This is a genomic window from Tateyamaria sp. LSS28 (genome assembly GCF_059611725.1).
In genome coordinates, this window is the sequence record NZ_JCAPFI010000003.1 from 566196 (window position 1) to 678361 (window position 112166).

The following is a 112166-nucleotide window of genomic DNA, read 5'->3' on the forward strand; positions in this document are numbered from 1 at the left end:
CCAGGTGAAGGCACAGGTGGCTTCGGACTACACCCCTGTTCCATGGCCGGAGGTGTCCCTGGCAAGTTGGCTGAAGGACCAGCTGCCCGAGGGCGGCAAGGTCGGTTTTGACCCCTGGTTGCACACGCCGGGACAGATCGCGCAGGCAGAGGACGGGCTGAAAGGAACTGACATTGAACTTGTGCAATGCGAGAACCTTGTGGACCGCATCTGGGATGATCAACCCGCACCGGCAGCAGAACCAGCCAAGGTGCATCCGCTGGACTTTGCGGGCGAGTCCCAAAAGGACAAGCGCACACGGCTGGCCCGGACGCTTTCGGACGCAGGTGCAAAGTCGGCCGTCATCACCCTGCCCGACAGCCTGTGCTGGCTGTTGAACATCCGTGGTTCTGACATTCCCCGCAATCCAATTGCGCAGGGCTTCGCCATCCTGCACGCCTCAGGGGCGGTCGATCTGTTCATGGATGCGATCAAGCTTGTCGAGGTGCGCGATCATCTTGGGGATGACGTGACCTGCCATGCGCCAGACAGCTTTCTGAGTGCGCTCGCCGATTTGGAGGGGCCGGTGCGCCTTGAAAAATCGTCGGTCCCCGTGATCATTGCGGATGCCATCGGGGATCGCGTGCAATGGGGGGACGACCCCTGTGCCCTTCCCAAGGCCTGCAAGAATGCCGCGGAGATTGCGGGCACTGCCGAAGCGCATTTGCGCGATGGTGCTGCAGTGGTCGAGTTGCTGGCGTGGCTGGACCGACAGGCCCCCGGCAGCTTGCGCGAAACGCAGGTCGTCACGCAGTTGGAACAGTATCGCCGGCGCGACAACGCCCTGCAGGACATCAGTTTCGAGACAATCGCGGGGACCGGGCCGAATGGCGCCATCATGCACTACCGCGTGACGGAAGAGACAGACAGCACGCTGGAGGATGGTCATCTGATCGTTCTGGACAGCGGCGGCCAGTATCTGGACGGCACCACGGACATCACACGGACAATTGCCATTGGCGCGCCCCCCGACGAGGCACGCACCGCATTTACCCGCGTGTTGCTGGGCATGATCGGCATGTCGCGCCTGATCTGGCCGGTTGGGCTGGCCGGACGGGATATCGAGGCGATTGGCCGGGCCCCTTTGTGGTATGCGCACCAGGATTTTGATCATGGGCTTGGTCACGGTGTCGGTACGTATCTTTCAGTACATGAGGGACCGCAGCGCCTGAGCCGCCTCAGCACCGTGCCTTTTAAGCCCGGCATGATCCTGTCGAACGAGCCGGGATATTACCGGGAAGGTGGGTTCGGTATCCGGATCGAGAACCTGATTGTCGTGGAAAAAGCGGAGTGTCCACCCGGCGGCGATGCCCATCGAGAGATGCTCAGCTGGCGAACACTGACCTTCGCGCCCATTGATCGGCGATTGATCGTGCCGGACATGCTGGACGCAACGTCACGTACGTGGCTGAACGCCTACCACGCTGAAACCCTTGAGAAAATTGGCCCTCGCGTATCGAATGAAACCCGAGAGTGGCTGATGCAGGCTTGCGCGCCCCTGTAAGTCTGGCCGAGGTTTCATTGATCTGTTACACCTGCCCTTCATCACGGCAAGAACACTGACGACAGGAGGCGCAGGCATGGCTGATCACATCAAGATCCGCAAGGCACCCGGCACATGGACAGTACGTGCAGGAGGGGCCGTTCTGGGTGAAAGCAGCAATGCGCTTGAGCTGAGTGAAGGTGACTATCCCGCCGTCATCTATTTCCCGCGTGGTGACATTGCGATGGCGTTCCTTGATCGCACAGACAAGACCACCCATTGCCCGCACAAGGGCGACGCCAACTATTTTTCCGTCGTCACAAAATCTCAGACACTGGCGAACGCTGTCTGGACCTATGAGGACCCCAAAGGCGACGTCGCGCGGATCAAGGACCACCTTGCTTTCTATGGCGGCAACGGCGTCACGGTCGAGGAAATCTGACTAGCTATGCTCTTCTGCCGCGGTGGCAGCGAGTGCGCGATTGTAAGCCTTGAGCGCATCGACGTGGAACAACGCGCCCTGCAATTCCGGGGCCGCGTTTTCGCCGGTCAGCGTGACCACCGGAATGAAGGGCACCATGGTACTGTCAAAAATCGGCAACGCGGCTTCCAGCGTCGCGCTTTCATCGACATAAATACCGTCTGAGATCATGTCCCAGCAGCGTGCTTCGTCAGCCATGCGGGCATCGCCCGGTTTGCGCATGACGGACCCGACCCGGAACATTGCCAAAAGGTAGGCCTGCGGGCCAGCGGCAAGGTGCACACCGCGCCGTTCCAATTGGGTCAGGAAGAAAGACCGATCCACCAGCCGCGACGACAGCGCTGTCGATATGGATACAGCCACCATCACAGCCAGCCCCGTTTGCCAGTCGCCTGTCAATTCGAACACAATCAGCGTCGTGGAAATCGGCGCGCCCAAAACGGCGGCGGCCACAGCCCCCATGCCCGCCAATGCATAGAGCGTTACGGACCCTGACACATCCGGGAAAATCCCCGTTGCCACGAGGCCAAAGCCGAGCCCGGTCAACGCCCCAATCATCAGCGATGGGGAAAACACACCGCCCCCCATACGCCCCGCCATGGTGATTGCGACCGCTGCGGTTTTCATCACGATGAACACCATCACCTCGTTCAGGGCAAGTTGCCCGGTCAGAGCCATCGATGTGGTTTCATACCCCACCCCGATGATGTGCGGATAGAAGATCGCCATTCCCCCCAAGAGTGCGCCAGCCACCGCAGGCCGCAACCAGCGGGGCATCCCGGTCCGACGCTGAAATTGTGAGGCGAAATCGTCCGTCCAGAAGATGGAACGCATGAGAACCACCGACACCAGACCGCACAAAAGACCAAGAATAAGGAATGCAGGCAGCTCTTGATAAAACACAAGTTCGTTTGCTTCGGGCAGCCTGAACTCTGTCACATCGCCAAATTCCAGCCGGTTGATGACGGTTCCGGCGACCGACGCGATGACGATGGGGGCAAAGGCATGTACCGCGAAATGACGCAACACTACCTCGAGGGCAAAGAGCGCCCCGGCGATAGGCGCATTGAAGCTGGCAGAAACGGCGGCGGCCACAGCGCAACCAAGCAAGTCGCGCCCCGTGACGCCATCCGCCTTGATCCAGCGACACACCTTGGTCGAGATCACAGCGGCGATGTGCACCACTGGCCCTTCTCGCCCGGTGGAACCACCGGTGGACAGGGTGATGAAACTGGCAAAGGCCGAAGCTACCCCCGCCCGTGTGCTGACACGCCCATCGCGCAGGGCAGCCCCTTCGATCACATCAGCCACACTTCGGGCAACGGCGTCTTTTGTGAAATTGTGCAAGATCAGACCCGTGATCAGTCCGCCTACAATTGGAATGATCAGAATCCAGTACCACGGCAGGGACGACGCGAATGTGTGCAGGTATTGCACATCCTCGGTCCCGTACAGAAATGCCTGCAGCGCCTCGATCCCCTTGCGGAAAAACAGGGCCGCAAATCCTGCAGCAATCCCGATGGCAAGCGCGATGAACCAGAACTGTATTTGACTGGGACCGCGGCGGCGCAACACATGCCAACCATCCTTGCAGGCAGTGACTGCAAGGTCGAGTTGCTGGGACAGAACAGATCGGTCGGGGGCGGACATGAGGCCGGGCTACATAGATACGTGGCTACTCAACGGTTACGCCCTTTGCTGCGCCTGCGAAAGCCCTCGCACCATCACAGTGCGGCGACTGTGACCTTAACCGCTCAGCAGCGCGCGTGCTGCGCCACGGGCTTCATCCGTAATCGTGTCGCCGGCCAGCATGCGCGCGATCTCATCCACCCGTTCAGGTGCGGCAAGCGGCACAACTTGTGAGGTGGTCATGCCCTTCAACACTTGCTTTTCGACGCGCCAGTGGTGAGCCCCCAATGCGGCCACTTGCGGGGAGTGAGTGACCACCAGCACTTGGCCTGTCTGGGCAATCTGGCTCAGTCGGCGCCCCACGGCATCGGCAGTAGCACCACCGACACCGCGGTCAATCTCGTCAAAGATCATGGTCAGGCCGGATTGCTCGCGCGTCAGGCACACCTTTAGCGCCAGCAAGAAGCGACTAAGCTCGCCGCCGGACGCAATCTTGTTCAGCGGGCCAGATGGTGCGCCCGGATTCGTGGCAACGGTAAACGCCACGGCATCGCGTCCATCGGGGCCCGGTTCATCATCGGTGATCTGGGTTTCAAAAACAGCCCGTTCCATCTTGAGCGGGGCCAGTTCCGCCATCACGGCCTTGTCCAGCGCCTTGGCCGACTTCCGACGCGCTGCACCAAGTTTTTCTGCTGCTGTGTCATAGGCTGCTTCGGCCTCTGCCACAGCCGATTTCAGGCGGCCCAGATCGGCATCCCCTGCGTCCAGCGCAGACAGTTTTGCGCGCAACCCATCCGCAAATGTGGCCAGATCATCAGGGGACACATCATGCTTGCGCGCCAACCCGCGAATGGCGAACAACCGTTCTTCGGTATCCTCCAGCTCGGTCGGGTCAAAAGTCAGATGATCCAGTGCGGATACGATACCGTCCGTTGCCTCGTCCAACTCGACCATCGCACGCGCCAATGCGGCAAGGGGCGCATCAAGTTGGCCCTCGGCCTTGTCAGCAACACCATCAAGCCAGCGGATGGCATCACTCATGGCCCCTTCGGCCCCGTCATGACCCAGTATCTGATGCGCGCGCTGCACGTCTTCGCGAATGCGCTCGGCCCCTTGCATCAACCGGCGGCGGGTGTCCAGCTCGGCCTCTTCCCCGGGCTGTGGATCAAGAGTATCCAGCTCAGCAACCGCGTGCCGCAGGAAATCCTCTTCATCACGGATGGCCGCCATCGCCGCTTCGGCTGCGGCCATGGCCTTACGTGCTTGGCCCATTGCCCGCCACGCCTTGCGCGTCTTGCTGCGTACAGCATCAAGCCCCGCAAATTCATCCAGGATAACGCGGTGACCGCGCGGGTTCAGCAAACCACGGTCATCATGCTGGCCGTGCAATTCGATCAAAGTGTCAGAGAGGGCACGCAGCACTTCACCCGAACAACGCCGGTCGTTCACCCAAGCCGTTTTGCGCCCATCCGCCGTATTCACACGCCGCAGGATCAACTCGTCTTCGGCTGGCAATCCCGCCTCATCCAACACGGCCCGCGCTGGATGATCATCGGGCAGGTCAAACCATGCTGTCACCTCGCCCTGGGCAGCCCCCTGGCGCACCAGATCAGCACGGCCCCGCCACCCCAAAACGAAACCAAGACTGTCCAGCAAGATGGATTTGCCCGCGCCGGTTTCTCCGGTCAACACGTTGAGGCCGGGCTGGAACTGCAATTCCAGCCGGTCGATAATCAGCATGTCGGAAATATCCAACCCGCGCAGCATTAACAGACCCTCATTAAGGTCGACAGGCCCCGCCCTAAGATCAGAGCCACCGTCCCCGGATCATCTGTCGATAGATCTGCGACAGCCAATTGTTTCCGCGCGCGTTCGGTTCAAGACCTTGACCCGTCAGCAGGTTGAAGCTGTCCTGATACCATTCCGTGGCTTGGAAGTTGTATCCCAGGATGGCGCCAGCGGTCTGTGCCTCATCCGTGAGGCCGAGCGACAGATAGGCTTCGACCAGTCGGTGCAACGCTTCGGGCGTATGGCTCGTGGTTTGGAAATCCTCGACCACAACACGGAAACGATTGATCGCGGCCGAAAAGTTGTCGCGGCGCAGGTAATAGCGACCGATCTCCATCTCTTTCCCGGCCAAGTGGTCAAATGCGAGATCGAATTTCAGGATCGAAGATCTGGCATATTCACTGTCCGGGTAGCGTTCGATGACCTCGCGCAGCGACTGCAGCGCTTGAAACGTCAGGCCCTGGTCCCGGCCAACTTCGTCGATCTGGTCATAGTAGCTGAGCGCAAGCAGGTATTGGGCATAGGCCGCATCATCATCATCCGGGTAGAAATCGATGAAACGTTGCGCGGCGGACCTGCTGTTCGGATAATCCTTGTCCCGGTGATGGGCAAAGGCCTGCATGATCAGCGCCCGTCGCGCCCAGTCAGAATATGGATAAAGCCGTTCAATTTCCGAGAAATAAAAGGCTGCTTCCGGCAGCTCTCCCTGTTCAAGTTCGAACTCGCCCCGCTCGAATATCTGCTGTGCGGTGAAGTTTTCGAGCGGTACTTCCTGACGGTTGAAAAAGCCGCCTGTGGTTGGTCGCCCGCTGCTGTTGCCGCAAGCCGCAACAAGAGCAGTTATCGTGACGACAGCCGCGAGACGCGTCATGGATTTTACGCGGGTCATTCCTTGCCACCCCCAAGATGCTCAGCACCGCCCATTTCAGGCTGTTTGCCCGTCTCTAGCACAAAGTTTCGGGAGGATGAAATGACGATTTGTCCGGATGGCGCGGATCAGGCGACTTCAGGGATTTCATCCCATACCAAGCCCGATCCGGGCAGGCGCGCCGTCATCTCAGCGTCGCAGGTCACCATGCGCACAGCGTCCGGTGTTGCGAACAGTTCACGCAGCAACTGATTGGTCAGCGTATGGCCCGCACGCGTGCCCGTATAGTGTCCAATAATCGGCGCTCCGGCCAACGCCAGATCACCAAGTGCATCCAGCATCTTGTGACGTACGGGCTCGTCCGAATGGCGCAAGCCGCCCGGGCTCGATACCCGGTCCCCGTCAAAGACAACCGCATTGACACCGGGCGTACCGCCCAGGGCCAAGCCGTTGGCCTGCATCTGCTTTACGTCATCCTTGCGGCAGAAGGTGCGGCTGTCACTCAGTTCGCGCGCAAAACTGCCATTGGACATGTTCAGAGACTTCGACTGGCGCCCGATGGCTGCATCCGCGAAATCAATATGGAAGTCGATCCGCACAACATCCGAAGGCGCAATGGTAGCTGTCGCATCCCCTTGGGTGACAGTCACCGGCTTCAGCACTTCGAACGCGCGCACACGCGCAGGCAGACGACGCAGACCGCGCCGCATGATGCCACGTACAAACGGCAGAGCCGAGCCATCGACGATTGGCACTTCCGGGCCGTCAATTTCGATCAGGGCGTTGTGGACACCGCAGCCTGCAATGGCGGCCATGATATGTTCCACGGTCCCAACAGACACACCCGCCTCGTTCACGAGTGTCGTGCACAAGGGGGATTGGCGAACCACGTCGTAGCGCGCCGGGATCAGCGCATCGCGATCCGAGATGTCAGTACGTCGGAACCAGATGCCATGTTCCGCCATGGCCGGACGCACAGTCAAACGCGCAGGTTTCCCGGAATGCAATCCGCATCCGGTAAAAACAACTGGTCCTTTGACGGTCGTTTGCACGGGGCCCACCCATTACAGTTTCATGACATCGCCAGAGCTAAGGTGGCACGGGCAAACACTCAACTCACTCTTTGCAACGGTATGAAACATGGATGTAACGACTGCGCAGCAATGCGCGCATGCGTCAGTAAGTATTTGGAAAGTATAAATTAAAAGGGCTGCCTCAAGGCAGCCCTCATGTCGGTTTGTGACCGGTTTTTAGTTTGCTTGGCGCCGCAGGAAGGCCGGAATTTCAATCCGTTCCTGATCTGGGTCAACTGCTTCGGCGGGCCGTGGCGCCGGTGCGGGTGCCGGAGCTGCGCCATGTCCCTGAACCGGAGGCTGCTGACGCGCCGGGCGTTCAGGCGCTGTCGGCGCGCCTTCGGCGGTGCCGGTCATGCGATTGATCAACGAGTTGATACCAAAGCGCGGCTTCTCTGCGCCCGACGCGGCAGGTTGTGCAGGCTGCGGTGCAGGTGCCGCGGCAGGTGCTGCCTTTTGCGTGGCGGCGCGCAACCGAGCCAGTGCCTCGGGCGATGGGGTGCCGGGTGCCGGGGCGCGAGGCGCGACGAATTCTTCTGCAGGAGTGATTTCCGGATCCGGCTTCGGTTCGAACGCCGCCACCTGAGGCTGGTAGGCTGGCGGAGGCAGATCATCCCCTGCCGCGGCAGGCGTTTCATCCGCAAAGATGTCCTCGGCCATGTCCTGTGCCGCCACCTGTTGAACGTCCATCTCCTGGAACAGCGATGGCTCTTCTGCTGCTGCGGCAACCGGCGCTGGCGCGGGTTCTGGCATATGCTCTGCTGCCGGAGCAGGCGCAGGCTCTTCCGACATGACCGGTTGGCTGAGCGGTGCCGCCATCGAGCGGCGCGGCACAGGGATTTCGCTGTTTACGTCGGATGCGTCAATGCCTGTCGCAACCACGCTTACGCGCATGTTGCCTTCCATCGCAGTATCGAGGGTCGAACCCACGATGATGTTCGCATCTGGATCGACCTCTTCGCGGATGCGGTTGGCCGCTTCGTCCAGTTCGAACAGGGTCAGGTCGTGTGCGCCGGTGATGTTGATCAGAACACCCTTCGCGCCGCGGAGCGAGATTTCGTCCAGCAGCGGGTTCGCAATGGCCTTCTCGGCGGCCTGGATCGCGCGATCTTCTCCATCCGCTTCGCCTGTGCCCATCATGGCTTTGCCCATCTCGTCCATCACGGCGCGCACGTCGGCAAAGTCGAGGTTGATCAAGCCCGGACGCACCATCAGGTCAGTCACGCCCTTAACACCTTGATAAAGCACGTCATCAGCCATGCTGAACGCTTCGGTAAAGGTCGTTTTCTCGTTCGCCAGACGGAACAGGTTCTGGTTGGGGATGATGATCAGCGTGTCGACCATCTTTTGCAGCGATTCAACGCCGTCCTCGGCCTGACGCATCCGCTTGGCGCCCTCGAACTGGAAGGGCTTGGTCACAACACCGACGGTCAGAACACCCAGCTCGCGGGCCGCTTGCGCGATGATCGGCGCAGCACCGGTACCGGTGCCACCACCCATACCGGCGGTGATAAAGCACATGTGGGCACCCGCAAGGTGGTCCACGATCTGCTCAATCGATTCTTCGGCTGCTGCGGCCCCTACGGACGCGCGCGCCCCTGCGCCAAGGCCCTCAGTCACCTTGATACCCAACTGGACCCGGTTGGTCGCGGCGGACTGTTGCAGCGCCTGCGCATCGGTGTTGGCAACGACGAATTCGACGCCATCCAGTTGTTTTTCAATCATGTTATTGACGGCGTTGCCACCAGCACCGCCAACACCAAACACGGTGATGCGGGGTTTCAGCTCGTCATGTCCGGGCATGGAGAGGTTGAGGGTCATAGATCAGTTCCGCCTGTCTGGTTTGCCGCATTCGCGGGTGTTTTTGTGCCTAAATCCCCGCAATCTTAGCGATTCAACGCCCCAACGTCACCCACAAATCGCAGTTTCACCGCAAAATATGGCCATATTCGAATGATGATCCGCAAAATTTCGCCGAAACATGCACATCTTGGGTCTCAAAGCGGCAATGACACAAGCAACACAACGGTGCGCGCCGCGAGGGCGTGCAAAGAACGGGTTTGGGTGCAAACTGCTCGGTCTGCCATGTGTTGCGGCCTGCCATGTGCCGCGCGCCTCTTTCGGGCGTTGGACGCAGGGTGGTCCATAACGCCCTGACAATCAAGCGATTCCCTAGCTCAGCGGCACCTCCGGACACCCCAGATCCTGATCGTTGAGCCGCGCCAATTGGCTTTGCCCAAAGCCACGCCCCAGACCAAAGACCATAAGAGTCCCCTCCGTGTCGTAAGGCACCCAGCACACCGGCTCGGTCTGATCCAGATCACGGTAAAGGAAGCAGACCTGCCCGTCGGGCGTCGTGATTTCACCATATACGCATCTGTTTTCGCGACCGCGCCAAACGGAGAGCCTTGGGGATAGGAACTGCTCGATGCCAACCAGATTGCCTCGGCTGCGATCATAGAACGAAACTGTTTTACCCGTGACCCTTGCCAGAAACTCTTCGGGGGCGATCCGCTGTTGGGCCGTGCCCGGTTGCCCAAACAGCACCGCCAGCACAATCGCGAATAGGCGGTCGCCTACCAATTGTCGCGGAACCATTTGACCGCGCGCCGCAGACTGCGCGCAGGATAGCGATCCGCGGGGATATCGAAATCCCACCATTCGTCCTGCGGATGGGCCGCAAACAGGGCCAGACCGACAGCCGACGCAAAGCCGGGCCCGGTCGCCGCCTGCGGCAAACCGTGAACACGCAGAGGCCGGCCCAGACGCACCTGCTGGCCCAGGATTTTAGAGGCGAGACCGTCAAGGCCGGGGATCTGGCTACCGCCGCCGGTCAACACAATCTGTTGGCTGGGAAGGTGATCAAACCCGGCAGCGTCCAAACGGGCGCGTACCTCTTCCAGAATCTCTTCCACACGGGGGCGCATGATTCCAATCAGTTCAGCCCGAGACGCCGTGCGGCGGTCATGTTCGTAGTCGCCTGTATCACCACCGATTTCGATCATTTCGCGGTCATCCATACCGGTGGCATGCACGCCGCCATAGAACGTCTTGATCCGTTCGGCATTGGCCATAGGCACTTGCAAACCCATGGAAATGTCGCTGGTCACATGGTCCCCGCCCATGCGCACCGCATCGCCATAGATCATGTGTTTCTTGATAAAGATCGACACGCCCGTCGACCCACCACCCAGATCGATACACGCGGAGCCAAGTTCTTGCTCATCCTCCACGAGTGCGGCGATCCCGGACGCGTAGGACGATGAGGCAATACCCGCCAGTTCCAGATCACAGCGCTTGATGCAATGCGCCAAGTGCTGCACAGCAGAAGCATCGACAGTCAGCATGTGTAGATCGACCGCCAATTCATTGCCCAACTGACCGCGCGGATCAGACAGGCCCGAGCGGTGATCAAGCGCGAAGTTCACAGGCTGCGCATGCAGCACCTCGCGTCCTTCCCCGTAGTCCGGCACATCGCAGCGCGACAGCACCCGCGCCACATCCTGTTCAGAGACGACACCGCCCTCAAGGTCCAGCCGCGCGTCAAGGCCGTAGCTGCGTGGTTCAGCCCCCGCAAAACATGCGATCACGTGATCCACGCGGATACCGGCCATCTTCTGTGCAGCCTGCAACGCAGTGCGAATGGCACGCTCGGTTTCCTGCATGGCGCAGATCTCGCCAAAGCGCACCCCACGCGACCGGGTTGTCGCGGCCCCGATGACCCGAAAGCCGGATTGCCCGGCAAGCGAGCCGATCTCACCCTCTTCGCCCAGTTGGTTCGTGCCGTCAAAGCGCAGAACCAGGCACGCAATTTTCGAACTGCCGACATCAAGGATCGCCACGACACCCCGCTGCATCGCGATCTTGCGCATGTTCCGCATGCTGCGCTGGCTGGCATAAAGGTCGGTCATCACTACTACTCGGTCCCCGGGGTCAACTGTCTGATACGCCGCCATTCGGCGGTGGAATTGTCTGTCATGCGCACGGTCGGGCGATCCGCCAAACGCAGGTCGATGCGGGCGATGTCGCGCTTCAACACCTCGTCCACACCATCAAGGGCAATCACCCGCTCCAGCGCCTGCACCGCACCGTCTGCGGGCAGCATGATGCGTTGATTGCGGTCCAACACGACGTCCCAACGCCGGTCACCCAGGCGGACTAGCCCGCGCATCCGATCACCAAGCGGTGCGCCCGCTGCGATCAGCTTCATGGCCTCATCCACGTGGCTCGCGGCCCCCTCCCCCGCGATCACGGGCAGATCGGGACGCAACCCGCGCCGTGCAATCGGTCGAACCAGTGCTCCGACTTCATCGATCAGGGTCAAACCCTCGGGCTTGCGCCAGATGGCAATGGGAACCCGGGGCGTGATGTCCACCTGCAAGACGCCGCCCGGGCGGATCCGCACAGAGGCTTCCTTGACCGGGGGCATCTCGCGCACCGTCGCGCGGATGGTTGCCGGATCAAGGTCAAAGGAGGAAATCGGGAAATCGAGCGGAACAGCCGTGCGGATGGCTTCGGACAATTCAGTGTCCGCGCCATCAATGGCCATGAGGTTCACCATGAATTCCGGGCGTTGTTCGATGCTCGCACGGGCCTCGGCAACCGTGGCATGAATGGCGGCCTGGGTGTCAGGATTTGACAGCCACCATGTCGCGGCACCAAATGACAGGACAAACGGCACGCCCGCGCGCAGCATCAGCCGGATACCGGGCGTCAGCATCAACCGCTGCATCCGCCATGACCAGCGCGAAGGTGCAGGATCGGCACGCTTTACCTGTTGCATGACGCATCCTCCACCATCCAGGCGCAGAACTCGCCAAAGGACATGCCCGCCGCCTGCGCCTGCTCGGGCGTCAGAGATGTTGGGGTCATGCCGGGCTGCGTGTTGATTTCAAGCAGGATCAAACCCGCGGCGCCCTTGCTTTCATCCCAACGGAAATCGGTGCGCGTGACACCTCGGCACCCAAGCGCCTGGTGCGCCCGCAACGCATAATCCTGACACATGTCGGCAATTTCAGAAGGCACATCCGCCGGGATCACATGGCGCGATCCACCGGGTTTGTACTTGGCGTCGTAGTCATACCAACCGTCAGTGATGATGTCGGTCACACCCAACGCGCGATCCCCCATCACGGTGGTGGTCAGCTCACGCCCATGCGCGAAGGCTTCAACCATGACCTCTTCGGGCATGTCGTCACTCAGGCGCGGCGGGCTGTTGGCCCCCTCGTTGACGAGGTAAACACCAACGCTCGACCCTTCATTGTTGGGCTTCACGACATAGGGCACCGGCAGAACGTGATCGGCCATCACGTCCTCTTTCGATCGGATGACACTGTCGACAACCGGCAAGCCAACTGTACGAAAGACTTCCTTGGTGCGCTGTTTGTCCATGGCAAGCGCCGAGGCCAGCACCCCGGAGTGCGAATACGGGATACCCAACCATTCAAGAATACCTTGGACACAGCCATCTTCGCCCCAACGGCCATGCAGGCAGTTCAGGACCGCATCAGGCGATATTGATTGCAAAACGGAAACAAGGTCGGGGCCAGCATCGACCTCAACCACATCATATCCCATGTCCCTCAGCGCGGCTGCGCAGGCCTGTCCCGTTGACAACGACACCTCGCGCTCAGCCGAGGGGCCACCCTTTAACACCGCCACTTTGGAACGTCTGCTCGACTGCCCCAACATGTGCCTCTAAGTCCCGGGGTCCTTTTGCGAACCCTCGATTTATACGCCGATTTTCGGCCTGCCTTGCGCGTGGAACCCTATGCCGGATCGCCAATACGCATGATTTCCCATTCTAGCGTGATGCCACTGGAATCGTAAACCTTTTTTCGCACTTCTTCGCCCAATCCTTCGAGATCAGCGGCGGTCGCCTGCCCAGTGTTGATCATGAAGTTGGAATGCTTCTCGCTCATCTGCGCCCCACCGCGCCGCGCGCCACGCAGGCCCGCGTCATCAATGACCTTCCAAGCCTTCAGATCGTGCACATCGTCGTCCTTCCCGGTGGACGAGAACCCTGCCGGGTTACGGAACGTGGACCCTGCGCTACGGTCCTTGGTGGGTTGGGTCGCATCGCGTTTGGCCAATTGGTCCGTCATGCGCGCATGCAACTCTTGCGGGTCGCCCTTGGGCCCGCGCAGCGTCACATGGGTCAGGACCGCGCCCTCGGGCAGGTCGGTTTGGCGGTATTGGAAGTTCAGGTCGCTGGCGTCCAAGGTGGTGATCGTGCCATCCCTCAGCACGATGTGCGCCTTCACAAAAACATCTGCCGTGTAGCTGCCATAGCAGCCCGCATTCATGCGCACGGCACCACCGATGGCACCCGGAATGGTGCGCAAAAACGTCAGATCAATGCCTGCATCCGCTGCTTTGCGGGCGACATGTGCATCAAGTGCCGCCGCCCCTGCCTTGACCGTATCACCCTCCACTTCGATGCCGTTAAAGCCGCGTCCCAGACGGATCACCACGGCCCGCAGGCCGCCATCGCGCACGATCAGGTTGCTGCCAACCCCCATGGGAAAGACCGGGGCAGAGGGATCAAGGGCAGAGAGAAACGCGCTCAGATCCTCGATGTCAGCAGGTTGGAAAAACCAATCCGCCGGGCCGCCAACACGCAACCAGGTCAGGCCGGACAAGTCCTTGTTCGGGGTCAGTGTGCCGCGTACGGCTGGCAGGTCATAACTCATGCCGCTGCAATGCCGCCATGGGTGGAAGAGGTCAAGTCGCCTTGGCGTGACGGCGGATCAAGCCGCAAAACACAGCGCCGCCCAGCAACCCGGAGGCCATGGGCAATGCCACCAAAAAGGTAGCAACCACGACAGCAAAACCATCACCCGGAAGCGTGGTGGGCGCCAGACTGACCCACAAGACCGCCGAGGCCAGCAGAATGAATACGGCTGCCAAACTGCGCAACATGAAACGCGAGGCCATCGACCATCCAGCTACAATACCCAAACCAAGCGCCGTAAGCGCAATTGCATACATCATCGGATCACCCTCCCTTTGATCCAGCGGCTCAGGTAGATGACCGGCCACCGCAGAATGCTCATCCCCGCGACCATGACGACAAGACCCAGCCAGGGACCATGCTGCCACGTGACGTAACCGATAATCGGAATACCAATGGCAATCAGCGCATACGCATTGGTCCAATGGTTGTCCCTGCTTGGCATCATGGCAAGCACGTTTGCCGCGACGCCCCAAAGGCACGCAAGGATCAGAGAAAGGCTCATGAACGGAGCTCCGGCGGAAGTTGAGGATTTTGGCCACGGGCCTTGGCCAGGAAATAGCGCAGCGGGTTGCGAAACATCGACACAAACGCGGCAAGAGCGAGGGCACCCGCCCACCAGGCAACGCTGATGCCAACCCACAGGATCAACGCAGGCGCTACGATCAAGAGAGTGACACCAGGAATGTATTGATGGCGCATGGGCAGCATCGCGACAACCGTCGCGGCAAAGACCCACCCGATGCACGCCCAGATCAACATCAGCCGTGCCCTCCGAACCGTTTGCCCAAGGTCCAGCCCAACATCAGCGCGAGCGCTGCCGGACCGGCAAAGAACAACGGTGACCCCGGCGTACCTGCAAACAGATTGTACAAGCTGAGAATCACACAGAGCACAATCAGCGCACCCAATACCATGGGAAGGTTGCGCATGCGCAGCAGGATACCGACGGGCATCATCAACAAGGCAAAGATGATCGCGAGAATACTCACGCAGCCCCCTTGTGCAGCCTTGCTGGCAAGCCATTGGCCCACGCGCTGATCGACCCGGCCCCAAGGCACACGACCATATCACCGGGACGCGCCTGTTCGCGCACCAACCGTTCCAGATCATTCTCGTCCACGACGGCGCGGGCGTGGCGGTGGCCATGACGGATCAGGCCCGCAACCAGATCATCGCGGCTGGCCCCCTCGATCGGGTCTTCACCCGCGGCAAAGATGTCCGCGATGCCCACAACATCGGCATCATTGAAACAGGAACAGAAATCATCGAAATGATGATGCAGCCGCGTATAGCGGTGCGGCTGGTGAACCGCGATCACGCGGCCCGTTGTCGCTTGGCGCGCAGCTTTCAACACGGCAGCAATCTCCGTTGGATGATGGCCGTAGTCGTCGATGATCGTAATGCCTTCAACCTCGCCCACGCGGGTAAACCGACGGTTAACGCCGCCGAAATTGGCAAGAGCCGTGCGGATCTCATTCGCCTTCATGCCCAGATGGCGGGCCACGGCGACGGCACTCAGCGCGTTCGACACGTTGTGATCACCCGGCATCGGCAGGCTGCAGCCCTCGATCACCTGATCCTCGGCCTGCAAGGCAATGTCGAAATGCGCCACACCATTCTCATAGGTCAGGTTCATGGCCCGCACATCGGCTTGCGCGTTGAAGCCATAGGTCGTCACGCGGCGGTCAGTAATCTTGCCAACAAGGGCCTGCACATCCGGATCATCGGTGCAGCACACCGCCAGACCGTAGAACGGGATGTTCGACACGAAGTCATAGAAACCCTTGTGCAGCGCCTCTTCGGTACCCCAATGCTCCATATGCTCAGGATCGATATTGGTCACGATGGCAATGGTCGCGGGAAGCCGGTTGAAGGTGCCGTCGCTCTCATCCGCTTCAACCACCATCCACTCGCCATCACCCTTCCGGGCGTTCGAGCCATAGGCGTGGATGATGCCGCCATTCACAACGGTCGGGTCAAACTTGCCCTCATCCAGCAGCGCCGCAACCATGGTTGTGGTTGTCGTCTTACCGTGGGTTCCGGCCACGGCAATATTCGAGCGCAAGCGCATCAGCTCGGCCAGCATCTCGGCCCGCCGCACAATGGGCAATCCGCGTGCGCGGGCGGCATCAAGTTCCGCGTTTCCCGGCTTGATGGCGGACGAAATCACAACCACCTCGGCCTGTTCGACATTCTTGGCATTCTGCCCGACAAAGATATGCGCGCCCAATTCCTGCAACCGATCCGTGATCGGCGTGCGTTTAAGATCCGACCCCTGCACGACATATCCATGGTTCAACAGCACCTCGGCGATGCCTGACATCCCAATCCCGCCGATACCGACGAAGTGAATTGGTCCCACATCTCCGGGCAGTTTGGTTGCGGCATTCATTGTCAGGTCCCTTTCTGGGCGAGGGTTTCGACCATGTAGACAAGCTGTTCGGTGGCATCCGGTTTGCCCACGGTCAGCGCGGCGTTGGCCATCTGCAACGCGCCGTGGGGATTGTCCAGTACGGCGTTGATCTGTTCCGCCACGTTTTCGACGCTCAACTGGCTTTCCGGGATTAGAATTGCAGCACCTGCATCCACCAGACCACGCGCATTTGCGGTTTGATGATCCGCTGTGGCGGCCGCATACGGAACCAGGATCGACGGACGACCGATAATCGCAATATCTGCCACCGATGATGCGCCCGAGCGCGAGATTAAGAGCTGCGCCTCGGACATCCGGCGCGGTACATCGTGAAAGAAAGGCTGCACATCGGCATCGATGCCGTTTTCCGCATAGAAGGTGCGCACGCGGTCTTCATCTTCGCCGCGCGCCTGATGGCTGACACGGATGTTGCGCAAACGATCCATGGACAGGCTTGCAATGGCAGGTGGGATGACATCCGACAGGATGCGCGCACCCTGACTGCCGCCGATCACTAAAATCTCCATAGGGTAGTCACCCGGGGCGATGTATCCGGCGCCTGCCCGCTCCAGCACCGCGTTGCGCACGGGGTTGCCCACATAGGTGCCTTCGACACCTTCGGGCAATTCCGTTGGCCAGGTTCCACACGCAACGGCATCCATGCGCTTTGCAAACAATTGGTTCACACGGCCCAGCACACCGTTCTGCTCATGTATCATACGTGGAACACGCAGGATCGCGGCGGCGGCAAGCGCCGGAATGGTCGGATACCCACCAAACCCCACGACAACAGCCGGCCTGTCCCGCAGCATCTTGATCTTGGCCGCCGCTATGCCCGCAGCAATACGAAACGGAACCGCAATCTTGGCCAGCACCCCGCCACGCGCAAAGGTGGCCGAGGACACCTGTTCAATCTCGGTCGTGTGCGGGAACCCGCCCGTATAGCGCGCGCCGCGCGCATCCGTACTCAGCTTCACCCGCCAACCGCGCGCCAGCATCGCCTCGGCCAAAGCCTGAGCCGGGAACATGTGACCACCGGTGCCACCGGCTGCGATCAGAAGAAGCGGCTGTTTCGTCATCGACGGCGCCCCAAAATATCCGAAATCTCACCTTGCGGGCGGCTTCGGGTAAAGGCCAGCAGCATGCCGACGGCAATGCCCGATGCGATCACGGACGAACCACCATAGCTGACAAAGGGCAGTGTCATGCCTTTGGCGGGCAACAGACGCACGGCAACACCCATGTTGATCATCGCCTGAACACCAAACATGCAAGCCAGCCCCGTGCCCGCAAGGCGGATAAACGGATCGCGTTCGCGCACCAACCGCATCAGCGACCGCACGACAATACCGGTGTAAAGCGCGATGATGCACAACACGAGGATCAGACCGTATTCCTCGGCCGCCACGGCAATGATGAAATCTGTATGTGCGTCAGGAAGTGACCATTTCACCTGCCCCTCACCAACACCAACACCAAAAAGCCCGCCCTCCTGGATCGCATTTGTTGCATATCCAAGCTGAGTCCGCGGATCGACATCAGGGCTTAGAAAGCCATCAATACGACGGGCAAAGTGCTCCGAATTGGAATAGGCAATGGTGCCACCAAAAACGACCAGCCCGGCCATGCCGACCAGCAGGATCATGGGCGCACCGGCCACGAAATACATGACGCCCCAGCCAAACAGGACAAGGCATGCCTGCCCAAAGTCAGGTTGCAAGGCCAGCATCAAAACGATCGAGACACACAGTGCAAAGGACCACGTGCGCCCCGGCGGGCCGTTCAGCTCTTGGCTGGCGGCTAGCATCCACGCAGCGGCCACGACAAAGCCCGGCTTCAGAAACTCGGACGGCTGAATACTGGCAAAGCCCATCGAATACCAACGGACCGCCCCTTTTCCAAAATCCGTCCCAAAAAACGGCAACAGGGCGAGCGCCACAAAGGACACCAAGAAACCCAACACCGCCAAACGGCGCACCACGACCGGTGACATCATCGACGTGATGATCATCAGGATCAGCGCAACCGATCCAAAAAACGCTTGCCGCGCCACATAGTGAAAAGGAGGAAAGCCGTTTTTCTCGGCCAATGGAACCGACGCCGCCAGCGCCAAAAGCAGGCCAATAGCGAACAGAAAAAGGACACAACTCAGTGACCACTTGTCAACGGTGCGCCACCATTTTGGAAGAATCGGTTCGCCGTCCCGCACCGGGACCGCGCCATAGACCATTTCAGTCATGATCTGCCGCCTTGCTGCCTGTACTGCCTCACGCCCTTGGTTGATCCAAGATGCTGCGCGATACCATAGCGGCAAATGATCACGCGGGCCAGCCTTTGTTTACTGGCCCGCCAGCGGGGTTATGCCGCCTTGTGTGTCCCGCGGATCGGGTAGTCATTCGAACGCACGAATTTGACACCGTTCAGCACGCTTTGCAGATCGGGGCGCAAGAACGGGGCGTTCGAAACATCGACCATCTGGATGGCGCCATCACCGTTCACAACAAACAGGCCCGGCTCGGGAAACGGCTGATCGGTTTCCTGCGGGCTGCGCGGATCAGATATGTAGACGCCCAGCGTGTCCATCTGCGTCACGCTCAGCCCATAGCCCATGGCCAGGCTCAATTCCTTCTCATCGACCATCGCTTGTGCTTTGTTCTCCGGATCACCGGATACAGTCACGACATCCACACCCAAGGCGTTGAAATCACTCTCAAGCTCTTGCAATTGGGCGAGGTATTTCTTGCAAAGCGGACAATGCAAACCGCGATAAACAACAACCAACTGCCAGTCGTGCCCGTCCCTCGGCGTTCCAAGGGACAACGTACTGCCACCCAATCTGGCGACATCAAGTTTGGGGAAAGCACTCCCTGCGGCCAAAGCTGTCATTCTGCATATCCTTTTCTTTTTGCAACATTCTTCTCGACCTAGGAAATGCAAAGGCCCACACAACCCCAAGAGCTTGACCCTTTATGTGCGATGCTGCACGGGGACGTCATGGAATACGACACGCTTGTCATAGGGGCCGGAGCTGCGGGCATGATGTGCGCAGCACATGCAGGGGGGCGTGTGCTGTTGATCGATCACGCCAAGGCCCCCGGCGAAAAGATCCGCATCTCGGGCGGCGGACGCTGCAACTTCACAAACCTCTATTGCGACGCACATGCGTTCATCGGCCAGAACCCGCATTTCGCCAAGTCCGCGCTGGCCCGCTACACGCAATGGGACTTTATCGACCTGATCGACCGGCACGGCATCTCGTGGCACGAAAAGACACTGGGCCAGCTGTTCTGCGACACCTCGGCCAAGGACATCATCGCCATGCTGCGCGGTCTGCTGCAGCAGGCCGGTGCTGAACTGCACCTGCAAACGTCGGTCACCAGACTGGCCAAGGACGACGACGGCTTTGTCGCAACCTTGCATGACGGGCAAAACATCAAGGCCCGGCACATCGTGATGGCGACGGGCGGCAAATCCATCCCCAAGATGGGGGCCACCGGCTTTGCCTATGATATCGCACGCCAGTTCGGACACCGGGTGACCGAAACCGAACCTGCCCTTGTCCCCTTCACCTTCCCCGACCGCCGCTTTGCCGACATTTCCGGCGTCGCATGCCCCGCGCGGGTCACGGCAAATGGCACCAGCTTTGAAGAAGCCATGCTGTTCACCCATCGCGGTCTGTCCGGTCCGGCCATTCTGCAAGCGTCCAGCTACTGGCATTCGGGTCAGGACATCACCGTGCATCTGGCACCCGACACGGACCTGACCACAATTCTCCGCGACAAACGGCAAACAGACGGAAAAAAAGCACTCACAACCGAACTGGCACGCCACCTGCCCGCACGGCTTGTCGACCATCTCAGCACTCAAATGGATATGTCGGGGCGTCTGGGTGACATGTCGGACGCGCGGATCAAGGCACTGACCCACGACCTGCAAAACTGGCTTTTGACGCCGGGCGGCACAGAGGGCTACCGCACAGCGGAAGTGACGCGGGGTGGGATCGACACCGACCAGATCAGCTCCAAGACCATGGAGTCACAAACCACCCCCGGTCTGTTCTTCATCGGTGAAGCATTGGATGTCACCGGCTGGTTGGGCGGGTACAATTTCCAATGGGCCTGGTCATCGGCCATGGCAGCCGCACGCGCCATCGAGAATTAATCCAAGCCCGAAAGAAGCCGCAAGGCGCACCCAAAATCAAAATGGAATGCGCCGCAGGCGCGCCTTTGGATTACAGTCGTTTCGTGACTTCGGCGACGAAGTCCTCGCCGCGGCGTTCAAAGCTGTCGTACTGATCGAAACTGGCCGCCGCCGGGGCCAGCAAGACCACGTCCCCGGCCTCTGCATCCTCCATGGCAGCCGCAACAGCAGCCGACATGCTGCCGCACACTTGCGCCTCGACATTCAGTTGCATTGCGAACTGTGCCGCTTCGCGTCCGATAACATAGGCTTTGCGCACACCGGATGCCGCATCATTGAGCGGGTCAAGCCCGCCCTTCTTCTGCAACCCACCGCAAATCCAACGGATGTTCTTGAACGCCGCAAGCGCCTTGGCTGCGCTGTCCACATTTGTGGCCTTGCTGTCGTTCACATACCTGACACCGTCGGCTTCGGCGATGGTCTGGCTGCGATGCGGCAAGCCTGCAAAACTGTGGAACGCCTGCTCGATCACCTTAGGGGCCACACCAACGGCGCGCGCGGCGGCATAGGCCGCACAGGCGTTCTGATGATTATGTGCACCGGGCAAGCCTGCAACGTCGCGCAAATCAATCGACGCCACCTGCCGTCCTTTGCGATACTCGGCCAGAAACCCCTTCTTGGCAAAGACCTGCCATCCGGGTCCGGTCAGCTTTTCGGCAGCAGACACGCGGATCACGCGATCATCGCTTGGCCCCTCGCTGAGCTGCCCTGCAAGGGATCGCCCTTCGTGCTCGTCAACGCCAATGACGGCCCTGTCCGGGCCACCTTCGGCAAAGAGCCGGCGCTTGGCGGCAAAATATCCACCCATACCCGCATGCCGGTCCAGATGATCGGGCGACAGGTTGGTGAACACGGCCACGTCCGGTGTCAGGCTGCGCGCCAGATCGGTTTGGTAGCTCGACAGCTCCAGCACCACGATCTCTCCGTCATGGGGCGGGTCGATGTCCAACACACCACGACCGATATTGCCCGCAAGCTGGCTGGGACGGCCCGCGACTTCCATGACATGATGGATCAGGGCACAGGTCGTCGATTTGCCGTTGGATCCGGTTACCGCAATCACACGCGGCACGGTGTCAAAGCGGTTCCACTCGTATGTGGCAAAGGATTGGAAGAACAGACCAATGTCATTGTCGACCGGCACACCGGCCGCCCAAGCCGCCGCAATCACCGGGTTTGGCGACGGATAAAGATGCGGAATGCCGGGGCTTACGATCAGGCGCGCAACATTGTCAAAAGCACCGCCTTTCTTGAGGTCGAGGCACGCAAACCCTTCGGTTTCAGCCTTGGCGCGGGCGTCCGGATTGTCGTCCCAGCAGATCGGTGTCGCCCCACCCGCCTTCAGCGCGCGCGCCGCAACAAGGCCGGAGCGTCCAAGCCCAAGAACCGCCACACGCGCACCGTTCAGACCCTGCACCGGGATCATTGCGGTGCTCCTTGGGGGCTCTGCCCCCGGCCTGCGGCCTCCCCCGAGGTATTTTCAGCCAGAAGAAGGATCATCACCACGCCTTTTCCTGACGGTTGCGAAAGAACTTCCCGGTAACATCAGCAGGCGCGTCCAAGGCAAGCCAGATGCCTGTATCGGCGCCCTGCTCAGGCGTCCCCGGTGCAGCAGCCCCTCCCATGCGCGTATGCACCCAACCGGGGCACATCGCGTTGACGGTCACTCCCGGCGGCAGATCGCGCGGCAGTGCAAAACTCAGTGCATTCAGCGCGGCTTTGGCCACACCGTATCCGCCGGGGCCTTCCATGCCTTCGTCATAAGCACCCCAGCCCGAGCTCACATTGATGATCCGCCCCTGCCCAGCCTGCTCCATATGCGGCAGGCATAGCAGGATCAGCTCGAACGGTGCATGGAACATCACCTGCATAGACCGCCGCAGACCTTCGGGATGGCGCACCATGCTGTCCTCGATCAGAATACCTGCATTGTTGATCAGGATGTCTACACCACCAGCAGCCTCAATGGCCGGCGCAAAACTGGCGGTGTCTTCAAGATCAAGATGCACCCAATCGCAGCCCAATTCGGTCGCGGCCTTTGCCCCGGCCTGCGCATCTCTTGCCCCGATCACAACGTCGCATCCCCGCGCCAGCAGGCCCTGCGCCATGGCATATCCGATCCCTCGGTTGCCGCCGGTGATCAGCGCACGCGGCACTACCGCACCTTCAACGTGGCAAGACCGATCATCGCAAGGATCAGGGAGATGATCCAGAACCGGATCACGATCTGCGGCTCGGCCCATCCCTTTTTCTCATAATGGTGATGGATCGGGGCCATAAGGAACACCCGCTTGCCGGTCCGTTTGAAGTAGAGGACCTGGATGATGACACTCAGCGCTTCGACGACGAACAGGCCACCTACGATGGCCAGAACCAATTCGTGTTTCGTTGCCACGGCGATCGCGCCCAAAGCACCACCCAGTGCCAAAGACCCGGTGTCGCCCATGAAAACGGCCGCAGGCGGCGCATTGTACCACAAGAACCCAAGCCCCCCGCCAAAAAGAGCGGAGGTAAAGATCAAAAGCTCGCCCGTGCCGGGCACATAGTGCACATCCAGATACTCGGTGAAATCAACCCGCCCAACGGCGTACGCAATGATACCCAGCGTCCCACCCGCGATCATCACCGGCATGATGGCCAGCCCATCCAGCCCGTCCGTCAGGTTCACGGCATTGGCAGCACCGACGATGACGATGATGGCAAACGGAATGAACAGTATGCCCAGATTGATCAGCGCATCCTTGAGCACAGGCACAGCCAATTGGTTCTGTAGATCGTCCGGATGACTGATCGTGGCAAAATAGGCAGCAATGCCAGCAATCAGAAACCCAAGCAAAAGCCGTATCTTACCGGGCACACCTGCCGTGGTTTGCTTGGACACCTTGGCATAATCATCGGCAAAACCGATCAGGGCGAAGGCAAGCGTAACCCCCAGCACGATCCACATGAACGGGTTGTCCCAGCGCGCCCATAACAGCGTTGAGGTCGCCAGCGCGCCAACAATCAACAGCCCGCCCATCGTTGGCGTCCCGGCCTTCGAAAAGTGCCCCTCGGGACCGTCATCGCGGATCGGCTGGCCCTTGCCCTGCTTGCGCCGCAACACCGCAATCAGCGGACGGCCAAACAGAAATCCAAAGACCAGAGCCGTCAGAAACGCGCCCCCGGCCCGAAAAGTGATATAGCGGAACAGGTTGAAAAAGTCCCCGCCATCCGAAAGTGCCGTCAACCAATAGAGCATGCCTGCCTGTCCCTACGCATTATTTTGTGGGTCTTCGCCCTTAACCATCGGATGGCCCATTTTGCGGATCGCGTCAACGACCAGCGCCAGTTTCATGCTGAGCGAGCCCTTGACCAGCACCACGTCCCCGCTGTCCAGCCGACGCCGCACCTGTCCTGCCATCTCATCTGACGTTTCGGTCCACTGCCCCTGTTTGTCCGCAGGCAACGCCTGGTGCAGGTGCTTCATCAACGGGCCAACGCAATGGATTACGTCAATGGCTGACAGCGACTGCAATTCGGCAATCTCGGCATGCATCGCGGGGCCTTCATCGCCCAGTTCCTTCATGTCACCGACAAAGGCGATCCGCCGCCCCTTGCTGACGCGCCCGATGTCATGGGTCACTTCAGCTGCCGCCAATACCTCAAGTGCCGCGCCCATCGACGTCGGATTGGCGTTGTAGCTGTCATCGATCAGTTCAAGCGTCATATGCGTTTCAACCGGATCCAGCACGACAACCTCTCTCGCACCACGCCCTTGGTACGGCGACCACCGGCCCAGCGACTGCGCGGCAAGCGCCAGATCCGCACCCAACGCCTCGGCTGCGGCCAACGCACCCAAACCGTTCATGGCATAGTGTCTGCCCACCGCGCCGATCTTGAACAGCAGCGGGACATCATGTGCCTCGGCCTGCACCACGGTTGTATCGCGTTGCAAATCCACAGATTTCAATTTGAAATCAAAGCCGTGTCCGCCAAAGCCAATGTCACGACGCTTGGCATCATGCGCCTTGGCCTGCAGGATGGCCGCTGTTGAACAATCGTTGTTCAGAACCGCTGCGCCACCATATTCCAACCCGTCGATGATTGATGCCTTTTCAACCGCGATGCCTTCGATATTCTCAAAGGCTTCCAGATGCGCCGCCGCCACGGTGGTGATCATCGCGACATGCGGGCGAGCCATCTTGGCCAAGGGCGCGATCTCTCCGGGGTGGTTCATCCCGATCTCGATCACGGCATATTCCGTGTCCTTGGGCATCCGCGCCAAGGTCAGCGGCACCCCCCAGTGATTGTTGTAACTGGCGACAGAGGCATGCGTGCGCCCCTGATCGGACAGGATCGCGCGCAGCATTTCCTTGGTCGAGGTTTTGCCAACCGATCCGGTAATAGCGACCACACGGGCCTCCGTGCGTGCACGCGCCGCAACACCCAGCGCCTCCAACCCCTGCAGAACATCCTCGACGATCAGCAAGGGTGCATCATCGGCCACACCGTCCGGAACATGGGTCACAAGGGCCGCCGCGGCCCCTTTCTCAAGCGCCTGAGCGACAAAATCATGCCCGTCCCGCGCTGCCTTGAGCGCCACAAACATATCACCGGGCTGCAAGGTCCGCGTATCGATCGAGACACCCGTGGCCGTCCAATCCGTCGTGGCCCGACCGCCCGTTGCGGCAACAGCCTCGGCTGAGGTCCAAAGCGTCATGTCAATCGTCCTTCCAAGGCAGCCACTGCCACGCTGGCCTGTTCCACATCGTCAAAGGGCAACACATCATCGCCAACCACCTGGCCCGTCTCGTGCCCCTTGCCCGCAATCAAAAGCGCGTCACCGGGGCCAAGCGCGTCAACCGCGCGCAAGATCGCCTCGGCCCGGTCGCCAACTTCAGTCGCGTCCGGACACCCTTCCATAACGGCGGTACGGATCAACGCGGGATCCTCGCTGCGCGGGTTGTCGTCAGTGACAAAAACGATATCCGCATTCTCGGCCGCGGCCTGCCCCATCAATGGGCGCTTGCCTGCATCCCGATCACCGCCCGCGCCAACAACGGCGATCAGGCGGCCCATGACATGGGGGCGCATCGCCTTGAGCGCCGTCTCAACCGCATCGGGCGTGTGAGAGTAGTCCACGAAAACGGCAGCACCATTCTCGCGTGTTGCGGCCAGCTGCATACGCCCCCGGACAGTTCCCAAATGCGGCAATGTCTCAAAGACCTTGGCAGGTTCGGCGCCACAGGCAATCACCAACCCGCAGGCCAGCATCACATTGTCAGCTTGAAAGCCCCCTATCAGGGGCAAGCGCGCGGTATAGGCCCTGCCCCCGTATTCAAATCGCACATCCTGCCCCGTGGCGTCGAAACGCTGTGCTGTCAGGCAAAGGTCACCGCCGTCGCGGCCAACGGCCAACACCTTTTGACCGCGTGCGCGTGCAATGGCGGCCATGTCCACGCCACGCGCATCATCCATGTTGATCGCAGCCACGCCATCCTCAGGCAGCACGCGCGCAAACAGGCCGGCCTTGGCATCAAAATACGCTTCGAACGTGTGATGGTAGTCCAGGTGATCCTGGGTAAAGTTCGTGAACCCAGCTGCTTTCAGCGTCACGCCATCCAGCCTGCGCTGATCAAGGCCGTGAGATGAGGCTTCCATCGCCGCATGGGTGATCCCATTGGCCTTCGCTTCTGCCAAGGTGCGGTGCAGCGTGATCGGCTCTGGCGTGGTGTGAGCAAGCGGAGCGGTCCACGCCCCCTCAACACCCGTTGTGCCAAGGTTCACGGCGGCCAACCCCATCTCGATCCAGATCTGGCGCACAAAGGTCGATACGGATGTCTTGCCGTTGGTCCCGGTGACGGCGACCATCACATCGGGCTGACCACCAAACCACAGGGCGGCGGTTCGGCTCAGCACCTCGCGCGGGGCATCGGTGACGACAACCGCGACACCCTCCAGCCAGTCAGCGGCCAGCGCGGCCCCTTCGGCATCGGTCAGAACCGCCGCCGCGCCCATGCGCACCGCGTATTGAATGAACTCCGCCCCATGCACGCGACTGCCCGGCATGGCAGCGAACAGGAACCCGTCCTTCACCTCGCGGCTGTCCACGGCAATGCCGGTGATATCGGGATTGGCCCCACCCCGGGCGGTCAGGCCCAGCGATGAAAGTGATCGTGCCTGCGCGCCCATATTGCTGGCCCTATGGTTCGGATGCGAAATGCACCTCAGTTGCTGCTGGTCAGCGTTATATCAGCGAGAGTGACAGGTTCAACGCTTGGGCGCAGGCCCAGAAGCGGCGCGATCCGGCCAATCATCTCGGCGGCGACAGGCACCGCCGTCCACCCGGCGCTGCGGCGCGGTTTGTCTCCGCTCGTCTCCACCGGCTCATCCAACGTCACGACCAGCACGTATTTGGGATCATGCGCAGGGAACATCGTGGCAAAGGTCGCGATCACCTTGTCGTCGTAGTACCCACCGCGCGGCTTGGGCTTGTCGGCGGTGCCCGTCTTGCCACCCACGGCATATCCCGGCACTTCGGCCATGCTGGCCGTACCATCTGTTACCACCTTACGCAGCATTGCACGCGCAGCGCGGGCGGTGCCCTCGCTCATCACTCGTTCGCCGAAACGGGGGCCATCCTGCTTGAGGATCGTGGGCTTGACCATGCGGCCACCATTGGCAATGGCCGCATAGCCTGCCGCAAGGTGCATGGGCGAAGACGACAGACCATGACCATAGCTCACCGTCACAGCGCTCAGGTCGGTCCAGCGTTTCGGCAGCAGCGGCTTGCCGGTGCGCGCCTCCACGATCTCGAAATCCGTGGGCTCGAAAAAGCCCATCTTCTTCAGGAACTCCTGTTGCCGCTCCTTGCCGATCTGCAACACCAGGCGGCCCGTGCCGCGGTTCGACGACTTCACGACGATGTCGGCGACGCTCAGCTTGCCGTAATTCTTGTTGCGGAACTCCCCGATGCGGAAGCCACCCACTCGCATGGGACCCGCAGTGTTGATAATAGTCGATGGTGATACAATACCCAGATCCACGGCTTGTGCGGCCGTAAAAATCTTGAACGCCGACCCCAGCTCATACACCCCCTGCACCGACCGGTTAAAAAGCGGGCTGTCGCTCTGATCACCTGTCGTGGCCGGTCGCGGGCGATTGTTGGGGTCGAAATGCGGCAACGACACGACCGAGATGACCTCACCGGTGTGCACATCCATCAGAACCGATGACGCGCCCTTGGCATTCATCAGCCTCATGCCGCCATAAAGCACACGTTCCGCCGCCGCCTGCACCGTCAGGTCCAGCGCCAATTCCAGCGGCTTCTGCCCATTGGCGGGGTCGCGCAGATAGTCGTCGAATTGCTTTTCGACACCGGCAACGCCGATCACCTCTGCCGCACTCACACCTTCCTTGCCGAAACTCGCCCCGCCCAGAACATGGGCGGCAAGCGTTCCGTTGGGATAAAGCCGCATGTCACGCGGACCAAACAGCAGCCCGGGATCGCCGATCTCATGCACGGCCTGCATCTGTTCGGGGCTGATTTTCTTACGAATCCAAAGGAACTTGCGCTTGCCGGTGAAGTCCTTCAGCAGCTCCTCTTCCTTCAGATCGGGGAAGATCGCGGCCAATCCCTTGGCAGATGCCACGGGGTCCACCATTTGCGGCGGCTGGGCATACAGCGCATGGGTCTCAAAATTCGTGGCCAGCAAACGCCCGTTCCGGTCCACGATGTCCGCACGGGCCGCTGAAATGGCCGCCCCTTGGGCGCTCGCACGCGGTTCAACCGGTTCGGACGTCGCCAGCACACCCATGCGCACGGCGACCGTTATAAAGGCGCAGAAAAAGAACAGCCCCAAAACCAGCAAACGCCCTTCGGCGCGCTGACGCGACCGGTCGCGCATTTCCTCGTGACGGGCACGCAGGTTTTCGCGTTCGATTGCCTCGGTGCTTTCACCGGCGGCCCGAGCAGGCAGAATGCGGGCCAATGGGCGCAGGGGCGTGCGGGTCATGGCTGCTCTCCATCTTCGGGCAATTCACCGAACACTTCGACCGCATTGTCGATGACCAGCAGCGGGGGCGCAGGATACGCAACCTCATCCACGTGACCAAACTGGTCAGGGCGGAAGGGCATCAGGCCAAGCCGATCAAAGTTGATGTCGGCCAGATCACGCAACCGGTCCGGACGGTTCAGATAGGCCCATTCGGCCTTGAGAACGGCCAGCCGCGAATGCGCCATGCGAATGTCGCGATGCAACCTGTCCGTCTTGGACAGCACCTCTTGCGTCGCGTAATTCTCGCGATAGGCCCAGAAAGCCAGGCCAATCACAGCCAATGTGGTCAAAATATACAAAACCGTGCGCATCAGATGGCCCCCCTGACCTGCGGCATACCAATACTCTTCGCGTCAATCTCTCCGGCGGGCGCATCGGTGCGCACCGCAACCCGCAGCTTGGCCGACCGGCTGCGCGGGTTCATGTCCAGCTCATCCCTGTCGGGCCCGATGGCCTTGCGGGTCTTCAATTCGAATTGGGCCGGTGCGGCCTCGACCTCGGGCGCGTAACGATTGGGGTTGGCTTGCCGCCCACCCCGCGCCGTCATGAAACGTTTGACCATCCGGTCCTCGACCGAATGGAAGGTCACAACAGCCAGCTTGCCGCCGGGCTTCAATGCCCGCTCTGCGGCCATAAGTCCCTGATACAGCTCATCATATTCATTGTTCACCGCAATGCGCAGCGCCTGAAAGCTGCGTGTGGCGGGATGCGATTGACCGGGCTTGGGACGCGGCAAGCATTTCTCGATCACGCCCACCAGCGCCATTGTCGTGGCGATTGGACGCGCCGTGATGATCGCCCGCGCAATTCGGCGGCTCGCCCGCTCTTCTCCATACTGAAACAGAATATCAGCCAGCACGCCTTCATCGGCTTCGTTCACGATATCCGCAGCGGATGGCCCATCCTGCGACATGCGCATGTCCAGAGGCCCGTCTTTCATGAAGGAAAAGCCGCGCTCAGCCTGATCCAGCTGCATTGAACTCACACCAAGGTCCAGCACAACACCGTCCAAACCCGCGCCATACTGATCCAGCTTGGAAAACACACCGGGTTGCATGGTGATACGGTCGCCATAGGCATCCGCCCAACCAGCGGCCATCTCGAATGCAAGCGGGTCGCGATCAACGGCGATCACCCGATCCGCACCTGCCTCAAGCAAGGCACGGGTGTAGCCGCCGGCGCCAAAGGTGCCATCAAGCCATGTGCCTTCAATCGGCGCACAGTGCTGCAGGATCGCGTCGATCAGAACCGGAATATGTGGCCCCCCAGCCATTCCTAGTCCATGTCCCCGTCAAGGTAGGCTGACGGGTCCAGGTCCGGATCGAACCCATCATCGTCCAGCGCCGCTATACTCTCGTCATAGGCGTCGGGCTGCCAGATCTCGAACGTATCGCCCGACGATATAAAGCGCGCCATGCCATCAAGACCGATTTTCTCGCGCAGCTTGGCGGGCAGCACGATGCGGCCCGTGTCATCCACGACGGTTTCGATGGCCTGCGCGCTGTACAGCCGCTCCATCGCCTTCCGCTTGGCGGACCCTCGTGGGAATTTGGAAATCTTGGCGTCCACCTCGTCCATGGCTTCAATCGTGAAGCCTTCAAGGTAACCGCGGGTCGCGCCACCATAGACGATGATCACACGGGGTGGCAGGCCGTCAGTCCAGTCGGGGTCGCAGGCTTCGATCACACGACGAAACGAGGCCGGGATAGACACCCGCCCCTTTGCGTCCACCTTGTGGTCGCTTTCGCCTCTGAACCTGCGTGCCACTGTTTGGCCCGTCCCTATTTCGTTTCCGCGCCCCAGCGCTTCAAATTCGTTCCCCAGTCACCTGCGCCCTCTTGCCGGGGCTTGTGTTTCCCGCCACCCTTCGGGGGCGAGAAATGGAAACGGCGGGTTGATCTGCTGCCACTGATCAACCCGCCGCCCTCGTCCCGTCTCGCGGGATGTCCAGCTGCGCGCGCCACCTGGGGGGATGTCTGCTCGCTCGCGCGCCGGATCTCTGGTCTGATGAAAGCGAGGTGCCTGTATGAAACCTGCTAGAGTTTTGTTTTTTGCTTGGGGTCGTTTGTTGCCCCGTGCTCGTTCTCATCTGATGTCATTAGGTATGACGTGGGAAAACATGGGAAGCAATGGTTTTTTGCGCCCCTTGAGGATAGCTGCGCATCTATATGTACGCCTAAAATCCCATATTTAAGCCTAAAACCGATCAAAATACCGCCTATCATGTTGCTCACTGGAAATCAGGCACAACATGTAGACCTCACCCACCTGATGCGGCATAACCCATAAATTCCCAAAAAAATTTCACCATAACCGCAACACCTGCGGATGTTTTTATTTTGTTCTCACGCAATGCAAGCAATAAACACAGAATTGATTCGAATCAGATCAAGTTTGATACCGTTTGACCATGAATTCCCATGATCGTGGCGCCATATTCTTCCGCCACCCATGAAATCCCTTGCGCACCCTCGCGCAACACGGCAACACGCAGCGGGTATCCGACACAGGAGCAGACATGTCCAACGCCGTTCGCATCTTCACACACGCCTTCACAATGGTCTTCCATGATCTCGGCGCCACGCTGCGTGCCACCTATGTGGGCGTCAGCCTTGTCGCGCTGTCGGTTGTCCTGTTCCTGACCCTGGCACCAAACATGTTCGGCTCGATGATGCTTGCGACCGAAACAGACGCGTTCAACCCTGATGCATTTGGCAACGCAGGCGCTGCAGTTGTGGCAATCCTTGTTATGGCTGTTGGCTACATCATGATGGTCGCCGCCTGGCACCGCTATGTGCTTCTGCCCGAGGGGCAGCGCGACGGTGGCTTCACGCCGGGCGCGGGTATCGTGCTGGGCTATTTCGGGCGCAGCCTTCTGTTGGGCATCATTGTTGGCATCGCTGCCATCCCGCTCTTTGTGCCTTTGGGCATCATTGCGTCGACGGGCAATGACATTCTCACAAATCTGGTTGCGATCCCACTGTTTGCCATTCTCGGCTGGGTGTTGTTGCGGCTCAGCCTGATCCTGCCGGCCTGCACGATCGGCAAAGACATGAAGCTGACTGAAAGCTGGGCCGCATCCCGCCCCTTGTCAGGTGCCATTATCGGTCTGACCATCATTCTGGGCGTTGTGGACTTTGTCCTGAACCTCGTGATCAGCGTCCTGCCTGCGCCCTACATCCTTGGCGTTGTCAGCGTGATCACCTCGGTTCTGTTCGCGCTGGTCAGCGCAAGCATCCTGACAACTCTATATGGCATTGCCGTCGAAGGGCGCGAGGTCTGAGCCACCCGGCTCAGGCCATCCCACCCTTGATCAATCCATCGGCAATACGGGCGTAGGCTTGGGCCATCGGCCCATCCCCCACGGCCACGGGCGTGCCCCCGTCCCCGGCCAGACGGGTCTCAAGATCAATGGGCAATGCGCCCAAAAGCGGAATACCCATCTTCTCCGCCTCGGCGGTCACACCGCCCTGGCCGAAAATCTGATGCTCTGACCCGCAGTCCGGACACACAAACATCGACATGTTCTCGATCAGCCCCAAAACAGGTGTCTTGAGCGTGGCGAACATGTCCAGCGCCTTGCGGGCGTCAATCAATGCGACATCCTGCGGTGTGCTGACAACAATGGCCCCGGACAGTTCGGACTTGGTGCACAAGGTCAGCTGTACGTCGCCAGTGCCTGGCGGTAGGTCGACAAGTAAAATGTCCAACTCACCCCATTCAACCTGCCCCAGCATCTGTTGCAGCGCGCCCATCAGCATGGGGCCACGCCAAACCACGGCCTTGCCTTCTTCCATCATGAACCCGATGGACATCAGCGTTACGCCATGGGCATGCAATGGAATGATGGTTTTGCCATCGGGCGAGGCCGGGCGCTTGTTTACCCCCATCATCCGGGGCTGAGACGGACCATATATATCTGCATCCAGCAGCCCGACCTTGCGTCCCTGCTTGGCAAGCGCCACGGCCAGGTTCGACGACACGGTGGATTTACCGACACCGCCCTTGCCGGATCCGATGGCAAGGATGCGTTTGACACCTGTGGGCTTGGTGGGTCCGTCCTGTGGCTTTGGATGTCCGCCGATTTTCAGGCTTGGCGGGGCCGCAGGCTTTTTCGCAGGTCCATGTGCCGTCAATGCAACGCGCACATCACCCACGGCCTCCAACGACCGCACCGCCGCCTCGGCGGCGGCACGCACCGGTTCCATTTGCGCCGCCAGCTCCGGGGTGGGTGCCTCGATCACAAACTGCACGGCATTGCCCTGCACCTGCACCGCGCGAATCAAATCCCGGCTGATCAGATCACCACCGTCCGGCATTCCCACGCGCGTCAGCGCGTCCATAACAATTTGCTTCGTGACAGCCATGCTCGATTTCCCCGCTTTATGGTGAAAGAAATGGCATAAATTTCGCGTCTTACAAGAGCTTGCAAACCGCCCCGAAGCAAACGCCGCATCCTTGTGCACATTGCCTAGGCTTTGGACCTCAACCCCATGCAATTGCTGCATAGCAGCATTGAATTGGTGTGTATTGTGCACCCGCAGCATTGGCTTATATTCAGGTCAACGAAACGAGCATGAGGCAAAGAACATGGCCTATTACAATGATGTAGCACGTCGCAGCGACCTGGTCGAACGTACCCTCGGCACGGTTGCCCGCGTGTTTGAAGCTGCTGCAGAGCGTCGCGCTAAACAGCGCATCTTCCGCACCACGTTCACCGAGCTGAACGCACTGTCCAACCGCGAACTGGCCGATTTGGGCCTGCACCGGTCGGAACTGAAGCGCGTGGCTTGGGAATCTGCGAACGACCTCGCAGCCTAAACAAGGAATACACGGATCAGATCGCCCCCTCCTCCTCCCTGGGGCATCTGAAATTGGCGGCGGCGCCTTCCTCCTCCCTGGCGTCGCCGCACTTTAACACCGCAATACATCGCACTTTCGGTCTTCCTCCTCCCTGACCGACGCGATGTTGCAAGAGCGGCGGCATTCACCTCCTCCCGAATGTCGTCGCACGAATACCGCACCAAAAACGGTGCAGAGATTGTCAAACCGGTCCTCCTCCTCCCTGACCGGATGGCATGACGAAGGCGGCGGCCCCCTCCTCCCTGGGGACCGCCGCTTTTTTTGTTTCCACATTCAAGAAACTCGTTCTGAGATGTCACACACGCCCGACCTGCCACGTCATCATCATGACAACGGCAAGGATACAGTCGCATGGTGCGTGTTCTCTGGATCGTAGGGATCTATTATTTGGCCTCGGGCGTCCTGATGTGGACGCAGCCGCAGTTCTGGTACGCCAACACCCCCGGTGCTGCAGCCATGGGGCCGTTCAACCTTCATTTCATCCGCGACATTGCATTGGTGTTTGGCGTCAGTGGGCTCGCCATCCTGCACGCCGCACGCACACGGTCACGCGATGTCCTGATTGTCGGGCTGGGCTGGCCCGCGCTGCACGCCCTCTATCACCTCGCGATATGGGCCAACCGCGACTTTGCCTTTGACATGATCACCCTCGTCAACCTGTTGGGCATCCAGCTTCCGGTCTGGACAAGCCTTGCAATCGCTTTCTCAATGCAACCCAAGGAGCAAACCTCATGATCCGCGCATTTCTTCATTCCGGCGCCCGCCGCTTTGGCAAGCAGTTCAACTACAATACACAGTACATGCACGACTTGATCGACACCGACCCGCGCGCAGGTCTGCGCCTGACCCTGTTTCAAAAGGTCAGCGCCTATGCTGGCCCCAAATCCGCACATCATGTTCGGATGGGGGCCATGGTCGGCTCCGCTGTCGAGGGCGATTGTGGACCCTGCGCGCAACTAACCGTCGATATGGCCCTGGCCTATGGCGCACGTGCGGCAGACATCCAGGCAAGCCTGAACGGCGCGCCCGATGCGGCAGGTGACTTCGGCCTCGGCTACCAGTTTGCCTGGGCCGCGATCCGGGGCGACGACACCCTTGACGCGCTGCGCGCCCGGATCGAAACGGCGCATGGCCCGCGCGCCGTTGTTACAGCGTCCTTTGCCGCTGCGTTCACCCGCGCCTACCCCGTACTCAAGCGCGGCATGGGTCACGGCAAACTGTGCCAACGGCTGGATGTGAACGGCACGTCCATCACGCTCACCCACCCGGTTGCTGCATGACGTGGACCGACCAATTCGAAGCACAGCGGCCGATGCTCACGGCCCTGTGCTACCGCATGCTCGGCGAACGTGCCGCCGCCGAAGACGCGGTTCAGGACACGTGGTTCAAATGGGCGGCAGCGGATCATACAGCCATTCGAACGCCCGCCGCATGGTTGCGCACAGCCGCAACACGGGTGGCCATCGACAGCCTGCGGCGGGCCAAGACCCGGCGCGAATCCTATGTGGGGCCATGGCTTCCCGAGCCATTAATCGTGGATGAAAACACCGCCGAAGACAGCTTTGCCCAGGCGCAGGACTGTGAACTGGCGCTGCTCTGGATGATGGACACGCTGCCCACCAGCGAACGCGCCGCATTTGTCCTGCGCGAGGCGTTTGATGCATCCTATGCTGACATTGCCCAGACACTGGGCAAATCCGAAGCCGCCTGCCGCCAACTGGTCAGCCGCGCTCACCGTCGCGTCGCACAATCCTCCCCGGACCTGACACAACCGGCGGGCAAGCGGGCCGCGCAGATCAGCGGCTTTCTCGCCGCCATCGTCAGCAATGATCTCGACGCAGCCAAATCATATCTGGCCGAAGACGCCATCGCGATCTCGGATGGCGGGGCCAAGGCCCGCGCGGCCCGCCGCCCGCTCATCGGCCCGGATGATATTGTTCTGGTCTCGCACGCGGTCACGCTGAAACATGCCGGTGTCCTCGTGCCCACACCGGTCACCGCAAATGGCCACCCCGCGCTGCTGATGACCGAAAACGGTCGGGCTGAAACACTGTTCACTGTGGCATTGAACAGCCAGGGCCAGATCTGCTGGATGTACACAATGCGCAACCCGGACAAGCTGCCAAACCTGATCGCGAACCGGGTCGGTGGGCGGGCGCCTTTGCGCCGGCAAACAGAGCCGCCCGACGGCAAAGCTTTCAAAACCGTTAAGCCCTCCGCGCAAACGTAAACAACGGGCAAGAATGACCGGATCGTTAACGCGGTCCGGCCAAGCAAAACACGCAGTTTCGGCCCCAAAATGTGCAGTTTGGCAAAAACGCCACCAAAACACCGGGTTTTACAGGGATCAAAATGTGCAGTTTCCAGCGAAAAACGCGCAGTTTACCAGATCGAAAGGACCGCACGGCGCGTTAACCGCTCTGCCCCACGCCTCTAAAACGGAATGTCATCCGTGCCGGATATAAAGCGCGAAACAACCTTCTTCGTGCCCGCCTTCTCGAACTCCACTTCCAGCTTGTCACCCTCGATCCCGATGATGACGCCGTAACCGAACTTCTGGTGAAACACCCGCTCCCCCATGGTGAAAGCCGACACCGCGTTCAGATCAATGACCGTGTTCCGGCTCTCCTTGGGTTGGCTCATGGGCCGCTCACCGGCCCGCGCCTGCAACCGCTTCCAGCCGGGCGAGTTGTAGACATTCGCCTCCGCCGCCGCTTGGTGCAACCGCGACTCGGCCCCCATATTTGGGGCCGCAGCGCCAAAGCCACCCCCATATAGGCCCGGTGGTGTCAGCACATCCACATGATCCTCGGGCAGTTCGTCGACAAAGCGCGATGGCATGGATGATTGCCACTGACCAAACACCCTCCGGTTGGCCGCAAAGGATATGGTGCAAACCTCTTCCGCACGGGTGATCCCGACATAGGCCAGGCGGCGTTCTTCTTCGAGGCCCTTGATCCCACTTTCATCCATCGACCGTTGCGACGGAAACAGCCCGTCTTCCCACCCCGGTAGGAACACTTGCGGGAATTCCAAACCCTTGGCGGCGTGCAGGGTCATGATCGACACCTTCGCCTCGGCATCCTCGCTGGCGTTGTCCATGACCAGCGAAACGTGCTCAAGAAAGCCTTGCAAATTCTCAAAGGATTCAAGGGCTTTCACCAGCTCCTTCAAGTTCTCCAATCGGCCGGGCGCTTCGGGTGTCTTGTCATTCTGCCAATGGGCAGTGTAGCCGCTTTCGTCCAGAATGATCTCGGCCAACTCGATATGGCTCACCGGCGGTGGGCCGTATTCGACACGCAGCGGCGCCACGCCCTCGTCAATCACGGAATCGTCCTGCGCCACTTCAATGCGCGGTCCCCGCAGCTTGGAATTCCAGCGGGCGATCCCATCCACAAGCGCGCCCAATTCCTTGCCGCCCTTGCCCTTGATCAACCCCTGTTCAACGGCCAACCGCGCCCCTTCAACCAACGGCACACCATTGGCCCGCGCCGTGATCTGAATGGTCTGCTGCGCCTTGTCCCCCAAGCCGCGTTTGGGCGTGTTCACGATCCGCTCAAAGGCCAGATCATCATCGGGCGACACGACAACCCGGAAATAGGCCATCGCATCCCGGATCTCCATCCGCTCATAAAAGCGCGGGCCACCGATGACGCGATAGGGCAAACCGATGGTCAGGAACCGATCTTCAAACGCGCGCATCTGATGTGAGGCGCGGACCAGAATGGCCATGTCTTCCAATGACATAGGACGCACACCTCGTGTGCCCTTTTGCGCCGCCTCGATCTCTTCCCCGATCCAGCGTGCTTCTTCCTCGCCGTCCCAGTGACCGATCAGGCGCACTTTCTCGCCCTCATCCTTGTCGGTCCACAGCGTCTTGCCCAGACGGTTTTCGTTGCCATCAATGACACCGGACGCCGCCGCTAGGATATGCGGAGTCGAGCGATAGTTCTGTTCCAGCCGCACCACATGCGCGCCGGAAAAATCCTTTTCAAACCGCAGGATGTTGCCCACTTCGGCCCCACGCCAACCATAGATCGACTGATCATCATCACCGACACAGCAGATGTTCTTGTGCCCCTGCGCCAACAGCCGCAGCCACAGGTACTGGGCAACGTTGGTATCCTGGTACTCGTCCACAAGAATAAACGCGAACCAGCGTTGATATTGTTGCAGAATATCCGGGTGGGCCTGAAAGATGGTGACCATATGCAAAAGCAGGTCGCCGAAGTCGCAGGCATTCAGCTCGACCAGACGGCGCTGATACTGGGCATAAAGATCAACGCCCTTGTGATTGTAGGCCCCCGCATCCGCCGCGGGCACTTTGTCAGGTGTCAGAGCGCGGTTTTTCCACCCGTCGATGATGCTGGCCAACTGGCGCGCAGGCCAACGTTTGTCATCGATATTGGCGGCCTGAACCAGCTGCTTCAAAAGGCGGATCTGATCGTCTGTGTCCAGAATGGTGAAATTCGATTTGAGCCCCGCAAGCTCGGCATGGCGGCGCAGCAGTCTAGCAGAAATCGAGTGGAACGTGCCCATCCATCGTACTGGATCTTTTAAATGATAAGGCATTTCACCAAGCCGCTGCTGCATCTGCGCTGCAGCTTTGTTAGTGAAAGTAACTGCTAAAATTTCGTTTGTTCTGGCGCGACCGGTGGCGACCAAATGCGTTAGTCTAGCCATTAACGCACGCGTTTTTCCGGTGCCAGCGCCAGCCAGCATGAGAAGAGGGCCATCCAAAGTCTGGACTGCCTCTAACTGGGCCACGTTCAGACCATCAAGATAAGGCCCCAACTGCGGCTTGGCCATGGCGCGTGCGGACAGAGAGGCCCCTTCAAAGGCGTCAAGATCATCAAAACTGCTCATGCCGCAATGTATCGCGCCCGCACTCAAAGGAAAAGACCGATGTTCACGCGATGTTCCATCGCTCTTAACCGCTTTCAAAACCGCAGTTCGGAGTCTCCAACAGGCAGAGCATACGTGAATTCAACGGCTTGCAGCGCCGCACCCCCATGTCCATAGTCGCGCGCATGGATCTGAACAGCCGCTATCCCGCCCTCAGCGACCTGCGCACCCGCGCACAACAGCGAATCCCGAAATTCGTTTGGGAGTATCTGGACAGCGGCACGGGCGACGAGGCCACACGCCGCCGCAATCGCAAAGCGCTTGACCGTGTTGGGCTGCTTCCATCCATCCTACATGGCGAATTCGAGGCAGACCTATCAACGAACCTGTTGGGGCAGCAGCGCGCCCTGCCCTTTGGCATCGCCCCCGTCGGCATGTCGGGCCTGATGTGGCCCGATGCTGAGCGCCATCTTGCCCAAGGGGCTGCACGTCTGAGCATTCCCTACACCCTGTCCACGGTCGCCGCTGCGTCACCAGAAGATATTGCCCCTGTTCTGGGCAAGGACGCCTGGTTCCAGATGTACCCGCCACGTGACGAAGGCATTCGCAAGGACATGCTGGACCGCGCCCGGGCCGCCGGGTTCAAGACATTGGTGCTGACCGTCGATGTGCCCGTGGCATCCCGACGCGAACGGCAAACACGATCCGGCATTACCAACCCACCCCGCCTGACCCCGCGGTTGATGGCACAGGTTGCCATGCGGCCCACATGGGCCATGGCGATGGCGCGCAAGGGCATGCCGCATATGCGGATGCTGGATGCCTACGCCACTGCAGCAACCAAGAACCTGCCCGTCACGGCCCATGTCGGATACCTGCTGCGCACGTCGCCAGACTGGGACTACGTGTCATGGCTGCGGGATGCCTGGGATGGGCCTTTCGTGGTCAAGGGTGTGATGCGGGGCACCGATGCCGAACAGCTCGAAGGGCTTGGCGTCGATGCCATCTGGGTCTCGAACCATGCCGGTCGGCAATTCGATGCCGCCCCCGCCACAATCGAAGTGCTTCCAGCGGTCCGACGCGCGACACGCCTGCCCATCATCTTCGACAGCGGGATCGAGGGTGGATTGGACATACTTCGGGCCATGGCATCCGGTGCGGATTTCGTCATGCTGGGCCGAGGTTGGCACTATGCACTGGCCGCCCTTGGACCCGACGGGATCGATCATCTGACCCACATTCTGTCCGAAGACTTGAAGGCCAACATGGGCCAGCTCGGCGCGCGCGCGCTTCAGGACCTGCCCAAACCGTTTTTGCACAGCTAGAACCTTCCAGCACAAGCCGACCGTCGGCAAACTCCGCATGGCGTATTGGCAAACATCCTGGTCAGTGACCTGCCTCTTTTTGCGTGACAATGAGAGTGCAGTTTTTGTTCAAACAAATGCCGGCGACTAGGTCAGCTGCTCCATCGGCCACGCCGGGCACCTTTTCTCCTGCAGGGCCATCTACCCACAACCACGTATTGTTTGCGTCACGTAAACGTCATAGAGAATGCCGCGACTGCAAAATACGGCCCCGGGGGGAACTTACATGCCCGACTTCAAGAAAATCCTCATCGCAAACCGGGGTGAGATCGCCATCCGCATCATGCGGGCCGCGAACGAGATGGGCAAAAAGACGGTCGCCGTCTTTGCCGAAGAGGACAAGTTGGGCCTGCACCGCTTCAAGGCGGACGAAGCCTACCGCATCGGCGAGGGCCTCGGCCCCGTCGCCGCTTACCTCAGCATTGACGAAATGATCCGCGTCGCCCGCGAAAGCGGCGCAGATGCCATCCACCCCGGCTACGGCCTTTTGTCGGAAAACCCCGACTTCGTAGATGCCTGCGAGAAAAACGGCATCACTTTCATCGGCCCCAAATCCGAAACCATGCGCGCCTTGGGCGACAAGGCCAGCGCCCGCCGCGTTGCAGTTGAGGCTGGTGTGCCCGTCATCCCTGCCACGGAAGTACTTGGCGACGATATGGATGCGATCCGCAAAGAGGCCAAAGAGGTCGGCTACCCTCTGATGCTCAAGGCATCGTGGGGCGGTGGCGGCCGCGGCATGCGCCCGATCTTTGGCGAGGATGAGGTCGAGGAAAAGGTCCTCGAAGGCCGTCGCGAAGCCGAGGCTGCCTTTGGCAACGGCGAAGGCTACCTGGAAAAAATGATCACCCGCGCCCGGCACGTCGAGGTGCAGATTCTCGGCGACAAGCATGGTGGCATGTACCACCTCTTTGAACGCGATTGTTCAGTCCAGCGCCGCAACCAGAAAGTCGTGGAACGCGCGCCCGCACCCTACCTGACTGACGCGCAGCGCGATGAGATTTGCCAGCTTGGCTACAAGATCTGCAAGCACGTGAACTACGAATGCGCAGGCACTGTTGAGTTCCTGATGGATATGGAAACCAGCAAGTTCTACTTCATCGAAGTGAACCCCCGCGTGCAGGTCGAACACACTGTGACCGAGGAAGTCACCGGCATCGACATCGTCCGCGCCCAGATTCTGATCGCAGAGGGCAAGCCGATTGACGAGGCGACCGGTAAGGCCAGCCAAAAGGACATCGTCCTGACCGGCCACGCGTTGCAGACCCGCGTCACGACGGAAGACCCACAAAACAACTTCATCCCGGACTACGGTCGCATTACAGCATACCGCTCCGCCACAGGCATGGGCATTCGTCTGGACGGTGGCACGGCCTATGCGGGCGGCGTCATCACCCGCTACTACGATAGTCTACTGACCAAGGTGACGTCCAAAGGCCCAACGCCCGAGATCGCCATCGCCCGCATGGACCGCGCCCTGCGCGAATTCCGCATCCGGGGGGTGTCCACCAACATCGCCTTTGTCGAAAACCTGCTGAAACACCCGACCTTCCTGTCGAATGAATACACAACCAAGTTCATCGACGAGACACCCGAACTGTTCCAATTCCCGCGCCGTCGCGACCGCGGCACCAAGGTGCTGACCTATATCGCCGACATTACTGTGAACGGACACCCAGAGGTCAAAGACCGCCCTCGCCCTCGCACGGACATTAGGGACCCCAAGCCGCCATCGCTGCAGGCCGACCCGTCACACCAGATGGGCTCGCGCAATCTGCTCGAACAAAAGGGCCCGCAGGCCGTCGCTGACTGGATGAAATCGCAACAGCAACTGCTGATCACCGACACCACCATGCGCGACGGGCACCAGTCTCTGCTCGCCACCCGCATGCGCAGCTACGACATGATCAAAGTGGCGCCCGCCTATGCCGCCAACCTGCCACAGCTGTTCTCCATGGAATGCTGGGGTGGTGCGACCTTCGACGTGGCCTACCGTTTCCTGCAGGAATGCCCGTGGCAACGCCTGCGCGACCTGCGCGAGCGTATGCCCAACCTGATGACACAGATGCTGCTGCGCGGGGCCAACGGTGTGGGCTACACCAACTACCCCGACAATGTGGTGCAGGAGTTTGTGCGCGTTGCAGCCGACACGGGCATCGACGTCTTCCGCGTCTTCGACAGCCTGAACTGGGTCGAAAACATGCGCGTCGCCATCGATGCAGTGCAAGAGCAGAACAAGATCTGCGAAGGCACGATCTGCTACACCGGCGACATCATGGACCCTGACCGGGCCAAATATGACCTGAAATACTATGTCGACATGGGCAATCAGCTGAAAGACGCAGGCGCCCACGTGCTGGGGCTGAAGGACATGGCGGGCCTCTTAAAACCAACCGCCGCCACGCAACTGATCCGCGCTCTGAAACAAGAGGTTGGTCTGCCGATCCACTTCCACACACATGACACGGCTGGCGTGGCCGTTGCGACGATCCTTGCCGCGGCCGAGGCCGGCGTGGACGCTGTCGATTGTGCCATGGATGCGCTGTCGGGCAACACATCACAGGCCACGCTCGGCACAGTCGTCGAAGCACTGCAACACACCGACCGCGACACCGGCCTTAACATCGACGCGGTCCGTGACATCTCGGATTACTGGGAAGCTGTCCGCGCGCACTACACGGCGTTTGAAAGCGGTATGCAGGCACCCTCGTCCGAGGTGTATCTGCACGAGATGCCGGGCGGTCAATTCACCAACCTCAAGGCACAGGCCCGCAGCCTCGGGCTGGAGGAGCGCTGGCACGAGGTCGCCCGCACCTATGCGGATGTGAACCAGATGTTCGGCGACATCGTAAAGGTCACGCCATCGTCCAAAGTGGTCGGCGACATGGCCCTGATGATGGTGTCCCAAGGGCTGACCCGCGACGAGGTCGAGGATGCCGACAAAGAGGTCGCCTTTCCCGACAGTGTCGTGGACATGATGCGCGGCAACCTGGGCCAACCTCCGGGCGGTTTCCCCCATGGCATCCAGCAAAAGGTTCTCAAGGGCGAGGAACCCAACACGGCACGCCCCGGCGCGGATGTGCCCCCGGTCGACCTTGAAGACACGCGTACCGACCTGTCCGGCCAACTCGAAGGCAAGGCCATCGATGATGAGGATCTGTCGGGCTACCTTATGTATCCCAAGGTCTTCCTCGACTACATGGGCCGTCACCGCACATACGGTCCCGTTCGAACCCTGCCAACCAAGACGTTCTTCTACGGCATGCAGCCCGGCGACGAGATCACGGCGGAAATCGATCCGGGCAAGACGCTCGAAATCCGCTTGCAGGCTGTTGGGGAAACCAACGAAGACGGCGAAGTGCGCGTGTTCTTCGAACTCAATGGCCAGCCGCGCACGATCCGCGTACCAAACCGTCTGGTAAAGTCCCAAACCGTGTCCCGTCCCAAGGCGGAAGATGGCAATGCAGGTCACGTGGGTGCCCCGATGCCCGGTGTCGTCGCCAGCGTTGGTGTTACGGCAGGCCAGGAAGTGTGCGAAGGCGACCTGCTTCTGACCATTGAAGCCATGAAAATGGAAACCGGCATCCATGCTGAGCGCGACGCGGTTGTCAAAGCCGTACACATCTCGGCGGGGGGCCAGATCGACGCCAAGGATCTGCTGGTCGAGTTGGAGTGACCCCACCGCTCGGCGCATGGGGGCTGACAGGACAACCTGTGCCCCTGCCGGGCGGGCATCGCAACACAGTGCTGCGGGTCGGGCAGCAGGTGCTCAACGCGGCGGTCAGAGGCAGCCATTGCGTGGCTCCTGCCTGTGGCACGCCATGCCGAAGTTTGCGGACTGAAAGTGCCCGCGCCTCTTCGGTCAAGCCTCAACACCTTCGTGGTTGATGGCTGGATATGCGAACCTTTCTGCGCGGGAGGCCCCACACCTCCAAAGGCAATTGCCGACAAGATCACACACCTTCACAGCACTGCCGCTGACCTGCCCCAACGTGATGGGTTTGCATCCGCACGCGATCTTCTAACCGCACAGTCCGGGGGTGACATCGACCTGGCCGAAATGCCACCGGATCTGGTTGTCCAACTCAGGGCAGCCTGGTCGGCAATCAGCCTCGAAACCACGCATGTGCATGGCGACCTCAACCCGGACAACATCCTGACTGACAAAGACGGCACGGTGACGTTGATTTATTGGGACGAAGCACGTCGTGATCACCCCCTTTTTGACAGAGCTGCCTTGTCCGATGCACAGGCACCGATCGCAAAATGGGCGGCACTTGCTTGGGAAAGCGCATGCTCGTGGTGGCACGAACCGACGCATGCGCGCGCACTTGTTTCTTCGTTCACTTCGGCAATGAGGTCGGGCGGTCAATAACCAACAATTGCGACGATACCATATCAAGCATAGATCAGGTCTCGCCACGCCCAACTGACAAAGCCGGTATCGACATGCACATCCAATCCTTCTCCATCCTCGTCCCGGATTACGAAGCAGGCCTGGACTTTTTCTGTGGTACGCTGGGCTTCGAACTGGTGGCCGACATCGACCAAGGGCGCAAACGCTGGGTCGAAGTGCGCGCACCCGGTGCGCAGACCTCAATCATCCTCGCCCGGGCGGACGGCGCAGAGCAAATCGCCAGCGTCGGCGCCCAAGGTGGCGGACGGGTCTGGTTGTTTCTGCACTCGGATAACTTTGCGCAAGACCATGCACGGTTGACCGCGCGCGGGGTCGTTTTCGAAGAAGAACCACGGCATGAGGTTTACGGAACCGTGGCCGTCTTCCGTGACCCCTTTGGCAACCGCTGGGATCTGATCCAACGCGCCTAAAGCAGTGTCTCGACCTGCGTTTCGACGATAGCAGCGGCTGAGAAAAGCGCGGAACCAACCAGCTCGATCCCAACGTTCACATGATGTCTCAAGCGTGGCTCTGCATCGCCAGAGGCTGCACACCCAAGGGCAATCGCAAAGGCGAGCGTCAGTGATTTCATGGCGGACAGGCTGAGGTTCATCAGAGATCCTGTCTGCTGAGTGTGTTCTGAACAAGTGAAGGAATGACGGTGACCGCACCCTGCCCCGCAACGCCGAAATCAAGGAGCAGGGTAATTGCCCCCTGAGGCGGTGTGGCAAATGTCAGGGTCGCACTCACCGTAACGTCCTGCGCAAAACTGACGGTAACTGGCCCATCGAACTGCACGGATGCGCCCGGAACGGCTATCGCCTGCAGGACCAATGGACCACCCAACCCCGTGAGGGTCAGGCGTATGTCCACTTGGGGTCCCGCCATGACTACCCGCTCGACCCGAGCCATCATCGCGGGACTATGCGGCCCATCATGTGCTTCGGTCGCCAAAGGAAAACCACAGACCGAAAGCAGGGCAAGTACCGCAATTATGACACGTGAGTGGCGGATCATATGACTTGAACGCAGGGTCATCGGCCTTCCGTCGCCTGTTCGCAAATTTTTTGCAATCTTGTCCATTTTCCCCTTGCAGCGCGAGGCGGGTAAAAGTATTCCACGCCTCACCCAAGGAAGCGGGCGTAGCTCAGGGGTAGAGCATAACCTTGCCAAGGTTAGGGTCGGGCGTTCGAATCGCCTCGCCCGCTCCAAAAAAACAAAGCCTTACAGGTGGTTAGCTTAAACCACCTGGGCTTTGGGTCAACACATTCAGAAGCATATTGTGTGAATGTTCACCTATCTGGGTGCGAACTCCCCTTGCAGCAATTGATTCTGAAGATCTTGGCAAGGTGCATGAAGCGGAGCTTCAGCATGTCTGCTCTACCCCTGAGCTACGCCCGCAACAGGCCATTGGCTAGCCCCAAGGTGCCTGTGTCAGGGTCAGATAGTAGCCAACCGGAAGTGCAGCTAAGCCAAGTATGAGATGGAATGGCAAGAGGCCTCCCCGGACTCCCAGAACAATTGTTAGACAAGCTCCGAAGACCTGGAGCATGAGCCAAGCCGCGAAACCAGCCAAAACACCGTCGAACAAGGCAATGTATAGCGCTGGCCAAACAACACACGGCAGAGCAGCCAGAGCAAAGACAGTGCCAGCCGAACTATGCAGTACACGGGCAGTCATTACCCCATGCGGGTCCTCTCGCTGAAGCCGCAAGACTTCGACTGCGATGTTCTGGCAATACGCAAGCATTAGAAGACCATAAACCGATCCAAACGCGAACGTGTTCTCAAATATACCCATAGCCCTCAACTCCCCCATCAATCAACCTAGTTTATTGGTCGCCGTCCAAGGCTCCAGCTCTGCGCAATGAATGTATGTTATAACCGGTAGATTTAAAACCAACAAAGCAGCACTTGGCGCTTGTGAAAAAGACGCCGAAAAGCCCACTGCGCGATGTGTTCGCGAAGAATGTTCGCCTTGCGAGAGCAGAGCGAGGCTGGTCTCAAGAAGGTTTGGCTTTAGAGGCCGGCGTCAACCGCACCTACCTGAGCGCAGTGGAACGATCGGAACAAAACATTTCGTTAGACAACGTGTTTCGCATCTCTGAAGCGCTAGGCATACCCGCTTGGGAACTGCTTCGCGACTGAGTTGTCTAGCTCGGTTCACACCTTTCTTGGTGAACAGCGTCGCAGATTTTCAAAGAAAAACCTTTGCAATCAGACCGTAAAACGAACTGACCCTTACCTTGTTGAGGTAAGCGTCGCACAAGTCGAACTCACTTTACCCACGTTTCTTGTGGATTGGGGGGCCGCCGCCGGGGGCATGGGGTACATGTGCTATGCAAAATCCGGCTCAGAAATTTCTGCGGGAAATTCACACAAACGATTTCAGAAACCGGTGTGATAGTGTCTTCCTGACGACAAGCTACAGTTACAAGCCACAAAGCAATGACGCTGCAAGCACATCTTGAAGACCACAACGCTAACTCTCGCCGTAACAGAGTCGACCTGACGACCGATAATGAACAGGCGCACGCATTGGTTTGGGAATGGGTGGCAGAACTCGAGGCTCCCCGAAAAAGAAAGTTCTCGGACGCACAGAAAACCAAGTGTTTCCAGAGCTTACTTTGCCTATGCATGGACCTGCTATCGGTCAAGGACACCACACCTTCAGTCTGGATTGGATACAGCCGGGGGAAAACCAACTTCGTTCGAGGGGGTGCTTACTGGGACAACGCGAACGACTGCGCCGCGCTGTCTGAAACGTTTTTTCTGACGTGCATAGATAACTTGAGCGAGCGCGGGCTAGTCGAAAAGCGGGATGCGCCTCCAGGCTACTCAAGCTACTCATCGCGTTTGCGGCCAACTTCGCAACTATTGGAAGAGTTTGCAGCACGCGGGTTGAATTGGACGCACGTTCACGAAGAACCAGACAAAAACTGCATCGTTGTCAAGGACCATGAGAAAAGACCAACAACGTGGCCTGATCCTGGTGAGTTCCCCCTACCCCAAACACTTTAGAACCTCACACGCATTAACACCGCGCTCCAGAAAACGTTCGTCAATATCAACATTTCCGATCAAGAGTTAGCCGAACTAAACACCTGCGCCGACGCGACGGCTGACGTTGACGAAACCGAGTATTCGGCCAGAAGCAAAATTGATTTCATCGACAGAAAGCTTCGCCGGATTTTCGCAAGAAGCAGCTTTCAGCAAGGGGGAAGGTTCTATGGTGGTTGGTGGCAGAACATCCCCAGCAGGCTCAGAAAGCACATTGAAATCAATGGCTGGATGACCGTTGAACTCGACTACTCAACCATGGCACCGAGAATGCTCTACGCTCTTGTGCACGAGATTCCTCCCGAAGACAGCTACTCCCTCCAAGGTTGGCCGCCTGAAACCAGAAAGATAGCGAAGAAAGCCTTCAATCAGTTGTTGAACAGTAACCCGTCATCGCGGAACCCGAACCAGTGGCATCGCTTCGCACCTAGCTTAGATCCGGACCCATTACCTGCAAACTGGTACCAGCTGAACCGTTTCCAGAAGGATAGCGCGAGGAGACAAGCTTTTACTGCACTAACTGAGCGACCCTACGACGACCTCCTTGCTGATCTACTCGAGCTACATACCCCCATTGAACAGCACTTCTTCACTGGGGTTTGGGGAACTCTACAAAGTAGGGACTCTGAAATCGTTGAAAGAGTTCTGCTTAACCTGCTAGATCGCGAGGAGCCTGAGGTTGTTCTCGCTATCCACGACTCGTTCATTGTTCGCTACGGACGTCACGAAGTCCTTCTCAATGCAATGCGGGAAGCATTTCACGAAGTCGTGGGACATGACGCGGTCATTGATGAGGACGACACCATACTCACACCACCAGAAGGGTACGAAGGAGATGATCTAGCGTATGCCTTCGAGGTTTTGGATGTAAACGATGAAAGGCGACAATCACACGCTGGGTATTTTGCTCGTCAATCCGCATGGGAACAAACCCATGGTCAGTTGAACAACATAAATCTGGCTCTCGAAAGGATGGAGCGAGTGGATGTGGAAGGGTTGGAGATCGTTAACGTCGCTAAAGCATCACCAGAGTAGAAAGCACCCTCCAATGAGGTTTGCAGGCCAAACTCATCTTGTTCGCATACTGAGTTCAATGGCGGAGACGTTCTGCCCTCTGTGTCGGGCGACGGGCCGACGTATCTCCGCTATACTTACCATATCCCAAGTAAACCAATCCATGGGACAGATGATGCTGTGTGAACGCCATCGTTACTGAACCATATCTCCAACCGGGCGAAGGGCGTACCCCTTACTAGACCACCCCTTACTAGACCACGCTAATTTCCCATCACCAGCAGCAGTTCATGTTGGAAGATATGGCTCAACACATGCCGTTGACACTGCTAGAGGCACTAACAACGCAACGGTAAACTAGCAAGACTGTTGGTTTAAACAGCACGCCTCAACACAGCATTGTACTTCAACGTCTAACCCATTGTTTTTGATTACTTATTTTTAAAGATTCGCTGTTTGAACTGGTTTTACAAAGCAGCACTTTCGCCAGCATCGTTCAAGATAAGTGTAGCGCGAAAAAGTCATCCACTGGAACAACCGCAGTATATGTACGCGATTGCGCAGGAAGCTGACTTTGCAAAGTCAGCACGTCATCTATTGCGAAGAGGCTTTATTCCGACCCAGCACTTTGCGCCCAAAGTCGCTTCAGTAGTTCATACTTCTCCTTGGTATGCTTGTAGGTGGACGTGACATTTAGCTGTGCCGTGCCGAGCATGAGGCCTGTTTCCAACGCTTCCTCGGAACGGATTTCGGTCAATTCCAAATAAGGTGGTCGAACGGGCGTTCCTCTTCGTTTGTTCACATAGAAACGGGCCATATCCTGCGGATCGGACGAAATTTGCGAAACATAAATTGAGCGCATCAGCTCGTACAGGTCGTGCCGCCCAAATCGGTACTCCGGTAGATCGAACTCTGAAACAATCTTATAGTTTCGATACAGACGAATGGTTACCTTTTGCACCATCAAAACCTTTCCATTCCCATAAGCCGCACTTCCATGACTTTCGAATTATAGAACTTGCTTGAAAGCTATCAGCGCCGGGTTTGAAACTAATCTTTGGGGGCTTCAGGCATTGACGCATGCCCGTATACTTGGACCTAAGCGAACAGAAGAGGCTGTGTAAGGTGTGATGGCGAAGCGAACAGAATATCTTGTGACCCACTACGCGCAGAACGGCACTGTGATCAAGCAACTGCGGGTGCCCAAGAGTATCAATATGCTCCGTCTGCTTGAGAGGCTAATATGCAGAGAATTAGATGATCAATCAATCATTGCCTCGTGCTGCCGATCGAACGCCAAAAGTTTCTATGACCCATTCCAAGTGATTGACATGCGAGATGAGCATCGTCGCGAACAAGCTCAAGCCGCAATGAAAGCCGATCCTCAAGGGTCTTACTTTGAGGCACGAGATGCACCAATCCCTCTTGGGAAATTACTCATGATGGCCGGATATCAACACGAGTATCACGTCCAAGAGGTGGAAGCAGAGAACTGAAACCACGCGCGCGAACGAATTTTGTCTCTGCGAGCTAGCGCTCGACGAAGCGCTCTACATGGTGACTCATCATATGGAGACTCATTTTATGTCCGCTTTGGGCTGGGGGTGACTTTAGATCTGAACGCGGCGGATGTCGGCAGCGAGCCCAGAGTTACCTGTTGCATTCGGTCTCTATCATACCGTGCGATTTTGGATGAAAACCTTTCGGGAACTTAGTTTCCTCATCGTATTCTGCACCTTCAAGTTTCGCATGGTTTAATATGGCTCCTGTGAAATCTGCACCTTGCAGCCGCGAGCCGCCGCCAAGATTATCTCTACCAAGGTTGGCTCCGCGAAAGCTCGCACCAACACAGGAGGCTTCCTTTAGATCAACACCCTGTAAGTTGGCGTTCTCGAAATTCGCACCATCCAATTGCGCCATGAAAAAGCCCGCCCAATATAGGTTTGCACCTTTGAAGTTGGCGTGCACAAGCTGAGCTCCATAAAGATGAGCCCCTTCCCAAGTAACGCCCTCAAACTGATCCTTGCCAATAGGGACTTGGTAGGTTCTCAAGACTTCACCAAATTCGTCCAGTATTTGCACTTCATCCTGCATCGAGCCGACTACCCCTTTGAAGCAATGTGTCTCTAAGCGATATTGAGGAAATTGAACAGGAGTTGGGCAAGTCCATTGCGGTTTGCCCTTTGCCCAATGTCAGCTAGGTCCCGCGCTACGGTCATCTCGATGGTCCAGCTCAATGTCCGGTTTGGGCTGCCACCAGTCAACCGACAGAAACCATCGGATGTCAGTCGCGAGCCCAAATCACATTTTTTTTGCGTTGCAGTGAACATCCACGGTTATCAAATACCAACCAAATCAAGGCAGATTGCAACCGCTGTGGCGTATATATTTTGGTACTGCAGCTGGGCTATTTTGTGGTTGACCTTGCCTACACATCACTGAAAAGTTCATTTTAATTTTTTGATGACTAGCAAGTTTTGGTGGGAAATGGGTGGCGCGAAAACACCAAAGAGAGTTGTATCCAGTGTGCAGTCAGTTGTCGCCCTTTTGAAGGAGTTTAGCGTTGCAAAATCATATTCAAGAAATTCTGACACGAAACAACTTACAGGTGACGATTTTAATTCTTCTTGCGGTACTTTCGCTCAACATCGTCCATTATATTGGTTTCACACTTGACTTCCCGGGTGAGTGGCCGCTACGGCTGGCGCACGATCTCGCTCCAGCGCTAGCATCAGATCTGACAATCGCTTTTGTCGTGTCAGCAGGAATAACTAAACTGAGTTTCGAAGCTATAAAGCACTTAGTACCAGCTCTAGTATCTCCACTATTGTTGATAAAAAAAGTTCGTAAATGGACAAGTTTTATTAATTCAAATAGTCGCGCGATGAAGGGGATCCATCCAGGCTTTTACGTGGGTGTATTTTGGGCAACATTTGCAGAAATTTACTTGGGTTTCGTAGACGGATACTATGCATTATTATTTTTGGTGATCTTGGTTGCGCCAATGATCACATTCCCATATGTATTCACGCTTAGGCTAAAAATTATGAAAAATCGCTTCGACCGCGAATCACGTGAGCTTGGGCGAGGGAGATTTAACGGATACCTTCTTCCTGCATTAGTTTTTTCAAACCTATTATTCGTTTTCATCGTCGGAATAGAAAGATTTCACGTCGTCACATCCCAGGAATCAGTTGAAATTGAGACTGCGAACGGTAGTATAAGCGGAATAATCATTTCGCAAATAAATGGGGGTCTTTTGTTTGCGTCACCTGAGCGCCGAGATCGAAATGGTTATCCAGAGATTAGACTGTTCAAGGGCGACTATTCGATCAGTACTGCAAAAATCGACTAGTCGTCTGCTTGCGCTCGAATCCAGTTAAAGGCTGAATGGATGGAGCGTGACACTATTTTTTTCTGAAGCGGGCCGTCCAGAAAGCTAACATCAGGTAAGCCGAGCTATGTCGGCGCTGCTGGTATCAGAACACCCATGACCAATGTCTCTTTTGGGCTGTCTCTAGCCATTCCTTACCCGACGATGTTAGGCAGTTACCATCGTTGTTTTCAGTCAATCAACCCGATGACATCACGAACATTCAAATGCGTGTACCTCTGCACGCTTCGAATATCCCTGTGCCCGCTAACCATCATGATTTGTAGCTGGTTGAGACCCAACCGTGCCACTTCCGTAATTCGTGAGTGTCGAAGCTGATGAAACCTAACATCTTTGCCCAGTCCAACATTTTCACGCGCTCGTCTGACGGCCTGTGTAACGCTGTATGAGGCCATGGCAAAAATTTTGGCATTCGGCATCACTAAACCAACTGATGCGGCCTCCAGGAGCTCCACAGCTCGTCTGGTGAGGGGCACATCCCGAGACCCTTCCTTCCCGTCAACGACACGAAGAAACCGTTGGTCAAGATGCAGGTCATTTAGGGTCAGCTTTAGCAACTCACCCCTTCGCATCGCGGTTTCATAGGCAAGTTCCACGACAGTAGCCATCTCCGGCGTCATCGCTGAAAGCAGAAGTCGCAATTCATCACGTGTAATCACTCTATCCCGAGGCTTGTTCGCTTTCGGCAGCTTCAACATCTCGCAAGGGTTCTCAATCAGGTTACCTGTCTCTGCGAGGTGTTCGGAAATGTACCACCTGTAAACTCGGCGGATCATCATGAGCTCGTCTCGACAGGTTGTTGTTGCGACCTTTGCTAAGCGGGTCTGCTTGAAGGTGTTAATGTCTTGAAGCGTAATTAGGTCCAACGTCTTACACATGACTTTGTGCTGGCAAATACGATCGATGCGATTGAGGGCGAGGCTTTGGGAGGGCTTACCATCCAAGACTTCGTGGCAATACGCGTAGCCTGCATCAATGAACAGCGGGTGCTCCTGATTGAGTAGTTTCTCCTGATCCTCCGCCCACGCCGTTGCCGCCGCATGTGAGCTGAACGTTGACGACTTAAGCAACTTCCCTCCTCGACGGACTTGAACGTTCCATTTCCCTGATGGTAGCTTCCGAACTGTGGCCATAGCGATATGTCTCCTAGTCGAATTTAAAGATCATAAAGCCTTGTTATCAATGACTTAGCAGCATCTTGCCAAGGTTAGGGTCGGGCGTTCGAATCGCCTCGCCCGCTCCAACATCCTCCCAGATGGGAGTGTCAAAAAGGCCGCCGCTTGGCGGTCTTTTTTGTTTTGAAAACTGCACATGTTGCAACCACATCACTTTTGCCCGTGGCGCGAATATACACCGTTCAAAGGTGTAGACGCCGCACCTGGCGCGCATTAGCGTCAGGCCCAAGCAGGTTGATCCTGCGCAATGAAAAGGCTCATGCAAGAGCCGTTAAGACGAGCAGGTCTCACATGAAATACGTTCTCAGCGCCGTACTTGGCGTCACCCTTCCAATTGCCAGCGCCGCACAGGCCGTCGAGATCACCGGCGGATCGGTACAACTGAAGTACTCGGCCTTCACCGAAGAAACGGATTTGAACCGCGTCAATCTCGAAGGCTCGATGGAAATTGGCTTCACGCAGTCGTTCAGCACCCAAATTGACTTGGGCCATAACAGTTTCGGCGAAACAGACATCGATGGCACTAACTTTGGTCTGCACGCGATCTACCACTTGAACGACTCCACGTCGCTTGGCGCATTCTATACGCGCGAAGATGCTGAAGACGCAGATGTCGATATCTTCGGCATTGAAGCTGGGTTCGAAACGGGCGCTTTCGAGGTTGAGGGCTTCCTCGGCCAGCTCGACGCAGAAAACGAAGACGAAACGATTTTCGGTTTCGAGGGCCGGTACGAACTGAACTCGGGCATCGGATTATCCCTTGGATACGAAGATGTTGGCAGCAGCTCGACCGCAAACGTGGCGACCACAACACTACGGGTCGACCGGGATGTCACCAGCAACCTGAACCTGTTTGCTGAAATTGGGTCCACCAGCTTTGACACTGACATCGGCGGTGCTGATGAAACATTCGTCGGCATCGGCGGCCGGTACGTGTTCGGGGCTGAGCGCGGCGCAACGTTCAATCAGCGCGGGCTTCTGCGCATCTTGCCTGGCGGTTAACGCAGACTGCGACGTGGCCCCGGCCGCGTCGCGACACCCACAAATGTATCCGCTAGAACACCTTGAACGTCATCGTGGTCAGCGACCGTTCGATCCCATCGATATCCAGCAACTCATCATTGATGTATTTCCCAACATCCTGACCTTCAGGGATGTAGACCTTCATCAACAGGTCATAGTCACCCGAGGTCGAATAAAGCTCGGAATGGATTTCGCGCAGCGTAATCTCTTCGGCGACCTTGTAGGTGGAACCGGGGCGGCAGCGGATCTGGATGAAGACACAAGTGGTCATGGGCATGGCCTTGGGCAACTGCGGTGCATATCCCCGTAGTGGCACGTCTGCACAGGTGCCTGCAAGCGTGATGGTCCGCCCCTTGGCGGCGCTGTCCTGCCCGCCTATAGAGGCACGCGAACACCCTAGGCAGGAGGCCGCGTGATGCGCAGCACCACCCTTACCCGCACCACCGCCGAAACCGATATCTCGGTCTCGCTCAACCTGGATGGCACCGGTCAATACGACAATGACACAGGCGTCGGGTTCTTTGACCACATGCTGGATCAGCTGGCGCGCCACGCGCTGATCGACATGAAGGTGCGCTGTAAGGGCGATCTGCACATCGATGATCACCACACGGTCGAGGACGTGGGCATCGCCATCGGACAAGCCCTGAGCCAAGCCGTTGGAAACAAAAAGGGAATTCAGCGCTACGGGTCCTGCCTGTTGCCGATGGATGATGCCCTTGTCCGCGCGGCGCTCGACCTGTCGGGGCGGCCCTTCCTCGTGTGGAATGTGGATCTGCCCACGCCGAAGATCGGCACGTTCGACACCGAATTGGTGCGCGAATTCTTCCAGGCGCTCAGCACCCATGGCGGCATCACGCTGCATGTGGACATGCTGCACGGGATCAACAGCCACCACATCGCCGAGGCGGCCTTCAAAGCCGTGGCCCGTGCCTTGCGCGTGGCCCTTGAGGTCGATCCGCGTATGGCGGACGCCATCCCCTCGACCAAAGGCAGCCTATGAGCCTGACGGTTCTGATCGACTACGAGAGCGGCAACCTGCACTCGGCCGAAAAGGCGTTTGAGCGCATGGCGCGCGAGGCGGATGCGGGCACGGTCGTTGTCACTTCGGACGCGGATGTGGTGGCCAAGGCCGACCGGATCGTGCTGCCCGGCGACGGGGCCTTTCCCGCATGTGCAGCGGCTTTGCGTGGATCGGGTGTGTATGATGCACTTGTCGAAGCCGTTGAAAACAAAGGCAGACCCTTTCTGGGCATCTGCGTTGGCATGCAGTTGATGGCCGCATGGGGGCGGGAATACAGCGACACGCCCGGATTGGGCTGGATAGACGGCGAGGTCGTGCACATCACGCCTTCAGACGCGATCCTGAAGGTGCCGCATATGGGGTGGAACGACCTGGTTCTGGAGGTGCAGCACCCCGTGTTTGAAGGGGTTTCGACGGGCGATCACACCTACTTTGTGCACTCCTATCATTTCGAAGTTGCGGACCCTGCCATGCGGCTGGCCCATGTAGATTACGGCGGAGATGTCACCGCCGTTGTCGGGCGGGACACGATGCTGGGGATGCAGTTCCATCCGGAGAAGAGCCAGGATATCGGCCTGCGCATGATCCGCAATTTTCTGACCTGGGCGCCCTGACATACAAACTGTTTCGGGCGGGTGAGTCTCTGGGCTGCATTTACCTTGTTTTCATGGAGATTGACGCCTCAAACGGGGTGTCACCCCCCGTGCAGCATCCGTACACCCCCTGTACACCCCCAACGGGCGGACGTTTGACGGTTAACGCAACGTACGATGATCTCAAGGGCGCTGCGCGACGCGATTAATGTTTGAATGGGGCTCTGCCCCCAAACCCCCGAAGTTTATCTGGCAAGATGAAGACAGGTAGTTATGCAGTGTAACTATCGAACTCAGCCAGGTCGGGATGCCTTTTCAGCAAGCCCGGAAACACCCTGGCGGCGAGCCAGTTCATCCATCACATCCGACAGGGCGACGTCACGCGATGCCAGCATGACCAGCAAGTGGTAGAGCACGTCTGCTGCCTCGGATGTCAGGGCGGCTTTGTCATCTTTCACCGCTTCGATGATGGCTTCGACCGCTTCCTCGCCGAACTTCTCGGCGCATTTCTCGGGCCCCTTGGCCAGCAGTTTGGCCGTCCAGGAACTGTCGGGATCGGCCCCTTTGCGGGCTTCGATTGTTGCGAAGAGGTCGTCCAGCGTCATGTCAGCCTCATTGGGATACCGGCGGCCGCCATGTGCGCCTTGGCCTGGGCGATGGTGTAATCACCGAAGTGGAAGATGGAGGCGGCCAGAACGGCGGATGCGCCCCCTTCGGTGACACCATCAACAAGGTGATCGGGCGTGCCGACGCCGCCGCTTGCGATCACGGGGATCGGTACGGCATTCGAGATGGCGCGTGTCAGTGGCAGATTGAACCCAGCGCGCGTCCCGTCGCGGTCCATGGAGGTGAGCAGAATTTCCCCAGCCCCTTTTTCAGCGGCGGTGCGGGCAAATTCGACCGCGTCGATACCCGTGGGTTTGCGCCCCCCGTGGGTGAATATTTCCCAGCGGCCCGGTTCGACTGTCTTGGCGTCGATGGCGCAGACAATGCACTGGCTGCCGAACTGATCGGAAGCCCGCGCGAGCACATCGGGGTCCGCCACGGCGGCGGAGTTGAATGACACCTTGTCGGCCCCTGCCAGCAGCAAGGCCCGCACATCCGCCACCGTCCGGACACCACCGCCCACGGTCAGCGGAATAAAGCACTGTTCTGCCGTGCGTTGCACCAGGTCGAACATCGTTCCGCGGTTTTCATGGGTCGCGTGGATGTCCAGAAAACACAGCTCGTCCGCGCCTGCGGCGTCGTAGGCGCGTGCGGCCTCGACCGGATCACCAGCATCGATCAGGTCGACAAAGTTGACGCCCTTGACCACGCGGCCATCGGCAACATCGAGACACGGTATTATGCGGGTTTTCAACATGCGCGTCTGGTAGCGTGGATTTGACAGCGGGGAAAGGGGCTCTGCCCCCGGCCTGCGCCCTCCGCCGGGGTTTGTCCGGCAAGATCAAGGAGTATTTCCGCCCATCATCGCCCATTCACGGAAAGGTGCATGGCCTTCGCTCGCGCATATGACAGGTTCGGGTTATTGCAAACGAGGAGACGCGTGATGCGGATTTTGATGGCTCTGGTGATGAGCGTTTTTTTGGCAGGTACGGCAATGGCTGGTGACAACGGGATTGTTCGCAAGGAATCCGCGAAGAGTGTGGGCGAAACAATGGATGCGCTGCAGGCCGCACTGGAAGGGGCTGGTTTGACCATCTTTGCCCGTGTTGATCACGGGGCTGGTGCGCAAGGTGTGGGCGAAGACATAGGTGCCTCGGAGTTGCTGATCTTTGGCAATCCCAAACTGGGCACGCAGGCGATGCTGGATGACCGGACATCTGCATTGTTCCTGCCGATGAAAATCGCCGTGTTCGAAGACGAGACCGGCAAGACCATGATCGCCTACGAAGACCCGGCGGCGATGTTGGGCAAGCTGGGTGGGGTGGCTGACGATGCCGCTTACGTCCAGACCATGACCGGCGCGTTGGGCAAGTTTACCGATGGTGCTGCGCAATAAGCGCTAGCCCTTGAGGGCCGCGAGCGCTGAGGCAAGGTCGATGGCCCCATCGTAGAGCGCGCGGCCCGAGATGGCGCCTGAGATCACGCGTGTCGCCTTGAGCGCCGTCAGATCGTCCAGAGACGACACGCCGCCGCTTGCGATGACGGGAATGTCCACTGCTTCGGCCAAGGCCTGCGTGGCAGGAATATTTGGCCCGCCCATGGCCCCGTCGCGGTTGATGTCGGTGTAGATGATCGCGGCCACGCCCGCATCTTCGAAGGATTTGGCCAGATCGGTGGCGTCCACATCCGTCTCGGTCGCCCAGCCTTTGGTCGCAACCTTGCCGTTCCGCGCATCGATGCCCACGGCGACGTGATCGGGAAAGGCTTTGGCCGCCTCGCGCACGAGATCGGGGTTTTCGACCGCCACGGTGCCGAGGATGACCCGCTGCAGGCCCTTGGACAGCCACATTTCGATGGTCGCCATGTCCCGGATGCCGCCACCAAGTTGCGCGGGCACGTCGCAGGATTTCAGGATCGCCTCAACAGGGGCTGCGTTGACAGGCTCACCTGCAAAGGCGCCGTTGAGATCGACAAGGTGCAGCCATTCGCAGCCAGCCGCTACAAAGGCGCGCGCCTGTGCCGCCGGGTCGTCGTTGAACACGGTGGCCTTGTCCATGTCCCCATGTACGAGGCGCACGGCCTGGCCGTCCTTGAGGTCGATGGCGGGGTACAAGATCATGTTGTCGGGCCTTTCGCTGTCTGCTCGCGTCCTTGCACCTATCCGTGAGATTTGCAACGCGACCCAAGGTCATTCTTGCCATATCGCTTCCAGATGGCTCACAGTCCCGGCCATTACGGAGGAGACACTCATGAAACACCTGATTGCAGCCGCATGTGTGGCGATTGTCAGCGCAGGAAGTGCAATGGCGGACCCGGTTCTGGGCACGTGGAAAACCGAAGTTGACGATGGTGCTTATGCCCACATCGCGATGAGCACGTGCGGCGCGAAGATTTGCGGCACGATTGCCAAAGCCTTTGATGCCAGCGGTCCGATTGCGTCCGAGAATGTCGGCAAGCAGCTTGTCTGGGATATGGAGCCGCAGGGGGGCGGTAGCTATGCTTCGGGCAAGATCTGGCAGCCGTCGACCGGCAAGGTTTTCAAATCGAAGATGGCCTTGAGCGGCAACAGCCTGAAAGTGTCGGGCTGCGTTGGTCCATTCTGCAAAAAGCAGACATGGTCGCGCGTGAACTGATACCATAGGCGTCTTTTGGCCCATGCCCCGTGCCCTTTGGCGCGGGGTTTTTCATACCCGATCCCCCGGTTTGGTCCTAGTCCGTACGCGCGGAACCCGGACCGACCAAGACGCCCATCGGGGTTCATCGCGTTCTGTGGTACAATGCCGTGTATCATGACACGTCTGTTGGCTAAATTTGTCATGCCCGCCGCAGCCCTGTGGCTGGGCATTCTTCCCGCTCCGGTGGCATCGGGACCGGAGGGCGTGTGGCTGACCCCGCCCGACCGCAAGGGCCAGACTGCGCATGTGGATGCCAAGAAATGCGGCGTCGCCTATTGCGGGACAATCGTTACAGTCTTTGCCCCGTCTGGCGAACCCATCAGTGCGGCCACAATCGGTCAGCGCGTGTTCTGGGACATGATCGGGTCCAGCAATGTCTATGAGGGCCGCGCTTTCGTGCCAGCGCACAATCGCAACTACAACGCCAGGATGCGGGTCAATGGCAATCGGATGACGGTGTCGGGTTGTCTGGGCCTCGTTTGCCAGAGTCAGATCTGGCTACGTGTGCGCTGAACTGCACTTCTCTCTAAAGGCTTCGCCTGCACACGACGTGATGTATTGCGCCCGCTTTTCGCGAATGTGGTGTCCGCCCCGAGGGGGCTTGATTGAAACGGGAAAGCGGCTAGAGCCGGGATGAGATGATGCCGGTGTTGAACCCGCCCATCCGCAGCTCGCCGAACAGGCGCTGATACTCGATCTTGGGGCAACGGTTCTGAATAACCGTCAGATCCGCCGCACGCGCCTTGGCCGTGGCTTCGGCATGTTCCACTCCAATCTGCATCCAGATTGTTTTCAGGGTTGGAATGCGGGCCATGGCGGCGTCCACAATCTCGGGCACGGCCTCGGACCGGCGGAAGATGTCCACCATATCGACCGGCTCATCGATCGAATCGAAATCAGGCACGATCTGTCGTCCAAACAGCATCTTGCCTGCGTAGACCGGGTTCACGGGGATCACGGAGAACCCTTTGAGCGCGAGGTACCGCGCCACATAGTAGCTGGGTCGCACCGGGTTGGTGGACACGCCCACGACCGCGACAACCTTGGTTGCCGTCAGGACCTGTTTCAAATGCGCATCGGTATAGATTTCGGACATGATTTCCCCCCTGCCCGGTCACGTTCCCAAAAAAACGCCCCGATCGCAAAGCGAAAGGGGCGCGCAGGTGCGGAACGAGGGACAGTGAAATAACCTACAGGAGTTCCAAACCTGTGGTTCACCTTTAAAGATATGATCGCTCACGTCTTGCAAAAGACCCTCTCGCAAATCTGTGAACGAAAACTTAAAGATCGGATTTGGCCGGCCAGCCGCAGCGCAGCGCTCAGTCAAAAATGTCTTCAATGATATCAAACGCATCGTCGAAAATATCCGCCCAACGCGACTTGCGCTTCTTGTACTTTTTCTTGCTGGGTTTCGGCCTGTTTTTTTGGCGAATGGCCGAGGGTCGCACGGTTTCGCGGTCACCTGATCGCTTTCTGGGCAACATCTTCAGGTCGTGCAGCGGGGCACCGCAATTGGAACATGCCAGTTCGTGGCGCTCGCGCCCTGTCAGAACAAGGGCGGCACGGGTGCCGCAATAGCAGCAGGTGGCGATCTTCGTGGGGTGGGCGATGGTCGCCTCCTATGCGTGGTCCTTGGAGGCATATAGGGCAATCGCAGCCGCATTTGAGACATTGAGCGAGCCAAACCCACCTGCCGCGTCGATTTTCACCAGCGCATCACAGGTTTCGCGGGTTTTCTGACGCAGGCCGGGACCTTCGGCGCCAAGAACCAGCGCAACGGCGCGATCCTTTTGACCATTCAGGGTCGTCTCAATCGTCGCGTCGGCCTCTCCGTCCAATCCCAGAACCATGTAACCCATGCCCTGCAACTCGACGATGGCGTCCGCCAGATTGCGCACCCGCACGTAGGGTTGGCGTTCCAACGCACCGGAAGCTGTTTTGGCCAACGCACCAGTTTCAGGCGCTGCGTGATGGCGCGTGCCAATGACGGCGGACGCCCCCAACACCTCGGCCGAGCGCAGAATCGCGCCCACATTGTGCGGGTCCGTCACCCGGTCCAGCAGGATCAGCCGCGGCGCTTCGGCCCCGATGGCCACATCCGCAAGGCTGCCCCAGTCGAGCGGCTTGACCTCAAGTGCTGCCCCCTGGTGAACCGAGCCGGGATCAATCGGCGGCTTGAACTTGCGGGGATCAATCACGTCGGGCGTGATACCTGCAGTCAGAATGGCGTCTTCCAGTTTGTTGTGAGCATTCAGCGTCACCATGAGGCGCAGTTTTTCACGCTTTGGGTTCAGCAGCGCGTCGCGCACCGCGTGCAAACCGAACAGCCAGACGGTTGCTACCGCGTCCGCCTTTTTCGCCTGTTCCTTTTCGACGACCCATTTGGGTTTTTTCATCTTTGCACCTTTGGCCCTTGGGGTCTGATTTTGTGCCTTGACCCTTGATATACGTCCCGGTAATCACGCGCTCACGCCACCGGGGTTCAGGCCCTAATGGCGTAGTGGGCGACAGGCCGCAAGGTGTGGCAGGGGACTGTAACTCCCTCGCGGAGACGCACGCCTGGTTCGATTCCAGGGTCGCCCACCACTTCCAAATCAAGTGTTCCGGGATTTTTGAGGTACACCGCCCCTTCGCGCGAGCAGACACCATTCAACTTTCTTGTTTCATCGAGTTAGGCTTCCCTTCAAGCTGGGTCACATAATTAACCTCCAAAGAAGGTTTCTGCCTTGGCCAAAGAACGTTGGAAGGGTGACGTAGCTGGAAAAATCCATCATTTGGATGAGTTGGTTGCCAACGGTTTGTCAGCACTTGCTGCCTATAGAGCCTTGGCGGAGGTCTTGAGTGGTAGCGAGCCTTTAGGTCCACATACAATGGCCAGAAAAGGATACACCGCACTTCGTTCGGCTCTGCAACGAACCTACATGAACGACGGCTTCAATCTCATCGATAAGAGATATGTACTCACTCTGTCATGCCGCAAACGACGAAGACTTGCGAAAATCGGAAACGACTCAAAGCTCTATGAGGTTCTGTATTGAAAACGAAAGGCCCTTCCGACTGTGGCGCAACAATATCTCTGCTCATCGAAATATCGAGAAAGCTCCCTGGCAATGGGCAAGAGACGCTAACGTAACACATGGAGAAGTCGATGCTTTTTTTGTGAATGCTCAAGATGCGGTTGTTGGGTTGGCCAACGACAATGCTGAACAGTACCAGTTTGATGGCGAACTCGATTGCAAAAAAGACTTTAGCGACGAATTCATTGGCCTTTGTGAAGCGATATGTTTTGTGATGCCCTAAACGGAAAGACACTTTTTTGTCTGGGCTAGCTCGACGTTGCACGTCTCACTCTAAATCGCCAATAGCACTAAGATGAATCTCGAATCCGAGATACCGGAGCTTAGTGTCCTGACACCCGCGGCACCAATGCCTTGACCAGATCCTTCATGTCGAGCTGACCGACGACCTCGCCCCGGTCCATGACGCGATAGATGTGATTGGTATCCCCACCCGTCAGCGCGATCATGTCCTCAAGGTTGCGTGAGGCCTCGACCTCTCCGTCGAAGCTATCGCCCTGAATGGGTTTCATCACCGACCGAACACGCAGCACGCGGGCGCGGTTGATGTCGCTTACGAAGTCTTCGATGTAAGGGTCTGAAGGAGCCAGCAAAATACCCTGTGGCTCGCCTTGTTGGACCACTGCGCCGTCCTTGAGGATCACGAGGTGATCGGCCAGTTTCAACGCCTCGTCCAGATCGTGTGTGATAAAGACGATGGTTTTGTGCAATTCCTTTTGCAGCTCCAAGAGCAGGTTCTGCATATCGGTGCGAATGAGTGGATCAAGGGCCGAGAATGCCTCGTCCATCAGCATTATATCGGTGTTGGCGGTGAGCGCACGGGCGATGCCGACGCGCTGCTGCATCCCACCCGACAGTTGCGCAGGATAGCGGTCTTCGAACCCCTCAAGCCCCACACGCGCCAGCCATTTGCGCCCTTCGGCATCGCAGGTGGCCTTGTCAGCGCCCTGCACGCTCAGCGGCAGTTGGGCGTTTTCCAGCACCGTCTTGTGCGGCAGCAGCGCGAATTTCTGAAACACCATCGACATCTGTTTCTGCCGCAGGGTCCGCAGGGCCGCCTGCCCCATCTTCATCACGTCCTGCCCATCGACGAGGATTTCGCCCGCCGATGGGTCAATCAGACGATTGAGGTGCCGGATCAGGGTGGACTTGCCAGAGCCAGACAAGCCCATGATGACCGTGATCTCACCCGGCTGCATATCCACGTTGATGTCCTGCAGACCCAGCACATGTTTGTGCTTTTCCAGCAAGGTTGTCTTGTCCATACCCGCTTGAACATGGGGCACCATCGCCGTGTCATCGGGCCCAAAGATCTTGTACAGTCCGCGCAGGGACACTTTTGCAGTCATGTCAGCGTTCCTTGCGTCCGGTGTCGACACGGGCGAGCGCAGCCTTGGACACGCGATCAAGGATCACGGCCAGCAGCACGATGCCCAGCCCGGCAACGATGCCCACGCCCAGTTCCAGGTTGCGGATACCTCGCAGAACCAGCACGCCGAGGCCAGGGGCCGAGACAAGCGAGGCAATCACCACCATCGCGAGGCTCATCATGATCGTCTGGTTCACGCCCGCCATGATATTGGGCAACGCCAATGGCAGCTCAACCCGGCTGAGCTTTTGCCATGCGGTCAGGCCAAAGGCATTGGCCGCCTCAATCACGTCCTTGTCCACCAAGCGGATGCCAAGATCGGTCAAGCGGATAACCGGCACGATGGCGTACAGGATGATAGCAATACCGTAGAGTTTTGATTCCGTGACAGAAAACAGGAAGATCAGCGGGATCAGGTAGACGAAGGTCGGCAGCGTTTGCAGCAGGTCGAGGATGGGCACGATGGTGCGCTGTGCCGTGTCCGATTTCGACATACCGATGCCAATAGGCACGCCTAGCAGGACCGAAAGCCCAGTACAGACAAACACGATGGCAAGGGTCTGCATCGCCACCTCGTAATGGTCGATGAACCCGAAAAAGAGCAGGACAAGGGCGACGAAGGCCGTCACGGATTTCGAGCGACTGACCAGCCATGTGATCAGCAACAAAGCGGGAATCATCACCCACCAGGGTGCGGATTGGAACACCCAAAGCGTGCCGTCGAGCATCCAGCTCAGCGGCTGCGTGATGGGGTCGAGGACGAATTTCAGCTCAGATCGGATCGACAGGAACCCCCGCTCGATACCGGCCGTCAAGTCGCGGGTCTGGCCGATGCGCCCGCAGGCCTCGTGCAACTCGTCGAGGGATGGAAACGGCAAACCACCCTCCTCTGCCACTGCGCCGCCGCCGCCACTCTGGGCCAGAAGTTGCGCCATGGACATGGGCGCATCTTCCTTGCCCACATCGCACCAATCCCGCAGGCCAAGGCCGTCAAAGACGCCGTCATAGGCTGCCATGTCGTTCCCCAGTTTCTTGATCTTGCGCCCAAAAGGGGGGCGAGGGTTGCGCCGGGGCGGACCCCGGCGCCCGAGCTTATTGCAGCAGGGCCGAGAGGTTGCCGCGCGCCTCGTCGTTCAACCAGCCACCCCAGACATCCTTGTAGGTGGTCAAGAAGTACACGGCCGCCTCTTCGTTCGAGGCTTCGTTGGCTTCCTGCCACGCCAGCACCTCGCCCATCTGGGCGTTCGTGAAAGTGACATTGCCCATCAGCGCCGCAGCGTCGGGTTCACGGTCAATAAAGGCTTGCGTCGCGGCCGTCACCACGTTGGACACCGGATACGCGGACAGGCCGGGTGTGGCGCAGTCTTCCAGACCGTTGCACGTGTGCGTTTCGGCGTCATAGGCGGGCATTTCCACCTGCACCATCGGATATTTGCCCAAAACCGAGGTCGGCGCCCAGTAGTAGCCGAACCATGGCTCTTTCGCCTCATATGCGGCGGCGATGGCCGTTGCCAAAGTCTCGCCCGAGCCGTGCTGGAAGCGTTCGACGCCCGAGTCCGCCAGACCTGCGGCCTTGAAGTTGTTATGATTGGTGACGTCGCAGCCCCAGCCCGACGGGCAGTCGTGGAAGCGGCCTCCGACCAGTTGCGGGTTGGCCTTGATGCCGTCCAGCGTTTTCAGCTCGGGATGCGCTTCGGCCAGGTAATCCGGGATCCACCACGCCTCAACCCCGCCATCGGACAGGACCTTGGACAGCTCGACCAGTTTGCCCTCGCCGCGCAGATCTTCGTAGACCTCGGTATAGCTGGTCCACAGCTCGGTCAGGATGTCGGGTTCACCCGTTTCTGCCACGGATGCCATGGCAGGCACGGTGGTCGTGGGCACTACGGTGACGGAACAGCCATAGCCCTGCTCCAACAGGAACTTGGCAACGTTGGTCACAACAGCAGCCGAGGCCCAGTCCATTTCCGTGATCGACACTTCGCCACACTCGGCGGCGGCGATGGATGCGGCAGAGGTGCCCAACATCAAAGTTACGGCAAATGCGAGTTTTTTCATGAGTTTGCTCCCTGTTCTGGCGGTATTTTCGCAGAAGATGGGCCAAGTGATAGACCCAAACCGGCACGGACTTACAGTCCAAACCCGCCTACGCGATGAATTTGGGCGCGGTGGTCCGCGCACTATGATCACAATTTCGCTCTGTCCGGCAAAAGCGGCAGTTTGCGCTTGGGGCAAACGGGATCAGCTTGTTAGGGTCAGTGCGGAACGACAGAACTGACGCAAGGACGACACCCCATGGACGTGGCACAGGCCCTCGTGATGGCGATGCAAACATGGGGGATGATCGGCGCACTTGTTGCCGCCGTGTTCCTGACCATCGGGATCGACCGAATTGATGAAGATGCGCGCGGGGCCTATGTTTTCCGCCCGCTCCTGATCCCCGGCGTGCTGCTGATCTGGCCAATTGTCCTGTGGCGTTGGTGGCAGATTGAAACCGAACGTGCCGCATGGGCCAACCGCTATCGCCCGGTGCGTGCCTCCTATGGTCTGGCGATCATCGCCATGAGCATCGGCATCTTGATCATTGTCATTGCTGGCCTGAGCGTGCGCCAGACCTGGCCCGCTGACATTGCCCCCGTGCAATTGACCGAAGGGGCAAGCCAATGAGCGTCAAGTATATCCCCGTTCAGTGGAACCCCAACAAGTGGGTCTATGACGCCGTGATGCTGGCGGGTGTCGCCGCGTTTCTTTGGGTGTTTCTGTACCTCACGCCCGGCGCGCTCAGCCACGAGTGGCCGATCAACCCGCAAATCCACAATGCCCGCGCCTTTGGCGCTTGCGCCTTTGTCATGTTGACCGTGATCCTGTGCATCGGGCCTGCTGCGCGGCTGGACAAGCGGTTTCTGCCCCTGCTCTACAATCGCCGCCACTTCGGAGTGATGACAGCCTTCGTTGCCCTGACGCACGCGGGCTACATCCTGAACTGGTACTTCGCCTTTTCCAGTTCCGACAAATACGTGGGCCTGCTCTATGCCAATTCCAGCTTTGGCCAGATCGCGGGCTTTCCTTTTGAAATATTTGGCATATTTGCGTTGGTCTGCCTGCTGATCCTCGCCGCGACGTCTCACGACTTCTGGCTCAAGTTCCTGACGCCGTCGGTGTGGAAACGGCTGCACTACCTGATCTATGCGGCCTATTTCTCGGTCGCGGCGCATGTGTCCCTGGGCATTTTGCAGGATCAGCAGAACCATGTGTTCACGGTGCTGTTCCTCGTGGGTGCAGGGGCTGTCATCGTCCTGCATCTGGCTGCATGGATGCAGGAACGGTCGGAGGCAGCGGCCAAGGATGGTGCGTGGGCCGAGGTGGCGCGCGTCGGCGACTTCCAAGAAGGCTATGCCAAGATCGCCAAGCTTGCGACCGGCGACCGTGTTGCCGTCTACCTGATGGAGGGCAAGCTGAGCGCCATTTCCAACGCCTGTGCCCACCAGAACGGGCCGCTGGGCGAGGGCAAGATCATCGATTGTCTGGTCACATGCCCCTGGCATGGCTTCCAATACGACGTGCGCAATGGACGCTCGCCCGCACCGTTCACCGAAAAGGTGCCCACCTACCGCATCCGCGTGATGGGGGACATGGTCGAGGTGCACCCGGACGCCAATCCCCCCGGCACATATGTGGAACCGGTTGCCCTGCCCGAACCCGAGCCGGACCTGCCCGAGGAAGGAGCAACGGCATGAGCGAGAAGCCATTCTTCGTCGGCTACCTGCCCGCCCCCGGCCCTCTGAGGGCATTCCTGCTGACGGCCTGCATCCTGTTGATTTCGGGCCTCGCAGGTGCGGGTTTCCTGATGGGTGCCGCACAGGACGACCCCGGCCCCGGTGCCTTCCGCTTCGACTATGGTCGCCAGACCGTCACCGGCGTGGTCGAGATGACGCCCTATCCCGTCATCCACGTGACCGAGGGCAACGAGCGGATCAAGCCCGGCGACAGTTTCATGATGACGGCGGGCGGCAAATCCGGTGTCGACAGCCGCGCCATACCCCTCAACGGCCAACTTGCGCAGGTGTCCGGCATCGTGCTGGAGCGCGGTGATCTTTACATGATGCAACTGCGGGGCGGTCGAAACGGAATACAAGCGGCCGAGGGCGATGCCCCGGACATCACGCCCGAACCGCAGGGCCGCTGGAAACTGGCGGGCGAGATTTGCGACGGCAAGTGCCTTGCAGGCGCCATGCGCCCGGGGCGCGGACTGGCGCACAAGGCCTGTGCCAACCTGTGCCTGCTGGGCGACGTGCCACCCATTTTCGTATCCACCCAGCCTGTGCTGGGCGAAGAGTTCCTCCTCGTTGTCGGCCCCGATGGCACGCGCCTGCCGCGCGAAGCCTATGACCACGTGGCCCAATTCATCACTGCCGAGGGCGAGATCACCAAGCACGGTGATCTGCTGATCTGGGAAATCGACGTGGACACGATCGAGGTGACAGAATGAAGCGCATCGTCTGGCTGATCATCGCGGCAGTAACGGCGGCGATCCTGTTCTATGTCTCCCGGTTCTGGTACCTGCGCCTTTGGCCGCGTGACGGGCTGTTTGGCGTGGATGCGCTGCGCCCCCAAGGCGGGCTGGTCGGTCAATGGCTGCGCGGTACGGATTTCGCCCCGTTCGAGCTGCTGATTTGGGCCGTGGGCGCCTTCGTGATCCTGACCGGCCTGCAAAAACTCTACGATCTTTTGAACCCACCCCCAGAATGACCGGATCTGGGGCTTTTGCCGTTCCCGTCTGCCGCGTATAGTGCTGACAAAATAGCGAAAACGCATATCGACAGGCACATGGCACGCAAACCCAAGACATCGGCACCGCCCAAGTTCAACATTGCCCTTGTGGGCCAATCCGGGCGGCTTGGTTACGAGGCGCTGCTGTTTGTTGCCTCCTTGCGCGCCAAGAGCCCCAACTTCGCAGGCCGCGTGCTGGTGGCAGAGCCGCAGCCCGGGCCGCTGTGGCCCAAGGACCCACGCATGACCGGCGATGTGCGCGAAGCTTTGCAAGCGCTCGGGGCAGAGATTGTCAGCTTCCAGAACCGTCATTTCGGCGCACTCTACCCCTATGGCAATAAGATCGAGATGCTGACGGCTTTGCCAAAAGGCGAGCCGTTTGTATTCTTCGACAGCGACACGCTCGTTACAGGCGACCTGACCACCGTGCCATTCGACTTCGGCTACCCATCGGCGTCGCTCAGGCGGGAAGGCACGTGGCCACAGATCGAGCTTTATGGCCCCGGTTACACTGAGATCTGGAAATCCCTCTATGACCAGTTCGGTCTGGATTTCGAAACCAGCCTCGATACGACGGAACCCGACGAGTATTGGAAGCGCTACCTGTACTTCAATGCGGGCTTCTTCTTTGGCGCCTGCCCCCATGCGTTTGGCGCCCGCTTTCTGGAATACGCATTGGCGATCCGCGACACGCCCCCGGCGCCGCTGGTCTGTCAGCCGCTTGATCCCTGGCTTGACCAGGTCGCCTTACCGCTCGTGATCCACAGCTTTGGCGGCGGACGTGACAGCGCCGTGCATGGCCTGCTGGACGGAAGCGTCACCTGCCACTATCGCATTTTCCCTCTTCTTTACGCACGTGAAAGTCAAAACGTGATCGATACCCTCGAGGAAGTCACAGCCCCAAACAAGATCAAGAAAGTCCTCAAAGGCTACGACCCGATCAAGCGGATGGTCTTTCAGGGGCGCGGTGCGAAAGTGCGCGCATTGTTCGATCAGAACGACATGCCACGGCGCGAACAGGCCATCCGCAACCGGATCAAATCCAACGGGTTCTGGATGCGCTGACCGGTTACGCTGCGTCAAAACTTTGCGCGCGGCAATTTTGAGACAAATTGCGCCATTTTCCCCCTTACATACGTACGCGGGGATATTAATTGCTCAGTCAATAAAAATTGATCCCCACATTCGGATGGCTGAGATGACGCAATCCCTTACACGTTTTTTGACGACACTTTCGCACGCATTCTGCAATGATCAGTTGGACCTGCTGACCGATCACTTCACCTACCCGCTGCCACTTTATACACGGGGCGAGTTGCTGGTTTTTGGCTCATCCGGTGTGCTGATGGAAGCCCTCGAGCTGTATCGAAACGTGGCCCGCAAATCCCGCATTGCCCAAATCACGCCGCGGGTGGTCGCCACGGGTATCCCGAACAAGGGGTATTCGCAGGTCTGGACGGAATGGGATCACTTCGATGAGGCGGGCACCCTGAAATGCACCAGCCAGGTGCGCTATGCGGTATTTCAGGACAGGATGGCCCTGCATCCCAAGATCGAGATGATCGACTACACCTCCATCGGGTTCCCAGAGGTCTGCGCGTCGCTACCCCTGATGCAGACCGCCTAAGGGAACGCGAACGCGCCTGCCCTTGCCCACATCCGTTGCATTGCCTAACCATGCAGGCAATGCAAATGACCCGGCGGTCCCCGCCGGAGGTGGGAGAGAAATATGACCGACGGCCCCAAATACGGCTTTGACACCCTTCAAATTCATGCGGGCGCGCGGCCCGACCCGGCAACGGGTGCGCGGCAAACACCGATCTATCAATCGACCGCCTTTGTCTTTCGCGACGCAGAACACGCCGCCGCCCTCTTCAACCTGCAAGAGGTTGGCTACATCTACTCTCGCCTAACCAACCCCACCGTTGCCGTTCTGCAGGAACGGATTGCAACGCTCGAGGGCGGTGCAGGTGCTGTCTGCTGTTCGTCCGGTCACGCGGCACAGATCATGGCGCTGTTCCCGCTGATGGCCCCCGGCCTGAACGTGGTCGTATCCACCCGGCTCTATGGCGGGACCATCACGCAGTTCGGCCAGACCATCAAGCGCTTCGGGTGGGAAGCCACCTTTGTCGACTTCGACGACCTTGATGCGGTCAAGGCCGCCATCAATGACAAGACCCGCGCCGTGTTCTGCGAGGCCATCGCCAACCCCGGCGGCTACATCACCGACCTCGACGCCATTTCAGCTATTGCCGATGCGGCTGAAATCCCGTTGGTCGTCGACAACACATCAGCCACGCCATACCTGTGCCGCCCCATCGAACATGGCGCAACGCTGGTCGTGCACTCGACAACCAAGTACCTGACCGGCAACGGCACGGTCACAGGTGGGTGCGTTGTGGACAGCGGCACCTTCGACTGGTCCGCCAATGACAAGTTCCCGTCGCTCAGCCAGCCCGAACCTGCCTATCACGGCCTGAAGTTCCACGAGACATTCGGTCCGCTGGCCTTCACCTTCCACGGCATTGCCATCGGCTTGCGCGATCTGGGCATGACGATGAACCCCCAGGCAGCGCACTACACCCTGATGGGCACCGAAACACTGTCACTGCGCATGGACCGGCACGTCGAGAATGCGGTCAAGATTGCGGAATGGCTCGAAAAAGACGACCGTGTCGATTACGTCACCTATGCGGGCCTCAAATCCTCACCCTATTTTGACCGGGTGAAAAAGATCTGCCCCCGCGGCGCGGGTGGCCTTTTCACCTTCGCGGTCAAGGGCGGCTACGACGCCTGCGTGAAACTGGTGAACGCGCTGGAAATCTTCAGCCACGTGGCGAACCTTGGCGATGCAAGGTCGCTGATCATCCACTCGGCCTCGACCACGCACCGCCAGCTTACGACCGAACAGCAACGCGCCGCAGGGGCCGCGCCCGAAGTGGTGCGGGTCTCTATCGGGATCGAGGATGCAGACGACCTGATCGCAGATCTTGATCAGGCCCTGTCCAAAGCGGCCAGCTGACACAAAAAGGGCGCAGCCGCTCTTGCTGCGCCCCTTCCCTGTTTCCCAAAAATCCCGGGGGAGGCCAAAGGCCGGGGGCAGAGCCCCTTAAAAAAGTCGTCGCGCGCAGCGCGCCCTTTGGATCAAGGCTCGAGCGAAAAGCGCATCGACACACGCGCCGTCACGGCCAATTCGCCCGCTGCAATAGGCACATCGGCAGACCGCGCGGCTGCAAACATCTCGGGTCGCGCCGTTTGCCCTCCTTCGCTCAGGCTCAGCACAGGGCCAAGGGTCACACCGGCGGCCTCACTCAATTGCGCCGCCTTCTCCATCGCATCCCGGACGGCAGCAGCCCGCGCTTCGGCCTCGGCCGCACTTGGGTCCTGCAACTGGAATTGCAATCCGTTGAACGTATTGGCCCCAACCTCAAGCACCTGATCCAGTACACCGCCCAAACCATCCAGATCCCGCACGCGCACGGTCACCGCATTGCGCGCTTCAAAGCCGGTGATCTGGCGGTCGGTCGAGTCAAAGCCGCTCCAGACCGGATTAACGTTCAACTGCGACGTCTGAATGTCCCGCGCCTCGATCCCCTGTTCCGACAGCACTGCAATGAGGGCCGTCGCATCTGCGCTGACCTTGGCCATAGCATCGCCCGCCGTTTCATCAACATGCACGACGCCCAATGAAATAACAGCCATGTCGGGGGCAACGGCCACCTGACCTTCACCCGATACAGACAATATCGGGCCGTCATCCTGCGCGGCAACCGCGCCCGCTACCATCATCCAGACCGCAGCACTTACCAAAGACAGTTTCATCGCAATCTCCAATCTCTATACTGGCCCAACACTTCCCGCGTGGGTGGCGCATGCGCAAGCCGATCACGTGGCTTTTTCTTTGCATGGGCAAAGACCTGCTTTATTCTTTGCGCAACCACCCCCAGTGTTCCGTTCGGAACGCACAGTTGTTATGGGCAAATTATGAAGCCTGAATTTGCGTTATCCTTGTCCTTTGACGGGATCCGACTGCTGCACCGCGCGGCAGGAGGATGGCGTGAAGTGGGTGCAGTGGATGTCGGCACCGACGACCTGACCGGAAGCCTTAAGGCCCTGCGCAAACAAGCCAACGAGGTTAAGAACAAACGGGTCCGTACAAAGCTGATTGTTCCGGACAATCAGATCAAATATCTGACAATCGAAACCGGAGACATCGATCCCGAAGCGCGGCGCGAAGCAGCGAGAGACGCGCTTGACGGTGCCACCCCCTACGCTGTTGATGCGCTCGCGTTCGACATCTCGGTCGATGGGGACAAAACGCACATCGCTGCCGTTGCACGCGAAACCCTGTCCGAGGCCGAAGCGTTTGCTGTCGAGCACCGCTTTCACCCAGTCAGCTTTGTCGCGGCCCCCGAGGGCGACGGGTTTCTGGGCGAACCATTCTTTGGTCAAACGGCGCATGCAGACAATGTTCTGGCCGAAGGTACAGAGGTCGAGCCAGACGGTATTCGCGTCGTGATCGTCTCGCACGAGCCAGAGCCAGAGCCAGAGCCAGAGCCAGAGCCAGAGCCAGAGCCAGAGCCAGAGCCAGAGCCAGAGCCAGAGCCAGAGCCAGAGCCAGAAATAGCTGCGTCGACGCAGGATGCAACCGCCGATGACAGCGCGCCTGAACCCGCGCAGACGGCCAAGGTCGACACACCCGCACCCACCGCGAAAAGTGCGCCGGAACCTGAAGAAAAGGCCGCACCTGGTGACCGCAAGATGTCCGCGGCTCACAACAGCGAAACGCCTCCTTCAAAAGACATCGACGGGGCAAAGGACGATGTGACATCGCCGCCGGACGTCGCGGCGGCCGACAAGCCTGACAAGACTGATCCACAGGTTCCCGCCGCAAAGAAACCAGAGGCCAAGCCGAAAGCCGCAGAAGAAAAAAACGTGAGCGAACAGCTTACGCTGCAGGCCAAGGATATTGTGCCCGAGACCGAAGAAGGTGAGGCTGCAAAAGCCCCGGCATCAAAGGATGAAGCTGCGGATGAGGCATCCGCTCTGATGGGGTTCGCAACACGCCGCCGCGCGACCACAGACGGAGGGTCCGCCGCGCCTCTGGGTGGTGTCACCCGCGATGCGCCGGCACAGCGCCCCGCACCCCGGCTGAACGTTGCCAGCGCGGCAGCAGTCAAGACGCCTGCCCTCAACCCACAGCAGGCAGCAGCCAAAAGCTTGCGCGCAGCCCCGCCCATTGAAGATCTGCCACCCGAAACACCACTGACACCACAGAAGGCGCCCGCAGAGAAAAGCGGCTTCCTGTCTCGGCGAAAGCCCAAACGGATACCGCCCGCCCCGCCCTCGATCCAGCAAGCACCTGCGCAGGCTGCGCGTGTGGGATCACCTGCAGCGGCCGTGGCAGCGGTGACAGATGCCGAAGCACAGCGCATGACCGTCTTTGGCGCACGGGCAGATGCGCAAGTGGGGGGTAAACCGCGCTTTCTGGGCCTGATCCTGACGGTCATTCTGCTGGTCTTTCTCGCCGGTGTCGCGGCATGGGCCTCGGTCTTTCTCGACGACGGTCTGGCCAAGCTGTTTCCCAAACGCGAACGCACCCTTGCCTCGACCCTCCCCGCTGATGTTCAAGGGGCGTTGGCCGAGGATGTGGGCGCGACGGTTGATCTGAAACCTACGGAGCAGACAGGTGACGAGATGATTGTCGTGTCGCTGAACGAAGGGATCAGCGACGACGGTCTGACAGCCGAAGATGCCGCCGTTCTGGACGCGCTGCGGGATCGGCAACCCAATCCAACCGAGCAGGAAGAAATCGACAGTGCCGCGCTCGAAGCGCGTTATGCGGTCACTGGGATCTGGCCAAAGGTACCGGAAATTCCCCCGTCGCCCTCCGACCTGATCGTCCTCGAAGACCTCTATGTGACCGGCATCGACCCCATCAGCCCGGCACTGGATGCAATTGCCGTGCCTAGCACCCGGTCTTACCTGACCGACGCGGCCCTGCCCGAGATCACATCGCCTCCGCCACCGGGCACGCGCTTTGCGGTGGACGACAATGGGCGCATTGTCCCGACCGAGGACGGCGCACTCAGCCCCGATGGGTTTACGGTATTCTTGGGGTCACCCCCACTCAAACCACCCGCAGCCCGTCTGCAGCAGCAGGAAGCGCCAGAGACAAGTAGTGACACGCCGAACACCGCGGCTCTTGTACAGGTCCGCCCGCAGGCCCGTCCGACCGATTTGGTCGAACAGAACGAACGCGCGACGCTGGGCGGTCTGTTGCGATCCGAACTGGCCCTGCTGCGACCCCGCCTGCGCCCTGCCGCCCCCCAAGACGCGGAACCGGTTCAGGACGTCGACACCACCGACCTTGCCGAAGGCGTCGTGACAGAACCGATCAGTGCGCTCGCCGTAGCACAGTCCATCCGGCCCGAGACGCGACCCAGGAACTTCGATCGCGTCGTTGCCCGCGCCAGCCGCACGGCCACCGCGTCAGCACCGCAACGTGTGGCCGCCGTGGCTCCCAGAACGGTCACGCCATCCATTCCCTCGTCCACATCGGTCACCCGCGAAGCAACCGTGCGCAACGCCATCAACCTCAGCCGTGTCAACCTGATCGGCGTCTATGGCACACCGTCCAACCGCCGCGCACTGGTCCGGTTGAAAAACGGCCGCTATCAGAAGGTCAAGGTGGGTGACCGCTTTGACGGCGGGCGCGTGTCCGCCATCGGCGACAGCGAATTGCGGTACCAGAAAGGCAACCGCAACCTCGTCCTGAAGATGCCAAAGGGCTAATCGGAAACCGATAGGGTTTCCGCGCTTTTGGTTTTTTCAGAAAACGATCGCGTGGCGCTAATCGGCCACCAATTCACCGCTGTTGATCTGCTCCTGCTCAATGCTCTCGAACAGCGCCTTGAAGTTCCCCTCGCCAAAGCCATCATCGCCCTTGCGCTGGATAAACTCGAAAAAGATCGGGCCAATGACCGTCTTGGAGAAGATCTGCAGCAGGATCCTGGTCTCGCCCCCGTCGACGACACCTTCGCCATCGATCAGGATGCCGTGTTTCTTCATCCGTTCAATCGGTTCTTCGTGGCCAACAACCCGATCCTTGGACAGATCGTAATAGGTGTCTGGCGGCCCCGGCATGAACTTCAACCCATGTGCGGCAATCGCATCGGTGCTATCATAGATATCGTCTGACCCCACCGCGATGTGCTGAATACCTTCGCCCTTGTACTTTTTCAGATAGGCCACGATCTGCCCGGTCTCGCCCCGGTCTTCGTTGATCGGAATACGGATGCGCCCACAGGGCGAGGTCAGCGCACGGGACAACAGGCCAGTAAACTTGCCCTCGATGTCAAAGAACCGGATTTCCTTGAAGTTGAACAGGTCCCCATAAAACCGGAACCACTTATCCATGTTCCCCTTGTGCACATTGTGGGTCAGATGATCGAGGTAGAAGAACCCGACACCGCGCGGCTTGGACTGCGCCAGCCATTCATATTCGCCATTGTAAGGTGAGGTGTCATAGTACTGATCCACGAAGTAGATCAGACTGCCGCCAATGCCGTAGATCGCGGGCACATCCAGCACCTTGCCATCCCCCTCATACGGTTTGGCGCCAAGCTGCACCGCCCGCTCAAAGGCATGCTGCGCATCCACCACACGCCAGCCCATCGACGGCGCGCAGGGTCCATGCTCTTCGACAAAGCGCGCCGCGAAACTATCCGCCTCGGCGTTCAGCACGTAAGTGATATCGCCCTGCTGCCACAGCTCAATGTTCTTGGTCTTGTGCTTGGCAACGTTCGCATACCCCATCCGGGCAAAGAGCGCGCGCAACTCTTCCGGCTCGGGATGGGCAAACTCGACAAACTCAAACCCGTCCGTGCCAGCGGGGTTGTCTGCAGAAATGGTCGATTTCGGTGCGTTGTGCGGGAACGGGCCCATGGAGATGCCTCCTTGTTCAGGTTTGATGCAAATATGAGGCCTCGGGCGCGCGGTATCCGCGCATAATGCTGCATAGAACTTTCAATCCACGCGTCTTTCGCGCATCATGTGGGCAAAACCGGACCGAACCCCGCACATGCTTGATTCCATCGACACCCGTCTTCTCGCCGCCCTTCAAAAAAACGCGCATCTGACGGCGCAAGAGCTCAGCACCATGCTGCACTTATCGGCCAGCCAGGTGGGGCGCAGACGCCAGCGGCTCGAGGCTGAGGGCTACATCGAAAGCTACGTCGCGCGTCTGGATGCAAAACGGCTCGGTTTGAACGTTCAGGGATTTGTGCAGGTGCAGCTATCCGTGCACGGGCCAGAGCATGCCGCCAGCTTCGCACGTCTGATCAACACCCAGCCCGAGGTGACAAGCGCATGGACCATGACGGGTGAGGCCGATTACCTGCTGCGGGTCTACTGTTCCGACCTGACGGCGCTGAACACATTGATCCACGATGTGCTTCTGCCCCATCCCGCCGTCGCACGCGTGCACAGTCAGATCGTGATGGATCAGCTCAAACGCGACGGACCGCTGCCAACCTGAGGCCCATAAGGATCACGACAGCGCCCCCATCTGCCGTGTCCCCGCAGGGCCGGAACCAAGATCATACCCGGGCGCATAAGAACGATTTCGCCTATTACCGCCGCGCATCCGCGGCACCCCAAAGCCAATTCAAGCCAAGTTGTTCCCCTCGCCTTGTATTTCCCGAACGCCGAGGCATCTTGAGAACAGACCGAAACGTACAGGGTCCATCATGGAAAGTTTTCTCTACCAAGCTTCGATCTACCTGGCCGCCGCGGTGATTGCAGTGCCGCTGGCGTCGCGCTTGGGGCTGGGGTCCGTTCTGGGCTATCTGGCGGCTGGTATCGCCATCGGTCCCGTTCTGGGACTGGTCGGGGCCGAAACCGAAGATCTTCAGCATTTCGCAGAATTCGGCGTTGTCGTGATGCTGTTCCTGATCGGTCTGGAATTGGAACCCAGGGCGCTCTGGGACATGCGGCACAAGCTGCTGGGCCTGGGTGGGTTGCAGATCGTTCTGTCCGCCCTGGCACTGATGGGCGTCGCCATGGCCTACAACCAGCCATGGGGTATTGCGCTTGCCATCGGTTTGACCCTGTCACTGTCTTCGACCGCCATCGTCCTGCAAACCCTTTCTGAAAAGGGGTTGATGCAGACCAGCGGCGGGCGATCCGTGTTCTCGGTCCTACTCACACAAGACATTGCGGTGATCCCGATCCTGGCCTTCCTGCCCCTGCTTGTGGTGACCCTGCCGGTACAGATCACCGGGGACGGCTCGATCACCCGCGCGGTTGGCGAAGACCATGGCGATCACGGTCATGGTGCCACGATGAGCCTCGTTGAAGGCTTGCCCGCCTGGGGTGTCACGCTGGTGACAATCGGTGCCGTCATTGCCGTGATCCTCGCCGGTGTATTTCTCACTCGGCCCGTGTTCCGGTTCATCCACGCGGCCCACCTGCGCGAGATGTACACGGCCCTTGCCCTCCTGATCGTCGTGTCGATCAGCTTCCTGATGATGCTTGTCGGCCTGTCCCCCGCACTGGGGGCCTTCCTCGCCGGTGTGGTGCTGGCCAGCTCGGAATTCCGACACGAGCTCGAATCCGACCTTGAACCCTTCAAAGGTCTGCTGCTGGGGCTCTTCTTCATCACGGTCGGCGCGGGCATCAACTTCGACCTGCTGTTCCGCGATTGGCCCGCGCTCCTTTCGATGGCGATCCTCGTGATCGGGATCAAGGGCTTCCTGCTCTACCTTCTGGCCGTTTCGTTCAAGATCCGGGGACGCGACCGGTGGCTCTTTACCCTGGGCCTCGCCCAGGCAGGCGAGTTCGGATTTGTCCTCGTGGCCTTCTCCGTCGGTCAGGGCGTGATCCCGCAGGGCGTGGCCGAAACGCTCCTTCTGGTCATCGCGCTGACCATGCTGATCACCCCCCTGCTCTTTATCCTCTACGAGCTGCAATCGCGTCGAATCGCCAAGCGCGGGGTCGAAATCGAAGCCGACGAGATTGACGAAGACGGCCCCGTGATCATCGCGGGCATTGGCCGGTTCGGGCAGATCGTGAACCGCCTGCTGCAAGGCTCCGGGTTCAAGACGGTTGTTCTGGACCACGATATGGAAACCATCGCCCTGATGCGCCGGTTCGGGTTCAAAGGGTTTCTGGGCGATCCCAGCCGCCCCGATATCCTGCATGCCGCCGGGCTCGACAGCGCACACATTCTGGTGGTCGCGCTGGATGACAAGGATGCGTCCACCCGGCTCGTCGCCTATGCCCGCAAGACACGGCCCGATATTCACATCATCGCACGAGCCTATGACCGGGTGCACGTTTACCGGCTCTACCAGGCAGGCGCGAACGACATCGTCCGCGAGATGTTCGACGGCTCGCTGCGCGCCGGACGCTACGCGCTCGAAAATTTGGGCCTTACGGAATACGAAGCTGCCGAAGCCGAGCGGGTGTTCTACGCCCATGACCGGGATGCGGTGCGCCAATTGGCCGAAGTGTGGGACCCCAACATACCTGCATCCAAAAACGATGCTTATGTCGAACGTGCCAAATCGCTCGAAAAGTCACTCGAAGCGGCATTGTCTGCACGACAAGAACAACCCAAACGCGCCTGACACGCCGCGTTACCCAGGGTTGGCGGGTGGGCGAATTTGCACAACAAAGAGAGCACCCGTCAGCCGTCAGACACGCCCGCCTCGGCAAAGGTCGCCATACCGGAATGGCAGGCGATCGCCCCCTTGAGCACCCCCATGGCCAAGGCCGCACCGGACCCTTCACCAAGACGCAGACCAAGGGACAATAGCGGCGCCTTACCCAGAGCATCCAGCATCCGGCCATGCGCCGCTTCGGCGCTTTCATGTCCCGCCACCACGTGATCCAGCGCATCCTCTTGCGTCTTGGCAAGGCACGCAGCCGCAGCGGTACAAATGAAGCCGTCCATGATCACTGGAATGCGCAAAGCTCGGGCGCGGGCAATGGCCCCGACCATCCCGGCCAGCTCACGCCCGCCCAGACGCATCAGTACGTCGAGCCCGTCTGTCGCGGCAGCATGCAAGGCCACCCCGTCCGCAACAACCTGCATTTTGAGCGCCAGTGCGTCGCCCTCGACGCCGGTGCCACGCCCAGTCCAATCACCAGCCTCGCCACCAAACAGCTTGGCCGCGATAGCCGCGGCCGAGGTTGTATTGCCAATCCCCATCTCTCCGACCACCAACAGGTCCGCATCCTCGGCAACAGCATCCCAGCCCGCCCACAACGCGTCTACAACCTCGGCCTCGGTCATGGCCGGGCCTTGGGTGAAATCTGCTGTCGGTGTGTCCAGATCCAGAGCCACGACGTCCATCCGCGCGCCAAAAGCCTTGGCCAACTGGTTGATCGCAGCCCCGCCATGTTCAAAATTCGCAACCATCTGCACGGTCACTTCCGGTGGGAAGGCAGACACGCCGCGCGCAGCAACGCCATGGTTGCCGGCAAAGACGATGACCTGCGGCGCATCAATGGACGGGCGCGCATCGCCCCGCCAGCCCGCATACCACTGTGCCAAATCCTCAAGCCGCCCCAACGCGCCCGGGGGTTTGGTCAGTTGCCCGTTGCGCTCTGCCGCGCCTGCCAGCGCGGCCTGATCCGGGCCGGGCACATCGGCCAGAAGAGCGCGCAGCGCATCCAAACTTTCAAAGCTCATGGGTCTTGTCCTTGCCTGTTCGTCCCACGCTCTTTACCCAATCGGAACGCACCCGCAAGTCAGGACCGGACATGGCACAGAATGATTCCGACATTGCCCTTGCGGCACGCCTTTGGGACGTGCCGGCCGCTCTGGTCTTGCTGACGCGCCTGCCCATGCCCGCACTGCCCGATCATGCCTTTGCCCACGGTGCTCGGGCCGTGTGGGCCTACCCGGTCGTCGGCTTGGTCTTGGGCGGCCTCCTTGCACTGTTCGCCGCTGTCCTGAATGGACTGGGCTTGAGCGCACCAATCGTCGCCGGTTTGACACTCGGCGCCCTTGTCATGCTGACCGGCGCAATGCACGAGGACGGGCTGGCCGACACGGCAGATGGGCTCTGGGGCGGGCACGACCGCGAGCGGCGGCTCGAGATCATGAAGGACAGCCGCATCGGGGCTTATGGTGTGTTGGCACTGATCGTCGTAATGGGCCTGCGCTGGCTGGGACTGGCTGAGGTGACATGGACCGGGTTGATCGCCGCCCTGATGCTGAGCCGCGCGATGATGCCCCCGCTGATGCTGGCCCTGCCCCACGCGCGCAGCACGGGTCTGTCTCATAGCGTGGGGGCGCCGAATATGGGCGCCGTCGTGGTTGCGGTCCTGATCGGGAGTGTGGGTGCAATACTGCTCGCTGGCAGCGCAGGTCTCATGGCCGCCCTTGCTGCGGGTGCGGTCACCCTTGGCGTCGGGCTGGTGGCAAACGCCAAGATCGGGGGACAAACAGGCGACATTCTGGGCGCGACACAAGTGATGACCGAGATCGCGGTTCTGCTCACTCTGGTGACAATGTCCCAATAGAAAACGTGCCCCCGCAGGGACACGTTTTTTGTCAAATCGTTGCGACTTTCGTCAGCCGGTTCTCAGGCAGCGATCCGGCTGCTCAGGACGTCGCCCACTTCCTTGGCGGCAGCAATCTCGTCCCCGCCGGATACGGCGGCCACTTCGCGGGTCAGACGCTCAAGAGCCGCTTCATAAAGCTGACGCTCGGAATAGCTTTGCTCGCGCTGGTCGTCGGTACGGTGCAGGTCGCGGACCACCTCGGCAATGGCGATCAGGTCGCCCGAGTTGATCTTTTGCTCGTATTCCTGCGCCCGGCGGGACCACATGGCGCGCTTGACCTTGGCCTTGCCTTTAAGGGTTCTCATGGCCTGGCTGATGACATCGGGGCTGGACAGTGCACGCATCCCGATCTCGGTCGCCTTGTTGGTGGGCACGCGCAGTGTCATCTTGTCCTTCTCGAACGAGATGACGAACAATTCCAGTTCGATACCTGCCACTTCCTGCTTTTCAACGGACGTGATCTGACCCACACCGTGCGCGGGGTAGACGACGTATTCATTGGGGCGGAAGTCGAGTTTCTTAGATTTTGTCATTCCTGATCCTCATGCGACTCCGGGTTGGCCAGCCTTTTGACAGTCAAAACCGCATCAGGCGGGGCATGCGCTGCCACGTCTTGGTGCGGTTCGGGTCAAAATTTCAGTCAAATCTGTCGCGTTGGCGACGGATCAGGGCAGCGTCCATCTGTCTGTTGTTCGAAGAGTATATCACAAAAAACGGGCTCTCGGAAGTTTACTCAAAGGAAACTTTCGGAAGCCCCTGATTTTCCAAGTCATTCCGTCTCGATTTCAGGGCAAAGAAACCACCCCAAAGCGATTCGGTCGCTCAGCCGCCCTCGCCCGGATTTTCCGAAAACATATCCATCTTACCCTCTTTGCCGTCCATCTCTTCGGCGGTGGGCAGCGGGTCCTTCTTGGTGATGATCACCGGCCACATCTCGGAATACTTGCGGTTGAACTCGACCCACTTTTCCATATCCGGCTCTGTATCGGGGCGGATCGCATCGGCGGGGCATTCGGGTTCGCACACCCCACAGTCGATGCATTCATCGGGGTGGATCACCAACATGTTCTCGCCCTCGTAGAAACAATCGACCGGACATACCTCGACACAGTCGGTGTATTTGCAGGCAATGCAGGCGTCGTTGACGATATAGGTCATAAGGGGTGTCTCATCTTGTCGGGCATAGCTTAGCTAAAGGAGTGCACGCCATCATTCAAGATGGCGCGACCGGGAAAGATCAGCTTGCCGCCTGTCTTTCTTGGTCGGGCGTCCTTTTCCCTCGAACCTTGGGTTTTCCGGAACAGGCGTTTCCTTGGGCGGCGGTGGCGGGGACATATCCTTGTAAAGCGCCTGCGCTTCGGGAGCAGGTCCCCGACGCGTGCCGATTGCTTTGACCTCGATTACCCGGACCACACGACCTTGTGAAAAGGTCAGCACATCACCGGGACTGATCGTGGTCGACCGCTTGGTGACCCGATCACCGTTGACGCGCACGTCACCAGCGGCAACACGCGTGGCCGCCAACGACCGTGTCTTGAAGAAGCGCGCAAACCACAGCCATTTGTCCAGCCGCAGTTTGCCAGCTTCATCAGCCACTTATTTGCCGTCCTTCAACCCCATAAGGGCTGCAGCAAAGGGGTTGTCGGGATCGATTGCCTTTTCCTTCTTCGGCGGTCGGCTCGAGAAGTTCTGAGGTTTGTTGCCGCCATCACGACGCGGACCTTTGCCCTTGGGCTTGCCACCTTTGGGGCCGCCCTTACCACGTGGTTTGCCGCCTTGTTGCGGACGGCGATTCCCGGCGCTGCGACCCCAGGTGAAGGTATAGAAGACCTCCATCTCTGGCCCGACGGCTTCCTCGTCACCATCGGCGACCGGAACGTCTTCCGACGTGGCTTCGGGCGCTTCCACAGCCTCGGCACTCTCCGTTTGTGGCGCTTCAGTCTTTTCTGGCTTTTCGGCCTTTTCGGGTGTCTCCACCTCTTCAGCCGCAGTTTCTGCCGGTGTGGCCTCGGTCTCAGGTTTTGCGTCGGCTGTCGCAACTGCGTCAGCAGGTTTGACCTTTTCGCGCTCACCTTTCTCCGCCTTGTAGCCCAGCCCTTCCATCAGGCCCGAGAATTGTTCAAGCGTCATGCCGGTGATCGACAGCATATCGGCCTTGGCCTCGAACCCGCCGCGCGAATCCTCGGCGCGCAGCATGTCGGCCAGCCGCTCCAGCATATCGATGCGGATCGCACGCTCGCCCGCATTGCGGTAGCCCGACATCGTGTCCACACCCTGTGGGCCATCCGCCATCGCGGGCACAGTGACCAGACCGGGGGGCGGAGATTCAGGGAATTCAGAAAGCCCATTTGCCAATGACCACAGCACCAGGCGCAGGCGCGTGGGTGCGGGTTTCAACAGCAAAGGCATGAAGATGGTGAACTGACCAAAGCGGATGCCATGCTTGCGCAGCAGCCCGCGCGCGTCCTGATCCAGCGCTTTGACGTCATCAGCGACGGCGGCGCGCGGCAGCACGCCCAGCCCTTCGATCATCTGGAAGGCAAAGCCCTTGGCGAGACCCGCCAGCGCCTCATCCTTCTGCATCGCAATCAGCGGCTCGAACAACGCTGCAACCTTACGGTCGATGAAATGTTGCAGACGGCGCTGCACCTTCTGCGCAACCTCGGGGCCCGCGACATCGTCCACGAACACCTCGACCATGGGTTTCAGCGGGTCCTGCCCCGCCACCAGCTTGCCCACGGCAGAGCTGCCCCACATCAGGCCACCCTGTTCGGTGAAATCCAGCTCGGTGTCCGGCGCATTATAGAACCGGTCGGCCCGCAGGTGGAAATGCGGCGCCAGCGCTTGCAGCGCGGCGGTCTTGATCGTCTTGGCCTCGGCCGCCCCCGCCCCCTTGTCCTGAGAGAACCGGAACCCGTCCAACTTGCCGACGAACTCGCCTTCGACAGTCACTTCACCTGCGTCATTTACTTCGGCCACCATGGCCTCCTTCTGGCCTAGCCGGCGCAAGAGCACGCTCGTGCGCCGGTCTACAAATCTTTGAGTCAGTTTCTCGTGAAGAGCATCTGACAAGCGGTCTTCTACATGGCGCGTCTCGTCCCGCCAATGGCTTTCGTCGTCCACCCAGCCTTTGCGTTGGGCGACATAGGTCCATGTGCGGATAAACGCCAATCGCTTGGAGATGGCATCGATGTCGCCATCGGCACGGTCAATCCGCTTGATCTGGCGCGCCATCCAGTCATTCGGGATAGACCCGCGTTCGTGCAGGTAGCGAAAGATCACGTCAAGCAGGCTGGAGTGTTCCTGATGGCTGATGCCTCTGAAATCCGGCACGCGACACACATCCCACAGCAGGCGAACCGATTGCGCATCCGTGCAGCGGGCCGTCACCTCGGCGCTTTCGGCGAGCGATTTCAAGACCTGCAAGTCGTCAGCTTCGCGCGCCTTGACCAGCACTTCGTGATCCGAGGGTGCCTCAAGGCTGCGCACCAGTGCGTCGATGGTGCCGAATTGTAGGGCATGGTTGCGCCATTGCAGCTTGCTGAGCGGGGTAAAGCGGTGGTCCATGATGGCCTGCGCAACACCCTCATCCAGCGGACTGACATCGCCCGTGACGCCAAACGTCCCATCCTTTTGCCCCCGCCCCGCCCGGCCCGCGATCTGCGCCAATTCATTGGGCGCCAGCGCGCGCATCCGCCGCCCGTCGAACTTGGTGAGCGAGGAAAAGGCCACATGGTCGATATCAAGATTCAGTCCCATGCCGATGGCGTCGGTCGCGACCAGGAAATCCACCTCGCCGTTCTGGTACATGTCGACTTGCGCATTGCGCGTGCGCGGGCTGAGTGCGCCCATCACCACAGCCGCCCCGCCCTTTTGACGGCGGATCAGCTCGGCGATGGCATAGACATTATCAACCGAGAATCCGACAATTGCCGACCGGGGCCGCATGCGCGAAATCTTCTTCTGACCGGAATAGACAAGCTGCGACATCCGCTCGCGCCGCATGAACTGCGCCTCAGGCACAAGGGCAGAGATCGGCCCGCGCATGGTGTCGGAGCCAAGAAACAGCGTTTCGTGCAGGCCGCGCGCCCTGAGCAGCCGGTCGGTAAAGACGTGACCGCGCTCGGGATCGGCGCAAAGCTGGATCTCGTCCACGGCCAGAAAATCGCAGCCCATGCCCTCGGGCATCGCCTCGACCGTACAGACCCAGTACTGCGTGCGGGGCGGGACAATACGCTCCTCCCCTGTCACCAGCGCCACGACAGACGGGCCGCGCAGCGCAACGATGCGGTCATAAACCTCGCGCGCAAGCAGACGCAGCGGCAGGCCAATCACACCTGTGCGGTGGCCCAGCATCCGTTCGATGGCATAGGTGGTTTTGCCTGTGTTGGTGGGGCCGAGAACGGCAACCACCCGCGCGTCGCCCGACATGGGCTGTCCCCCGGTACTTACAGAGTGCGGCCGATCCCTTGGGCTTTCAGCTGCTCAAGCGCCTTGGTGGCGTTTTCATGGTGCGGATGCAAGTCGAGAACCTGTTGAAAAGCCCGTTCCGCGCGCACGTTGTCCCCGAACTCCTGAAACATGACGCCCAGACCGAACATGGCATTGTAATTGTCCGGGTTCAGGGTCAGCGCCTTTTCAAGGTCACTGATCGCCGGGCCATAGAGGTCCTTCATATAAAAAGCAGTGGCGCGCGCATGCCAGCCTTCGGCAAAATCAGGAGCATGATCAATCAAGGCGGTCAGATGCTCGATCGCAATGTCCGGCTTCTGTTCCTCGAGCGCGTCGCGTCCACGACGCAGCAGCATATCAAGCGACGTGGAGCCAGATTGCGACCACTCCCGCTCGATCTCGCGCGTGAGCCGCGTGGCTTCGGCCGGTTCAGCGTCCTGCAAAGCCTGCAACTTCTCGTCAAGCGATGATTGCGCCAAGGCGGGTAAGGAATTCCCTACTGTCAGTAAAAGTGCCGTGACGACAGGGTAGAGTTTACGCAAGTGAGTGCCCATAACAATGAATGTAACAGGCCGGGCCGCAAATTCCAGAGACCGCACCCGTCCACAGACCAAAAAGGGCATCAAAGATGAGTGACACAGTGACCGAGGCCGTGGCCGTCCTGAACGAAAAGCTGGCTGGCGCAGATTTCACCGGCACCGCGAAATTCGACATAGAGGGCGAAGGCGCCATCATGATGGACGAAAATGGCGCACGTGCCGCCGATGAAGAGGCCGACGTGACCCTGTCGGCAGACGCAGACACGTTCCGCTCCATCCTCGAGGGCGACACGAACCCGACATCTGCCTTCATGACGGGCAAGCTCAAGGTCGATGGCGACATGGGCATGGCCATGAAACTGGCGTCCGTGCTGGCCTGATGACCCTGTCGGCTGCCCCCCTTTTCACCGATGTGCATCCTGCACCGCTGGACGGCACCGCCTACTGGGTGACCGCAGAGGACGATGTGCGCATTCGGTTGGGCGTTTGGCAGCCTGACGCGGCCAAGGGGACAGTCCTGCTGTTTCCCGGCCGCACCGAGTACATAGAGAAATACGCGCCGTCGGCAGGTGAGCTTGCCGAGCGCGGCTTCGCGACAATCAGCGTCGATTGGCGTGGTCAGGGTCTGGCCGACCGGATGTTGGACGATGCCCGGATGGGCCACGTTCTTGCGTTTTCCGACTATCAGCATGATGTGACCGCGATGGTCACTGCAGCCCGGGAACTGGGCCTGCCAGAGCCATTTTTCCTGCTGGGGCATTCGATGGGCGGCTGTATCGGCCTGCGGTCGCTCTACGAAGGGCTGCCTGTCAGTGCTGCCGCCTTTACGGGCCCGATGTGGGGCATCCGCATCTCGGCCCACCTGCGCCCGGTCGCCTGGGCCTTGGGCCGCATGATGCCTGCCATCGGACAGGGCCACCGCCTGCCGCCCGGCACCATCATCGATTCCTATGTTCTGACGGCACCGTTCGAAGACAACCTGCTCACCACCGATCTCGAGATGTTCGACATGATGCGTGACCAGTTGCACGCACATCCTGACCTCGCCCTTGGCGGCCCCAGTTTCGTGTGGTTGCGCGAGGCACTGGATGAAACATTGGCCTTGTCGCGCATGGCGGCCCCGAAACTGCCTTGCGACACCTTCCTTGGAACAAACGAGCGCATTGTCCATGTGGGGCGCATCCACAACCGCATGGACAGTTGGGAAGACGGCAACCTGCACTTGATCCACGGCGGTGAGCACGAAGTGCTTATGGAAGCTGCCAAGGCCCGCACGGGCATCTTTGACACAATGACCGCCCGTTTCGCCGACGCAGCCTGAGGCTGGTCTGACCCTCCAGACATGCTAGGTTCGCTCACATGAGCGGCGCACTGACCTTTACCCCCGCAGGCATCTACTGCCCCGCAGGTGACTTTTACATTGACCCGTGGAAACCGGTGAGCCGGGCGCTGATCACCCACGGCCACGCAGACCATGCGCGCTGGGGGATGGAATCGTATCTGGCCACTGATATTGCCGCGCCGGTAATGCGCCACCGCCTCGGCGATGTGTCCATAGACACAATTGGTTATGGCGAGCGGTTACAGATCGGCGGCGCAACCGTGTCGTTTCACCCGGCTGGACACGTGCCCGGCTCAGCCCAGATCCGAGTCGAAGTGGAGGGCGAAGTGTGGGTCGCTTCAGGCGATTACAAGATGGTGGATGACGGCCTCTCGACCCCGTTCGAACCGGTCAAATGTCACCACTTCATCACCGAAAGCACGTTCGGCCTGCCCGTCTTCCGCTGGCAGGATCAGGCCGTCATCGCTGCGCAAATCAACGATTGGTGGGCGGGGTGCGCCGCAGCAGGCAAAACCGCCTTTCTCGGCTGTTATGCGTTGGGCAAGGCGCAACGGCTCATGTCCATGCTGAACCCCGACATCGGCCCGATCCTGACACATACGGCTATTGAGAACACCAATGCGGTGATTCGGGCACAGGGGATCGCCTTGCCAGACACTGTGCAAGCAGGACCCGACCTGAACCCCAAGGATCATCCGGGCGCAATCGTTCTGGCACCACCCTCGGCGCTCGGGTCCGCGTGGGCGCGCAAATTCGGAGCACAGGAAAACGCCTTCGCCTCCGGGTGGATGGCCCTGCGCGGCATCCGTCGTCGGCGCGCAGGCGACCGCGGCTTTGTCATCTCGGATCACGCAGACTGGTCCGACCTGCTGTCCGCCATCACGAACACCGGCGCTGAAAACATATACGTCACACATGGTTACACGGAAATATTCACGCGATATCTGAATGATCAGGGTTGGAATGCGCAAGTGCTGCAAACCGAGTTCGGCGGCGAGGATGCCGAGGACGAAGCAGCATGAAACGCTTTGCCGCGCTGTTCAACGCCATCGACCAATCCACAAAAACCACGGTCAAGGTCGCAGCCCTCGCAGAGTATTTCCAAGAGGCCCCCGAAGAAGACCGTATCTGGACCATCGCCATCTTCTCAGGCCGACGCCCCAAGCGCGCGGTCAACACCACGCGCCTGCGCGAATGGGGGGCCGAGGTGGCGGGCATCCCGCTGTGGCTGTTTGAAGAGGCTTATCCCATTGTCGGTGATCTGGCGGAAACCATCGCACTGGTCCTGCCCCCGCCCGACACTGAAACGGATCACGGATTGACGCATTGGATCAATGCGTTGCGCGACCTCTCTCAAGTCGAAGAACCGGACCGCAGAGCCTTCGTTCTCGACGCCTGGGCCTCGCTCGATCCCACTCAACGCTTCCTCTTCAACAAGCTGCTCACCGGCGGCTTCCGGATCGGTGTCAGTCAGAAACTGATGACCCGCGCATTGGCCCGCGCCACGGACAAGGACGAGGCCGAGATGGCCCATCGTCTGATGGGCGATTGGGACCCGGCCACAACCACATGGGCACGCCTGATCCTCGAAGATGACCCCGCCGCCAATGCCTCGCGCCCGTACCCGTTCTACCTCGCCTACGCACTTGAAGATGAACCGGAAAACCTGGGCGAACCAAAGGATTGGCAGGCGGAATGGAAGTGGGACGGCATCCGCGGCCAACTCATCCTGCGCGACGGCAAACATTTCGTCTGGTCCCGTGGCGAAGAGCTGATGACCGACCGTTTCCCCGAACTCTCCCGCGCCCGCGACTTTATCCCCGACGGCACGGTACTCGATGGTGAATTGCTGGCATGGGGCGACGGAACCCCACAAAACTTCAACGCCCTGCAAAAGCGGATCGGACGCAAGACGGTGCCCAAGAAGCTGCTGAGCGAAGCGCCGGTGATCCTCTACGCCTACGATCTACTCGAATGGGGCGGCGCGGACCTGCGGCAAACACCACTTCAGGACCGCCGCGCAACCCTCGAAACCCTATGCGCCTCACTGCCCGATGACGCGCCGGTCAGGCTCTCTCCCACCGTGCCGTTCGACAGTTGGGACACGCTCGCCCAAACCCGCACCGCCGCCCGCGATGCGCAGGCCGAGGGGCTGATGCTGAAACGCAGCGACAGCCCGTACCTCACAGGCCGCAAAAAAGGCGATTGGTGGAAATGGAAGCTCGACCCGCTGACCATCGACGCCGTGATGATCTATGCCCAATCGGGCCACGGGCGGCGCGCAAACCTGTTCACTGACTTCACCTTCGCCGTCTGGAACGGCAATGACCTCGTCCCCTTCACCAAGGCCTATTCGGGCCTCACTGACGAAGAGTTCCGCAAGATCACCGCATGGGTCAAAAAGAACACCCAGCAACGGTTCGGCCCCGTCCGCCAAGTCACGCCCCATCACGTGTTCGAGATTGCGTTCGAAGGCATACAGGCCTCCTCGCGCCATAAATCGGGGGTGGCGCTGCGCTTTCCCCGCATGTCACGGTGGCGGCACGACAAACCCGTGCAAGAGGCCAACAGCCTCGATGACCTGAACGAGATGCTTGCAATTTATGGATAGCGCCCTGCCGCCGCCTGCACCAACAGCCCCGCAAACGGCACTGCCCACAGGCGCATGGGACGCCCATGTGCATCTGCTGGGCGGCCCCGAACACCCCCTCTCGCCCACCCGCGCAGAAAACCCAGCCAAAGGCATCGACTTCGATGGCTGGCTCACCCGCTACCGCGCCCATCTGGACGCGCTTGGCTGCTCAAACAGCCTTATCGTGCACTCCATCCTCTACGGCACCGACAACACCGTGACGCTCGAAGCGGTACGCGCCATGGGCCAGGGCTTCAAAGGCGTGGGCCTTCTGCCGCATGGCGCACCGACACGCGACATCAAGCAGTTTGCAGACAACAACATTGTCGCCGTCCGCCTGAACTACGTCCACGGCGGCGTGCTCACATGGGACGGAGCCAAGGCCATGGCGTCCACGCTGGCCGATCACGGGATGCACATCCAGATGCTGCTGCACGCCGACCAGCATATCGAGGAGCTGGCCGACGACATCTGCGCCCTGCCCGTCCCACTGGTCATCGACCATTGCGGCTGGCCCACCAACCTCAACCCGAACACAACAGCCATCGACACCCTCTGTGCCCTGCTGGCCGAGGGTCACGCCTTCGTCAAACTCTCCGCTCCCTACCGGCTGACGGACGACATCACCCAAACCCACCCTCTGATGCGCCGCCTGATTGACGCCAACCCAGATGCCTGCCTCTCGGGCTCCGACTGGCCCCACATCATGCTGAACGGCGCGCAGATGCCCCACGCCGCAACACTGGCCGACAACCTGTCGTCCATCACAACTGAAGAAGAACGACAAAAGATCTTCCTCGACACGCCCAACCGCCTCTTCACCCCTTAGCCTTTCTTCTGGCCAAAAATACCTCGGGGTCTGGGGCAGAGCCCCAGCCGGTCGCCGCGCACCGGGCGCGGTGAACCCCTTGCTCCTCCCGACGACGCCCCATACCTATGGGCGCAACACGTAACCAAAGGTGCCGACACATGTTCCAACTCCCCTTCCCCGTTCGCGACGCAAACGCCTCTGCCGGGGATCAGCCCTTGGGCAACTTGCCCGAATGGAACCTCGATGACCTTTACACGGGCGAAAATGCCGCCGAACTCAAACGCGACCTCGACTGGCTGGAGGACGCGTGCAAGAGCTTTGCCGCCGACTACGAAAATAAGCTCGACCAGTTGGACGCCAAAGGACTGTTGGACTGCATCCAGCGCCAAGAGCGGATCAATCAGGTTGCCGGTCGCATCATGTCCTATGCGGGCCTGCGCTATTACCAACTGACCACCGACGCAGACCGGGCCAAATTCATGTCGGACATGCAGGAGAAGATCACCAACTTCACCACCCCGCTTGTGTTCTTCACACTGGAACTCAACCGGCTGGAAGATGACCACTTGAGCGGCCTCTTGGACAAGAACAGCGACCTCGCTCGCTACAAGCCGGTCTTCGAGAAGATCCGAGCGATGAAACCCTACCAACTGTCCGACGAGTTGGAGAAATTCCTGCACGACCTCGGTGTCGTGGGCGACGCGTGGGAACGGCTCTTTGACGAAACCATCGCGGGCCTGACCTTCGACATCGACGGCGAGGCGCTGAATATCGAAGGCACGCTGAATTTCCTCACCGACCCCGACCGCAAAAAACGGGAAACGGCGGCGCGCGAACTGGCCGAAGTGTTCTCGGGCAACATCAAGACCTTCGCCCGCGTGCACAACACGCAGGCCAAGGAAAAGGAAATCCTCGACCGCTGGCGCGGCATGCCCACCGCCCAGACCGGGCGGCATTTGTCGAACCAGGTCGAACCCGAAGTGGTCGAGGCGCTGCGCAACGCCGTCGTCGCGGCCTATCCCAAACTCAGCCACCGCTACTACGAGCTGAAACGCAAATGGCTTGGCCTCGAGAAAATGCAGGTCTGGGACCGCAACGCGCCCCTGCCCATGGAAGACCCCCGCATCGTGAACTGGGACGAAGCGGAAAAGACGGTGATGGACGCCTACAACGCCTTCGATCCGCGCATGGGTGAGCTGGCAAACCCGTTCTTCAAGAAGGGCTGGATTGATGCAGGCGTAAAGCCGGGCAAAGCCCCTGGAGCCTTCGCCCACCCCACGGTGACGGACGTGCACCCCTACGTGATGCTCAACTACCTGGGCAAACCGCGCGACGTGATGACCTTGGCGCACGAACTGGGCCACGGCGTCCACCAGGTACTGGCCGCCGGTCAGGGCGAGATGCTGTCCTCAACGCCCCTGACGCTGGCCGAAACCGCCTCCGTCTTTGGCGAAATGCTGACCTTCCGCAAAATGCTCGACGGGGCAAAGGACGACGCCCAGCGCAAGGTCATGCTGGCCGGCAAGGTTGAGGACATGATCAACACGGTCGTGCGCCAGATCGCCTTCTATGACTTCGAATGCAAACTGCACGAAGCGCGGCGCGGCGGGGAACTCACGCCTGAAGACATCAACGCCATCTGGATGAGCGTACAGGGCGAAAGTCTCGGCCCGGCATTCGAATTCATGGACGGGTACGAGACCTTCTGGGCCTACATCCCCCACTTCGTCCACTCACCCTTCTACGTCTACGCCTACGCCTTCGGCGACGGCTTGGTGAACGCGCTCTACTCGGTCTACGCGGAAGGCACCGAAGGGTTTGAAGACAAGTATTTCGACATGCTGAAAGCAGGCGGCTCCAAACACCACAAGGAACTGCTGGCCCCCTTCGGCCTCGACGCCTCGGACCCGAAATTCTGGGACAAGGGGCTCAGCATGATCTCTGGCTTCATCGACGAACTTGAAGCGATGGAAGACTGACAGGGTCCCGGCGGGCGGCCCTCAGCCGCCCACCAGAAACGCCCTCATCACGCGCTCGGCCTTATCCGGTTCATCGCGGTGCACCCCGTGTCCGCACCCCTCGAACATCTCGAGCGTCGCATTGCCACCCACTGCCCGCGCAATCTCCTCCGAACAGACCGGCGGCGTGACGGGATCAAGCGCGCCGCCAAGGACGAGGGTCGGGCAGGTGATGCCGGAAACCTCGCCGCGCATGTCCATGTCCTTCATTTCGTGACCAAAAAAATGGACCGCAACCTCGGGCCGCTGGATCGCCCGCTTGCGAAAGCCTGCAGCATCGGGGTTTTCCGTCTGGCTGTACAGCGGCAGGCATATCTGCGCATAGCGATCAAAACGCTCCTGCGACGGGTTGGAAAAGAACTCGTTCGCCATCTCCGCGGCCGCATCGCCACCCAGTCTGCGCATCATATTCATGGTCTCGTCCAGACGGAATTGCGCACAGGTGGAGGATAATATGAGCTTGGACGGCCCATCGGGATGCCGCGCACCATAGTGCATCGCGACCATGCCACCAAAAGACTGTCCAAAGACCACCGGCCTCTTGATGCCCACCAAATCGCAAAATGCGGCTATGTCATCGGCCCATTGGTCAAGCGTCCATGTCTCGGGATCACCGGTTGATCGCCCGCTGCCACGATGATCCAGATAGATCACCTGAAAATCATCGGCAAAACGGTCAAAATAGGGGCGCAAGGTCGAGTGGTCGAAACCTGGCCCCCCATGGAGCACCAGCAGCGTCCGCCGCTCTTGCATGATGTCGGGGCTAAGCTCAAGCTGGGCGCCAACAGTATCAAAAAAAATTCGGGCAGTATCGAGTTGAATATACACGCGAACCATACTCTCTAATCGTTTGAAACTTCAGATTGCCGCCTGCCGCGCGGCACTAAAAATCCTCTTTTCTCAATGGCATTAGACAAGTTTTACTTTAATTGACTGTCCTTCGACCCACGCCGATTGATGCCGCCACGCTGGACACGAATGGCATCCCGCTCAGCAACACACTCCACGCATAATTTGACTCCGGGCACGGCAATGCGTCGTGCTGCCGGGATTGGTTCATCGCATTCGGCGCAATGGGTCAGACTTTCGCCAACGGGGGTTTTACGGGTCTGCATCCGCGCAAGTTCGTCCGAGATCGAGGCCTCGATCTGTTCAGACACAGCGCCGTCCTTGGCCCATCCCCCTGCCATGATCCCGCTCCATATTACGACCCAAAAGAATCCCCAAAAGAGGGTCGATCAACCACTAGTAGTTTTGGCTTTGGAAAACACCGCGTCAATGACCTTCTGCGTGCCACGCGCATCTTCAAGGTGCCAAGGGTATGGCGCACCATCCCGAACATGCTCCGAAAACGCCTCGACCTGCAGCACATAGTGGTCCACACCGGGAAACCGTTCTTCGGTCACCGTTGCACCGCCCGCACCGCCATGTACGTTGCGCTGTAGCTCAAGCCGCGCCGTGGCAAAGCGCGCCGGGTTGAACGGCGCGGTCAGCTTGATCACACCGTCAGAGCCGACAAAGGTCATCTCCTGAACGGGATGCATGCGCATCGAGTTGACCCAATGAGCGGAAAAGCCGGGGAACCGGGCCGACACGCGGGCCAGCACATCCACGCCATTCTCGAAATCCACATCGGCATGGGTGATCTCGTCCGGTTCCTGACCCGTCAGCCAGCGGGTGCAGCCATAGGTATAAACCCCGATGTCCGGAATACCGCCGCCGCCCGTCTCGGGCCGGTTGCGCACATTGCCGGGTTCGCTCGAATTGTCATAGCCGAACAGACCCTCAACATGGATCAGCTGCCCGATGGCCCCTTCTTCGTACAGGGTGCGTGCGCGCTGCCACTGCGGGTGATGCACGATCATGTAGGCCTCGGTTGCAAAACAGCCCGACGCCTCCCGCGCCGCAATCAGCGCCTCATACTCAGCGGCGGCCATCGCCATCGGCTTTTCACACAGGACGTGTTTCCCAGCCTCCAGCGCTTTCAATGACCATTCCACATGCAAGTGGTTGGGCAGCGGGATGTACACTGCGTCAATCGCAGGATCGGCCAGCAATGCATCATAACTGTCATGGATTCGCAGGCCCGGACAAAAGGCGGAAAAGCCCTCGGCCTTCGCAGGTGATGAAGTAGCCAGGGCCGTCAATGCGGCCCCTTGGGCCGCGTGAATGGCCGGGGCCATGTCATTGAGAGCAAAGTTGCTGGCCCCCAGAATACCCCACCTGATCGGATCTTTCATGGCCATCTCCCTCTCTGCATCCAACACCGTTTGCGCTACCATATCGCGCCGTGATCCCGGCACAAGGCGATGCCTGCCGCACCGTCAGTCTGGCACGCGCCACATGCCCGGGCCTATGATACCATCCAGCCAAGGGAGGATACGTCATGCGTTGGATCAAACGGGGCCTGATCGGGCTTCTGGTTCTGGTGGTTGCAGGCGTTACGGCCTTTCTGGCCATCGCGCCGGGACATGTCGAACGCAGCCGAAATACAATTGTCGCGCATGATCCCTACCCCGTGTCAGACGCCGCACAATCCCTGCATGACAGCCTGATCGTGGGCGATTGGCACGCCGACAGCCTGCTCTGGAAACGCAGCATCGACAAACGGGCCGATCGTGGCCATGTCGATGTGCCCCGCCTGATCGAAGGCGGCGTGGCGCTACAGGTCTTTGCCGCCGTCACGAAATCCCCTGCAGGACAGAATTACGAGGCGAACTCCGCCGACGCCTTCGACAACATCACGCCCCTTGCCATCGGCCAGCTCTGGCCGCCCCGCACATGGGGGTCGCTAGCCGAACGCGCAATCTATCAGGCCGAGCGTCTGCACAAGGTCGCCGCCAAGATGCCCGACCGGCTGACGGTCATCACCACGCGGGACGAACTGGACGCGCATCTCGCCGCCCGTGCTGCGGGCAGCCGCGCCGTGGGTGGTCTACTGGGCATCGAAGGCGCACACGCGCTCGAAGGGGACATGGCCAATCTCGACCGGTTGGAAGAGGCCGGGCACCGCATCATCGGGCTGCAACATTTCTTTGACAATGAACTGGGCGGCTCCCTGCACGGCACACGCGACATGGGCCTGACAGAGTTCGGGCGCGCCGTCGTGGCCGAAATCGAAGCGCGCGGAATGGTACTGGACCTCGCCCATGCAAGCCCGGCGGTGGCGCAAGATGTGCTGGCCCTCACCGACATGCCCGTGATTGTCAGCCACACAGGCCTGCACGGCTTCTGCCCCGTCACCCGCAATTTCGAGGATGACATCATGAAGGCCGTCGCCGCCAGCGGCGGCGTGATCGGCCTCGGCTATTGGGGCGACATCCTGTGCCGCGACGCCACGCCCGAGGCCATTGCCGCCATGATCGCCAAGGCCGTCGATACCGTGGGTGCCGATCACGTCTCGCTCGGGTCGGACTTCGACGGCTCGGTCAAGACCGCCTTCGACACGTCCAAACTGTCCAGCCTGACACATGCACTGCTTGAGGCAGGGCTCGACACCGAAACCATCGGCAAGGTCATGGGCGGCAACATGGTGCGGGTGCTGCAGGCACGCTTGAACTGATCACTCCAGATCGCGCGCCACGCGGAACCCGATATTGGTCTGGCGCCGGTCTGCGGGCACGGGTTGCCGTGTCTCCGGTGCGGCATTCTTGATCGGGTCATCAAACGACCCACCTTTGAGCGTCCCGCTCTCGCACCCCTCCAGTGCACGTGGCAAAGACAGGTTGCCCCGCCAGCAATCCGCCACCCATTCCCACAAATTGCCCGCCAGATCGTGCAGGCCATTGGCATCAGCCGGGTAGGACGCGACCAGCGCCACGCCCGGATTGCCGTCATTGCAGGACTGGTTGCGCCAGCTGAATTGCGACGTCGCATCGCCGAAATTGCCCAGCGCACAGACCACGTCTGCATCGTTGTTGAGGTCACGGTTGAACCCTTCCTCCGCGATCCGGTGTTTCAACTGGCGTTCCAGTAACAGCTCGAACTCAGCCTCGGTCGGCAGGCGGTAGCGCGGCCCATCGGTCTGCTCGTTCAACCAATCAACATACCCCATCGCATCCCTGCGACTGACGCAGGACACGGGGTGATCGCTGCTCAGGTCACTTCCCTGGTTAAAGGCCTGTGCAGTCTTGCGCAGCTTGTCGCCTTCCTGCCAGTCAAAGCAACTGGGCCCCTCGGACGTCTTGCCATCGACAAAGGCAACGCCCGTGTCCTCCGCATAGGCCCGGAACTGGCCAATGGTGACCTCGGTGGCCGAGATAAAGAACGGCGCAACCTCCTGCGTGATCGACGGGATCGGATCATCCACAGGACGCGGGCCATAAGCCATTGTTCCGCCCGGCACCCGGATCAGCTCCGGGCACGTCTCACAAGGTCGGACACGTATATCCCGCGGTGGGAGATGTGCTGGTATCGCGGGTTCCATTGCAGCCCGCTCCGTACGCTCGATCGCCATCACTGTATCAGGCAGGCTGTCCTCCTCGGACACATCCCCATCACCCTGCGGCTGCGCCAACCCGGCAAGGGCGGCAATGATCGCGCGGCGCGTGACGTCATCGGCCTGACCGGTTTCATCCAACCCCTGATCACGCTGGAACAGAACCAAGGCCACCTGCGTCCTCAGGTTCAAAACGCCTGTGACACCGCCAGTGTCATAGCCAAGATCAATCAGCGCCTGCTGCATCTCGGCAACGCCATCCGACACGGGCGGATCAGGCTCGGGATCGTCCTCGGGGGCGAACGCCGCAGGAACGGGAAAGAAGAATGCCCCATCCGATCCGGTCAAATCTCGGATCTGCGGCGTGATCGACCGCTGCCAGCCAAAGCGCGTGCGCAGACGCGTCACCTCCTGACCCAGATAGGATTTCAACTCACCGACCGAGACGAGGTTGTCCTTGCCCAGCGCGTTTGTCGCATCCGCCGCCCCGCGCAACCCGTTCAGCAGCGCGTGGGTAAAAACCGATCCACCCAACTGGTCCACCGCGATGGTCTGCTCATCTGCACGCCCCGCCGTGATCACGTGGCGCGCAGGCCCGCCCAACTGGGCGCGGGTGATGTCCGCCAGATCTGATTGCGGGGCCGACCCCACCAACCCGGAAAAGCAGCTGTCCATCAGGTACAGCACCTGATGCGCAATGATGTAGCTGTCCCAATCGGCGATATCATCCATCGACACCATGGTCGAAAACCGGCCCTTGCGGCTGGTTTTCAAGGGCAGAAAGCCGCGAGCACCCGGCCCCTGGCCCAATGTCTCCCCATGTCCGGACCAATAGAACAGGAACCGGTCATTCGGCCCCACAAGCTGGCGGAAATCGTCCAGCATCAACTCTTCCAACCGGTCCTTGGTGACCTTGTCGCCGGTCAGGATATGCACGTGGTCAAAGCCCGCCTCGTCGACAAGGTAGTCCCGCATGCGCAACGGGTCCTTGGCGGTCGGCAGGTCGGTGAATTCATCAAAGTCGCTGACGCCAACAATCAGGGCATAGCTTTTCTGCAGCTCACCGAACCCGGCGCGCACCAGCAACCGCTCGGTGACGGACCGGTCGTCCGGGCGTATCGTGGCCTCGTCCAGACCATCCGTTTCCGCCCAAAGCGGTGCGGCCAACAGGGCCAGACCAACCGCCAGCCGCCAGATCATTCAGCCTTGGCTGCCTGGCGCTTCTGCTCCAGCTCCAGCTCCTTGGCCGCAACCTCAAGCTGCGCTTTGCGATAATCGGTCCACTTGCCCAACAGGCCGAAGACGGCCGCACCCAGCGTTGTGACAGCGCCTGCAACAGCCGTGACGGCAGCGGCAATGTCTCCGCCAGTGTCGGGACCTTGCGGCACGACACCGTCCGGCGTCTCTGACAGCAGAATGGCCTCTCCTGCATCCGACCCGATCAGATACCCCAACAACGCCAGCCCGATCAGGCCCATGATCGTAATGACGCTCCATCGTTTCAAGATAAGCATGGCGACCCCGCCCTTTGATGAATGAACTCAAACAATAGGCAAAGCCTACCTCAAGTTGCTCTGTTCTCAAAGCGCTGCAAGAAAAGGGGCCGAAACGAAAACACCCCGCCGAACCCGGCGGGGTGCCTCAATCAAGTATTTGCCAGAGATCAGGCCGGGGTCATAAGCCCCTTGGCCTTGGCGATCTCGCGCATCTTCTTTTGCAGCTTTTCAAAGGCGCGCACCTCGATCTGGCGAATACGTTCACGGCTCACGCCATACTCACCCGACAGATCCTCAAGCGTCACAGGCGCATCTGCCAGACGGCGCTGGGTCAGGATGTCCTTTTCGCGCTCATTCAGCACGTCCAGCGCCTCGGCCAGCATCTCGCGGCGCACTTCCAACTCATCGCGCGCCTCGTAATCGCCTGCCTGATCCGCCGTTTCGTCCTCCAGCCAATCCTGCCACTGCATGGTCCCTTCGCCTTCGGACCCGACGGTCGCGTTCAGCGACGCATCACCGCCCGACAGGCGCCGGTTCATGGAAATGACCTCGGCCTCGGTGACGCCCAGATCCGTCGCAATACGCTTGACGTTTTCAGGCCTCAGATCGCCCTCTTCCAATGCGCCAATCTTGGCCTTGGCCTTGCGCAGGTTGAAGAACAGCTTTTTCTGGGCGGATGTCGTGCCCAGCTTCACCAACGACCACGACCGCAGGATATATTCCTGGATCGACGCACGGATCCACCACATCGCATAAGTGGCGAGGCGGAAACCCTTTTCCGGGTCAAAGCGTTTGACGGCCTGCATCAGGCCCACATTGGCCTCCGAAATAACTTCGGCCTGCGGCAGTCCATAGCCGCGATAGCCCATGGCGATCTTGGCCGCGAGCCGCAGGTGACTTGTCACCATCCTGTGGGCGGCACCTGTGTCTTCTTTTTCGACCCAGGCTTTTGCCAGCATGTATTCCTCTTCCGGCTCCAGCAGGGGAAATTTGCGGATTTCCTGCATATAGCGGTTCAGTCCGCCTTCCGGCGTGGGTGCGGGAAGATTTGCATAATTAGCCATAATGTCCCTCCAGTATCCCCGTTTCATGTTTAGGGGCTTAACATTCCATATGGGACGGCGACCGACCGCATACAAGAGGCGGGTGTCGTCGCGCCCCCAATATCGCATGCAGAACAGCGGTTTTGCAGGGCTCAAACCGTGCGGTCACGCGCATGTGCTGTTCATTACAGGGTTATGTAAAGACCGTCTGACCGAGCGGTTTTTGGGCGCTCAAGCCTCCAAAACGGCCAGCAAATCGGCAAAATCCCGCGGCAACGAGGCTTCGAACCGTAACATCTGACCGCTCACGGGATGCTCGAATCCCAAAACCGCGGCATGCAACGCCTGCCGCGCAAAACCGGAAACGGCCGCAGCAGCGGCTTCGGACAGCGCGCCACGGGCCAGTTTGCGCTTGCCGCCATAGGTTGGATCGCCAATCAGCCCGTGGCCAGCATGGGCCATGTGGACGCGGATCTGGTGCGTGCGCCCCGTCTCAAGCCAGCACTCCACCTGGCTCAACACGGGCGGCGTGCCATATCGCTCGACCAACCGTGCCCGCGTGACAGCGTGACGCCCGCCCTGAAACAATACGGCCTGCCGCTGCCGGTCGGTCTTGTGGCGCGCAAGCTGCGTGGTCAGTTTCAACACGTTGCCCGGCTCAAAGGACGCCCCCTTCACACCGCGCAGACGTGGATCGTTCCCATCAGGGACGCCATAGACAAGCGCGCGGTAATAGCGCTCGACCGTATGTTTGGCGAATTGCGCAGACAGCCCGTGATGGGCCGCGTCAGACTTTGCCACCACAAGCAGCCCGCTCGTGTCCTTGTCGATCCGGTGCACGATGCCCGGACGTTTCATGCCACCCACACCAGACAGATCATCGCCGCAATGGTGCATGAGCGCATTGACCAAAGTGCCCGAGGGCGATCCCGGCGCCGGATGCACCACCATCCCCGCAGGCTTGTTGACGACGATCAGGTCATCATCCTCGAACACCACGTCCAGCGGGATATCCTCGGCCCCGATATGGCTCTCCTCGGCCGCCTCGACAGTGACCTCGACCACGGCCCCCTCGACCACCTTGGCCTTGGGATCCGACGCAACTGTCCCGTCCACGGTCACAGCTCCATCCGCCAACAGCCTTGCCAAACGCGTGCGCGACAGGGCCGCGCCCTCTGGCACGTCGCGGGCGATGGCCTTATCAAGACGCGCGGGCGGATCAGCCGCAATGACAAAGGAGACGGACGTGGAAGACATGGACACCCCAGAAATGCCGGCCAACCTGACCTTTCTAAGGCGGCTGGTGACGGTGTTGACGATCATCATGATCGGGGGCGTTGTAACGGTGGTCGCCCTGCTTGTCATCCGGCTGAATGCCGACCCCGCGCCGCTCCCGCTGCCCGATCAGGTCACGCTACCTGACGGCACGACGGCCACGGCCTTCACAGTCGGATCGGATTGGTTCGGGATCGTGACGGAAAACGATGAAATCCTGATCTATGATCAGGTCACCGGCACCCTGCGCCAGACCATCACCTTGGACTGAGGTTTTACCTTGGTGAAATGGAAGCCAAGGCAAACCATCGAACGCGCCGCAAGGCGCTCAATTGGATTGCGAATGGCAGCGCCTAGATGTTCAGGGGTGTGAGGCCGCGCGTTTTCTTCTAAAACACTCTCACCTCACCGTCACTTTCTCACTTCGTTTGAAAGTGCGGATGGTACCACCGCCCCGGCTCGAACGGGGGACCTCCTGATCCACAATCAGGCGCTCTAACCAACTGAGCTACGGCGGCACTGCGCGTCAAATACCTATGCCGCCGACCGATTGCAAGACCATCAAAAGCGATAAACCCACGTCTGTTCCACCAAATCCTGTCCAAAGGAATGGACAGGTTTCGATGCCATCATATCCCACCCCGTACGGGCATAAAGGGCACACGCCGCCTCGTGGCTTTCATGGGTCCAGAGGGTCATCCCCGAATATCCGGTTTCGCGCGCAAACGACATGCATTGATCCAGCAGCATTCGCCCCGCACCTCTGCCCCGTGCCTCGGGCACAAGCAGGAACAATCGCAGTTTGGCCGTCGTTTCATCGTGGCGCACACAAAAGATAGACCCCAAAGGCAGCCCATCCGCCTCGGCAATCCACCCACGCTCACAGGATGCATCATGCTCGGCATTGAACGCCTCAAGGATGGACCGAACCAGCGGACCAAAGCTGTCATCGAACCCGGCTTCGCGCGCATAAAGACTGTCGTGCTGATCAACCAACCAATCGGTATCCTCGGGGCAAAACGGGCGAAGGCTCACATCTGTCATGGCATGACCATGGCGGACGCCTTCTTGCCTTTCAATCCCGATCGGGCTAGCACCCGGCTTCAACTTCCGCCGGAGATGACCATGGGCATCAACAAAGAAAGCGACATCGAAGCCAACCTGCAGATCGGCCCGACCGACGCGGGCATGGTGCGCATCTATGTCGAGGCGAAAGGCGTTGAAATTCCAATGGATTTCGACCCCGAAGAGGCCGATGAAATCGCGGATGAGATCAAGGCGGCCGCCAAAGCTGCCGGGGCCATGAAACGCTAACGCCGCGTACGGTGCGCTTGTTGTGCTCCGTCCTTCGCGGCGCCGTTTGATGCCATCATGTGGGCGCAGGGTGCCAGTCTTTTCATCCAACGGTGACGTTCAGCGCGTCAAAACCCTTCGAGAATCGCTGATCACAGACGACCGCAGACAATCGATCAGAAGCGAATGTCGTAGCCAGCCTTCAGGCCGTAGTTCTCCGGGGCATACGTCCCTAAACCTCCCCAAAAGCTGTCGATCGCAATCGAGCCGCCCGCCTGGGTCGAAAATCTGATGCCCAAGCTCACGCGACCGCTACCACTGCGCTGGCCTGGCAACGCCAACGCATCATGCCCAAAGCGGCGGGTCGATGTCCGCGAGAATGCGCCGCCCCCTGTCAGGATGATGGGGGCGCCGTTCGCCTCACGCAGCGTGTGGCGAAACTCCAATCCCAACTGCATCTGGCGCTGTTGAATGCCTTGCAACCCAAGCGGATCGCTCCCGCGCGGCAACACATCATCCGTGGCGTATGACGCCAGAAAACTCGGGGTCAGGGTCGTAACGCCGTAGCGCAGCTGACCCGTCAGTTTCAGTTGCGCCAGACCGCGCCGCGTGTCCGGCCACAGCGCGCCATCACCGGAACCGCGGATGCTATGAGAGGCCCGCCCCCGCAAAAGACGCCCTTCGACGAACAAAGGCTGATTGGCGTGGCGCGCCAGGAAATAGGACCCGGCCATCACGCCCCCGCCCGCCCTGTCGGACTGGGCACCCGCCTGCGACAGGTAATCCGCCTCGATCATGCCGCCAACAACAAGCGTCGGCGTGACATAGGTATGCAGACCCATCGCACCAAATCCGTATTTGACCTTCCGTTTACCGTTGTCGTCCCACCGCCCGCTCGCCCGCGCCCAAAGCGGCGCATCCACACCACTGGAAAAATGCAACACGCCGCGATCGTCTGTCACATCGGCGTTCAGGGCACCCGATCCGAAACCTGACAAAAGCGCCGCCAGTTCCGGTTGGTGCCGGATCAGGTTGTCCAACCGTGTTTTTTGCAACTGATGCATAAGCCTGCGAGGCTCGGCCGTATCCGCCCGACTGCTCATGTCACCCATCCCAAATAGGGCCACAACTGCAATCAAAACAGTGGGCAAAACGCATCTGGCAAGTGACACCGCCATCTGCGGAAAAGCAGCCAGGTACATCGCTTTGGGGACATGGATCACGTTCATCACATAGGCCCTTGGCAGAGCGGGGTCAGACAGGATGTGGCGCAGTCGTTTGGCCGCTCAAGCAGAGGACCGGCACGTGCATATTTACATATGCGCCGATTGATCAGCCACCCAAAATTTCGTGAAAGCCAGACAAAGACCGCACAGCGACCGTCAACATGCGAAACAAATCGCCGCGCAAACCTGCAACTCTACAGGCAGCCGCAGCAAGAGGACCCGGTCAGGACCACCCCAGCCCAGCCCCAGGATCACGCAAGCTCTGCAACCGCCGCGCGGCATGGGTGGCGAATTTCTGGACCATCACCTTGCGCCGCGCCGGTGCCAGCTTGTCCTCGGGGGCCATACGAATGATCTCGGCATCATAGGCATCCGCAATCATCAACCCGGTCCCCTCCGGCAGCAGATCAACGGGAAAATCCCCGTCCACGGCCCAAAAGAAACGGTCGCACCACTCCAGATACCCTTCCCACTTGTGGTCGGACATGAAATCTGCGCGGCTGGACTTGCATTCGATCACCCAGATCTCGCCCTTCGTCCCCAACGCCATCACATCGACCCGCAAACCACGTGCGGGCACCAACTCCTCAACCGCCGCCAGACCAAGGCTGGCCAGATGGCGCGACACACCCCGGGCCAGCAACTGGCCGGGCATCATCGTGGCGGGATCAAGTGTGGTTTGCATAAGATCGAGAATATGAACAAAACCTGAACAAACGCAAGAGCGGGCTTTCCCCTTGGCGCTCCGCTGTCCTGCGCCTACCTTTAGCCGACAGCACGAAGGGACCGTTCATGAGTGATGAGACACGCCTGACCCAGGGGCAGGCCCGCGGGGTCCGCTACGCCCGCGAGCTTGAGGGGCACCTCGGTTGGCTCGACACATTCTCAGGCACGGCACTTGGCGTGCTGGCCGTCGCGTCGGGCATCTACACCTATCTGGGGGTCTCGTCCCTTCTGGATGAAAACGGCGCCATGTCGGTCTTTGCCGCCATCGCCTACTCGGTCGCCGTGTCGGTCGGCATCTTCGTCTTCTGGTCCTACATGATGCGCCTGTTTCCCGCCGTCCGCTCGGCCCGCGCCCGCATCGGACTGATCGTGGCCATGGGGGTCGGATCGCTCGCCATCGTGGCCATGTCATCCTGGCTCAACGCCGCAGCCCTCGCCGGATCGGCTGCCGTCGAACAGCACCTCGCCAAAACCGTGCAGGACTACCAGAACAGCCTCGAACGCGCGCACGAAGTCGCGCTGACAGGCCAATCCCTCGAACGCGACGTGGCCCGCGTCCGCCAGTCGTTCGAAGACCTCTCCGAACAGGAAGCCGCCGGCGCACTCTCCGGCCTCGCAGGCCGCGGCGCGGTCTTCCGCGTGTTGCGCCAGAAAGCCGCCGAACTGTCCGGGCTTGAAGGGCAAATCAGCGCGCAAACCCCGCTTGTCGAAAGCGCCTTTGCCGAGGGCAACGTGATCCTCTCCCGCATGCGCGCGCTCACCGTCGAACCCGGCCCGGTCGAGGCGCGCAGCGTCGAATTCTCGGAACAGGCGGTGCGGCTCGCGGGCCTGATCACGCAGATCCGCCAGCTCTCGGTGGCTCCGCTTGTCGAACGCGCAGCCCAGGACCTTGCCGCCTCGGTTGTCCTGCCCGAGCTTGACAGCACAACCGAACAGGGGCGCACCGATCAGGCAGCGACCATCACCTCGGTGCTCGAAGTGCTGGCCCAACGCGCCACCACGCTCGAACGAGCCGCCCAGACGGTACAGGCGCTGGAACCAGCCACCGATGTGACCTACACGCCGATCTCCTCCGCCGACGCGGTCATCCTCTACGCCCGCAATTTCGTGCCCTCCTGGGCAGGGGCCATCGCCATCGACCTGTTGCCCGCCGTCCTGGTGTTCATCCTGGCCATCACCCAATCCGCCATCCGCGGCGGACGCGAAGGGGCGGCGGTCGAGGACACGTTGACACTGGCCGAACTGCGCGCAGCCATGGTGGCCCTGCGCGACGTCGAAACCACGATGACCGCGCCGGCCGAGCCGGTGAAGGCCCCAACCCCACCCAAACGGGTCGCCGAATGACGACCGCCACGGGCAAGCAGCGCAATCCCATCGCGCGCGTGCTGATGGGGGTGCTGATCTTTCAACTGGGGATCGGCGGGCTGCTGATCCTTGGCGACATGCAGGGCCTGCGCCTGCCCAGCTTTGGCCCCGATGCCCCACGGCTGACAGAACCGGTGCGCCCCGGCGACCAGCGCCGCACCTTCCGCCCCGACCGCGACCGCCCCGTCACCCAACCCGCCCGCGATCCCGGCGAATTGCCCAACCGACTGGTGCTGACACAGGCCAGCGGCACCACCTACCGGCTCGAGGGCGAGATCAGCGCAGGCGACGCCGACCGGCTCGCGGACCTTATCGCGCAGGCTGACCCCGCCCCCGAAACGCTGATCCTGCAAAGCCCCGGAGGGTCGGTCCATGATGCGCTCGCACTGGGGCGCGTGATCCGGCGTGAAGGGATCGGCACCCAAATGCTCGCAGGCGAATTCTGCTATTCCGCCTGCCCCTACCTGCTGGCGGCTGGGACGATACGAACCATCGACGACGCGGCATCGGTCGGCGTGCACCAACACTATTTCGGCCAGAACACCTTCCTGCCCGCCGCCTTCGCGGTCGAAGACATCCAACGCGGTCAGGCCGAGGTGATGACCTACCTCAACGAGATGGGAATCGACCTGCTCGTGATGCAACACGCCCTGTCGACGCCACCAGACCAGATCTATGTCCTCCTGCCGGAGGAACTTGAGACATACGGATTTACGCAATCTTCTGAATAGCTTAGCGCACCCGACCTGCGTACGGATTTAAGCGACTTGACATGATACCAAAGGGTATCTCATTAATATGATACCAAATGGCATCATATGTGAGACACCCGATGAAACCCCTCGCCCTCCTCCTGCTTGCAGCCACCCCCGCGTTGGCTGACCCCGCAATCACCCTCACCCCAGCGGGCGCGCTCGACTGGGAAACCACACCCGAAGGCGTCGCCTTTGCCGCCCTCTCCGGTGACCGCTGGACCGAAGCCTACTTCGCCATGGTCAAACTGCCCGCAGGCACGACCAGCCCGCCCCATGTCAAAACCTTCAACATGTACGGCGTGATGATCGAGGGCGAGATGACGCACACGGCCCTCGGCGCAGATGCCGCCACCACGGTTGGCCCCGGCGGCTACTACGAAGTGCCCGCAAACATGCCCCACATATCGGCCTGCGTCTCTGACAGCCCCTGTATCACCATGCTCTACCAGGACGGCGCGTTCGACTTCCTGCCGGTGACGCAATGACGGACCCGACCCAAAACGCCTTCCGCGCCCTCGCCGACCCGACCCGGCGCGACATCCTGCACATGCTGTCGGGGCAAGACATGACCATCGCCCAGGTCTCCGACCGCTTCGACATGACACGCGCCGCCGTCAAAAAACACCTCACCGTGCTCAGCGACGGCGGCCTCATCACGGTCGAAGCACGCGGCCGCGAACGCATCAACACGCTCAATCCCGCCGGGCTCGCCCCGGTCTTCAGCTGGCTCGAATTCTTCGACCGCTTCTGGGATGACCGCCTGTCCGATCTTAAAACCGCCATCGAAAAGGACCTCCAATGACCGATGCGACCCTGCAGAAAACCATCTTCCTCAAAGCACCGCGGCAGATGGTGTGGGACTATCTCACCCAGCCCGAACATCTCGCCAAATGGTTCCACGCCCCCAAAACCCCCATGACCGAGGGCGAAAAGCTGGAAATGTACGGCACGACCAGCGGCAACCTGTTGATCTGGGGCAAGGTGATCAAGGCCGACGCCCCCGACTACCTCGAATACACGTTCACCGTCGGCCCGATGGGCGATGCGGTCAGCACGGTGAAATGGGCGCTCTCGGACGTCCCGGGCGGCACGCAACTGGCGCTGACACACGAAGGGCTGCCCCAGGGCGAAGCCGCCTTCGGCCTTATGCTGTCGCTCGACAAGGGTTGGGACGAACATCTCATGCGTATGCGCAACGACATCCATGGAGAGGATTGATGGACTACACCGCCACGATCACCACCAGCGCGCCACCCGAACAGGCCGCGCGTCAGATTGCCGACGATCTTGAACTCTGGTGGTCCACCCGCGTGGACCGCCGACCGGGCGGCTTCACCATCCGCTTCAACACCAGCCACGCCACCTTTGCCATCGATCCCGGCAGCACGGCGCAAAGCTTCACATGGACCTGCACCGACGCCAACATGATCATGGAGGGTGTGGACGATCCGGCCGAATGGAAAGGCACCCGCCTTGTCTGGCGGATCGCCCCCGCCCCGGGCGGCAGCACGGTCACGCTGACCCACGAAGGGCTGTCGCCGCAGATCGCCTGTTTCGACATCTGCCAACGCGGCTGGCAACACTTTTTCGAAGACAGCCTGCGCGATCACCTGAACGGCGAAACAGCCCGGCCCGAGACCAGCCAACCTGCGGCATAAGGTATCGCGTTAACCCGTCCGCGCGCCTCAAATCCGGCGCGCGGAACAAAATGCGCATTTTCGGGCTCAAAATGTGCACTTTGCCAAAACCGGCCTAAAACACCTCCGTTTTGACCCGACCGAAATATGCAGTTTCCCCTCCAAACATCGCAGTTTGCTCAATTCGCAGCCCCAAATCCGCCGCGAAACGGCGCCCGAACCCACGATTAACGCAGCGCACGTTCCAAACGCGCAAATCCACCTTCCCTGTTTCCAAAAATCCTCCCCGAAGGGTCGATCAGCCAAGACGCCGGCCGCATCCACCTTGTCCCGGACGCCACACACCCCTATGTAGCGCGGTGGCGGGTTCTACCCTTCTCGTGACAGGTTGCATTCCGGTGGCCTTAAGCAATTCCGAGGGAGCTGGCTCTGTCCGGGCCCTGGTCCGGTTACCTGGCGCCCACCTGTATATACAGGTCCTCGGGAATGAGAGAACCAAACGGTTGTGGTGGTCCCGTCACCTTACCCCAACATCTTGCGCTGCACCTGCGCACAGCACCGGTTCGTGGCCGCGGATTGCGCACTTAACGTTCGGGCCTATCTTTGCCTCAACGCACAGATGAAAGGAGACAACCATGTCCCTGAGACCGACACTCGAAACCCGTCAGGCCCAGCCCACACTCGAAGGCGCAGGCGTGCACCTGCACCGCGCATTCGGCTTCCAGGACCCATCGGAACTGGACCCGTTTCTGCTGTTTGACGACTTCCGAAACGACATCCCCGCGCATTTCGAAAAAGGGTTCCCGTGGCACCCACATAGAGGAATAGAAACAATCACTTACGTGCTGGAAGGCACGGTCGAACACAGCGACTCCCTCGGCAATTCCGGCACGCTGGGTGCGGGATCCGTACAATGGATGACCGCCGGGTCCGGCATCCTCCACCAAGAGATGCCGCACGGCAACGCACGCGGTCAAATGCACGGCTTCCAGCTCTGGGGCAACCTGCCCTCGGATCAGAAGATGACGGCCCCGCGCTACCAAGACATCGCCGGGTCCGACATCCCCGAAGTCATCGACGATGACGGCACCCGGGTGCGTGTGATCACAGGCGAATTCTGGGGCAGGAAAGGCCCGGTCGACGGAATCGCGGCTGACCCGCAATACCTAGACATCTCGATCCCTGCCGGGGTGAGGAAAACGTTCAAAATCGACACGTACCGGCGCGCATTCGCCTACGTGTTCCAAGGCGCAGGCGCCTTTGCCGACGCCTCCGATCCGTCAGGTGTGTTGCTCGAAAAAGAGGTTGCAGGGCAAGAGGTTAATATCCGCGACCTCTCCGGGAACCGGACCTTGATCCGCTTCGGCACGGGCGATGAAGTCACGGTGCAAGCCGGCCCCGACGGCCTGCGGTTCCTGCTTGTCTCAGGCGCGCCGATCAATGAACCGGTCGCATGGCACGGACCGATTGTGATGAACACGCAGGAAGAGCTGATGCAAGCCATGCGCGACCTGCGCAACGGCACGTTCATCCAACCCCAGCACTAGGGCAAAACGGGACGGCGGGTGGGGCGACTTTGCCAACGGCAAAGAGCGTCCGACCCGCCGTCACACCATCACGGCTTTACGTACCATGTCCCAATACTGATCCTGTACGTCCGACAGGCTCAGACGCCCCTCATCACGGAACCACGTCGTCACGCCGGTCAGCATCGCAATCACGGCCAGCGTTGCGATCTTGGCATCCGCCACATCAAACATCCCTACGCCAGCGCCATCTCGTAAAATCCGTTCCAGGGCAGCCTCATAGCGCCCCCTCAGCCTTTCGATTTCAACGAAATTCTGCGGGTCAAGATTGCGCAACTCCATGTACGCAATGAACACGGCATCCGGCCGCGCATGGTGAAACTCGATGTGAAACCGCACGAAGGCTTCAAGCTGATCCACCGGCGCATCCGTATCCATGACCGGCACTGCATCAAGCAATTCAACCATGTGATCACGCATCAAGGCAAACAACAGGCTCTGCTTGTCTGGTGTGTAATTATAGAGCGCCCCTGCCTGCACCCCGACCTCGCCCGCAATTTGACGCATGGAAACAGCAGCATAGCCGTGCCGCGCAAACAAACGCAGTGCCGCTTCGCGAACGCGCGGGCCGGTGATGTCGGAATGTGAGCCAGTGGTGCGAGCCATGGGCAAGAATTATCTGAACGTATGTTCAAAACCAAGCCGCGCTTGCACGATGCAAGGGCTTGGTGCATCACATAGGCAACACCAGATTTGCGGAGCGTCTCGCCTATGCGCGCAACGACAGCCCTTCTTTGTCTGACCCTGACTGCCTGCACGCAGTTTCCCGAGTTGGACAATACAGTCTCCCCCGAAGTCGAAGCGTCGGAGTTCCCTGCTCTTGTGCCGCTGGAGCCGCTTCTGGCTGGTGCAGCACCGGTTGTGAGCGATCCGGTTGAGACCACGAAAACTCTTGAGGCACGCGTTGCCGCACTCAGGGCCCGGGCACGCGCACTGCAACAACGCAGTATAGTCGACCCCGCCACGCGAGCCAGGATGCGCGCACGCTTGGGCTAAGCCCTACAAGCAAGGGCAATTGCACCCGGCCCACGAACCCGTTACATCGCCCGCGATGACGTATCGCTCAAAGGACCCCAACATGAACGCACCGCTTCGGCTTGGCATTGCAGGGTTGGGCACCGTCGGGATCGGCGTGGTCAAGATTATTCGCCAGCACGGCGCGCTGCTGGAAGCGCGCACAGGTCGCAAGATCGAGATCAGCGCTGTCTCCGCAAGGTCCCGCGACAAGGACCGCGGTGTGCCATTGAATGGCTATGCATGGGAAGACGATCCCGTTGCACTCGCTGCGCGCGACGACGTTGATATCTACGTCGAGTTGATGGGGGGTACGGACGGCCCGGCCAAAGCATCCGTCGAAGCCGCCATTGCGGCGGGCAAGGATGTGGTGACTGCGAACAAGGCCATGCTTGCCGTTCACGGCCAAGTTCTCGCTGAAGCGGCAGAGGCCAAGGGCATCAGCCTGCGCTACGAGGCTGCCGTTGCAGGTGGCATCCCCGTGATCAAGTCCTTGACGGAAGGACTTGCCGGCAATGAGATCACGCGCATCGTTGGGGTTATGAACGGCTCGTGCAACTACATCCTGACCCGCATGGAAAGTGCCGGCCTGACTTATGAAGAGGTCTTTGCCGAGGCTGACGGGCTTGGATATCTCGAAGCGGATCCGCAACTTGACGTCGGTGGCATCGACGCGGCGCACAAGCTGGCGATCCTTTCGTCGATTGCTTTCGGCACCCGCGTGGATTTCGACGGAATCGAGCTTGAGGGCATTGAACGCATCAGCATTGACGACATCCGACATGCCGCCGACATGGGCTTCAAGATCAAGCTGCTGGGTGTTGCCCAAAAAACCGGGCGCGGATTGGAACAGCGCATGATGCCGTGCCTCGTGCCCGACACATCGCCCTTCGGCCAGTTGCAAGGCGGCACCAACATGGTTGCCATCGAGGGGCATGCTGTAGAACTGGTTGTTCTGCGCGGCCCCGGCGCGGGCGAAGGTCCCACAGCGTCCGCGGTGATGGGCGACGTCTGCGACATCACGCGCGGCTTCACTGTGCCCGTCTTTGGTCAACCCGCCGGAACGCTGGAAACTGCGCCGCGCGCAGCATCCGTCCTGCCTGCGCCTTACTACCTGCGCATGGCGCTGGTCGACAAACCCGGTGCGCTCGCCAAGATCGCGACTGTTTTGGGAGAGGCCGGCGTCAGCATCGACCGCATGCGGCAATACGGCCACAGCGACACAACCGCCCCTGTTCTGATTGTAACCCACACCTGCACACGCGCAGCCGTCAACGAGGCGATCAACGCGATGCAGGGCACCGGCGTCCTTGCCTCGGACCCCGTTGTCTTACGCATCGAGTCCGTCTGAAACTTCATACCTCCCCAAAGGATCAACTAAGATGACAGCCACCGCACAATTCCAGGATCGCATGCTTTCACTGGGCCTTGCCCGCGTGTCGGAGGCCGCCGCGCTTGCTTCGGCCCGGCTTGTTGGCCACGGGGACGAAAAAGCCGCAGACCAAGCCGCGGTGAATGCGATGCGAGAGCAATTGAACATGCTCGACATCGCGGGCGTCGTGGTCATCGGTGAAGGCGAACGGGACGAGGCGCCCATGCTGTTCATCGGCGAAGAGGTTGGGACGGGCACCGGTCCCGGCGTCGATATCGCCCTTGATCCGCTCGAAGGCACGACCCTTACGGCCAAGGACATGCCCAATGCGCTGACCGTCATTGCGATGGGCCCACGCGGCAGCATGCTACACGCGCCCGACGTCTATATGGACAAGCTGGCCATCGGCCCGGGTTTTGCCCCGGACACTGTCACGCTGGATATGAGCCCATCTGAACGTGTCGAAGCTCTTGCCAAGGCCAAGGGATGCTCGGCATCGGACATCACCGTGTGCATCCTGGAGCGTCCGCGCCACGAGGCCGTGATCGCAGCAGTACGCGGCACCGGCGCGTCGATCCG

117 protein-coding genes, 3 tRNA genes and 1 other RNA gene (2 of these 121 cut by a window edge) are annotated in these 112166 nt (G+C 59.9%); 57 read left to right on the top strand and 64 right to left on the bottom strand.

Translation table 11 applies throughout. The features are described 5' to 3' along the window. Together AC53L6_RS11390 and AC53L6_RS11395 are read left to right on the top strand one after the other, a co-directional pair. Positions 1-1543: the 3' portion of an aminopeptidase P family protein gene (locus AC53L6_RS11390; protein ID WP_496907921.1), read on the top strand. The gene continues 248 nt to the left of window position 1, outside the view; 1543 of the gene's 1791 nt are visible here — the last part of the coding sequence; the start codon falls outside the window, past its left edge; the stop codon is at positions 1541-1543. Between the two features lie 76 nt (positions 1544-1619). Continuing rightward, complete coding sequence (locus AC53L6_RS11395) at positions 1620-1964, top strand: DUF427 domain-containing protein (RefSeq protein ID WP_299200757.1); 345 nt, start codon at positions 1620-1622, stop codon at positions 1962-1964. Here AC53L6_RS11395 and AC53L6_RS11400 read toward each other — a convergent pair whose 3' ends face one another. The 18 genes from AC53L6_RS11400 to AC53L6_RS11485 all read right to left on the bottom strand — a co-directional run bounded on the left by AC53L6_RS11400 (position 1965) and on the right by AC53L6_RS11485 (position 19396). After that, positions 1965-3653 (bottom strand): chloride channel protein, encoded by a 1689-nt coding sequence (locus tag AC53L6_RS11400; protein WP_496907922.1) that lies wholly within the window; start codon positions 3651-3653, stop codon positions 1965-1967. Positions 3654-3749: 96 nt separating this feature from the next. After that, complete coding sequence (gene recN, locus AC53L6_RS11405; RefSeq protein WP_496907923.1) at positions 3750-5399, bottom strand: DNA repair protein RecN; 1650 nt, start codon at positions 5397-5399, stop codon at positions 3750-3752. A 40-nt stretch (positions 5400-5439) separates the two neighbouring features. Continuing rightward, positions 5440-6309 carry an outer membrane protein assembly factor BamD gene (locus AC53L6_RS11410; RefSeq protein ID WP_299597662.1) on the bottom strand — a complete coding sequence of 290 codons (870 nt, stop codon included), beginning with the start codon at positions 6307-6309 and terminating at the stop codon, positions 5440-5442. A gap of 107 nt (positions 6310-6416) precedes the next feature. Beyond that, the gene (lpxC, locus tag AC53L6_RS11415; protein WP_299200764.1) at positions 6417-7340 is read right to left on the bottom strand and encodes a UDP-3-O-acyl-N-acetylglucosamine deacetylase; all 924 of its coding nucleotides are present in this window, start codon (positions 7338-7340) and stop codon (positions 6417-6419) included. 198 nt (positions 7341-7538) lie between these two features. After that, the gene (gene ftsZ / locus AC53L6_RS11420; RefSeq protein ID WP_496907924.1) at positions 7539-9182 is read right to left on the bottom strand and encodes a cell division protein FtsZ; all 1644 of its coding nucleotides are present in this window, start codon (positions 9180-9182) and stop codon (positions 7539-7541) included. A 351-nt stretch (positions 9183-9533) separates the two neighbouring features. Then, positions 9534-9959, bottom strand: a complete 426-nt coding sequence (locus AC53L6_RS11425) for a hypothetical protein (protein WP_496907925.1) — start codon at positions 9957-9959, stop codon at positions 9534-9536. Beyond that, complete coding sequence (gene ftsA / locus AC53L6_RS11430; protein ID WP_189369814.1) at positions 9938-11272, bottom strand: cell division protein FtsA; 1335 nt, start codon at positions 11270-11272, stop codon at positions 9938-9940. The genes AC53L6_RS11425 and ftsA overlap by 22 nt, the downstream gene beginning before the upstream one ends. A gap of 5 nt (positions 11273-11277) precedes the next feature. Next, positions 11278-12144 carry a cell division protein FtsQ/DivIB gene (locus AC53L6_RS11435; protein WP_496907926.1) on the bottom strand — a complete coding sequence of 289 codons (867 nt, stop codon included), beginning with the start codon at positions 12142-12144 and terminating at the stop codon, positions 11278-11280. Further along, on the bottom strand, positions 12132-13049 hold the full coding sequence (locus AC53L6_RS11440) for a D-alanine--D-alanine ligase (protein WP_299700263.1): 918 nt from the start codon (positions 13047-13049) through the stop codon (positions 12132-12134). The genes AC53L6_RS11435 and AC53L6_RS11440 overlap by 13 nt, the downstream gene beginning before the upstream one ends. 80 nt (positions 13050-13129) lie before the next feature. Beyond that, the gene (gene murB, locus AC53L6_RS11445; RefSeq protein WP_496907927.1) at positions 13130-14053 is read right to left on the bottom strand and encodes a UDP-N-acetylmuramate dehydrogenase; all 924 of its coding nucleotides are present in this window, start codon (positions 14051-14053) and stop codon (positions 13130-13132) included. Between the two features lie 31 nt (positions 14054-14084). Then, positions 14085-14354, bottom strand: a complete 270-nt coding sequence (locus tag AC53L6_RS11450) for a hypothetical protein (protein WP_299200777.1) — start codon at positions 14352-14354, stop codon at positions 14085-14087. Next, positions 14351-14599: a DUF2484 family protein gene (locus AC53L6_RS11455; protein ID WP_299200779.1), complete on the bottom strand. Its 249-nt coding sequence runs from the start codon at positions 14597-14599 to the stop codon at positions 14351-14353. The genes AC53L6_RS11450 and AC53L6_RS11455 overlap by 4 nt, the downstream gene beginning before the upstream one ends. Beyond that, entirely contained in the window at positions 14596-14856 is a 261-nt protein-coding gene (locus AC53L6_RS11460) for a DUF2484 family protein (protein WP_299699210.1), read from the bottom strand. The genes AC53L6_RS11455 and AC53L6_RS11460 overlap by 4 nt, the downstream gene beginning before the upstream one ends. Next, on the bottom strand, positions 14856-15086 hold the full coding sequence (locus AC53L6_RS11465) for a hypothetical protein (protein ID WP_496907928.1): 231 nt from the start codon (positions 15084-15086) through the stop codon (positions 14856-14858). The genes AC53L6_RS11460 and AC53L6_RS11465 overlap by 1 nt, the downstream gene beginning before the upstream one ends. Further along, positions 15083-16489, bottom strand: a complete 1407-nt coding sequence (murC, locus tag AC53L6_RS11470) for a UDP-N-acetylmuramate--L-alanine ligase (protein WP_299597742.1) — start codon at positions 16487-16489, stop codon at positions 15083-15085. Before murC ends, AC53L6_RS11465 begins: the two co-directional genes overlap by 4 nt. 2 nt (positions 16490-16491) lie before the next feature. Next, positions 16492-17589: a UDP-N-acetylglucosamine--N-acetylmuramyl-(pentapeptide) pyrophosphoryl-undecaprenol N-acetylglucosamine transferase gene (locus AC53L6_RS11475; RefSeq protein WP_496907929.1), complete on the bottom strand. Its 1098-nt coding sequence runs from the start codon at positions 17587-17589 to the stop codon at positions 16492-16494. Then, positions 17586-18749, bottom strand: coding sequence for a putative lipid II flippase FtsW (ftsW, locus tag AC53L6_RS11480; RefSeq protein ID WP_496907930.1), 1164 nt, complete (start codon positions 18747-18749; stop codon positions 17586-17588). The genes AC53L6_RS11475 and ftsW overlap by 4 nt, the downstream gene beginning before the upstream one ends. 119 nt (positions 18750-18868) lie before the next feature. Then, positions 18869-19396 (bottom strand): redoxin domain-containing protein, encoded by a 528-nt coding sequence (locus AC53L6_RS11485; protein ID WP_496907931.1) that lies wholly within the window; start codon positions 19394-19396, stop codon positions 18869-18871. Between the two features lie 108 nt (positions 19397-19504). On the opposite strand from AC53L6_RS11485, the gene AC53L6_RS11490 reads away from it, so the two are divergent. After that, positions 19505-20671, top strand: coding sequence for a BaiN/RdsA family NAD(P)/FAD-dependent oxidoreductase (locus AC53L6_RS11490; RefSeq protein ID WP_496908079.1), 1167 nt, complete (start codon positions 19505-19507; stop codon positions 20669-20671). 70 nt (positions 20672-20741) lie between these two features. Here the strand turns inward: AC53L6_RS11490 and murD are convergent, their stop codons facing one another. The 9 genes from murD to mraZ form a co-directional block, all read right to left on the bottom strand. After that, positions 20742-22136, bottom strand: a complete 1395-nt coding sequence (gene murD, locus AC53L6_RS11495) for a UDP-N-acetylmuramoyl-L-alanine--D-glutamate ligase (RefSeq protein ID WP_496907932.1) — start codon at positions 22134-22136, stop codon at positions 20742-20744. 73 nt (positions 22137-22209) lie between these two features. Further along, positions 22210-22866: an SDR family NAD(P)-dependent oxidoreductase gene (locus AC53L6_RS11500; protein ID WP_496907933.1), complete on the bottom strand. Its 657-nt coding sequence runs from the start codon at positions 22864-22866 to the stop codon at positions 22210-22212. Further along, positions 22866-23948, bottom strand: coding sequence for a phospho-N-acetylmuramoyl-pentapeptide-transferase (gene mraY / locus AC53L6_RS11505; protein ID WP_299768786.1), 1083 nt, complete (start codon positions 23946-23948; stop codon positions 22866-22868). Before mraY ends, AC53L6_RS11500 begins: the two co-directional genes overlap by 1 nt. A gap of 12 nt (positions 23949-23960) precedes the next feature. After that, positions 23961-25409, bottom strand: a complete 1449-nt coding sequence (locus tag AC53L6_RS11510) for a UDP-N-acetylmuramoyl-tripeptide--D-alanyl-D-alanine ligase (RefSeq protein WP_496907934.1) — start codon at positions 25407-25409, stop codon at positions 23961-23963. Next, positions 25406-26881 (bottom strand): UDP-N-acetylmuramoyl-L-alanyl-D-glutamate--2,6-diaminopimelate ligase, encoded by a 1476-nt coding sequence (locus tag AC53L6_RS11515; protein ID WP_496907935.1) that lies wholly within the window; start codon positions 26879-26881, stop codon positions 25406-25408. The genes AC53L6_RS11510 and AC53L6_RS11515 overlap by 4 nt, the downstream gene beginning before the upstream one ends. A gap of 35 nt (positions 26882-26916) precedes the next feature. Beyond that, on the bottom strand, positions 26917-28704 hold the full coding sequence (locus AC53L6_RS11520; RefSeq protein WP_496907936.1) for a peptidoglycan D,D-transpeptidase FtsI family protein: 1788 nt from the start codon (positions 28702-28704) through the stop codon (positions 26917-26919). Next, positions 28701-29057, bottom strand: coding sequence for a cell division protein FtsL (ftsL, locus tag AC53L6_RS11525; RefSeq protein WP_299597761.1), 357 nt, complete (start codon positions 29055-29057; stop codon positions 28701-28703). The genes AC53L6_RS11520 and ftsL overlap by 4 nt, the downstream gene beginning before the upstream one ends. Beyond that, on the bottom strand, positions 29057-30019 hold the full coding sequence (rsmH, locus tag AC53L6_RS11530; RefSeq protein WP_496907937.1) for a 16S rRNA (cytosine(1402)-N(4))-methyltransferase RsmH: 963 nt from the start codon (positions 30017-30019) through the stop codon (positions 29057-29059). Before rsmH ends, ftsL begins: the two co-directional genes overlap by 1 nt. A 2-nt stretch (positions 30020-30021) precedes the next feature. Continuing rightward, complete coding sequence (gene mraZ / locus AC53L6_RS11535) at positions 30022-30513, bottom strand: division/cell wall cluster transcriptional repressor MraZ (RefSeq protein ID WP_299200824.1); 492 nt, start codon at positions 30511-30513, stop codon at positions 30022-30024. A 751-nt stretch (positions 30514-31264) separates the two neighbouring features. Here mraZ and AC53L6_RS11540 point away from each other — a divergent pair. Further along, entirely contained in the window at positions 31265-32029 is a 765-nt protein-coding gene (locus AC53L6_RS11540) for a hypothetical protein (RefSeq protein ID WP_496907938.1), read from the top strand. Positions 32030-32039: 10 nt separating this feature from the next. On the opposite strand, the gene AC53L6_RS11545 is transcribed toward AC53L6_RS11540, so the two are convergent. Continuing rightward, positions 32040-33113, bottom strand: coding sequence for an Mrp/NBP35 family ATP-binding protein (locus AC53L6_RS11545; protein ID WP_299200830.1), 1074 nt, complete (start codon positions 33111-33113; stop codon positions 32040-32042). Between the two features lie 223 nt (positions 33114-33336). On the opposite strand from AC53L6_RS11545, the gene AC53L6_RS11550 reads away from it, so the two are divergent. The 4 genes from AC53L6_RS11550 (at position 33337) to sigJ (ending at position 35839) form a co-directional block, all read left to right on the top strand. Next, on the top strand, positions 33337-33567 hold the full coding sequence (locus AC53L6_RS11550) for a DUF1127 domain-containing protein (RefSeq protein WP_299200833.1): 231 nt from the start codon (positions 33337-33339) through the stop codon (positions 33565-33567). A 393-nt stretch (positions 33568-33960) separates the two neighbouring features. Further along, positions 33961-34344: a hypothetical protein gene (locus AC53L6_RS11555; protein WP_299200836.1), complete on the top strand. Its 384-nt coding sequence runs from the start codon at positions 33961-33963 to the stop codon at positions 34342-34344. Then, a complete protein-coding gene (locus AC53L6_RS11560; RefSeq protein WP_496907939.1) occupies positions 34341-34889 on the top strand; it encodes a hypothetical protein in 549 nt (182 codons plus the stop codon). Before AC53L6_RS11555 ends, AC53L6_RS11560 begins: the two co-directional genes overlap by 4 nt. Then, on the top strand, positions 34886-35839 hold the full coding sequence (sigJ, locus tag AC53L6_RS11565; RefSeq protein WP_496907940.1) for an RNA polymerase sigma factor SigJ: 954 nt from the start codon (positions 34886-34888) through the stop codon (positions 35837-35839). The genes AC53L6_RS11560 and sigJ overlap by 4 nt, the downstream gene beginning before the upstream one ends. Before the next feature lie 203 nt (positions 35840-36042). Here sigJ and AC53L6_RS11570 read toward each other — a convergent pair whose 3' ends face one another. Continuing rightward, positions 36043-38475: an ATP-dependent helicase gene (locus AC53L6_RS11570; RefSeq protein ID WP_496907941.1), complete on the bottom strand. Its 2433-nt coding sequence runs from the start codon at positions 38473-38475 to the stop codon at positions 36043-36045. A 164-nt stretch (positions 38476-38639) separates the two neighbouring features. Here AC53L6_RS11570 and AC53L6_RS11575 point away from each other — a divergent pair, with 164 nt between their 5' ends. The 4 genes from AC53L6_RS11575 (at position 38640) to AC53L6_RS11590 (ending at position 44642) form a co-directional block, all read left to right on the top strand. Then, positions 38640-39779 carry an alpha-hydroxy acid oxidase gene (locus tag AC53L6_RS11575; RefSeq protein WP_496907942.1) on the top strand — a complete coding sequence of 380 codons (1140 nt, stop codon included), beginning with the start codon at positions 38640-38642 and terminating at the stop codon, positions 39777-39779. Between the two features lie 265 nt (positions 39780-40044). Then, positions 40045-43491: a pyruvate carboxylase gene (locus tag AC53L6_RS11580; RefSeq protein ID WP_496907943.1), complete on the top strand. Its 3447-nt coding sequence runs from the start codon at positions 40045-40047 to the stop codon at positions 43489-43491. 168 nt (positions 43492-43659) lie between these two features. Beyond that, positions 43660-44190: a phosphotransferase gene (locus AC53L6_RS11585; protein ID WP_496907944.1), complete on the top strand. Its 531-nt coding sequence runs from the start codon at positions 43660-43662 to the stop codon at positions 44188-44190. Between the two features lie 74 nt (positions 44191-44264). Then, complete coding sequence (locus AC53L6_RS11590) at positions 44265-44642, top strand: VOC family protein (protein ID WP_496907945.1); 378 nt, start codon at positions 44265-44267, stop codon at positions 44640-44642. Here AC53L6_RS11590 and AC53L6_RS11595 read toward each other — a convergent pair. Then, complete coding sequence (locus tag AC53L6_RS11595; protein ID WP_496907946.1) at positions 44639-44824, bottom strand: hypothetical protein; 186 nt, start codon at positions 44822-44824, stop codon at positions 44639-44641. The genes AC53L6_RS11590 and AC53L6_RS11595 overlap by 4 nt on opposite strands. Beyond that, the gene (locus AC53L6_RS11600) at positions 44824-45249 is read right to left on the bottom strand and encodes a hypothetical protein (protein ID WP_496907947.1); all 426 of its coding nucleotides are present in this window, start codon (positions 45247-45249) and stop codon (positions 44824-44826) included. The genes AC53L6_RS11595 and AC53L6_RS11600 overlap by 1 nt, the downstream gene beginning before the upstream one ends. 98 nt (positions 45250-45347) lie before the next feature. On the opposite strand from AC53L6_RS11600, the gene AC53L6_RS11605 reads away from it, so the two are divergent. The 3 genes from AC53L6_RS11605 (at position 45348) to AC53L6_RS11615 (ending at position 48306) form a co-directional block, all read left to right on the top strand. After that, positions 45348-45422 (top strand) — tRNA-Gly (locus AC53L6_RS11605). Between the two features lie 745 nt (positions 45423-46167). Next, positions 46168-46359: a helix-turn-helix domain-containing protein gene (locus tag AC53L6_RS11610; RefSeq protein ID WP_496908080.1), complete on the top strand. Its 192-nt coding sequence runs from the start codon at positions 46168-46170 to the stop codon at positions 46357-46359. A gap of 1143 nt (positions 46360-47502) precedes the next feature. After that, a complete protein-coding gene (locus AC53L6_RS11615) occupies positions 47503-48306 on the top strand; it encodes a hypothetical protein (protein ID WP_496907948.1) in 804 nt (267 codons plus the stop codon). A gap of 589 nt (positions 48307-48895) precedes the next feature. Here AC53L6_RS11615 and AC53L6_RS11620 read toward each other — a convergent pair. Then, a complete protein-coding gene (locus AC53L6_RS11620; protein ID WP_496907949.1) occupies positions 48896-49249 on the bottom strand; it encodes a hypothetical protein in 354 nt (117 codons plus the stop codon). Positions 49250-49415: 166 nt separating this feature from the next. On the opposite strand from AC53L6_RS11620, the gene AC53L6_RS11625 reads away from it, so the two are divergent. After that, complete coding sequence (locus AC53L6_RS11625; protein ID WP_496907950.1) at positions 49416-49781, top strand: hypothetical protein; 366 nt, start codon at positions 49416-49418, stop codon at positions 49779-49781. A gap of 154 nt (positions 49782-49935) precedes the next feature. On the opposite strand, the gene AC53L6_RS11630 is transcribed toward AC53L6_RS11625, so the two are convergent. After that, on the bottom strand, positions 49936-50379 hold the full coding sequence (locus AC53L6_RS11630; protein ID WP_496907951.1) for a pentapeptide repeat-containing protein: 444 nt from the start codon (positions 50377-50379) through the stop codon (positions 49936-49938). Positions 50380-50848: 469 nt separating this feature from the next. On the opposite strand from AC53L6_RS11630, the gene AC53L6_RS11635 reads away from it, so the two are divergent. Then, positions 50849-51640, top strand: a complete 792-nt coding sequence (locus AC53L6_RS11635) for a hypothetical protein (protein WP_496907952.1) — start codon at positions 50849-50851, stop codon at positions 51638-51640. A gap of 209 nt (positions 51641-51849) precedes the next feature. Here the strand turns inward: AC53L6_RS11635 and AC53L6_RS11640 are convergent, their stop codons facing one another. After that, complete coding sequence (locus tag AC53L6_RS11640; RefSeq protein WP_496907953.1) at positions 51850-52749, bottom strand: tyrosine-type recombinase/integrase; 900 nt, start codon at positions 52747-52749, stop codon at positions 51850-51852. A gap of 396 nt (positions 52750-53145) precedes the next feature. Here AC53L6_RS11640 and AC53L6_RS11645 point away from each other — a divergent pair, with 396 nt between their 5' ends. Then, the gene (locus AC53L6_RS11645; protein WP_496907954.1) at positions 53146-53856 is read left to right on the top strand and encodes a porin family protein; all 711 of its coding nucleotides are present in this window, start codon (positions 53146-53148) and stop codon (positions 53854-53856) included. A 52-nt stretch (positions 53857-53908) separates the two neighbouring features. Here the strand turns inward: AC53L6_RS11645 and AC53L6_RS11650 are convergent, their stop codons facing one another. Beyond that, on the bottom strand, positions 53909-54148 hold the full coding sequence (locus tag AC53L6_RS11650; protein ID WP_496907955.1) for an Lrp/AsnC ligand binding domain-containing protein: 240 nt from the start codon (positions 54146-54148) through the stop codon (positions 53909-53911). 144 nt (positions 54149-54292) lie between these two features. Between AC53L6_RS11650 and hisB the strand changes: the two genes are divergently transcribed. Together hisB and hisH are read left to right on the top strand one after the other, a co-directional pair. Continuing rightward, entirely contained in the window at positions 54293-54880 is a 588-nt protein-coding gene (gene hisB, locus AC53L6_RS11655) for an imidazoleglycerol-phosphate dehydratase HisB (RefSeq protein ID WP_496907956.1), read from the top strand. Further along, entirely contained in the window at positions 54877-55515 is a 639-nt protein-coding gene (gene hisH / locus AC53L6_RS11660; RefSeq protein WP_496907957.1) for an imidazole glycerol phosphate synthase subunit HisH, read from the top strand. Before hisB ends, hisH begins: the two co-directional genes overlap by 4 nt. Positions 55516-55787: 272 nt before the next feature. Here hisH and AC53L6_RS11665 read toward each other — a convergent pair whose 3' ends face one another. Together AC53L6_RS11665 and hisF are read right to left on the bottom strand one after the other, a co-directional pair. Next, positions 55788-56099: a phosphoribosyl-ATP diphosphatase gene (locus AC53L6_RS11665; RefSeq protein ID WP_472728348.1), complete on the bottom strand. Its 312-nt coding sequence runs from the start codon at positions 56097-56099 to the stop codon at positions 55788-55790. Beyond that, positions 56096-56857, bottom strand: coding sequence for an imidazole glycerol phosphate synthase subunit HisF (hisF, locus tag AC53L6_RS11670; protein WP_496907958.1), 762 nt, complete (start codon positions 56855-56857; stop codon positions 56096-56098). The genes AC53L6_RS11665 and hisF overlap by 4 nt, the downstream gene beginning before the upstream one ends. Positions 56858-57043: 186 nt before the next feature. Between hisF and AC53L6_RS11675 the strand changes: the two genes are divergently transcribed. After that, complete coding sequence (locus AC53L6_RS11675) at positions 57044-57496, top strand: DUF302 domain-containing protein (protein ID WP_299768838.1); 453 nt, start codon at positions 57044-57046, stop codon at positions 57494-57496. A 3-nt stretch (positions 57497-57499) separates the two neighbouring features. Here the strand turns inward: AC53L6_RS11675 and hisA are convergent, their stop codons facing one another. Further along, on the bottom strand, positions 57500-58219 hold the full coding sequence (gene hisA, locus AC53L6_RS11680) for a 1-(5-phosphoribosyl)-5-[(5-phosphoribosylamino)methylideneamino]imidazole-4-carboxamide isomerase (RefSeq protein WP_496907959.1): 720 nt from the start codon (positions 58217-58219) through the stop codon (positions 57500-57502). Positions 58220-58349: 130 nt separating this feature from the next. Between hisA and AC53L6_RS11685 the strand changes: the two genes are divergently transcribed. Continuing rightward, positions 58350-58733, top strand: coding sequence for a DUF2147 domain-containing protein (locus AC53L6_RS11685; protein WP_496907960.1), 384 nt, complete (start codon positions 58350-58352; stop codon positions 58731-58733). Between the two features lie 156 nt (positions 58734-58889). Then, positions 58890-59288 carry a DUF2147 domain-containing protein gene (locus tag AC53L6_RS11690; RefSeq protein ID WP_299597819.1) on the top strand — a complete coding sequence of 133 codons (399 nt, stop codon included), beginning with the start codon at positions 58890-58892 and terminating at the stop codon, positions 59286-59288. A 109-nt stretch (positions 59289-59397) separates the two neighbouring features. Here AC53L6_RS11690 and AC53L6_RS11695 read toward each other — a convergent pair whose 3' ends face one another. From AC53L6_RS11695 to rlmB, 3 genes are all read right to left on the bottom strand, one after another. Beyond that, a complete protein-coding gene (locus AC53L6_RS11695; protein WP_496907961.1) occupies positions 59398-59871 on the bottom strand; it encodes a CoA-binding protein in 474 nt (157 codons plus the stop codon). 223 nt (positions 59872-60094) lie between these two features. Beyond that, positions 60095-60385 carry a hypothetical protein gene (locus tag AC53L6_RS11700; RefSeq protein ID WP_299599655.1) on the bottom strand — a complete coding sequence of 97 codons (291 nt, stop codon included), beginning with the start codon at positions 60383-60385 and terminating at the stop codon, positions 60095-60097. 9 nt (positions 60386-60394) lie between these two features. Further along, complete coding sequence (rlmB, locus tag AC53L6_RS11705) at positions 60395-61171, bottom strand: 23S rRNA (guanosine(2251)-2'-O)-methyltransferase RlmB (RefSeq protein ID WP_496907962.1); 777 nt, start codon at positions 61169-61171, stop codon at positions 60395-60397. Between the two features lie 106 nt (positions 61172-61277). Between rlmB and AC53L6_RS11710 the strand changes: the two genes are divergently transcribed. The 3 genes from AC53L6_RS11710 to AC53L6_RS11720 all read left to right on the top strand — a co-directional run bounded on the left by AC53L6_RS11710 (position 61278) and on the right by AC53L6_RS11720 (position 62075). Further along, positions 61278-61361, top strand: a tRNA-Tyr gene (locus AC53L6_RS11710). A gap of 140 nt (positions 61362-61501) precedes the next feature. Beyond that, a complete protein-coding gene (locus tag AC53L6_RS11715) occupies positions 61502-61813 on the top strand; it encodes a hypothetical protein (protein WP_496907963.1) in 312 nt (103 codons plus the stop codon). Next, a complete protein-coding gene (locus tag AC53L6_RS11720; protein ID WP_496907964.1) occupies positions 61797-62075 on the top strand; it encodes a hypothetical protein in 279 nt (92 codons plus the stop codon). The genes AC53L6_RS11715 and AC53L6_RS11720 overlap by 17 nt, the downstream gene beginning before the upstream one ends. A 100-nt stretch (positions 62076-62175) precedes the next feature. Here the strand turns inward: AC53L6_RS11720 and AC53L6_RS11725 are convergent, their stop codons facing one another. From AC53L6_RS11725 to AC53L6_RS11735, 3 genes are all read right to left on the bottom strand, one after another. Further along, positions 62176-63201 carry a quaternary amine ABC transporter ATP-binding protein gene (locus AC53L6_RS11725; RefSeq protein WP_496907965.1) on the bottom strand — a complete coding sequence of 342 codons (1026 nt, stop codon included), beginning with the start codon at positions 63199-63201 and terminating at the stop codon, positions 62176-62178. Between the two features lies 1 nt (position 63202). Further along, positions 63203-64237 (bottom strand): ABC transporter permease, encoded by a 1035-nt coding sequence (locus tag AC53L6_RS11730; RefSeq protein ID WP_496907966.1) that lies wholly within the window; start codon positions 64235-64237, stop codon positions 63203-63205. 76 nt (positions 64238-64313) lie between these two features. Next, positions 64314-65279 (bottom strand): glycine betaine ABC transporter substrate-binding protein, encoded by a 966-nt coding sequence (locus tag AC53L6_RS11735; protein ID WP_496907967.1) that lies wholly within the window; start codon positions 65277-65279, stop codon positions 64314-64316. A gap of 237 nt (positions 65280-65516) precedes the next feature. Here AC53L6_RS11735 and AC53L6_RS11740 point away from each other — a divergent pair, with 237 nt between their 5' ends. From AC53L6_RS11740 to AC53L6_RS11770, 7 genes are all read left to right on the top strand, one after another. Further along, on the top strand, positions 65517-65888 hold the full coding sequence (locus AC53L6_RS11740) for a hypothetical protein (RefSeq protein ID WP_299699177.1): 372 nt from the start codon (positions 65517-65519) through the stop codon (positions 65886-65888). Next, complete coding sequence (locus tag AC53L6_RS11745) at positions 65885-66958, top strand: Rieske 2Fe-2S domain-containing protein (protein ID WP_496907968.1); 1074 nt, start codon at positions 65885-65887, stop codon at positions 66956-66958. The genes AC53L6_RS11740 and AC53L6_RS11745 overlap by 4 nt, the downstream gene beginning before the upstream one ends. Next, positions 66955-67710, top strand: coding sequence for a hypothetical protein (locus AC53L6_RS11750; protein WP_496907969.1), 756 nt, complete (start codon positions 66955-66957; stop codon positions 67708-67710). Before AC53L6_RS11745 ends, AC53L6_RS11750 begins: the two co-directional genes overlap by 4 nt. Continuing rightward, the gene (locus tag AC53L6_RS11755; RefSeq protein ID WP_299200918.1) at positions 67707-67970 is read left to right on the top strand and encodes a hypothetical protein; all 264 of its coding nucleotides are present in this window, start codon (positions 67707-67709) and stop codon (positions 67968-67970) included. Before AC53L6_RS11750 ends, AC53L6_RS11755 begins: the two co-directional genes overlap by 4 nt. A gap of 78 nt (positions 67971-68048) precedes the next feature. Then, positions 68049-69056, top strand: a complete 1008-nt coding sequence (locus AC53L6_RS11760) for a GT-B fold glycosyltransferase domain-containing protein (protein WP_496907970.1) — start codon at positions 68049-68051, stop codon at positions 69054-69056. 124 nt (positions 69057-69180) lie between these two features. Next, entirely contained in the window at positions 69181-69618 is a 438-nt protein-coding gene (locus AC53L6_RS11765) for a hypothetical protein (RefSeq protein ID WP_496907971.1), read from the top strand. 102 nt (positions 69619-69720) lie between these two features. Continuing rightward, positions 69721-71013, top strand: a complete 1293-nt coding sequence (locus tag AC53L6_RS11770; protein WP_496907972.1) for an O-acetylhomoserine aminocarboxypropyltransferase/cysteine synthase family protein — start codon at positions 69721-69723, stop codon at positions 71011-71013. A gap of 122 nt (positions 71014-71135) precedes the next feature. Here the strand turns inward: AC53L6_RS11770 and AC53L6_RS11775 are convergent, their stop codons facing one another. Next, on the bottom strand, positions 71136-71813 hold the full coding sequence (locus AC53L6_RS11775; RefSeq protein ID WP_496907973.1) for an SIMPL domain-containing protein: 678 nt from the start codon (positions 71811-71813) through the stop codon (positions 71136-71138). A gap of 162 nt (positions 71814-71975) precedes the next feature. Here AC53L6_RS11775 and AC53L6_RS11780 point away from each other — a divergent pair, with 162 nt between their 5' ends. Beyond that, positions 71976-74786: a hypothetical protein gene (locus AC53L6_RS11780; protein ID WP_496907974.1), complete on the top strand. Its 2811-nt coding sequence runs from the start codon at positions 71976-71978 to the stop codon at positions 74784-74786. A 57-nt stretch (positions 74787-74843) separates the two neighbouring features. On the opposite strand, the gene hppD is transcribed toward AC53L6_RS11780, so the two are convergent. Further along, positions 74844-75938 carry a 4-hydroxyphenylpyruvate dioxygenase gene (gene hppD / locus AC53L6_RS11785; protein WP_496907975.1) on the bottom strand — a complete coding sequence of 365 codons (1095 nt, stop codon included), beginning with the start codon at positions 75936-75938 and terminating at the stop codon, positions 74844-74846. Positions 75939-76074: 136 nt separating this feature from the next. On the opposite strand from hppD, the gene AC53L6_RS11790 reads away from it, so the two are divergent. Together AC53L6_RS11790 and AC53L6_RS11795 are read left to right on the top strand one after the other, a co-directional pair. Then, entirely contained in the window at positions 76075-76530 is a 456-nt protein-coding gene (locus AC53L6_RS11790) for an Lrp/AsnC family transcriptional regulator (RefSeq protein ID WP_496907976.1), read from the top strand. Positions 76531-76741: 211 nt separating this feature from the next. Beyond that, positions 76742-78622, top strand: coding sequence for a cation:proton antiporter domain-containing protein (locus AC53L6_RS11795; protein WP_299200943.1), 1881 nt, complete (start codon positions 76742-76744; stop codon positions 78620-78622). Between the two features lie 59 nt (positions 78623-78681). Here AC53L6_RS11795 and cobT read toward each other — a convergent pair whose 3' ends face one another. Beyond that, complete coding sequence (gene cobT, locus AC53L6_RS11800; protein ID WP_496907977.1) at positions 78682-79689, bottom strand: nicotinate-nucleotide--dimethylbenzimidazole phosphoribosyltransferase; 1008 nt, start codon at positions 79687-79689, stop codon at positions 78682-78684. A 71-nt stretch (positions 79690-79760) separates the two neighbouring features. Here cobT and cobS point away from each other — a divergent pair, with 71 nt between their 5' ends. Beyond that, positions 79761-80525 carry an adenosylcobinamide-GDP ribazoletransferase gene (gene cobS, locus AC53L6_RS11805; protein WP_496907978.1) on the top strand — a complete coding sequence of 255 codons (765 nt, stop codon included), beginning with the start codon at positions 79761-79763 and terminating at the stop codon, positions 80523-80525. A gap of 62 nt (positions 80526-80587) precedes the next feature. Here the strand turns inward: cobS and AC53L6_RS11810 are convergent, their stop codons facing one another. From AC53L6_RS11810 to AC53L6_RS11830, 5 genes are all read right to left on the bottom strand, one after another. After that, on the bottom strand, positions 80588-81100 hold the full coding sequence (locus tag AC53L6_RS11810; protein WP_299200952.1) for a CarD family transcriptional regulator: 513 nt from the start codon (positions 81098-81100) through the stop codon (positions 80588-80590). Positions 81101-81389: 289 nt separating this feature from the next. Continuing rightward, positions 81390-81725, bottom strand: coding sequence for a ferredoxin FdxA (gene fdxA / locus AC53L6_RS11815; protein ID WP_299200954.1), 336 nt, complete (start codon positions 81723-81725; stop codon positions 81390-81392). A 51-nt stretch (positions 81726-81776) separates the two neighbouring features. Next, positions 81777-82163, bottom strand: coding sequence for an RNA-binding S4 domain-containing protein (locus AC53L6_RS11820; RefSeq protein WP_496907979.1), 387 nt, complete (start codon positions 82161-82163; stop codon positions 81777-81779). Beyond that, positions 82164-84998: a helicase-related protein gene (locus AC53L6_RS11825; RefSeq protein ID WP_496907980.1), complete on the bottom strand. Its 2835-nt coding sequence runs from the start codon at positions 84996-84998 to the stop codon at positions 82164-82166. A gap of 17 nt (positions 84999-85015) precedes the next feature. After that, complete coding sequence (locus tag AC53L6_RS11830; protein WP_299597958.1) at positions 85016-85573, bottom strand: tetratricopeptide repeat protein; 558 nt, start codon at positions 85571-85573, stop codon at positions 85016-85018. A 74-nt stretch (positions 85574-85647) separates the two neighbouring features. On the opposite strand from AC53L6_RS11830, the gene AC53L6_RS11835 reads away from it, so the two are divergent. The 6 genes from AC53L6_RS11835 (at position 85648) to AC53L6_RS11860 (ending at position 92322) form a co-directional block, all read left to right on the top strand. After that, on the top strand, positions 85648-85938 hold the full coding sequence (locus tag AC53L6_RS11835; RefSeq protein ID WP_299200962.1) for an SCP2 sterol-binding domain-containing protein: 291 nt from the start codon (positions 85648-85650) through the stop codon (positions 85936-85938). Continuing rightward, positions 85938-86879: an alpha/beta fold hydrolase gene (locus AC53L6_RS11840; protein WP_496907981.1), complete on the top strand. Its 942-nt coding sequence runs from the start codon at positions 85938-85940 to the stop codon at positions 86877-86879. The genes AC53L6_RS11835 and AC53L6_RS11840 overlap by 1 nt, the downstream gene beginning before the upstream one ends. Before the next feature lie 38 nt (positions 86880-86917). After that, on the top strand, positions 86918-87922 hold the full coding sequence (locus tag AC53L6_RS11845) for a ligase-associated DNA damage response exonuclease (RefSeq protein ID WP_496907982.1): 1005 nt from the start codon (positions 86918-86920) through the stop codon (positions 87920-87922). Next, positions 87919-89511 (top strand): ATP-dependent DNA ligase, encoded by a 1593-nt coding sequence (locus tag AC53L6_RS11850; protein ID WP_496907983.1) that lies wholly within the window; start codon positions 87919-87921, stop codon positions 89509-89511. The genes AC53L6_RS11845 and AC53L6_RS11850 overlap by 4 nt, the downstream gene beginning before the upstream one ends. Next, a complete protein-coding gene (locus tag AC53L6_RS11855; RefSeq protein ID WP_496907984.1) occupies positions 89504-90361 on the top strand; it encodes an amidohydrolase family protein in 858 nt (285 codons plus the stop codon). Before AC53L6_RS11850 ends, AC53L6_RS11855 begins: the two co-directional genes overlap by 8 nt. A gap of 140 nt (positions 90362-90501) precedes the next feature. Beyond that, positions 90502-92322: a M3 family oligoendopeptidase gene (locus AC53L6_RS11860; protein ID WP_496907985.1), complete on the top strand. Its 1821-nt coding sequence runs from the start codon at positions 90502-90504 to the stop codon at positions 92320-92322. A gap of 21 nt (positions 92323-92343) precedes the next feature. Here the strand turns inward: AC53L6_RS11860 and AC53L6_RS11865 are convergent, their stop codons facing one another. From AC53L6_RS11865 to AC53L6_RS11875, 3 genes are all read right to left on the bottom strand, one after another. Then, positions 92344-93189: an alpha/beta fold hydrolase gene (locus AC53L6_RS11865; RefSeq protein WP_299200980.1), complete on the bottom strand. Its 846-nt coding sequence runs from the start codon at positions 93187-93189 to the stop codon at positions 92344-92346. 92 nt (positions 93190-93281) lie between these two features. Next, a complete protein-coding gene (locus tag AC53L6_RS11870; protein ID WP_496907986.1) occupies positions 93282-93551 on the bottom strand; it encodes a DksA/TraR family C4-type zinc finger protein in 270 nt (89 codons plus the stop codon). Positions 93552-93599: 48 nt separating this feature from the next. After that, positions 93600-94601: a Gfo/Idh/MocA family protein gene (locus AC53L6_RS11875; RefSeq protein WP_496907987.1), complete on the bottom strand. Its 1002-nt coding sequence runs from the start codon at positions 94599-94601 to the stop codon at positions 93600-93602. A gap of 146 nt (positions 94602-94747) precedes the next feature. Between AC53L6_RS11875 and AC53L6_RS11880 the strand changes: the two genes are divergently transcribed. Further along, on the top strand, positions 94748-95923 hold the full coding sequence (locus AC53L6_RS11880; protein ID WP_496907988.1) for a dipeptidase: 1176 nt from the start codon (positions 94748-94750) through the stop codon (positions 95921-95923). Here the strand turns inward: AC53L6_RS11880 and AC53L6_RS11885 are convergent, their stop codons facing one another. The 4 genes from AC53L6_RS11885 to AC53L6_RS11900 form a co-directional block, all read right to left on the bottom strand. Continuing rightward, on the bottom strand, positions 95924-97999 hold the full coding sequence (locus tag AC53L6_RS11885; protein WP_496907989.1) for an SUMF1/EgtB/PvdO family nonheme iron enzyme: 2076 nt from the start codon (positions 97997-97999) through the stop codon (positions 95924-95926). Next, positions 97996-98313 (bottom strand): hypothetical protein, encoded by a 318-nt coding sequence (locus AC53L6_RS11890; protein WP_299742372.1) that lies wholly within the window; start codon positions 98311-98313, stop codon positions 97996-97998. The genes AC53L6_RS11885 and AC53L6_RS11890 overlap by 4 nt, the downstream gene beginning before the upstream one ends. A 149-nt stretch (positions 98314-98462) precedes the next feature. Further along, positions 98463-99359, bottom strand: coding sequence for an RNA polymerase sigma factor RpoH (gene rpoH / locus AC53L6_RS11895; protein ID WP_299201017.1), 897 nt, complete (start codon positions 99357-99359; stop codon positions 98463-98465). Positions 99360-99569: 210 nt separating this feature from the next. Further along, positions 99570-100595, bottom strand: a complete 1026-nt coding sequence (locus AC53L6_RS11900) for an RluA family pseudouridine synthase (protein ID WP_496907990.1) — start codon at positions 100593-100595, stop codon at positions 99570-99572. On the opposite strand from AC53L6_RS11900, the gene AC53L6_RS11905 reads away from it, so the two are divergent. Further along, complete coding sequence (locus tag AC53L6_RS11905) at positions 100594-100884, top strand: DUF6476 family protein (RefSeq protein ID WP_299598006.1); 291 nt, start codon at positions 100594-100596, stop codon at positions 100882-100884. The genes AC53L6_RS11900 and AC53L6_RS11905 overlap by 2 nt on opposite strands. Before the next feature lie 170 nt (positions 100885-101054). Here the strand turns inward: AC53L6_RS11905 and AC53L6_RS11910 are convergent. Further along, positions 101055-101131: transfer RNA gene (locus AC53L6_RS11910), tRNA-His, on the bottom strand. A 43-nt stretch (positions 101132-101174) separates the two neighbouring features. Then, the gene (locus tag AC53L6_RS11915; protein ID WP_496907991.1) at positions 101175-101657 is read right to left on the bottom strand and encodes a GNAT family N-acetyltransferase; all 483 of its coding nucleotides are present in this window, start codon (positions 101655-101657) and stop codon (positions 101175-101177) included. Positions 101658-101738: 81 nt separating this feature from the next. On the opposite strand from AC53L6_RS11915, the gene AC53L6_RS11920 reads away from it, so the two are divergent. Next, positions 101739-101927: a DUF6324 family protein gene (locus AC53L6_RS11920; protein WP_299201024.1), complete on the top strand. Its 189-nt coding sequence runs from the start codon at positions 101739-101741 to the stop codon at positions 101925-101927. 155 nt (positions 101928-102082) lie between these two features. Here AC53L6_RS11920 and AC53L6_RS11925 read toward each other — a convergent pair whose 3' ends face one another. Next, positions 102083-103135 (bottom strand): hypothetical protein, encoded by a 1053-nt coding sequence (locus AC53L6_RS11925; protein ID WP_496907992.1) that lies wholly within the window; start codon positions 103133-103135, stop codon positions 102083-102085. A gap of 220 nt (positions 103136-103355) precedes the next feature. Further along, on the bottom strand, positions 103356-103817 hold the full coding sequence (locus AC53L6_RS11930; RefSeq protein ID WP_299742384.1) for an MmcB family DNA repair protein: 462 nt from the start codon (positions 103815-103817) through the stop codon (positions 103356-103358). A 107-nt stretch (positions 103818-103924) separates the two neighbouring features. Here AC53L6_RS11930 and AC53L6_RS11935 point away from each other — a divergent pair, with 107 nt between their 5' ends. The 8 genes from AC53L6_RS11935 (at position 103925) to AC53L6_RS11970 (ending at position 109162) form a co-directional block, all read left to right on the top strand. Beyond that, positions 103925-105202 (top strand): hypothetical protein, encoded by a 1278-nt coding sequence (locus AC53L6_RS11935; protein ID WP_299598018.1) that lies wholly within the window; start codon positions 103925-103927, stop codon positions 105200-105202. Continuing rightward, positions 105199-105954, top strand: a complete 756-nt coding sequence (locus tag AC53L6_RS11940) for a COG3904 family protein (RefSeq protein ID WP_496907993.1) — start codon at positions 105199-105201, stop codon at positions 105952-105954. Before AC53L6_RS11935 ends, AC53L6_RS11940 begins: the two co-directional genes overlap by 4 nt. A gap of 101 nt (positions 105955-106055) precedes the next feature. Continuing rightward, a complete protein-coding gene (locus tag AC53L6_RS11945; protein WP_299699150.1) occupies positions 106056-106463 on the top strand; it encodes a cupin domain-containing protein in 408 nt (135 codons plus the stop codon). Next, complete coding sequence (locus tag AC53L6_RS11950; protein ID WP_496907994.1) at positions 106460-106780, top strand: ArsR/SmtB family transcription factor; 321 nt, start codon at positions 106460-106462, stop codon at positions 106778-106780. The genes AC53L6_RS11945 and AC53L6_RS11950 overlap by 4 nt, the downstream gene beginning before the upstream one ends. Beyond that, the gene (locus tag AC53L6_RS11955) at positions 106777-107196 is read left to right on the top strand and encodes an SRPBCC family protein (protein ID WP_496907995.1); all 420 of its coding nucleotides are present in this window, start codon (positions 106777-106779) and stop codon (positions 107194-107196) included. The genes AC53L6_RS11950 and AC53L6_RS11955 overlap by 4 nt, the downstream gene beginning before the upstream one ends. Beyond that, positions 107196-107636, top strand: a complete 441-nt coding sequence (locus AC53L6_RS11960) for an SRPBCC family protein (RefSeq protein ID WP_496907996.1) — start codon at positions 107196-107198, stop codon at positions 107634-107636. Before AC53L6_RS11955 ends, AC53L6_RS11960 begins: the two co-directional genes overlap by 1 nt. Positions 107637-107978: 342 nt before the next feature. Next, a non-coding RNA gene (gene ssrS / locus AC53L6_RS11965) (6S RNA) lies at positions 107979-108134 on the top strand. Between the two features lie 116 nt (positions 108135-108250). After that, positions 108251-109162: a pirin family protein gene (locus AC53L6_RS11970; protein WP_299699148.1), complete on the top strand. Its 912-nt coding sequence runs from the start codon at positions 108251-108253 to the stop codon at positions 109160-109162. Between the two features lie 60 nt (positions 109163-109222). Here the strand turns inward: AC53L6_RS11970 and AC53L6_RS11975 are convergent, their stop codons facing one another. Further along, positions 109223-109807 (bottom strand): TetR/AcrR family transcriptional regulator, encoded by a 585-nt coding sequence (locus AC53L6_RS11975; RefSeq protein WP_496907997.1) that lies wholly within the window; start codon positions 109805-109807, stop codon positions 109223-109225. 105 nt (positions 109808-109912) lie between these two features. Here AC53L6_RS11975 and AC53L6_RS11980 point away from each other — a divergent pair, with 105 nt between their 5' ends. The 3 genes from AC53L6_RS11980 to glpX form a co-directional block, all read left to right on the top strand. After that, positions 109913-110197, top strand: coding sequence for a hypothetical protein (locus AC53L6_RS11980; RefSeq protein ID WP_299201052.1), 285 nt, complete (start codon positions 109913-109915; stop codon positions 110195-110197). 82 nt (positions 110198-110279) lie between these two features. After that, positions 110280-111566 carry a homoserine dehydrogenase gene (locus AC53L6_RS11985; protein ID WP_496907998.1) on the top strand — a complete coding sequence of 429 codons (1287 nt, stop codon included), beginning with the start codon at positions 110280-110282 and terminating at the stop codon, positions 111564-111566. 31 nt (positions 111567-111597) lie between these two features. Continuing rightward, positions 111598-112166 carry the 5' portion of a class II fructose-bisphosphatase gene (gene glpX / locus AC53L6_RS11990; RefSeq protein ID WP_299742407.1) on the top strand. 400 nt of this gene lie beyond the right edge of the window, so the window shows 569 of its 969 coding nt (coding positions 1-569); the start codon lies at positions 111598-111600; its stop codon lies off the right edge, out of view.

Bases quoted from the DNA above. Each gene is read 5' to 3' on its own strand.
- AC53L6_RS11890 (WP_299742372.1), bottom strand. From the start codon at position 98,313: ATGCTTATCTTGAAACGATGGAGCGTCATTACGATCATGGGCCTGATC.
- AC53L6_RS11725 (WP_496907965.1), bottom strand. From the start codon at position 63,201: ATGACTGCAAAAGTGTCCCTGCGCGGACTGTACAAGATCTTTGGGCCC.
- AC53L6_RS11915 (WP_496907991.1), bottom strand. From the start codon at position 101,657: ATGACAGATGTGAGCCTTCGCCCGTTTTGCCCCGAGGATACCGATTGG.
- AC53L6_RS11970 (WP_299699148.1), top strand. From the start codon at position 108,251: ATGTCCCTGAGACCGACACTCGAAACCCGTCAGGCCCAGCCCACACTC.
- sigJ (WP_496907940.1), top strand. From the start codon at position 34,886: ATGACGTGGACCGACCAATTCGAAGCACAGCGGCCGATGCTCACGGCC.
- murC (WP_299597742.1), bottom strand. From the start codon at position 16,489: ATGAATGCCGCAACCAAACTGCCCGGAGATGTGGGACCAATTCACTTC.
- AC53L6_RS11935 (WP_299598018.1), top strand. From the start codon at position 103,925: ATGAGTGATGAGACACGCCTGACCCAGGGGCAGGCCCGCGGGGTCCGC.
- AC53L6_RS11735 (WP_496907967.1), bottom strand. From the start codon at position 65,279: ATGAAAAAACTCGCATTTGCCGTAACTTTGATGTTGGGCACCTCTGCC.
- AC53L6_RS11745 (WP_496907968.1), top strand. From the start codon at position 65,885: ATGAGCGTCAAGTATATCCCCGTTCAGTGGAACCCCAACAAGTGGGTC.
- AC53L6_RS11930 (WP_299742384.1), bottom strand. From the start codon at position 103,817: ATGCAAACCACACTTGATCCCGCCACGATGATGCCCGGCCAGTTGCTG.
- AC53L6_RS11840 (WP_496907981.1), top strand. From the start codon at position 85,938: ATGACCCTGTCGGCTGCCCCCCTTTTCACCGATGTGCATCCTGCACCG.
- AC53L6_RS11880 (WP_496907988.1), top strand. From the start codon at position 94,748: ATGCGTTGGATCAAACGGGGCCTGATCGGGCTTCTGGTTCTGGTGGTT.
- AC53L6_RS11780 (WP_496907974.1), top strand. From the start codon at position 71,976: ATGAAGCCTGAATTTGCGTTATCCTTGTCCTTTGACGGGATCCGACTG.
- cobS (WP_496907978.1), top strand. From the start codon at position 79,761: ATGGCACAGAATGATTCCGACATTGCCCTTGCGGCACGCCTTTGGGAC.
- AC53L6_RS11460 (WP_299699210.1), bottom strand. From the start codon at position 14,856: ATGTTGATCTGGGCGTGCATCGGGTGGGTCTTTGCCGCGACGGTTGTC.
- murB (WP_496907927.1), bottom strand. From the start codon at position 14,053: ATGAGTTATGACCTGCCAGCCGTACGCGGCACACTGACCCCGAACAAG.
- AC53L6_RS11600 (WP_496907947.1), bottom strand. From the start codon at position 45,249: ATGACCCTGCGTTCAAGTCATATGATCCGCCACTCACGTGTCATAATT.
- AC53L6_RS11945 (WP_299699150.1), top strand. From the start codon at position 106,056: ATGAAACCCCTCGCCCTCCTCCTGCTTGCAGCCACCCCCGCGTTGGCT.
- AC53L6_RS11615 (WP_496907948.1), top strand. From the start codon at position 47,503: ATGACCGTTGAACTCGACTACTCAACCATGGCACCGAGAATGCTCTAC.
- ftsA (WP_189369814.1), bottom strand. From the start codon at position 11,272: ATGACCGACCTTTATGCCAGCCAGCGCAGCATGCGGAACATGCGCAAG.
- AC53L6_RS11575 (WP_496907942.1), top strand. From the start codon at position 38,640: ATGGATCTGAACAGCCGCTATCCCGCCCTCAGCGACCTGCGCACCCGC.
- AC53L6_RS11570 (WP_496907941.1), bottom strand. From the start codon at position 38,475: ATGAGCAGTTTTGATGATCTTGACGCCTTTGAAGGGGCCTCTCTGTCC.
- AC53L6_RS11905 (WP_299598006.1), top strand. From the start codon at position 100,594: ATGGACACCCCAGAAATGCCGGCCAACCTGACCTTTCTAAGGCGGCTG.
- ftsL (WP_299597761.1), bottom strand. From the start codon at position 29,057: ATGCGCACGGTTTTGTATATTTTGACCACATTGGCTGTGATTGGCCTG.
- AC53L6_RS11450 (WP_299200777.1), bottom strand. From the start codon at position 14,354: ATGATGTATGCAATTGCGCTTACGGCGCTTGGTTTGGGTATTGTAGCT.
- AC53L6_RS11775 (WP_496907973.1), bottom strand. From the start codon at position 71,813: ATGAAACTGTCTTTGGTAAGTGCTGCGGTCTGGATGATGGTAGCGGGC.
- AC53L6_RS11920 (WP_299201024.1), top strand. From the start codon at position 101,739: ATGGGCATCAACAAAGAAAGCGACATCGAAGCCAACCTGCAGATCGGC.
- AC53L6_RS11810 (WP_299200952.1), bottom strand. From the start codon at position 81,100: ATGACAAAATCTAAGAAACTCGACTTCCGCCCCAATGAATACGTCGTC.
- AC53L6_RS11980 (WP_299201052.1), top strand. From the start codon at position 109,913: ATGCGCGCAACGACAGCCCTTCTTTGTCTGACCCTGACTGCCTGCACG.
- AC53L6_RS11545 (WP_299200830.1), bottom strand. From the start codon at position 33,113: ATGGCTGTCACGAAGCAAATTGTTATGGACGCGCTGACGCGCGTGGGA.
- AC53L6_RS11625 (WP_496907950.1), top strand. From the start codon at position 49,416: ATGGCGAAGCGAACAGAATATCTTGTGACCCACTACGCGCAGAACGGC.
- cobT (WP_496907977.1), bottom strand. From the start codon at position 79,689: ATGAGCTTTGAAAGTTTGGATGCGCTGCGCGCTCTTCTGGCCGATGTG.
- AC53L6_RS11795 (WP_299200943.1), top strand. From the start codon at position 76,742: ATGGAAAGTTTTCTCTACCAAGCTTCGATCTACCTGGCCGCCGCGGTG.
- AC53L6_RS11400 (WP_496907922.1), bottom strand. From the start codon at position 3,653: ATGTCCGCCCCCGACCGATCTGTTCTGTCCCAGCAACTCGACCTTGCA.
- AC53L6_RS11550 (WP_299200833.1), top strand. From the start codon at position 33,337: ATGGCCTATTACAATGATGTAGCACGTCGCAGCGACCTGGTCGAACGT.
- AC53L6_RS11685 (WP_496907960.1), top strand. From the start codon at position 58,350: ATGAAACACCTGATTGCAGCCGCATGTGTGGCGATTGTCAGCGCAGGA.
- AC53L6_RS11510 (WP_496907934.1), bottom strand. From the start codon at position 25,409: ATGACGCTTTGGACCTCAGCCGAGGCTGTTGCCGCAACGGGCGGTCGG.
- AC53L6_RS11630 (WP_496907951.1), bottom strand. From the start codon at position 50,379: ATGCAGGATGAAGTGCAAATACTGGACGAATTTGGTGAAGTCTTGAGA.
- AC53L6_RS11425 (WP_496907925.1), bottom strand. From the start codon at position 9,959: ATGGTTCCGCGACAATTGGTAGGCGACCGCCTATTCGCGATTGTGCTG.
- AC53L6_RS11985 (WP_496907998.1), top strand. From the start codon at position 110,280: ATGAACGCACCGCTTCGGCTTGGCATTGCAGGGTTGGGCACCGTCGGG.
- rsmH (WP_496907937.1), bottom strand. From the start codon at position 30,019: ATGGCTGGGGGGCCACATATTCCGGTTCTGATCGACGCGATCCTGCAG.
- AC53L6_RS11790 (WP_496907976.1), top strand. From the start codon at position 76,075: ATGCTTGATTCCATCGACACCCGTCTTCTCGCCGCCCTTCAAAAAAAC.
- ftsZ (WP_496907924.1), bottom strand. From the start codon at position 9,182: ATGACCCTCAACCTCTCCATGCCCGGACATGACGAGCTGAAACCCCGC.
- AC53L6_RS11740 (WP_299699177.1), top strand. From the start codon at position 65,517: ATGGACGTGGCACAGGCCCTCGTGATGGCGATGCAAACATGGGGGATG.
- AC53L6_RS11845 (WP_496907982.1), top strand. From the start codon at position 86,918: ATGAGCGGCGCACTGACCTTTACCCCCGCAGGCATCTACTGCCCCGCA.
- AC53L6_RS11665 (WP_472728348.1), bottom strand. From the start codon at position 56,099: ATGACGCTGGACGACCTCTTCGCAACAATCGAAGCCCGCAAAGGGGCC.
- AC53L6_RS11645 (WP_496907954.1), top strand. From the start codon at position 53,146: ATGAAATACGTTCTCAGCGCCGTACTTGGCGTCACCCTTCCAATTGCC.
- AC53L6_RS11475 (WP_496907929.1), bottom strand. From the start codon at position 17,589: ATGACGAAACAGCCGCTTCTTCTGATCGCAGCCGGTGGCACCGGTGGT.
- AC53L6_RS11490 (WP_496908079.1), top strand. From the start codon at position 19,505: ATGGAATACGACACGCTTGTCATAGGGGCCGGAGCTGCGGGCATGATG.
- AC53L6_RS11695 (WP_496907961.1), bottom strand. From the start codon at position 59,871: ATGTCCGAAATCTATACCGATGCGCATTTGAAACAGGTCCTGACGGCA.
- fdxA (WP_299200954.1), bottom strand. From the start codon at position 81,725: ATGACCTATATCGTCAACGACGCCTGCATTGCCTGCAAATACACCGAC.
- AC53L6_RS11835 (WP_299200962.1), top strand. From the start codon at position 85,648: ATGAGTGACACAGTGACCGAGGCCGTGGCCGTCCTGAACGAAAAGCTG.
- AC53L6_RS11455 (WP_299200779.1), bottom strand. From the start codon at position 14,599: ATGAGCCTTTCTCTGATCCTTGCGTGCCTTTGGGGCGTCGCGGCAAAC.
- AC53L6_RS11520 (WP_496907936.1), bottom strand. From the start codon at position 28,704: ATGACCCGCACGCCCCTGCGCCCATTGGCCCGCATTCTGCCTGCTCGG.
- hppD (WP_496907975.1), bottom strand. From the start codon at position 75,938: ATGGGCCCGTTCCCGCACAACGCACCGAAATCGACCATTTCTGCAGAC.
- AC53L6_RS11435 (WP_496907926.1), bottom strand. From the start codon at position 12,144: ATGCAACAGGTAAAGCGTGCCGATCCTGCACCTTCGCGCTGGTCATGG.
- AC53L6_RS11860 (WP_496907985.1), top strand. From the start codon at position 90,502: ATGTTCCAACTCCCCTTCCCCGTTCGCGACGCAAACGCCTCTGCCGGG.
- rlmB (WP_496907962.1), bottom strand. From the start codon at position 61,171: ATGAAAAAACCCAAATGGGTCGTCGAAAAGGAACAGGCGAAAAAGGCG.
- AC53L6_RS11590 (WP_496907945.1), top strand. From the start codon at position 44,265: ATGCACATCCAATCCTTCTCCATCCTCGTCCCGGATTACGAAGCAGGC.
- AC53L6_RS11925 (WP_496907992.1), bottom strand. From the start codon at position 103,135: ATGAACGTGATCCATGTCCCCAAAGCGATGTACCTGGCTGCTTTTCCG.
- AC53L6_RS11755 (WP_299200918.1), top strand. From the start codon at position 67,707: ATGAAGCGCATCGTCTGGCTGATCATCGCGGCAGTAACGGCGGCGATC.
- AC53L6_RS11750 (WP_496907969.1), top strand. From the start codon at position 66,955: ATGAGCGAGAAGCCATTCTTCGTCGGCTACCTGCCCGCCCCCGGCCCT.
- hisH (WP_496907957.1), top strand. From the start codon at position 54,877: ATGAGCCTGACGGTTCTGATCGACTACGAGAGCGGCAACCTGCACTCG.
- AC53L6_RS11690 (WP_299597819.1), top strand. From the start codon at position 58,890: ATGACACGTCTGTTGGCTAAATTTGTCATGCCCGCCGCAGCCCTGTGG.
- AC53L6_RS11540 (WP_496907938.1), top strand. From the start codon at position 31,265: ATGTCCAACGCCGTTCGCATCTTCACACACGCCTTCACAATGGTCTTC.
- AC53L6_RS11770 (WP_496907972.1), top strand. From the start codon at position 69,721: ATGACCGACGGCCCCAAATACGGCTTTGACACCCTTCAAATTCATGCG.
- recN (WP_496907923.1), bottom strand. From the start codon at position 5,399: ATGCTGCGCGGGTTGGATATTTCCGACATGCTGATTATCGACCGGCTG.
- AC53L6_RS11870 (WP_496907986.1), bottom strand. From the start codon at position 93,551: ATGGCAGGGGGATGGGCCAAGGACGGCGCTGTGTCTGAACAGATCGAG.
- AC53L6_RS11410 (WP_299597662.1), bottom strand. From the start codon at position 6,309: ATGACCCGCGTAAAATCCATGACGCGTCTCGCGGCTGTCGTCACGATA.
- AC53L6_RS11765 (WP_496907971.1), top strand. From the start codon at position 69,181: ATGGCTGAGATGACGCAATCCCTTACACGTTTTTTGACGACACTTTCG.
- AC53L6_RS11830 (WP_299597958.1), bottom strand. From the start codon at position 85,573: ATGGGCACTCACTTGCGTAAACTCTACCCTGTCGTCACGGCACTTTTA.
- AC53L6_RS11900 (WP_496907990.1), bottom strand. From the start codon at position 100,595: ATGTCTTCCACGTCCGTCTCCTTTGTCATTGCGGCTGATCCGCCCGCG.
- AC53L6_RS11720 (WP_496907964.1), top strand. From the start codon at position 61,797: ATGAGGTTCTGTATTGAAAACGAAAGGCCCTTCCGACTGTGGCGCAAC.
- AC53L6_RS11825 (WP_496907980.1), bottom strand. From the start codon at position 84,998: ATGTCGGGCGACGCGCGGGTGGTTGCCGTTCTCGGCCCCACCAACACA.
- AC53L6_RS11760 (WP_496907970.1), top strand. From the start codon at position 68,049: ATGGCACGCAAACCCAAGACATCGGCACCGCCCAAGTTCAACATTGCC.
- hisB (WP_496907956.1), top strand. From the start codon at position 54,293: ATGCGCAGCACCACCCTTACCCGCACCACCGCCGAAACCGATATCTCG.
- AC53L6_RS11940 (WP_496907993.1), top strand. From the start codon at position 105,199: ATGACGACCGCCACGGGCAAGCAGCGCAATCCCATCGCGCGCGTGCTG.
- AC53L6_RS11595 (WP_496907946.1), bottom strand. From the start codon at position 44,824: ATGAACCTCAGCCTGTCCGCCATGAAATCACTGACGCTCGCCTTTGCG.
- hisA (WP_496907959.1), bottom strand. From the start codon at position 58,219: ATGATCTTGTACCCCGCCATCGACCTCAAGGACGGCCAGGCCGTGCGC.
- AC53L6_RS11975 (WP_496907997.1), bottom strand. From the start codon at position 109,807: ATGGCTCGCACCACTGGCTCACATTCCGACATCACCGGCCCGCGCGTT.
- ftsW (WP_496907930.1), bottom strand. From the start codon at position 18,749: ATGACTGAAATGGTCTATGGCGCGGTCCCGGTGCGGGACGGCGAACCG.
- AC53L6_RS11555 (WP_299200836.1), top strand. From the start codon at position 33,961: ATGGTGCGTGTTCTCTGGATCGTAGGGATCTATTATTTGGCCTCGGGC.
- AC53L6_RS11515 (WP_496907935.1), bottom strand. From the start codon at position 26,881: ATGGGCGCGCAGGCACGATCACTTTCATCGCTGGGCCTGACCGCCCGG.
- AC53L6_RS11730 (WP_496907966.1), bottom strand. From the start codon at position 64,237: ATGGCAGCCTATGACGGCGTCTTTGACGGCCTTGGCCTGCGGGATTGG.
- AC53L6_RS11620 (WP_496907949.1), bottom strand. From the start codon at position 49,249: ATGGTGCAAAAGGTAACCATTCGTCTGTATCGAAACTATAAGATTGTT.
- AC53L6_RS11960 (WP_496907996.1), top strand. From the start codon at position 107,196: ATGGACTACACCGCCACGATCACCACCAGCGCGCCACCCGAACAGGCC.
- hisF (WP_496907958.1), bottom strand. From the start codon at position 56,857: ATGTTGAAAACCCGCATAATACCGTGTCTCGATGTTGCCGATGGCCGC.
- murD (WP_496907932.1), bottom strand. From the start codon at position 22,136: ATGATCCCGGTGCAGGGTCTGAACGGTGCGCGTGTGGCGGTTCTTGGG.
- AC53L6_RS11855 (WP_496907984.1), top strand. From the start codon at position 89,504: ATGGATAGCGCCCTGCCGCCGCCTGCACCAACAGCCCCGCAAACGGCA.
- AC53L6_RS11650 (WP_496907955.1), bottom strand. From the start codon at position 54,148: ATGACCACTTGTGTCTTCATCCAGATCCGCTGCCGCCCCGGTTCCACC.
- mraY (WP_299768786.1), bottom strand. From the start codon at position 23,948: ATGCTCTATTGGTTGACGGCACTTTCGGATGGCGGGGACTTTTTCAAC.
- AC53L6_RS11955 (WP_496907995.1), top strand. From the start codon at position 106,777: ATGACCGATGCGACCCTGCAGAAAACCATCTTCCTCAAAGCACCGCGG.
- AC53L6_RS11850 (WP_496907983.1), top strand. From the start codon at position 87,919: ATGAAACGCTTTGCCGCGCTGTTCAACGCCATCGACCAATCCACAAAA.
- AC53L6_RS11875 (WP_496907987.1), bottom strand. From the start codon at position 94,601: ATGAAAGATCCGATCAGGTGGGGTATTCTGGGGGCCAGCAACTTTGCT.
- AC53L6_RS11560 (WP_496907939.1), top strand. From the start codon at position 34,341: ATGATCCGCGCATTTCTTCATTCCGGCGCCCGCCGCTTTGGCAAGCAG.
- AC53L6_RS11885 (WP_496907989.1), bottom strand. From the start codon at position 97,999: ATGATCTGGCGGCTGGCGGTTGGTCTGGCCCTGTTGGCCGCACCGCTT.
- AC53L6_RS11580 (WP_496907943.1), top strand. From the start codon at position 40,045: ATGCCCGACTTCAAGAAAATCCTCATCGCAAACCGGGGTGAGATCGCC.
- rpoH (WP_299201017.1), bottom strand. From the start codon at position 99,359: ATGGCTAATTATGCAAATCTTCCCGCACCCACGCCGGAAGGCGGACTG.
- AC53L6_RS11950 (WP_496907994.1), top strand. From the start codon at position 106,460: ATGACGGACCCGACCCAAAACGCCTTCCGCGCCCTCGCCGACCCGACC.
- AC53L6_RS11675 (WP_299768838.1), top strand. From the start codon at position 57,044: ATGCGGATTTTGATGGCTCTGGTGATGAGCGTTTTTTTGGCAGGTACG.
- AC53L6_RS11485 (WP_496907931.1), bottom strand. From the start codon at position 19,396: ATGACAGCTTTGGCCGCAGGGAGTGCTTTCCCCAAACTTGATGTCGCC.
- AC53L6_RS11395 (WP_299200757.1), top strand. From the start codon at position 1,620: ATGGCTGATCACATCAAGATCCGCAAGGCACCCGGCACATGGACAGTA.